Source organism: Desulfogranum marinum, assembly GCF_016918565.1.
Classification (GTDB): Bacteria; Desulfobacterota; Desulfobulbia; order Desulfobulbales; family Desulfobulbaceae; genus Desulfogranum; species Desulfogranum marinum.
In genome coordinates this window covers 1-94,799 of the sequence record NZ_JAFFQD010000020.1, presented here as the reverse complement: position 1 = coordinate 94,799, position 94,799 = coordinate 1, and the positions used below count along the sequence as shown (strand labels likewise).

94 protein-coding genes and 1 pseudogene are annotated in these 94,799 nt (G+C 46.9%); 66 read left to right on the top strand and 29 right to left on the bottom strand.

Going from position 1 to position 94,799, the window contains the following annotated elements:
• On the top strand, nt 1–241 hold a 241-nt coding region (locus tag JWH17_RS12440), incomplete at its 5' end, for a hypothetical protein (RefSeq protein WP_205222950.1).
• Here the strand turns inward: JWH17_RS12440 and JWH17_RS12435 are convergent.
• Both JWH17_RS12435 and nrfD read right to left on the bottom strand, forming a co-directional pair.
• Nucleotides 231–674 (bottom strand): MerR family transcriptional regulator, encoded by a 444-nt coding sequence (locus JWH17_RS12435; protein WP_205222949.1) that lies wholly within the window; start codon nt 672–674, stop codon nt 231–233. The genes JWH17_RS12440 and JWH17_RS12435 overlap by 11 nt on opposite strands.
• Before the next feature lie 72 nt (nt 675–746).
• Nucleotides 747–1,940 carry an NrfD/PsrC family molybdoenzyme membrane anchor subunit gene (nrfD, locus tag JWH17_RS12430; protein WP_205222948.1) on the bottom strand — a complete coding sequence of 398 codons (1,194 nt, stop codon included), beginning with the start codon at nt 1,938–1,940 and terminating at the stop codon, nt 747–749.
• Nucleotides 1,941–3,004: 1,064 nt separating this feature from the next.
• Here nrfD and ftsH point away from each other — a divergent pair.
• A complete protein-coding gene (gene ftsH, locus JWH17_RS12425) occupies nt 3,005–4,798 on the top strand; it encodes an ATP-dependent zinc metalloprotease FtsH (protein WP_205222947.1) in 1,794 nt (597 codons plus the stop codon).
• Nucleotides 4,791–6,221 (top strand): multiheme c-type cytochrome, encoded by a 1,431-nt coding sequence (locus tag JWH17_RS12420; protein WP_205222946.1) that lies wholly within the window; start codon nt 4,791–4,793, stop codon nt 6,219–6,221. The genes ftsH and JWH17_RS12420 overlap by 8 nt, the downstream gene beginning before the upstream one ends.
• Here the strand turns inward: JWH17_RS12420 and JWH17_RS12415 are convergent.
• Nucleotides 6,174–6,677 carry a thermonuclease family protein gene (locus JWH17_RS12415; protein ID WP_205222945.1) on the bottom strand — a complete coding sequence of 168 codons (504 nt, stop codon included), beginning with the start codon at nt 6,675–6,677 and terminating at the stop codon, nt 6,174–6,176. The genes JWH17_RS12420 and JWH17_RS12415 overlap by 48 nt on opposite strands.
• A 339-nt stretch (nt 6,678–7,016) precedes the next feature.
• Between JWH17_RS12415 and JWH17_RS12410 the strand changes: the two genes are divergently transcribed.
• Nucleotides 7,017–7,499, top strand: a complete 483-nt coding sequence (locus JWH17_RS12410; RefSeq protein WP_205222944.1) for a cyclic nucleotide-binding domain-containing protein — start codon at nt 7,017–7,019, stop codon at nt 7,497–7,499.
• Nucleotides 7,500–7,504: 5 nt separating this feature from the next.
• Entirely contained in the window at nt 7,505–8,578 is a 1,074-nt protein-coding gene (locus tag JWH17_RS12405; protein ID WP_205222943.1) for a sigma-54 interaction domain-containing protein, read from the top strand.
• Between the two features lie 6 nt (nt 8,579–8,584).
• Here JWH17_RS12405 and JWH17_RS12400 read toward each other — a convergent pair whose 3' ends face one another.
• The 5 genes from JWH17_RS12400 to JWH17_RS24365 all read right to left on the bottom strand — a co-directional run bounded on the left by JWH17_RS12400 (nt 8,585) and on the right by JWH17_RS24365 (nt 14,430).
• Entirely contained in the window at nt 8,585–10,408 is a 1,824-nt protein-coding gene (locus JWH17_RS12400; RefSeq protein WP_205222942.1) for a hypothetical protein, read from the bottom strand.
• A gap of 226 nt (nt 10,409–10,634) precedes the next feature.
• Nucleotides 10,635–11,099: a chemotaxis protein CheX gene (locus JWH17_RS12395; protein ID WP_205222941.1), complete on the bottom strand. Its 465-nt coding sequence runs from the start codon at nt 11,097–11,099 to the stop codon at nt 10,635–10,637.
• A 186-nt stretch (nt 11,100–11,285) separates the two neighbouring features.
• Nucleotides 11,286–11,753, bottom strand: a complete 468-nt coding sequence (locus JWH17_RS12390; protein WP_332468412.1) for a chemotaxis protein CheX — start codon at nt 11,751–11,753, stop codon at nt 11,286–11,288.
• A 233-nt stretch (nt 11,754–11,986) separates the two neighbouring features.
• Nucleotides 11,987–12,358, bottom strand: coding sequence for a response regulator (locus tag JWH17_RS12385; RefSeq protein WP_205222939.1), 372 nt, complete (start codon nt 12,356–12,358; stop codon nt 11,987–11,989).
• Between the two features lie 275 nt (nt 12,359–12,633).
• Nucleotides 12,634–14,430, bottom strand: coding sequence for an ATP-binding protein (locus JWH17_RS24365; protein WP_205222938.1), 1,797 nt, complete (start codon nt 14,428–14,430; stop codon nt 12,634–12,636).
• Nucleotides 14,431–14,764: 334 nt separating this feature from the next.
• Between JWH17_RS24365 and JWH17_RS12375 the strand changes: the two genes are divergently transcribed.
• The 22 genes from JWH17_RS12375 (at nt 14,765) to fliR (ending at nt 34,295) form a co-directional block, all read left to right on the top strand.
• Nucleotides 14,765–17,200, top strand: coding sequence for a tetratricopeptide repeat protein (locus JWH17_RS12375; protein WP_205222937.1), 2,436 nt, complete (start codon nt 14,765–14,767; stop codon nt 17,198–17,200).
• A gap of 17 nt (nt 17,201–17,217) precedes the next feature.
• Nucleotides 17,218–17,631: a flagellar basal body rod protein FlgB gene (flgB, locus tag JWH17_RS12370; protein WP_205222936.1), complete on the top strand. Its 414-nt coding sequence runs from the start codon at nt 17,218–17,220 to the stop codon at nt 17,629–17,631.
• A gap of 41 nt (nt 17,632–17,672) precedes the next feature.
• Entirely contained in the window at nt 17,673–18,104 is a 432-nt protein-coding gene (gene flgC, locus JWH17_RS12365; RefSeq protein WP_205222935.1) for a flagellar basal body rod protein FlgC, read from the top strand.
• A gap of 4 nt (nt 18,105–18,108) precedes the next feature.
• The gene (fliE, locus tag JWH17_RS12360) at nt 18,109–18,405 is read left to right on the top strand and encodes a flagellar hook-basal body complex protein FliE (RefSeq protein WP_205222934.1); all 297 of its coding nucleotides are present in this window, start codon (nt 18,109–18,111) and stop codon (nt 18,403–18,405) included.
• A 78-nt stretch (nt 18,406–18,483) separates the two neighbouring features.
• Nucleotides 18,484–20,082: a flagellar basal-body MS-ring/collar protein FliF gene (fliF, locus tag JWH17_RS12355; RefSeq protein ID WP_205222933.1), complete on the top strand. Its 1,599-nt coding sequence runs from the start codon at nt 18,484–18,486 to the stop codon at nt 20,080–20,082.
• 103 nt (nt 20,083–20,185) lie between these two features.
• A complete protein-coding gene (gene fliG / locus JWH17_RS12350) occupies nt 20,186–21,199 on the top strand; it encodes a flagellar motor switch protein FliG (RefSeq protein ID WP_205222932.1) in 1,014 nt (337 codons plus the stop codon).
• The gene (locus tag JWH17_RS12345) at nt 21,186–21,977 is read left to right on the top strand and encodes a FliH/SctL family protein (protein ID WP_205222931.1); all 792 of its coding nucleotides are present in this window, start codon (nt 21,186–21,188) and stop codon (nt 21,975–21,977) included. The genes fliG and JWH17_RS12345 overlap by 14 nt, the downstream gene beginning before the upstream one ends.
• An 83-nt stretch (nt 21,978–22,060) precedes the next feature.
• Nucleotides 22,061–23,434 (top strand): FliI/YscN family ATPase, encoded by a 1,374-nt coding sequence (locus JWH17_RS12340; protein ID WP_205222930.1) that lies wholly within the window; start codon nt 22,061–22,063, stop codon nt 23,432–23,434.
• A gap of 59 nt (nt 23,435–23,493) precedes the next feature.
• Complete coding sequence (gene fliJ, locus JWH17_RS12335; protein WP_205222929.1) at nt 23,494–23,925, top strand: flagellar export protein FliJ; 432 nt, start codon at nt 23,494–23,496, stop codon at nt 23,923–23,925.
• Between the two features lie 25 nt (nt 23,926–23,950).
• Nucleotides 23,951–24,475: a MotE family protein gene (locus JWH17_RS12330; protein WP_205222928.1), complete on the top strand. Its 525-nt coding sequence runs from the start codon at nt 23,951–23,953 to the stop codon at nt 24,473–24,475.
• Nucleotides 24,476–24,480: 5 nt separating this feature from the next.
• A complete protein-coding gene (locus JWH17_RS12325) occupies nt 24,481–26,088 on the top strand; it encodes a flagellar hook-length control protein FliK (protein WP_205222927.1) in 1,608 nt (535 codons plus the stop codon).
• A 16-nt stretch (nt 26,089–26,104) separates the two neighbouring features.
• Entirely contained in the window at nt 26,105–26,815 is a 711-nt protein-coding gene (locus tag JWH17_RS12320) for a flagellar hook assembly protein FlgD (RefSeq protein ID WP_205222926.1), read from the top strand.
• A gap of 169 nt (nt 26,816–26,984) precedes the next feature.
• Nucleotides 26,985–28,274, top strand: a complete 1,290-nt coding sequence (locus JWH17_RS12315; RefSeq protein WP_205222925.1) for a flagellar hook protein FlgE — start codon at nt 26,985–26,987, stop codon at nt 28,272–28,274.
• Nucleotides 28,275–28,499: 225 nt separating this feature from the next.
• Complete coding sequence (locus JWH17_RS12310) at nt 28,500–29,264, top strand: motility protein A (protein ID WP_205222924.1); 765 nt, start codon at nt 28,500–28,502, stop codon at nt 29,262–29,264.
• A 15-nt stretch (nt 29,265–29,279) separates the two neighbouring features.
• Nucleotides 29,280–30,023: an OmpA/MotB family protein gene (locus tag JWH17_RS12305; RefSeq protein ID WP_205222923.1), complete on the top strand. Its 744-nt coding sequence runs from the start codon at nt 29,280–29,282 to the stop codon at nt 30,021–30,023.
• A 25-nt stretch (nt 30,024–30,048) separates the two neighbouring features.
• Nucleotides 30,049–30,552: a flagellar basal body-associated FliL family protein gene (locus tag JWH17_RS12300; RefSeq protein WP_205222922.1), complete on the top strand. Its 504-nt coding sequence runs from the start codon at nt 30,049–30,051 to the stop codon at nt 30,550–30,552.
• Nucleotides 30,553–30,556: 4 nt separating this feature from the next.
• Complete coding sequence (locus JWH17_RS12295) at nt 30,557–31,588, top strand: flagellar motor switch protein FliM (RefSeq protein WP_205222921.1); 1,032 nt, start codon at nt 30,557–30,559, stop codon at nt 31,586–31,588.
• On the top strand, nt 31,575–31,955 hold the full coding sequence (gene fliN, locus JWH17_RS12290) for a flagellar motor switch protein FliN (RefSeq protein WP_205222920.1): 381 nt from the start codon (nt 31,575–31,577) through the stop codon (nt 31,953–31,955). Before JWH17_RS12295 ends, fliN begins: the two co-directional genes overlap by 14 nt.
• A gap of 4 nt (nt 31,956–31,959) precedes the next feature.
• Nucleotides 31,960–32,340, top strand: coding sequence for a FliO/MopB family protein (locus tag JWH17_RS12285; RefSeq protein WP_205222919.1), 381 nt, complete (start codon nt 31,960–31,962; stop codon nt 32,338–32,340).
• Nucleotides 32,325–33,065 (top strand): flagellar type III secretion system pore protein FliP, encoded by a 741-nt coding sequence (gene fliP / locus JWH17_RS12280; protein ID WP_205222918.1) that lies wholly within the window; start codon nt 32,325–32,327, stop codon nt 33,063–33,065. Before JWH17_RS12285 ends, fliP begins: the two co-directional genes overlap by 16 nt.
• Before the next feature lie 78 nt (nt 33,066–33,143).
• Nucleotides 33,144–33,413 (top strand): flagellar biosynthesis protein FliQ, encoded by a 270-nt coding sequence (fliQ, locus tag JWH17_RS12275; RefSeq protein ID WP_205222954.1) that lies wholly within the window; start codon nt 33,144–33,146, stop codon nt 33,411–33,413.
• 96 nt (nt 33,414–33,509) lie between these two features.
• Nucleotides 33,510–34,295: a flagellar biosynthetic protein FliR gene (gene fliR, locus JWH17_RS12270; RefSeq protein WP_205222917.1), complete on the top strand. Its 786-nt coding sequence runs from the start codon at nt 33,510–33,512 to the stop codon at nt 34,293–34,295.
• 378 nt (nt 34,296–34,673) lie between these two features.
• On the opposite strand, the gene JWH17_RS24100 is transcribed toward fliR, so the two are convergent.
• A complete protein-coding gene (locus JWH17_RS24100; protein WP_269755848.1) occupies nt 34,674–34,802 on the bottom strand; it encodes a hypothetical protein in 129 nt (42 codons plus the stop codon).
• Between the two features lie 51 nt (nt 34,803–34,853).
• Here JWH17_RS24100 and flhB point away from each other — a divergent pair, with 51 nt between their 5' ends.
• From flhB to JWH17_RS12105, 34 genes and pseudogenes are all read left to right on the top strand, one after another.
• Nucleotides 34,854–35,924: a flagellar biosynthesis protein FlhB gene (flhB, locus tag JWH17_RS12265; RefSeq protein ID WP_205222916.1), complete on the top strand. Its 1,071-nt coding sequence runs from the start codon at nt 34,854–34,856 to the stop codon at nt 35,922–35,924.
• On the top strand, nt 35,924–38,026 hold the full coding sequence (flhA, locus tag JWH17_RS12260; RefSeq protein ID WP_205222915.1) for a flagellar biosynthesis protein FlhA: 2,103 nt from the start codon (nt 35,924–35,926) through the stop codon (nt 38,024–38,026). The genes flhB and flhA overlap by 1 nt, the downstream gene beginning before the upstream one ends.
• The gene (gene flhF / locus JWH17_RS12255; RefSeq protein ID WP_205222914.1) at nt 38,016–39,284 is read left to right on the top strand and encodes a flagellar biosynthesis GTPase FlhF; all 1,269 of its coding nucleotides are present in this window, start codon (nt 38,016–38,018) and stop codon (nt 39,282–39,284) included. Before flhA ends, flhF begins: the two co-directional genes overlap by 11 nt.
• Entirely contained in the window at nt 39,277–40,176 is a 900-nt protein-coding gene (locus JWH17_RS12250) for a MinD/ParA family protein (RefSeq protein WP_205222913.1), read from the top strand. Before flhF ends, JWH17_RS12250 begins: the two co-directional genes overlap by 8 nt.
• Before the next feature lie 25 nt (nt 40,177–40,201).
• Nucleotides 40,202–40,933: a FliA/WhiG family RNA polymerase sigma factor gene (locus tag JWH17_RS12245; RefSeq protein WP_205222953.1), complete on the top strand. Its 732-nt coding sequence runs from the start codon at nt 40,202–40,204 to the stop codon at nt 40,931–40,933.
• Between the two features lie 69 nt (nt 40,934–41,002).
• Nucleotides 41,003–41,425 (top strand): hypothetical protein, encoded by a 423-nt coding sequence (locus tag JWH17_RS12240; protein WP_205222912.1) that lies wholly within the window; start codon nt 41,003–41,005, stop codon nt 41,423–41,425.
• 116 nt (nt 41,426–41,541) lie between these two features.
• The gene (gene flgF / locus JWH17_RS12235; protein ID WP_205222911.1) at nt 41,542–42,279 is read left to right on the top strand and encodes a flagellar basal-body rod protein FlgF; all 738 of its coding nucleotides are present in this window, start codon (nt 41,542–41,544) and stop codon (nt 42,277–42,279) included.
• Nucleotides 42,280–42,330: 51 nt separating this feature from the next.
• Nucleotides 42,331–43,110 (top strand): flagellar basal-body rod protein FlgG, encoded by a 780-nt coding sequence (gene flgG, locus JWH17_RS12230; protein WP_205222910.1) that lies wholly within the window; start codon nt 42,331–42,333, stop codon nt 43,108–43,110.
• Between the two features lie 7 nt (nt 43,111–43,117).
• Nucleotides 43,118–44,074 (top strand): flagellar basal body P-ring formation chaperone FlgA, encoded by a 957-nt coding sequence (gene flgA / locus JWH17_RS12225; RefSeq protein ID WP_205222909.1) that lies wholly within the window; start codon nt 43,118–43,120, stop codon nt 44,072–44,074.
• Between the two features lies 1 nt (nt 44,075).
• Nucleotides 44,076–44,798 (top strand): flagellar basal body L-ring protein FlgH, encoded by a 723-nt coding sequence (locus JWH17_RS12220; RefSeq protein ID WP_205222908.1) that lies wholly within the window; start codon nt 44,076–44,078, stop codon nt 44,796–44,798.
• Nucleotides 44,799–44,809: 11 nt separating this feature from the next.
• On the top strand, nt 44,810–45,925 hold the full coding sequence (locus JWH17_RS12215; RefSeq protein ID WP_205222907.1) for a flagellar basal body P-ring protein FlgI: 1,116 nt from the start codon (nt 44,810–44,812) through the stop codon (nt 45,923–45,925).
• 15 nt (nt 45,926–45,940) lie between these two features.
• On the top strand, nt 45,941–46,264 hold the full coding sequence (locus tag JWH17_RS12210; protein ID WP_205222906.1) for a rod-binding protein: 324 nt from the start codon (nt 45,941–45,943) through the stop codon (nt 46,262–46,264).
• A 253-nt stretch (nt 46,265–46,517) separates the two neighbouring features.
• Nucleotides 46,518–47,090, top strand: coding sequence for a hypothetical protein (locus tag JWH17_RS12205; RefSeq protein WP_205222905.1), 573 nt, complete (start codon nt 46,518–46,520; stop codon nt 47,088–47,090).
• Between the two features lie 45 nt (nt 47,091–47,135).
• A complete protein-coding gene (gene flgM, locus JWH17_RS12200) occupies nt 47,136–47,396 on the top strand; it encodes a flagellar biosynthesis anti-sigma factor FlgM (RefSeq protein WP_205222904.1) in 261 nt (86 codons plus the stop codon).
• The gene (locus JWH17_RS12195; RefSeq protein WP_205222903.1) at nt 47,396–47,749 is read left to right on the top strand and encodes a flagellar protein FlgN; all 354 of its coding nucleotides are present in this window, start codon (nt 47,396–47,398) and stop codon (nt 47,747–47,749) included. The genes flgM and JWH17_RS12195 overlap by 1 nt, the downstream gene beginning before the upstream one ends.
• A 326-nt stretch (nt 47,750–48,075) precedes the next feature.
• Nucleotides 48,076–49,488, top strand: coding sequence for a flagellar hook-associated protein FlgK (flgK, locus tag JWH17_RS12190; RefSeq protein ID WP_205222902.1), 1,413 nt, complete (start codon nt 48,076–48,078; stop codon nt 49,486–49,488).
• A gap of 3 nt (nt 49,489–49,491) precedes the next feature.
• A complete protein-coding gene (flgL, locus tag JWH17_RS12185) occupies nt 49,492–50,490 on the top strand; it encodes a flagellar hook-associated protein FlgL (protein ID WP_205222901.1) in 999 nt (332 codons plus the stop codon).
• 120 nt (nt 50,491–50,610) lie between these two features.
• A complete protein-coding gene (gene csrA / locus JWH17_RS12180; RefSeq protein ID WP_232371062.1) occupies nt 50,611–50,919 on the top strand; it encodes a carbon storage regulator CsrA in 309 nt (102 codons plus the stop codon).
• Nucleotides 50,916–51,344 carry a flagellar assembly protein FliW gene (locus JWH17_RS12175; protein ID WP_205222900.1) on the top strand — a complete coding sequence of 143 codons (429 nt, stop codon included), beginning with the start codon at nt 50,916–50,918 and terminating at the stop codon, nt 51,342–51,344. Before csrA ends, JWH17_RS12175 begins: the two co-directional genes overlap by 4 nt.
• 215 nt (nt 51,345–51,559) lie before the next feature.
• Nucleotides 51,560–52,999, top strand: a complete 1,440-nt coding sequence (locus tag JWH17_RS24095) for a flagellin (protein WP_205222899.1) — start codon at nt 51,560–51,562, stop codon at nt 52,997–52,999.
• Nucleotides 53,000–53,074: 75 nt separating this feature from the next.
• A complete protein-coding gene (locus JWH17_RS12165; RefSeq protein ID WP_205222898.1) occupies nt 53,075–53,239 on the top strand; it encodes a hypothetical protein in 165 nt (54 codons plus the stop codon).
• A gap of 220 nt (nt 53,240–53,459) precedes the next feature.
• A pseudogene (locus JWH17_RS23790) lies at nt 53,460–54,458 on the top strand (flagellin N-terminal helical domain-containing protein); the annotation flags it as partial.
• Nucleotides 54,459–54,542: 84 nt separating this feature from the next.
• Nucleotides 54,543–55,025, top strand: a complete 483-nt coding sequence (locus JWH17_RS24090) for a flagellin (RefSeq protein ID WP_269755849.1) — start codon at nt 54,543–54,545, stop codon at nt 55,023–55,025.
• Nucleotides 55,026–55,117: 92 nt separating this feature from the next.
• Nucleotides 55,118–55,462, top strand: a complete 345-nt coding sequence (locus JWH17_RS12155) for a flagellar protein FlaG (RefSeq protein WP_205222896.1) — start codon at nt 55,118–55,120, stop codon at nt 55,460–55,462.
• A gap of 20 nt (nt 55,463–55,482) precedes the next feature.
• A complete protein-coding gene (gene fliD, locus JWH17_RS12150; RefSeq protein ID WP_205222895.1) occupies nt 55,483–56,880 on the top strand; it encodes a flagellar filament capping protein FliD in 1,398 nt (465 codons plus the stop codon).
• Nucleotides 56,880–57,338: a flagellar export chaperone FliS gene (fliS, locus tag JWH17_RS12145; RefSeq protein WP_205222894.1), complete on the top strand. Its 459-nt coding sequence runs from the start codon at nt 56,880–56,882 to the stop codon at nt 57,336–57,338. Before fliD ends, fliS begins: the two co-directional genes overlap by 1 nt.
• 8 nt (nt 57,339–57,346) lie before the next feature.
• Entirely contained in the window at nt 57,347–57,736 is a 390-nt protein-coding gene (locus JWH17_RS12140; RefSeq protein WP_205222893.1) for a hypothetical protein, read from the top strand.
• A gap of 154 nt (nt 57,737–57,890) precedes the next feature.
• Nucleotides 57,891–58,580 (top strand): flagellar brake protein, encoded by a 690-nt coding sequence (locus tag JWH17_RS12135; RefSeq protein ID WP_205222892.1) that lies wholly within the window; start codon nt 57,891–57,893, stop codon nt 58,578–58,580.
• Nucleotides 58,581–58,728: 148 nt separating this feature from the next.
• A complete protein-coding gene (locus tag JWH17_RS24360; protein ID WP_205222891.1) occupies nt 58,729–59,403 on the top strand; it encodes a PilZ domain-containing protein in 675 nt (224 codons plus the stop codon).
• Nucleotides 59,404–59,528: 125 nt separating this feature from the next.
• The gene (locus JWH17_RS12125; protein WP_205222890.1) at nt 59,529–60,998 is read left to right on the top strand and encodes a TP0910 N-terminal domain-containing protein; all 1,470 of its coding nucleotides are present in this window, start codon (nt 59,529–59,531) and stop codon (nt 60,996–60,998) included.
• A 141-nt stretch (nt 60,999–61,139) separates the two neighbouring features.
• Nucleotides 61,140–61,454 carry an EscU/YscU/HrcU family type III secretion system export apparatus switch protein gene (locus tag JWH17_RS12120; protein WP_205222889.1) on the top strand — a complete coding sequence of 105 codons (315 nt, stop codon included), beginning with the start codon at nt 61,140–61,142 and terminating at the stop codon, nt 61,452–61,454.
• A gap of 249 nt (nt 61,455–61,703) precedes the next feature.
• Nucleotides 61,704–62,096 carry a roadblock/LC7 domain-containing protein gene (locus JWH17_RS12115; protein ID WP_205222888.1) on the top strand — a complete coding sequence of 131 codons (393 nt, stop codon included), beginning with the start codon at nt 61,704–61,706 and terminating at the stop codon, nt 62,094–62,096.
• An 87-nt stretch (nt 62,097–62,183) separates the two neighbouring features.
• Nucleotides 62,184–62,789, top strand: a complete 606-nt coding sequence (locus JWH17_RS12110; RefSeq protein WP_205222887.1) for a GTP-binding protein — start codon at nt 62,184–62,186, stop codon at nt 62,787–62,789.
• Nucleotides 62,790–62,984: 195 nt separating this feature from the next.
• On the top strand, nt 62,985–65,546 hold the full coding sequence (locus JWH17_RS12105; RefSeq protein ID WP_205222886.1) for a hypothetical protein: 2,562 nt from the start codon (nt 62,985–62,987) through the stop codon (nt 65,544–65,546).
• Between the two features lie 102 nt (nt 65,547–65,648).
• Here JWH17_RS12105 and JWH17_RS12100 read toward each other — a convergent pair whose 3' ends face one another.
• The 13 genes from JWH17_RS12100 to argJ form a co-directional block, all read right to left on the bottom strand.
• The gene (locus tag JWH17_RS12100) at nt 65,649–66,686 is read right to left on the bottom strand and encodes an ABC transporter permease (protein ID WP_205222885.1); all 1,038 of its coding nucleotides are present in this window, start codon (nt 66,684–66,686) and stop codon (nt 65,649–65,651) included.
• Between the two features lies 1 nt (nt 66,687).
• On the bottom strand, nt 66,688–67,734 hold the full coding sequence (locus tag JWH17_RS12095) for a microcin C ABC transporter permease YejB (protein ID WP_205222884.1): 1,047 nt from the start codon (nt 67,732–67,734) through the stop codon (nt 66,688–66,690).
• Entirely contained in the window at nt 67,731–69,266 is a 1,536-nt protein-coding gene (locus JWH17_RS12090; RefSeq protein WP_205222883.1) for a gamma-glutamyltransferase, read from the bottom strand. Before JWH17_RS12090 ends, JWH17_RS12095 begins: the two co-directional genes overlap by 4 nt.
• The gene (locus tag JWH17_RS12085) at nt 69,263–70,378 is read right to left on the bottom strand and encodes a carboxylate-amine ligase (RefSeq protein ID WP_205222882.1); all 1,116 of its coding nucleotides are present in this window, start codon (nt 70,376–70,378) and stop codon (nt 69,263–69,265) included. Before JWH17_RS12085 ends, JWH17_RS12090 begins: the two co-directional genes overlap by 4 nt.
• Before the next feature lie 47 nt (nt 70,379–70,425).
• Entirely contained in the window at nt 70,426–71,607 is a 1,182-nt protein-coding gene (locus tag JWH17_RS12080) for a M20 metallopeptidase family protein (protein WP_205222881.1), read from the bottom strand.
• Between the two features lie 37 nt (nt 71,608–71,644).
• On the bottom strand, nt 71,645–72,031 hold the full coding sequence (locus JWH17_RS12075) for a DUF4177 domain-containing protein (protein ID WP_205222880.1): 387 nt from the start codon (nt 72,029–72,031) through the stop codon (nt 71,645–71,647).
• 435 nt (nt 72,032–72,466) lie between these two features.
• Nucleotides 72,467–74,134 carry an MORN repeat-containing protein gene (locus JWH17_RS12070; RefSeq protein ID WP_205222879.1) on the bottom strand — a complete coding sequence of 556 codons (1,668 nt, stop codon included), beginning with the start codon at nt 74,132–74,134 and terminating at the stop codon, nt 72,467–72,469.
• Between the two features lie 25 nt (nt 74,135–74,159).
• Nucleotides 74,160–75,416 (bottom strand): valine--pyruvate transaminase, encoded by a 1,257-nt coding sequence (locus JWH17_RS12065; protein WP_205222878.1) that lies wholly within the window; start codon nt 75,414–75,416, stop codon nt 74,160–74,162.
• Nucleotides 75,417–75,795: 379 nt separating this feature from the next.
• A complete protein-coding gene (locus JWH17_RS12060; RefSeq protein ID WP_205222877.1) occupies nt 75,796–77,889 on the bottom strand; it encodes a chloride channel protein in 2,094 nt (697 codons plus the stop codon).
• 13 nt (nt 77,890–77,902) lie between these two features.
• On the bottom strand, nt 77,903–78,403 hold the full coding sequence (locus tag JWH17_RS12055) for a SixA phosphatase family protein (RefSeq protein WP_205222876.1): 501 nt from the start codon (nt 78,401–78,403) through the stop codon (nt 77,903–77,905).
• Nucleotides 78,404–78,406: 3 nt separating this feature from the next.
• Entirely contained in the window at nt 78,407–79,147 is a 741-nt protein-coding gene (locus JWH17_RS12050; RefSeq protein WP_205222875.1) for a ParA family protein, read from the bottom strand.
• Nucleotides 79,144–80,697 (bottom strand): CHAD domain-containing protein, encoded by a 1,554-nt coding sequence (locus tag JWH17_RS12045; RefSeq protein ID WP_205222874.1) that lies wholly within the window; start codon nt 80,695–80,697, stop codon nt 79,144–79,146. Before JWH17_RS12045 ends, JWH17_RS12050 begins: the two co-directional genes overlap by 4 nt.
• Nucleotides 80,698–80,709: 12 nt before the next feature.
• Nucleotides 80,710–81,894 carry a bifunctional glutamate N-acetyltransferase/amino-acid acetyltransferase ArgJ gene (argJ, locus tag JWH17_RS12040; protein WP_205222873.1) on the bottom strand — a complete coding sequence of 395 codons (1,185 nt, stop codon included), beginning with the start codon at nt 81,892–81,894 and terminating at the stop codon, nt 80,710–80,712.
• Nucleotides 81,895–82,061: 167 nt separating this feature from the next.
• On the opposite strand from argJ, the gene cls reads away from it, so the two are divergent.
• Together cls and JWH17_RS12030 are read left to right on the top strand one after the other, a co-directional pair.
• Nucleotides 82,062–83,522: a cardiolipin synthase gene (cls, locus tag JWH17_RS12035; protein ID WP_232371061.1), complete on the top strand. Its 1,461-nt coding sequence runs from the start codon at nt 82,062–82,064 to the stop codon at nt 83,520–83,522.
• A 366-nt stretch (nt 83,523–83,888) separates the two neighbouring features.
• Complete coding sequence (locus JWH17_RS12030; protein WP_205222872.1) at nt 83,889–84,605, top strand: metallophosphoesterase family protein; 717 nt, start codon at nt 83,889–83,891, stop codon at nt 84,603–84,605.
• Between the two features lie 23 nt (nt 84,606–84,628).
• Here the strand turns inward: JWH17_RS12030 and JWH17_RS12025 are convergent, their stop codons facing one another.
• Nucleotides 84,629–85,042 carry a hypothetical protein gene (locus tag JWH17_RS12025; RefSeq protein ID WP_205222871.1) on the bottom strand — a complete coding sequence of 138 codons (414 nt, stop codon included), beginning with the start codon at nt 85,040–85,042 and terminating at the stop codon, nt 84,629–84,631.
• Nucleotides 85,043–85,295: 253 nt separating this feature from the next.
• Here JWH17_RS12025 and ppk2 point away from each other — a divergent pair, with 253 nt between their 5' ends.
• A complete protein-coding gene (gene ppk2, locus JWH17_RS12020) occupies nt 85,296–86,201 on the top strand; it encodes a polyphosphate kinase 2 (RefSeq protein ID WP_205222870.1) in 906 nt (301 codons plus the stop codon).
• Nucleotides 86,202–86,399: 198 nt separating this feature from the next.
• Here the strand turns inward: ppk2 and secA are convergent, their stop codons facing one another.
• From secA to JWH17_RS11990, 6 genes are all read right to left on the bottom strand, one after another.
• Complete coding sequence (secA, locus tag JWH17_RS12015) at nt 86,400–88,949, bottom strand: preprotein translocase subunit SecA (RefSeq protein WP_205222869.1); 2,550 nt, start codon at nt 88,947–88,949, stop codon at nt 86,400–86,402.
• A gap of 643 nt (nt 88,950–89,592) precedes the next feature.
• Complete coding sequence (locus JWH17_RS12010; RefSeq protein ID WP_205222868.1) at nt 89,593–89,871, bottom strand: hypothetical protein; 279 nt, start codon at nt 89,869–89,871, stop codon at nt 89,593–89,595.
• 12 nt (nt 89,872–89,883) lie between these two features.
• Nucleotides 89,884–91,539, bottom strand: a complete 1,656-nt coding sequence (gene argS / locus JWH17_RS12005) for an arginine--tRNA ligase (protein ID WP_205222867.1) — start codon at nt 91,537–91,539, stop codon at nt 89,884–89,886.
• Nucleotides 91,540–91,790: 251 nt separating this feature from the next.
• Entirely contained in the window at nt 91,791–92,915 is a 1,125-nt protein-coding gene (gene alr / locus JWH17_RS12000; RefSeq protein WP_205222866.1) for an alanine racemase, read from the bottom strand.
• Complete coding sequence (locus tag JWH17_RS11995; protein ID WP_232371060.1) at nt 92,915–93,331, bottom strand: hypothetical protein; 417 nt, start codon at nt 93,329–93,331, stop codon at nt 92,915–92,917. Before JWH17_RS11995 ends, alr begins: the two co-directional genes overlap by 1 nt.
• Nucleotides 93,332–93,595: 264 nt before the next feature.
• Nucleotides 93,596–93,781 carry an ATP-binding protein gene (locus JWH17_RS11990; protein ID WP_205222864.1) on the bottom strand — a complete coding sequence of 62 codons (186 nt, stop codon included), beginning with the start codon at nt 93,779–93,781 and terminating at the stop codon, nt 93,596–93,598.
• Nucleotides 93,782–94,084: 303 nt separating this feature from the next.
• Between JWH17_RS11990 and JWH17_RS11985 the strand changes: the two genes are divergently transcribed.
• Both JWH17_RS11985 and JWH17_RS24355 read left to right on the top strand, forming a co-directional pair.
• Nucleotides 94,085–94,426 carry a hypothetical protein gene (locus JWH17_RS11985; RefSeq protein ID WP_205222863.1) on the top strand — a complete coding sequence of 114 codons (342 nt, stop codon included), beginning with the start codon at nt 94,085–94,087 and terminating at the stop codon, nt 94,424–94,426.
• Between the two features lie 219 nt (nt 94,427–94,645).
• On the top strand, nt 94,646–94,799 hold a 154-nt coding region (locus JWH17_RS24355), incomplete at its 3' end, for an aldehyde ferredoxin oxidoreductase N-terminal domain-containing protein (protein WP_205224530.1).

Genomic DNA, 94,799 nt, shown 5'->3' with positions numbered 1-94,799 from the left:
CCGAAAACGATGGCCGGAATCGAATGGAATCCCTGGCCGGAATCAATTGGAATGGGTGGCCGGAATGAAATGGAATCACCGGCCGGAATCCCCTGGAATCAGTGGCCGGATTGCTCTGGAATACTCAGATAGCATCACCAACCGCCTTTTGCCTGAGCGGAGTAAGCCGACAAGGCACTATCCATTTGATATTCTCCAGAATAATCGCCTCTCTGCCGGCCCCACAGGTTTTAGCCAATAGACTGGTGCTTTTTTTTTTGGGCTGCTGTCTTTCTTTTTTCGACATCTTTTGCCTTGGCGACCTTGCGAGCTGCGACGTCACCCACTCTATGCGGGCTTCTTGGAACAGAACGGTCCACCTTAGCGCCGCAACACTCATGAACATCTGCCGGGCAATCTGCAATTTCCCAGCAAGGCACAAATTCAAGTAATTTTTTAAGCCCTGGAATACTGATTCCCTCTTCATGAATAAACCGGCGAATACAGTTGATCCACTGAATGTCATCAGCCGAGAACATACGCCTATTTCCAAGATGGGTAGGCTTGATCAGCCCTTCCTTTTCATAAATACGCAAGGTCCTGGGATGTACATTCAGCAATTTGGCAGCAACCCCGATCGGATAGACGGCAACATCCGGGCGCACAGCCTGTATTTCAGTTTTTTTTCTTGCCATTATTTCCCTTACCTCCTCTTACTGGCTGTTAAAAGAAAGGTACGCACAGGCACCTTTCTTTTCGGCGGTACATCAGTGATCTTCCGAGAGATGGCCTCGAAACATTCGCTCACCCAGCATAAACAGCACGGCACAGAAGGTGAAACCAGACAGAGTAATAACCCACTCATGCAGTGTTGGAGTGTACGGCAACAGGTGTGGCATATCCACGATATTCATCTCATGAAATCCCGGAACCACTTGGCCCACAATAACCAAATCGTACCGCATGAAAAAGATACCGATAATACTGGATGCCGATCCGATAGCTAACGCTGTGACATTGCGAGCCTTGACCGCTAAGATGATAACAAACGGAATAACCAGCCCCATGGCCACCTCACCGATCCAAAAATTCTTGGCGTACGGTCCGCTGATGAGTGACATAATGGCTTCATACTTTCCTGGCGGATGCCCGGAAATACCAGTTATAAATTTCCAGGTGGTAAAGAACATAATAACCACATAGAGCAAGGCTCCTAGCTTAGCAACTGCAAAAAGAGAATTCTCAAGCTCGCTGCTCATCTTCCAGCCGTTTATTTTATAACCAAGCCAATGGAAAAAAATGACCGTTGCACAACCAGACATCATAGCTGAAGTAATGAAGTAAATCGGCATATAAGGTCCATGCCAGAATTCACGCCCGTTCAAGAGACCAAAAACCGCCCCAAGGTTAGAGTGAGCTGCAACACCGGCAATAACGCCTAACAAGCCTAACGTACCAGCTATTTTATGCTTATTGGCCTGCAGTAAGGCAAATTCAGCCAGCATAAAAAAAAGATATGCACCATAAAGGGTACCCATCCACCAGATACTTGAAGTTAAGTTCGGTGAAATAATATTGTAGACAGCCATCCGCCAAGGGTTTTCAATTTCAAAGGCGATGACCAAAAAACCAGAAATAATGGTGGCGATAGCGAGAAAAACAGATCGTTTTGCTATCGGCTGAAAAGCCTTAAAACCAAAGACATGGCCTATGGACGAGACAAGACAAAGACCTGTAGAAGTAACAACAAAAAATACATAGGCGGCCAATAACAACCCCCACGGCACCTCTCTGGTGACGCCATAGGCGTGTTCATGCCCGATAAACATTGCATGCACACCAAAAGCGACCCCTACCAGCGTAAAGAGACCAAATATGGCAATTACACCGTTGTAAACACTTGATTCGTTTCCAGCAAGACCGCCTTCCTGAGGCAGTACTGCGGCAATAATTTTTTCCATGCTTATAAACCCTCCAAACTTGTTTGCACGATTAGATTCATTCAAAGCTGGTAGCGATACCTCTACCGCAACAAGCTTACCAGCGGTTACGGCATATCGCTTTCTTCTCTGAGAGACTGCAGGACAGGCTTAACCTTGACATCAAACAGAGTATGGAGAGCTGAACCACCTAACCAGACAACGAGAAAAATAATTGCTTCCATTAACTCCTCCCTAAATAATACACGTAATAGAGCTGGACTTTATTGGCGGATAAAATCCCAACCCAAATCTACTTTTCCCCCTCCTTGAGTTTACGGTCATCGTGGAAAAAATAACTTTCCAGGCAACCTGTTTCTCTGAAAAAATTCTCTCTGACAATTACTGTTACTCATATAGTCACAAAAGAAAAGTGTCAAGCGAAAATCATCACTATTGATAAGTTTTATGTAAATAGAAGGAGCATAATGCGTCTAAAATTTACACCTCTCAAAAACAGGAAATTACAAATTCGCTTTTTGCACCAGCAAAACATTGCTTATTTACAACATTTTAGGCACAACAGGCAACATTTTAGCAGAGCAAACAAAAATTAACGAAATAGATCAAAACAATCCTTCTCTGAAAATAAAAGACTCATTATGATTCTTTACTTTTTCTCCCTTCACTTCAAGCAACCACATAAAGCCTTTTTTAAAATAATAATATATAATATTATCAATTAATTATATTAAAAATAAGATATATCCCTAAAAACCTTTATTCTGGAACACATTGTGCTTGTTTAATGTACAGCTACTCGAATTTAACCAGATACGAGAAAGCATGTTCCCTCCTGAGTGGCGGCTCAGGAGGGATTTTTTTTCCCACCCTCCCCTCCTCCTTTACCTTTTTTCCGTTTTGTGTTAGCTCATTTTGCAGCGGGTTTTTCCGCACCCAGGCACTGACAGCTACAGTAGACTACCAGCTTGTCACAGTATACCAATGTACTTCGGTAATATTATGACCCACATCCGCTTCAGTATGCGCCTGGCAGCTTTTAGCCTCCATCTAATGTTCATAATTTTTGCTATTCGGAGATCTCAGTGCGACATTTTTACAAAAATCTGTCTATATGGCTTGTCATTGCCCTGGCCGCGCTTTTTTTGTTCAACTACTTCAGCAAGCAACCCGACATCTACCACACTGTCCCATACAATGTTTTTCTGCAAAAAGCTGAAAAGGGGTTACTCCCTGAAGTCACCGTTACAGAAGACATAATTACCTGGGAGACCCCTGATGGTAATAAATTTAAAAGCATCGCTCCCCCTGCTAACGATGCAACCAGCAAACTTATTGCAGGCAAGGTAACCATCCACGTTAAGAAAGAAGCAAAACCACACTGGTTTTTCCAAACTTTTCTCAATTGGGTGCCGTTCCTGCTCATCATCCTCATTTGGTTTTTTTATATGCGTAAAGGAGGAGGACAACCAGGCGGAAAAGCCATGGCATTTGGTAAAAGTCGCGCAAAACTTGTTGACCCTGAACACTCCAAAGTCACCTTGGATGATGTTGCCGGTATCGAAGAAGCAAAAGAAGAGGTGAAGGAAGTTGTCGATTTCCTCAAGAATCCGACAATTTTCACTGATGCTGGAGCACATATCCCAACAGGAGTACTTCTCTACGGCGAACCAGGTACAGGTAAAACTCTCTTAGCAAAAGCCATTGCAGGCGAAGCCGGAGTCCCATTCTTTTCCATAAGCGGGTCAAATTTTGTTGAAATGTATGTCGGCATCGGCGCTTCAAGAGTTCGTGATCTTTTCACAGAAGGAAAGAAAAAAGCCCCCTGCATTATTTTCATCGACGAGATAGACGCTGTTGGTCGCCATCGCAGTGCCAGTGGAGGCGGAGGCAATGACGAAAGAGAACAAACCCTGAATCAGCTGCTAGTGGAAATGGACGGCTTCGAAGCCAATGATCACGTCATCGTCATTGCTGCCACCAACCGCCAGGACATTCTTGACCCTGCCTTGTTACGGCCGGGCCGATTTGATCGTCAGGTAATGGTTCCGCTTCCCGACGTTGGAGGTCGCGAAAAAATACTGAAAGTACACGCCCAGCGAACCACTGTGGCAGAAGATGTGGACTGGAAGGTTGTGGCCAAGGCAACTCCCGGATTTTCAGGGGCGCAGCTAGCCAATATGATCAACGAGGCGGCACTGCTCATGACTCGGCAGCAAGGGCACCAGATCACCATGGATATTCTAGAATCAGCCAAGGATAAAGTGCTGATGGGAGCCGAGCGACGCAGCCTTATAATTACGGACCGCGAAAAAAAAATCACTGCCCACCACGAAGCCGGCCACGCCCTGGTCGCCTGGATGCTTCCAGGCACAGACCCTGTACACAAGGTGACCATTATTCCCCGCGGACGGGCACTTGGCGTGACCATGCAACTCCCCGACGAAGAGCGCAATTCCCAGGACCGTACCTACCTTTTCAATACACTATGTATTCTTTTGGGAGGCCGCGTGGCAGAAGAAATCGTTTTTGATGAAATTACCACTGGTGCCGGAAACGATATTGAACGGGTCTCTGACATTGCTCGTAAAATGGTGTGTGATTGGGGCATGAGTTCAGCTGTCGGCCCTTTAACCTTTAAACCAACCGACCCACTCAATGGCCAACCCGGACAAATTATGAGTGAAAAGACCGCTAATCTTATTGACAGTGAAGTGAACGCCCTTGTTCAAAATGCATATGCAACCAGCAAGAAAATCCTCCTTGAAAACAGATCTCTTCTTGAGGATATTACAAACGCCCTCCTCGAACGTGAAACAATCTCTCACCAGGAAATACAAACACTGGTTGCTCAAAATTCAGGAAATAAAGATGAATAAAGTACTGCCCATCTCTTTACTAGCCGCCACCCTTTATATTCACAACATAGCTGCCGTCAACGCCGCACCTCAGGAGCATGCACTCCTCAACGGCCCGTTTTCAAAGGTAAGTGACGTTGCCGCCCAATGTTTGACGTGCCACCCCCAACAAGGTGAAGACATCCTTCGCTCAAGCCATTGGACATGGAAGCGGCAACGAATGATGAATGGCAGCAAAACCCTTTTCAGCAAAAAAAACGGGTTAACCACCTTTACAATTGCTGCCGGAGCCAACCCATCACAATGTCTTACCTGTCACATAAGCACCAACCTACTGGACGAACGCTTTGATCCTACAGCAGCCGTCAATATTGACTGCTTGGTTTGTCATGACAAAACAGGCGCCTACGAACGTGCTGAAGGAGCACCCAAAAAGGACTTAAACCTTGTTTATATAGCCAGGAGTGTAGGTAAACCTTCGTCGGAAAACTGTTTTTCCTGCCACGGAACGGGCACAGAATTAGCTGGGCGGAAAATCCATAACGGAATCGATAAGGACATTCACCTGCAAAATGATGGCGCAGGGCTCACTTGCCAGAATTGCCATCCTTCAGGTGACCGACACGCCTTTACCCGAGAAATCACTTCCGCGCCCGGACTTCGCCAGACCAAAGCCTGCGCAGTCTGCCACACCGACTCTCCACACCATCAGCAACAACTCAACGACCACGCCGAGCTCATTAGCTGCAAGACGTGCCACATTCCGCAATATGCGACAGAAAATCCGGCAATTATAAGCTGGAACTGGCTTGCTCCTCAAACTCCATCCATTCATCAAAATATAGAAACGGACGCTCCTGCTCTGGTCAAAAAATTCGGCATTATTCAGGCGCAGTATATCCAACCGGTCTATTTTTGGGATAACGGCAACGATTCAATCTATACCCGCGGCGCAAAAACAGAAAAGTACGAAACAACCCCTCTGCAAAAACCTTCGGTCCGTACGGCACAGTCTAAAATTGTCCCGTTTTCAGTTTCGCTGGGCACACAAATGATTGATGGTAAATACCGTTACCTTATAGCCCCCACCCTTGCAGATGACGGCACTCTTGGAATGCGCAATAACAGCCTTGATGATGCGGCACAGGAGGGTATGCAGAAGCTCCGCCTGCCATTTAGCGGAGATGCGGATTTTACCTCCACGGTCACCTACCGCCGGCTAAACCATGGAGTAGTGCCGGCTGAGCAGGCACTTGACTGTATGGATTGCCATGGGAAAAAGGGCAGAATACAGTGGCCTGCTCTCGGGTATGCCATGGACCCATGGCTCGACCGTGAAGCTCCAGCCAAAATAAAGGTGCCCCAGGTACAACCAGAAGAGACTGCCCCCATCACCTTACCGCCAATACGGGAAACGATACTCCCTGTGGAACCGCAGGGGTGAGCCTTCTCTCTTAGACTGTCGCCATTTCCAGGGAGGCAAAGGATCTTTATCCTTCCACAGGCCTCGCTTTGCTTTCCTGGCTTTTTTTTCGTCTTTTTCCATCGGGTTGCAGATTTTTTGATCGCGACAATATTGAGGGTAAACCCAGGCCAGTCCGTTTTTGACAAGCTCACGATTAATCAAGCGGCCTTCACTTTTTACTAAGGCAACTATCCGCCCATAGCTATCGGTATCTTTTTGCTCTATGGAGACTGTTTTTTTATAGGCCCGAGCTTTGGTAAATCTTTTTGCCTGATCCCCATAGCGCTGTCCATATTCAGGCGAATCAATCCCATAAAGGCGTACTTCGTAAACTTTCCCTCCTTTTTTCACCCGAAGAGAATCGCCGTCAAGCACCTTAAAAACATAACCGTGCCAGCACCACCCACACCGAGGCGAAATTATCGTGATTGTCATTACAATCGCCAACAGAAAAAAATTCCTTTTCGTTGCCATGTTTAAATAACCCCTCTCTCCATGAGCACAAACGATATCATGTCATAACGGTTGAAAAGTTTAATTCCATTATTACAACGCACTTGAGCAGCGCAGCTCTTACCTGCGCGGAGTACCTCAGCATGTCTCTGCTTACCTCTTGCCGCTCTCCTTTGTCAATAAAATGACACTTTTTATTGTTGCAGCTTGTCATTCTACTCATTCCTATGGTATTCTTGAAAATGTATAGAATTCCTCTTAACACTAGTAAATGGCTCGACTACAACTTTACATCAAATACAGAGCAGGACCACCGACTATATGGCCGAGCATAACCTAACGAATAATGAGGAAAAAACCCGAGATCTCATTCTCAGCCTCCCGCTGTTTGATGCTTTTAAAATGGATGAGCTCGATATAATTTCGAGGCACATGAACTACACGGAAATACTCCGCGGTGACTACCTCTTTTCCGAAGGAGACAAAGGTGACTATATGTGTTTTGTTGTCAGAGGGTTGCTGGATGTGCTGAAAAAAACATCAAACGGTGATTATCGGGTTATCGCCAGGCTTGGTAAAGGCAATACCATTGGCGAGATGGCTATTATCGACAAATCACCTCGTTCTGCCAGTGTTATAGCCAGACAACCAACAGTTGTCATTATCTTGACAAAAAAAGGTTTTGATATTCTCACCCAAAAGTACCCCGTACTTGGAGTCACCCTGTTGAAAAAAATCATGCGACTGCTGAGCCTTAATATGCGCCGTACAACCAGTAAACTTGCAGACAAAATGCCCCTCTAACAGCCATGGCTAAAAATCATTTTTATGGTATCATCGGGAGAAGCAGCTGCATGCAGGAGCTCTTCAAACTGATAGCCATGTTAGCCGAGGACGACCTGAGTACTGTTCTCATCCAAGGGGAATCAGGAACAGGCAAAGAATTGGTTGCCAAAGCTATCCACAAGCACAGCCCGAGAAAAGATAACAATTTTGTCCCTGTCAATTGCGCTGCCATTCCCGAAGATTTACTCGAAAGTGAGTTATTCGGATACACCAAAGGCGCATTCACGGGTGCGACCGGTACCAAAGTAGGGAGAATAGAATATGCCAATGGAGGGTCGCTCTTTCTCGACGAAATAGGCGATATGAAACCTGTTTTACAGGCAAAGCTTCTTCGAGTTCTCCAAGAAAGGGAGTTTGAACCGGTTGGTGGTTTAAAACCAATTCCTGTTGACGTTCGCGTAATAGCCGCCACCCACCGAAACCTAGAAGAACTGGTCAATGAAGGCAAGTTTCGGGAAGACCTCTATTACCGTCTCAGCGTCATTCCAGTTGCAATCCCGCCACTCAGAGAAAGAAGGGAAGACATACCGGTACTGATTGAACATTTCATCAAAAACTACGCAAAAACCAGAAAAAAAAGCGTACTAGGCTTTGATCTGGCGGCCATGCAGACGTTATCCAACCTGGCCTGGCGGGGAAATGTACGGGAACTGGAAAACTTGGTCCAGCATATGACCATCCTTCACAGCGGCAGCAATGTCAGCCACAGTGATCTTCCCGAAAAATACAGAAACGGTAGTAATGATGTAACGCAACAGACGGTGCAGGCACAAAATGGCAATGCAGCGTATTCAGAGACACCAGGACCTGAACAGTTGCCGCTTTTTTCCACTTCCCCACAGATGATGCCCGAAGAGAACTGGCCGGAGGAAGGGATAGACTTTAACGCGCTGGTCAATGACTTTGAGACCCAGCTTATAGTGCAGGCGTTAAAGATGACCGAAGGGAACAAAAAGGAAGCGGCTCGTATCCTCAACCTTAAAAGAACAACCCTGCTTGAAAAAATTAAAAAGAAAGAACTGAAGACAGAGCCCTGAAAGAACTCAGGCGGCGATTTTACTCAGATTCATTTCTACTTTTTCCCTGATATCTTCCAGGGCAGAAGGAGTAATTAAAATATCATCTGCTCCATACTTTACGGCTTTGATCACCAAAGTCCTTGTCCAAGCCGGTCCAGCGGCAATGAGCGGGAGCGGACGACCTGCACTGCTGATCTTAATGGCAACTCCAAACCCCTGTTCACTGATTTCTTTCATAATAAGAAACACCAGCCGCACAGAGCCTGTTAGATTGTCATTCACCGAACTTTTAAAATGAAGCGTTTTGTATGTATAGCCCAACTGCTGCAGGGCTTCGCCTACGTTGGTACTCTCGGCATCGTTATCACTGAAAATTAATATATCAACGGCATCAGCCGTACTGCCACCTTCGGGATGAACACCTGCCTGTTCTAAATTTTGCGGCCCTGCTTTTCCTTGAGTCCGTTCGTGCTCAGCTACCTCGGCAGCAGCACCATCTTGGCCGGCCGGAGAAACATTATCCGTACCATCAGGTGAGGATTCTTTTGCAGCTAACGCCTCCAACTCCAGCACGGACGCAGGAAAGGCAACATGTAGGAGTCCCAGGTCCTGACCTTCAAACTCCATCCCCCCCGAGGCGAGGTAATACATCTGGTTGGGCAGCGTTTCATCACTTTCCGAATCGACCTTAATCGGGATTACGATTTCTGCAGCGGTCTTGACAAAACCGATTTTCTTTTTGTGCTGCTCTTCAAAAACAGCGGTGAAGACCCCGGCAATGATGTTGGTAATTTCTTCGTATGCATCCTGGGCATCTTCTCCCAGCTCTTCGTTTGCGGCAGTCTCCTTGAGTTCGCTTTCCGGAAGCATGATAAGGCTGCCGCCAAGGTATGCGGCAGCAGAAACTTTAGCAAACATAAAGGCTTCCCCCGAGCCTTCACCTCTGACATCCATACGGGCCATCATCTGCTTTCCACCAAGTTGATCCAGTAGATCTTCTTTAGTGAAAAGGTTCTCCTCAGGCTTACCAACAGTAAGCTTATTACCGATAAGTGCGCCTACTTCTTCCCCGATTTTATCGAAACACTCCTTCAGTAATCTACTGATATTTTTCTGTCGTTTAACAGCTTCTTTTCTTGCTTTGACAGGATCTGCAGCGATATGCTCTCCTGACGCAGCAGATATTTGCTCCTGAGGGCTGTCGGGGGCACGCCTTTGTTGGGGAGTAGTTTCAGGTGCCTCAGCTCTACTCTCTTTTACAGCAGCAGAAGCATTTTCCTCTATTAACCCAAGTGAAACAGCAGGAAAAACGAGATACAGCTGTCCCATTTTCGTATTATCCATCTCCATGGGAATGGAGCATGAATAATAGTGACCGTCTGGAAAAGGCTGATCTGATGCAATGTCCACCTTAACGGGCTGAATAACCTCCTGTTCTGTTCGGACTACCCTTAGATTCTTAGGATACTGCTCATCAAGAGTTGAAGTAATGGAACCACATATAATATTGGCGATTTCACCGTAAGAATCCTCTAACTCCTCGGTGTAATTTTCATCGGCAATAACACTTTGCAACTCGGCATCGGGCAACATGATAAGTGAACCACCGATTCGGATTGCATCCTTCAGCGAGACAAGGATGGCACCGGTTCCCTCCACGTCACCTTGGAGTTGCATATGGGCAAGTACAGTCTTGCCGGAAGGCTCCTCAAAAAACTCTTCTTTTGTTTTCACATCTGCCTGCACATCGCCAAGCCGGAGATTTTTCCCCAATAATGCTGAGACTTCTTCCTGCATTTTCTCACGGCAGGATATCATTATTTTATCTATGCGTTCTCTGGCTTTCATGAATACGACAGTACCGGTTTTACAACCTTGAGTAAAAAATTACCTGCAACAAACAGGCTGGAGGAAAATTATAAAAATAGTGCAACTGAAAAACAAAAGTGTGCGCACGTCATCATTTACTGGACGACAGGTACAACACGCCGACTTTTATTTATTTCGACGGATCATTGCTGATAATTTACAAAAAACGAGCAATCATTGGTAAATAAATACGATTGACGAGTCGTCACGACAGCATATAGCGCATTTCAACATAAAAAGTGCCCCCATCCACAGTAAAAGGGATCACCAAGCTCGAACCGCGAGCCGGTCCACCGATACGAAGGGATTTGCCACAGACGGTTGAGGGTACTGCCAACTGGATATCCTTGTTATTGCCGGTAAGGCCGGTTTTGACCCCTCCAGCTATCATATTGGCAATCTCACCAATGGCATCCTTGACATCATCGGTTATTTCATCAAACTCCATACCAAGCATGGCTCCGGTTATACCGGTTGCCACATCAAGGGGACAGTGCACTCCAATTAACCCCCTGATATCTCCACCAAATCCGATACAACTGGCGATATCAGCATCCATGTCAATGTCACTGCCCATGTGTCTTTTTCCAGGCTGCAACTCCATAAAGACCATGGTTTCAAAAATTTCCGTGGTCGACTCGATTATATATTTCTCTAAATCAGGCTCCAATCTCTCCCCTATGGCAAAAGTTAAACGCAATCGTAACTACATACATAGAGTTTGTAACGCTATGATTTCACTTACTTGTGAAGTGTACCTGCTCTCTGGTGCGCTATATTTGAACAGGCACGGTTTGCCCAAAGAGTATAACCATACTAGACACCGTGCTCGCCCGAAGAGGTAAGCAACCATTGATTATTTTTCCAGTTCTGCTTCAACATAAAATACTCCTGCAGGAACTTTAAAAGCAAGGAGTAGCTGTTCTCCCACATCTCTGGAATTAAAAACATATTCTTCACCACCAATGGTAGAAGGAAGTGAAAGTTGAATATCTTTTCCTTTATCAGAAAGTATCGCCTTTAAGTCGCCTCCCAGCATATTGGCAATCTCACCGACTGCATCATGTACATCTTCGTTAACCTCTTCAACTTCAAGCCCGAGGAAGCTGCCTGTAACCGCCATAGCTATATCGTTGGTAAAATGTACAGCCAAAACCCCCTTAAAGGAGCCAGCCAGGCCTATCAGGCCTGTTATTGAATTTTTAAACTGCCCTATAGGTTCAGCAGGAGGGTCGATGGCTTCAATCTCCATCATTACCATTCCTGTAAAAATTTCGTTTGTCGATTCAACAATTTTATCTGCTACTTCACCGGAAAACAACACCAATAATCCTCCTGTTTATTCAACCAAAGCCAGAGCAGGCTCATTTTCTCCTCTGCAAAAAGCAAAAGCTTGTTGTAACTATTCAGCAGCACTCCAACTCTCCACGATCTGTCCGCCAGCATACCGATGTATAGCTAATCGGTATGCTGATGAATATTGGGCGCACTGTTGAACAGTTACAGTTCGGTGTAGATTGTCAGTTTTTAGATCTTCACTGAATAGTTACAGCTTGTTTAAACTAGAGGTCCGAGAACTTCGCTTACCTTGTCAGGTGTAAAAGGTTTTTTCAAGGCTCCGGCGGCTCCTAAGCTCTTAGCCTCTCCGATAATATCTTCACCTGTTTCAGTGGAAATCATAAACACGGGGATATCTTTTATGGCGTCACGATTGGCTTTTTCTCTTAAAAACTCAATCCCGTTCATGTTAGGCATGTTGATGTCGCTAAGTACAATATCAACACTTTCTTTTTCCAGCATCTCCAGAGCTTCCAACCCGTCGCCGGCCTCGAATATCTCACCGAAGTCAAGTCCGGCTTGACGCAAAGAACGAGAGATAATTTTTCGCATGGTGCTTGAGTCATCTACAAGTAATATATTTTTGGCCATCTTTTTTTCTCCACAAAAAGTACATAATAATAAATCCAGCCGAGCTTCCTGCAGCTGGGTAAATAAAATCAATTTAAATATCCTCTTATCATATCAAGTCGAAATCAAGGAAATCAAGTTTTCTTCACAACCTCACTGGAAATATTGTTTTTTCCTTCTTTAACCTGCACTTGGCAAAACGTATTTATTTATATATTGTGCCGAAAATCGGCTTATGACGGAACAACATTTCATAATCACATAAAAAAAGTGCCATAAGGTCTGCAGGCCTGCTTTTAATGCTGATGTGGTATGTGCAGGGTAACCCGGGTTCCTTTACCCGGTAAAGAGAGTATATCTACTTTTCCCTGCAATCTTTCCAGTGCTTGCTGGACAATCTCCAGCCCCAACTCTCCCTCGGAACTTCCGACGGTCTGCTTTTTCGTGCTGAGCTTCTCTTGTATCACAAGTTTTGCTATATCACGATTGCTTACAAGATGTTTCTTTTCAGCCGACAGCAAACTTCTCCGGGCGGCAATTTCAGTAAGCTGACCAATGTCAAACCCACAACCATCATCCTCTACACTCACCCACAATTCATCGGCTTTTTGCAAAAAAAGCAACCTCAGGTTGCCCTTTGCCTTCTTGGCCTGCTCCTCTCTCTCGCTTGCAAATTCCAGCCCGTGCTCAATGCTGTTTGTCAGCAATTCGACCAATGGTTCGTAAAGAGCAGTAATGACATCACCATCCACCTCACCACCTGCACCTTTCACAGAAAAAAATACTTTCTTGTTGGTCTTGATGGCAAGATCATGCACCACTCTTTTGAGTCTGGGCACTATTATATTTGCAGAAACACGTTGTATCGTACGGCACAACTTCTCCAATTCAACCAGTGGCTCAGATTTTATCTCTCCACTACGATACTCTATCGCCAATGTGCGCACCAATTCACATATTTTGTTTATGGTGCTCCTTTCAACAGTGAGCTCTGCAGGCAACAAATCTGCCCATTCTCCCCTTACTCTTTTTCTTTGTTCGCCGGCTAGCTGCTCATTGAGCTTAGCCGTTTTTTCACGTTGCTGGTGCTGTACGTCTAGAATGTGATGAATGTCAATTTCGGAAATTTCACCCATTTCGACCAGCACCTCACCCAAGCGAGGAGGAGCTTGAGATTCCGTGACTTTCTGTTTTTCCAGTGCTTCATCGATTGTATGAGAAGCAACCAATCCAGCCTGAACCAACAATTCACCTATGGGGCGGCGAATCAACCCCTGCAGAGCGAGCAGATGTTTGTCGGCATTCGGGACAACGGCCTCTCCTGAAACAAGAAAACGATCCGTTGTCTCACGTAGCGTGTCTATGATACGAATAAATACTTGTTCCGGATAAGGTCCCTGGAAAAAATCTCCGTCAACAAAGCGAAGCAAAGTTGCCTCCATGGCCCGGCAAATGCTTTCCAAGTCTTCGAGGTCAAACATTGTGTAATTATTTTTCAGAAGACCTATAATTTTGCAGAGGTCAGTTACTCGCTCGGTATCAATGGCTACATAATCCCAGAGAACAAACTCTTGCTCAGCGGTTTCCAGTAGGCCACGCGTTTCTTCCACAAAAGTTTCCAGCAATCCCTGCTGTGGTGATGGAGTGGAACCTGACGGGGTGAACTTTATCGAATTATGTCCCACACCGGTAGCTTGCATCACAGCAGCGGAAAGTTTTTTTGTTTCGCCGGACAACCGCGCATCGCTCTTATCCTTCCACATTATACCTACACTCTGTTTCAGAAAATTAACCCCCTCGACAAGGAGTTTAGTCAATGATGGTTGAAGGATGAGCCTCTCTGAGCGCACCAGATCGAGCATATACTCATACGTTTGGGCCAGAGAAACGATGTTATTTAAATGAAGAAAACTGCCGGTCCCTTTTATTGAGTGATACAGACGATAGCTGCCATGAATAACCTTTTCTTCAATCTCTCGTCGTTCGGAATCTTCTCCAAATGCCAGCAAAAATGGTTCTACCTCGCTGGCCATTGCATATATTTCCTGTAAAAACTGCTTAAACACACCGTAATCTTCTTCCTGAATTTTCACGCTTTTAACACCTGTTATTCATTTGATTATCCGGCCTCTGGGCTCACGCTTAAACACTCTCAGACCAAAACCCTCATTTCCGGGCGGACTATCTAAAAAACTGTTTCCTCTTGACGTTACCTTAAAAAAAACAAAAGTCAAAAAAATGCCACTCTTTGACTCGCTTCTCTTTTGTTACCCTTAAAAGAATACATCGATACAGCATGGCGGTAAAAAAAGCCACAGGAGTAAAAGTTAGTGAAGCTAGTCGGTAAAATAAAAAGACTCTTTTTCCTACTAAAAATAATGGAATGTTTATTGCTTGAAACCTTCTAAAATCAACTGACTTATTTTTATGCGATATTTATTCATTCTCTTTTCCATCCTTGTCACATGTCTACCTGCAACCTTCCCGTTGAATGCAGAGGCTTCATCACGGCTGAAAGCAATAAACAGAACTGACGAAACCTCGAGCCTGCAACTCTATCTCCGCTTTACGGAGTTGCCTCAATACGAGGTGAATCAGCGTCAAAAACGGGTTGACCTGCTTCTTAAAAATACAACCCTTGATGTTGACATAGAACTACCTGGTAGCGACGACAGGATCATCAGAATACTCAACCAACAACAAAAGGAAGACACACTCGTTTCTGTCTTTTTCCGGTATCCTCCGCAAAAAATTACTGAGAAAAAACGAGATGATCCGGCCTCGCTCATGCTCGACATCCTGCTTGGCAACCAATTCACGTCTCTGTACCCTGATCTGTCCACCCAATTTAAAGGGCTTACCCTGCTCACTAGAGAAACCATAGATTACACCAACCCCATATACCTTTCTCCCTATGCCGACAAATGGCGTTCTTTTTTCAATGATTACGAAACTCCGTTGACTATTGACCTCCCTACGACCTATACGCTGCCTCCTTTCCCACTCACCAGCATACTCTCCAAAAGGTCATCCCAAACTCAATGGCTGACAACACCGATTCTGGAAAATGCATCAGCAGGTGAATGGCGCCTGGTTAACCAACAGGTCCAAGAGCTGCTTGAAAATGAGACAGACGAAAATCGTCGAGACCTGCTGTTGTTAACCTATGCAGAATCTCTGGTGCGTTCCGATCAATACAAAGAAGCCTACCCGCTGCTGCAAAAAATCATTTCTCGCTATCCCGACACGCAGACCGCTGCTGTTGCTGATTTTCTTTTTGCTTACCTTCGCAACAAACATGAAGCAGACTTCCTTGGATATCAAGAGGTAAGCGAAGCCATTAGAGGCATTGGGTCGTCGACTCCCTTTAATGATTTTTTCAGCATTCTGTCGGCAGAAATAGCACTGAAAAACGGTAACATTAATCAAGCCAGGCAAAACTTGACCCGCGATGATATAGGTTTTAGTGAAACTGCAAATGCAATCCGTCTTATGCGCCTGGCAGACACCTATTATCTGGAAGATAAAAAAATAAAAGCCTTGGTCGCCTACCTCCAGTTACAAGATTTTCAACCTGTGATTGATCGATACCCTGAATCTTTAGCAATGTTTAGCGACGTTCTCTATACCTTTAAACGATACAAACAGGCAGAAGCATCCTACGAAACCCTTGCTGAAATATTAAACGATCAGCGCCAATACGATCTTGTTTTGTTTCGCATTGCCATGAGCAACATGCATGATGGGGCTCCGCGACGACAGACGGAACAAAAGCTTTCTCAAGTAATGGAAGCGTTTACCCGGACTGAAGGCACTTTCAGGGCCGAGATGAAACAGGCCGACATTGATTATCTCGCCGGCGACCTCACCCCTGAGAAGGCATTGGACATCTATTCCCAGCTGGCGATCGCAGCAAACACTATTGCCCTGCGCGAAGAAGCCACGTTCAAGCAGACCCTTGTCCATTTACTCAGCGGCGACCCGGAATCAGCACTGCAAAAAGCAAGACTGTTGTTGCGCGAATTTCAATCAGGAGCACTGCGGGATGAAGCCAGGGCACTTATTATCCAGCAACTACCAGATATGACAGCAAGGCTTGTTCAAGAAAAACGATATGTTGAAGCACTGGTGCTTGCCCAGCAAAACAGAAGACTTTTTACTCGCGGCTGGATCCCCAACACCATGCTCTACAATCTCGCAACCGCCTATAGTAACCTCGGTTTTTTTGATCGGTCAGCCCGTACCTATCAGTATTTGTTTGAAACTACCACCGGTGATGAACAGGAAAAAATATACCTGCCGCTCATTCAATCACTTTTTCAGGATGGGCAATACACTATCATCGAAGATTATGCAGACCGGTTCAGCTTCAGATATCCTGAAAGCTCTCTTGCCCCGGAAATTTTTTATCTCCGCCTTAAAGCTTTACTCATGAATGGTGATATGGATAAAGCTGCATCCCTTCTTAGAAATCCAGACAGGCCGCTCTCAAATGAGATTGATCAACTAGCCCTGAGTATCTACTACGATCTGGAACAATGGGAGAATATTATACAACACTTCGAGACCGTTAGTATTACCCAAGGCAATGGTGATACTACGCAGAAAATCATGATGCTTGCGGAATCTTATTTCCAAACTGATCAGTCGATAAAGGCGGAACCGCTGTTTGAACAGATAATAGAAAAAGAGACCGGCAATGACCAGGCCTGGTTCCGACTTGCCCAGATTGCCCAGGGGAACAACAACATCCAACAAGCACTTAACAGGTTCAAGCAAGTAGCCGAAAAAGGAGTAGACCCTTTGTGGAAAAAGCTTGCCGGTGAAGAAATTGCAATCCTCCAACTGCAACAAACCAAATAAGCCCAGGGAGACAATGAATGCCCCTTTTACAACAGCTCGACTCCACCTCGCAAATGCTGCAAAAAGTACTGGATTTACGTGCAAAAAATCAGCAGGTTATCGGCTCTAATATAGCCAATGCAGAAACACCTGGTTACAAGGCAAAATCGCTGGAATTTGAAGACCAACTCAAGAGTGCCATGTCAGGCGCACAGAACGGACCTGTAACTACTCACCCGAATCACATTCCTCTTCAATCCACAAATTTGGCACAAATAGAGGGAACGATGACGACTAAAACGGATAATACCGGGATCGGTGATGAAAACAGTGTGAGTGTGGACCAGGAGATGGTGAAACTCTCTGAAAATCAAATCCTTTACGAAACAGCAGTAACTATGCTCAAGAAAAAGCTGTCTCTACTCAAATACACCATTAACGGTGGTGCGTAACTTGCATAACTTTTAACAAACATTACTCCGAGGAAAGACGTATGGATATATTCACCACTTTTGACATCGCAGCTTCCGGGCTTAAAGCACAGCGAACCCGTCTTAATACAATCAGTTCCAATATGGCCAATGCGGAAACTACATCTACGCCTGAGGGAGGTCCTTACAAAAAAAAATCGGTTGTTTTTCAATCAGAACCGGTTTCTTTTAAAAACCAACTCCGCCAATCGCTTAACAACCAGGCTGAGGGCGTAAAAGTGGCCAAAATTATAGAAGATAATGAACCACCACAACAAATATACAACCCCTCGCACCCGGATGCCGATGAAGACGGTTATGTCGGCATGCCCAATGTCAGTATACTCAAGGAAATGGTTGATATGATGTCGGCCACACGCTCCTATGAGGCTAATACCACTGTCATTAAATCTGCTAAACGAATGGCTATGAAAGCCCTTGAGATAGGAGGATAAGCATATGCTGCCCATTCAAAACCTGCCTCCGCTAAGCTTGAATCCGCCCCAGACCAAGGCCTCTGAAATGAGTGAGGCAACCACGTCTTTTCAAGATATGCTCAGCGGCATGGTTTCCAATGTCCACAATCAGGAACAACAGGCGGACAGAGCCATCCAGCAATTGCATGCAGGAGGAGAAAAAAACCTTCATGAAGCCATGATTTCCATGGAACAGGCTGACATTGCCCTGCGATATATGGTGCAGGTAAGAAACAAGGCTCTTGAAGCGTACCAGGAAATATCGAGACTCCAGGTATAAACAACACATATATTAGATAACGGATCAGTACCTTTCACCAACACTATGTCCAACCTGAGAAAACGTTAAGGAAGTTTTATGGCAGAAGAAAGCACTAGTCCGGCAACCCCTCAAAGTGGATGGCGAGCTCTCGTTTCCACCCTTAAGGGTTGGCCATTATCACGAAAAATTGCTCTGGTAGCTGCAGGGGCAGTGACCTTGGCCCTGTTTGCGATGATAATCATCCAGGCAAGAACAGCGGACTATCAACTGCTTTACGGCAACCTGGACCAACAGGACGCTGCTTCCATGGTGGAATGGCTGAATGCGCAGAACATTCCCTACCAACTCGGTAACAACGGTCGCAATATCCTCATCCCCAGTACCAATGTGCATGAAACCAGGTTGAGCCTTGCCTCAGCCGGCCTCCCTCAAGGTGGAGGCGTTGGATTTGAAATTTTCGACAAACAGTCTTTTGCCCTGACGGATTTCGTCCAAAAGGTTAATTACTCAAGGGCGCTACAAGGGGAACTTGCTCGTACAATTGCCACTCTCGGTCCAGTGGAAACAGCCCGTGTCCATTTGGTGCTCCCGGAAAAACGCCTTTTTAAAAACCAGCAACAACCAGCCACGGCTTCTGTAATTTTGACCCTGGCATCAGGGAGAAGATTAAAGGAATCTCAAGTCGAAGGCGTTACCCACCTTGTTTCCAGTGCTATCGAAGGCCTTGGTCAGGACAACGTAACCGTCATCGACCAAAACGGCAATGTGTTGACCAAAACCAGCGATCGTAATATGGTCGGGAATCTTTCACCGGATATGCTCCAATTTCAACTTCAGGTGGAGCAGCACCTGGAAGAAAGAGCTCAAGCCCTGCTCGACAAGGCCCTTGGAGCCAAAAACGGTATGGTTAGAGTCACAGCAGCACTGGATTTCGCCCATACAGAAAAGACAGAAGAACTCTTTGACCCGGAAGAGCCTGTTATTCGAAGCGAACAGCTTAACGAAGAAAAATCAGGCTCTGAAATTGTTGGCGGCATTCCCGGAGTACAGTCAAACCTGCAAGGCAACACCAACCAGGCTGCAGGGGCAACGCCTCCATCGTCACGTTCTCAAAAAACCACCAACTATGAGATCAGCAAAGTTGTGTCTAAAACCATCAATCCGGTGGGAACGGTAAAAAGGATATCTGTGGCGGTGCTTGTCGCGGACAGGGTTATTCCAGCTACACAAGATCAACCCGAACAATCGGAGCCGCGAACGGAAAAAGAGCTGCTGACCCTGGAAAAAATGATTGCTTCAGCCCTAGGCTTGGATAAGGCAAGAGGTGACAAAATTGAAGTAACATCCATGCCCTTTACCGAGCCACCTAAAATTGATGAAGCTGAAGCGATTGCTGCTGCTGATATTTACCAATACATGCCTTTAGTCCGCTATGGGTTGCTGCTCATTGGCGGCCTGCTGGTTTACTTTCTGCTGGTGCGGCCGATAATTAAAACCTTGAAAGGTGAAGTCACCCAGTACAATAAAACCGTAGAAGAGATGGAAGCTGAAACAGTAATAGGTCGGAAAGAAGCTGAACAAAAAGAAAAAGAAGCATTAATAATGCAAGATCCGGTAATGCGTATCCGTAAAAGTATTGATGCCAACCCTGTTTTTAGTGCGCATATTCTTAAAAACTGGATGGAAGGGTCCTGATCCGTTGTTGCAACCTGTTCAAAAGCATTCACCAGACCCTCTTTATCCCTTTTCTGAAGGTATATTTTTTTGATGTATAATATAACCCCCTCCCTGAGATTGTATGGCAGCAGCTGATAAACAACTTGACGGTGTAGGCAAATCAGCAATTTTACTCATGTGCCTTGGTGAAGAAACTGCCGCCAAACTCATGCGTGAGCTCACCGATGAGGAAATATTTAAAATTTCCAGATACATGGCCACGGTTGAACATATACCGCAAAAGGTAAAACAGCGGGTTTTGGAAGATTTTGAATTAGCCTTGGAAAGCCAGGCCGGTGTCGTTGTTCGCGGTCAGGAATTTGCAAAAAAAACCATTGCCGGTGCCGGTGACCAGGACAGGGTTTCCAATCTTATGCGCCAGTTTATCTCCGGCACCGAGGGGCGACCGCTTGAAACCATTTCCAAAATGCAACCACCAATGGTCGCGGGACTACTGGAAAGAGAACACCCACAGACCGTTGCGTTGGTGCTGTCAACGCAGACCCCTGAACATTCCAGCGCCATCATTGCCAACCTGCCCGAGGATAAACGGGCGGATGTGATCTACCGGATTGCCACCCTCGACAGCGTTTCACCAAGTGTTATCAACCAGATAGAGGAGGCCCTCAACAAGGAGATCGGAGTTGTGGTCAGCCAACAGGACCAGCGCCAGGTTGGAGGCATCCCCAAAGTTGTGGAAATACTCGACAACCTGACCGACAACATGGATGCCGATATTTTAGACAATCTGGAAGAAGTTGACCCGGAAATGGTGGAAGATATCAGGAAACTGATGTTTACTTTTGAAGACCTCAGTGTACTCGATGGCCGCTCCATGCAAATGATTCTCAGGGAAGTCAACAATGACTCACTGACCCTGGCTCTGAAGACTGCTTCCGATGAAATCAAGGAGAAAATCTTTTCCAACATGTCAGCACGCGCGGCAGATATGATTAAAGACGACCTCGAAGCGCTTGGCCCTGTCCGCCTCTCAGAAGTTGAAGCCATGCAGCAGACTATCGTCAAGATAGCGTTGAAGCTCGAGGAGGAAGGCAAGCTTGTCCTCGGTAGAGGAGGCGGAGATGAGCTCGTCTAAGATTTTCAAGGAGGATCCATCCTTTGTGCCGAAGACCCTTATTCAGGAAGTCATTACCGAGACGGCACCTCGCCCAGAGGATACAAAGCAACCTTTTGAAAACCAAAACAAAACAGACCGGCCAAACATAGAGGAGGAACAGGCAAAGGTGCCGCAACCAGAGGTTGCGCCGAAACCTGAACCGTCCTCACCACCCCCTCCTCAACCTAAGCCTGAGATCGATATCCAGGCGCTCAAGCAGGAAGCCTATGACCAGGGAGTAGCGGATTGTACTGCCGGCCTGCAGCAGGAAGTGGAATTGGCGGTCAGTGCTTTTCACCAGGCTTGTCAAAAAATTGGCATCATGCATCACTCCCTGCTCGAACGATACCGTAGTGATATTATCAATACCGTTATCGGTCTCTCCCAAAAAATAATTGGGCAAGAACTAATAACCAACAGAGATGTTATTGCCAAGACGCTGGAAAACGCATTGCAACAGGCCATTGCCGGCGATGAGTTCATAGTCACCATTCATCCCGATGACCTGAATGCAGTTGAACATACCAAAAATGAACTCAAGACCAAAATCCGTGGCCTGAAAAATATTATCATTCAAACCGATCAAGAGGTGTCCCGGGGCGGATGTCTTATCGAATCGAAAACCTGCTCTGTAGATGCCACGATTGCAACCCAACTTGAAAGTGCACGGGAATTTCTTGAAGAAAACACCTTATCTCTTGATGAAAATGGTGATACGCCTGACCCGCCGCCGGTTGCGCAAACAGAAGTTCTCTGACCCTGCCCTTCTATTTTCAACACTTGTAGCCCTGTATATGAAGGGTAACGCCACCTACCCCTGAAAAGGAGACATTCCAGGCAATGCTTTTTCCAGACAACACCTTGTTTGACAGCTTTTCACCAATCAGAGTGTACGGTAAAGTACAACGCATCGTCGGCCTGGTCGTAGAAGGCTCCTGTCCCCATTCCTCCATCGGCTCTCTTTGCGAAATTTTACCCATGCAGGGAGGGGCACCGGTAGCTGCAGAAATTGTCGGTTACAATAGTGACCAGGCTCAACTGATGGCGCTGGGAGAACTCAGAGGGCTACGTCCTGGATGCCTGATCAGGGTCAAAAAAGAGCAGGCCACGGTCAGGGTCGGGAACGATCTGCTTGGCCGGGTTATTGACGGTATGGAGAATCCGGTTGATGATGGCCCGCCCATGCACCTGTCACACGAACAACCACTGTACGCTCTTCCCCCCGGCCCCATGATGCGCGATACTATTAATCAACCGTTGGATCTTGGTATTCGAGCCATCAATGGTATGCTCACCTGTGGAGTTGGGCAACGAATGGGCATCATGGCTGGTTCAGGTGTGGGAAAAAGTGTCCTCCTCGGCATGATGGCAAAGTATGCCAAGGCCGATGTCAACATCATTGCCCTTATTGGCGAGAGGGGCCGAGAAGTACGTGAATTCATTGAACGCGATCTCGGCAAAGAGGGACTGAGCAGATCTGTGATTATTGCCGTGACCTCTGACCACTCTCCTCTCCTGCGAATGCGAGGAGCCTATCTTGCTACTGCCATTGCCGAATTTTTCTGTAAGCAAGGAAAAGATGTCCTCCTGATGATGGACTCGGTGACCCGTTTTGCCATGGCAATGAGAGAAATCGGCTTATCAATTGGAGAACCCCCCACAACAAAAGGGTATACCCCTTCAGTTTTTGCCACCCTCCCCAAACTGCTTGAGCGAGCAGGAAAATTTAAAGATCAAGGCTCAATAACCGGGCTTTACACTGTACTTGTAGATGGTGACGATCTCACTGAACCGGTAGCAGACGCTGTTCGCTCTATCCTCGACGGCCACATCGTCCTTTCACGCAGCATTGCTGCTAAAAATCATTACCCGGCGATTGACATAATGATGTCCACCAGCCGTGTGATGCGTGACATAGTAAGTCCCAGACACATGGAATTGGCAGGAAAAACAAGAAACGTGATGGCAACGTACCGAGAGTCTGAGGACCTGATAAACATTGGTGCCTATGCAGCAGGCAGTAACCCAAAAATTGACTATGCCATTTCCCGCATTGATGGCATTAATCAATTTCTTACCCAGGGTATTAACGAATCATCTCCTCTGGAAGCATCCATTGCAAGCATGGGATCCCTGGTTAGTGACCGTGAGGGAAAAGAACGACGGCGTCCCGGACGGAGAGGCAAAGAGAGAAGAAAAAAAGTTACGGAGTAATACCCGGCGCTTCAAAAATACATCAAAGATGTTATCAACCCTGTTAATAGTTACAAAAGATGCAGCCTTTTAAACTTGATGCCGTTATCAAATTTCGTAAACAGCTTGAGGATACTGCCAGGCAAAATCTTTTTACAGCACTTGAAAAAGAGACCGAAGCGCAGGCTGTTCGCACCCGCCACCAACAAGACCGTGATCACCTGTATCTAAGGCTGCAGCAGGAAAAAGAACAGGGGACCACCGCCCCTCGACTCATCATGCTGGAAAATCGAATAGCTCTTGTCAAGGAACAGGTCTCTGCCGCCGACCAAGGAGTACAAAAAGCCGAAAGAGAAGTAGAGAGTAAAAGAAAAGCCCTTCTCAAGGCAAGTCAAGACAGGAAAGTAATCGAAAAAATGAAAGAAAAACAAAACAATGCCTACCAAGAGCATCTCAATAAAAAAGAACTCGCCATGCTCGATGAACTGGCAGTCCTTTTTCACAAAAAATGAAACCGGGTAAGGAGAACTCAAAGATATGAAGCAGATACAACTCATTATTTTTTATGCGTTCTTTTCTCTCTTCTTTGCCGGCATTGCCACAACCGGCATCGGAGCGGACCAGGATGAACCGTCATCTGTGGATAACGGAAACAACTATAGATCAGTTGAGGAAAGACGACTGCTTGTCGCTTTGGAGGAGGAGCGGATTAACCTCAAGAATGAAAGAGAAGAACTCGCAAAGAAAAAAAATACACTAAAGAGATTGCAGCAAGAGGTCGATAAGAAACTAGAAGAATTGAAGCAACAACGCATCGAACTGGAAAAACTGCTTGCTGAGAAGGATGCTCAGGAGCTGCAAAGAATCCAGGAATTAAGCAAGATGTATGGAAAAATGGGTGCTGAAAAAGCAGCCCGTGTTTTCGGCAGCCTGGAGCAAGATCTTGCTGTTGCGATACTAGCTAAAATGAAGACGAAATCTGCAGCAAAAATCCTCAATAACATGGATCGTGATAAGGCTGCTGCTCTGACGACTGCTTTTTCAACTCTGGAGACACCATAAGAATCATGCAGCCTCTCCTTTCAACCCCAGGCGAATTTCTCGCACCGACGCCATTGGGAAACCAGCCAACGGGTTCGCTCTCTGTCGGAGAGGAAAGCTTCTCACAGCACCTGGCCAATGAAACGGCACGAGAGTCAACTGACTCGTCTGAGACTGAGGCGCAATTGCTAATGGCCGGGAATAACGTGAATCCAACCAACCAGGTATTGGAAGCTCAGCAATCAACTTTACTCAATACTCAGGCTCAATCACTACTACTCGATACTCAGGTTGAGCTACAACCACTCGATGCTCAAATTTTATCTGGAGAAAACAACAAAGCGGCATCGCCTCTTATGGTTTTGCTGGATAAACTTTCGACCCAAAAAAGTGTAACTGGTCCACTTGCAGGTGATGCCCAATCCACTTCACCCATCAGTGCACCCCAAAAAAATGCCAGCCAGCCGGAAGGTGGCAATGCTCAGCCCCAGAAAGCATCGGCTCTCCAGCAACAACTGGCAGCACTTTCCGAAATATTGACACCGGCGCAACCTGCTGCAACCAGTGCTAATAACGACACCCCTCAATCCATGTCGCAGGCAGTGATCTATACCGCTTCGGAATTAACACAACCTCGCTCTACACTGTCGCCAATCGCCACCCCTTCTTTCCCGGGTAACGAATCTTCTTCATCAGTGGTGGTGGAACAATGGAGTGCAACCTATAAGCCCATCCAAACGCAACCGACCAACCCTGAGAACACAACCGCAGTATCAGCGACGCCGGTTGGTGAAAATGTTATAAAAACTAAAAACGGACAGACCATCACTATCTATCAATCCAGTGACAACGAAGAGATGGCCGTAACAAATCCATTGGCCGGCCGCCCATCGACTGTCGACCAAAGTGGTCAACGTCAGGACGCCAACAGCAATTACATTCATTCCAACCTGCCCAGCAATACGGGGAAGACGGCTCTGGAGGCAGGAGTTGAGCAACAGGCTAAAAGCGGTGGTGAACAACAACCTGATCCCAAGAATATGTCCACCTCCAGCGAACTTACGGCAGAAACTCGTCTCAGCAAAGATACCGCTCCTGTACCATTTACGCTTGACAGCGTGGTTGCCGCAGCGTCAGCACCGACCTCACCCACAACTTCTCCCGGAACAGGTCTTATGAAACTGCCTTCAGGTGCAACCTTTCAGCAGAGTGCGGTGGTTGACCAGGTCATTAATCACTTTTCCGGTGCCCAAAAGCTTGAGTCAGGCTCTATCCGTCTCCAACTGCATCCACAGGAACTGGGGGAGCTACGAATGGAGATAGAGGTAAAGCAAGATAATGTCAAAGCTCATATAACCGCACAAAACCCTCAGGCTCAAGAAGCGCTGGAACGCCACTTGCCGCGACTCCGCGAAACGCTGGCACAACAAGGGCTGCACCTCAATAACGTCGAAATTTCCGTAGCAGCCGGCGAACAATACGATGGAAACCATTTCCAACAGAACAATGCCCGACACCAATTGGGCAAAAGTTACCGGCTCGGCAATGTTTCAACCACAGGCATGGCCGCCAGTACAGACGAAGAGCCCAGCCTTGTCAATGAGAGCCAACATAGCTTAAGCGTTACAGTCTAGACAGAGGAGAACCACCATGGCCGATATCGGATCCATTACCCAGCAAAATATATCCTCAGCAACCAGCGGGACGAGTACAACGGAAAAAAACTCTCTTGGACAGGAAGAATTCCTGACACTGCTGGTTGCCCAGTTAGAAAACCAGGATCCGCTAAACCCGACGGATGCGACTGAATTTACGGCCCAATTGGCACAATACAGTCAACTAGAGCAGCTCTTTAACCTGAACACGGCCATGGACGAAATGACCTTGGCCCAAAACAACTCTCAACGCATTTCAGCGCTCTCTCTTATAGGCAAAGAGGTGCTGGTTTCTGGAGATACCTTCAGCTTTGATCAGCAGCCGGTTGAAATAGGGTACAGGATTGATGACACTGTTACCGAGGGAACGCTCCGTATAGAGGATTCCACCGGCGCAACTGTTGCTACCATTGAACTTACCGATCTTGACCAAGGGAATCACACCATCACTTGGGATGGAAAAAATGAAGAAGGCGACTTTTTTTCTTCAGGCACCTACACTATCGATATCCAGGCTACGGGTGCTAACGATTTATCAGTCGCGGCAGTTACGGCGCTCATTCGCTCTGAAGTGACCGGCGTAAAAATGGATGGAGGTACCCCTAAACTGGAAACCAGTTCCGGTTACTACGCCATTGATGAAATACATGGAGCCTACGACCAAAGCACACAGCAACCTGAAAATGCCGAACCAACGGATGGCTAGGTAAGCAGTTCAGATGTTCCACCAAGTCAAGAACAACAAACAATCTCTGCAGCAACGGATGGCTCGGGGATAATTGAGGATGTGTCGGCAGCAGTATAAGCATGAAAAGCACATTCAACTGGTAAAAATACAACAATTATCCAACCTATAAGCCACGCAGGAGGATGCAATGGGCATTCAAAGTGCAATGTTCAGCGGAGTAAGTGGTCTCAATACCAACTCCCAAGCCATGACCGTTATCGGTAACAACCTGGCCAACACCAACACTCTCGGATTTAAGGGCTCGCGGACCGTTTTTTCCGATCTTTTATCCAGCAGTGTGTTCGGATCCGGCGGAAGTTCGCAGGTCGGGCGTGGTGTAGGCCTTTCTACCGTCGACAACATATACAGCCAAGGAACTTTTGAAACCACCTCTTCCGATACGGACGTGGCAATCGAAGGAGAAGGTTTTTTTGTGGTCAGCGAGCTTGGCGTCGAAACCCAACTTTATACCAGAGCCGGCGCATTTCGATTTGATGATGAAGGATACCTGGTTAACCCTGAAGGGTATGTTGTTCAAGGCAAGCAATTCCTTGCCGACGGCACTCTCGATGGCGGTGATCCAAGCGATATACAGGTCGCAAGTACCGGTCTAATTGAAGCCAGGGCTACCACCGAACTGACCTTTGAGACCAACCTGGATGCCAACGCCGATGAAATAGGAGTAGGTGTTGCCATAAACCCTGAGGACAATGCCACCTACAACTACTCCGCATCCAGCACTGTCTATGACTCCCTCGGAGAACAGCACCTTGTCACAGCCTATTGGCAGCTGGAAGAAACGGCTACCAACACGTGGAACATGGCCTATACCGTTGACGGAGCTGACATCACAGCCATTGGTGATCAATTAACCTTTGACGGCAATGGATTATATGATGCCGACTTGGACGGCAACCCTGATGGTGTGGCAGACGACCCGCTGACCGTTGCTATTCCCGTTCCCGCTGATGGCGACTGGGATAACGGTGCAGAAGCAGGCCAGGAAATTGACCTGGTTTTTGATTGCACCCAGTTTGACAGCGACTCTGTGGTAATCGGTCAGAACCAGGACGGCTACGGAGCAGGGGAACTGACCAAGGTGGGAATTGGAAATGATGGAATAGTTATTGCGTCCTACTCTAACGGTGAGCAGGTAAATGTTGCCCAACTGGTCCTGGCTAAATTTCAAAATACAGGAGGACTTGAACTGGCCGGATCAAATCTCCTTTCGGCCACAGACGACGTAGGGACCATTCGTATTGGGTTGGCCGGTGCTGAGCTTGGAAACATCTTTACCAACTCTCTTGAGCAATCCACTGTGGATATGGGTCAGGAATTTGTTAAAATGATTACCACCCAGCGTGGCTTTCAGGCTAATTCAAAAATCATCTCCACTGTTGATGAAATGCTCAGCGAATTGATCAATCTTAAACGATAAAATTCCCTGTCAAATTTCTGGCTCACAACTGCACTGTCACCTCTTGACAGTGCAGTTCCCCTTGCCTTTGTAAGCGTTCACAAAGCAACCTCCTTTTGTTCCACCATTTTTATCAACCTTTCCTGTTGGCTTCCTTTTTGCAGCTTGTATTTGACCATAGTTTTAGGTACACTTTTCTATACCCATTACAATCCATAGTAACTCTCACGTACCAGGAATCAACACGTGGATATTGCAACCATAATAGGAATCGTAGCTGCATTTGGTTTAATGCTGATGGCCATCCTCCAGGGTGGCGGCGTTGGTATGTTCATCGATGTGGCCTCCATACTTATCGTTTTTGGAGGGACTGCAGGGGTTGCCCTGATTAACTTTCCCTTGGGAGATGTTATCAGCGCCCTCGGGGTTGCCAAAAAAACTATTTTAATCAAAGAGGCAAACACCAACGAACTGATTGCCCAGCTCATGGAATTTGCCAACAAAGCCCGTAAGGAAGGCATCCTTTCTCTACAGGGATCCATCGATACAGTTGAAGATCAATTCTTGGTCAAGGCCCTGCAGATGGCTGTTGACGGACAGGAACCAGATGATCTGAAAGCGATGCTCAACACCGAAATTGATTATATCCAGGAGCGGCATAGTGGAGGTGCGGAAATATTCACTTCGCTTGGCACTATTTCCCCTGCCATGGGTATGGTAGGAACATTAATTGGTCTGGTGCAGATGCTGCAAAACATGAGTGATCCATCTTCTATCGGCCCGGCCATGGCAGTAGCTCTTTTGACAACTTTTTACGGCGCAGTTCTGGCAAACATTCTTTTCAATCCCATGGCTGGTAAACTTAAAACCAGATCGAAAACAGAATTACTGCAGAAGACTGTTATTGTCGAAGGGATGGAATCCATCCTTTCCGGGGAGAATCCAAGGGTAATGGAACAAAAACTACACGCTTACATTGCCCCCAAAATGCGTGAATCTGTCTTCCAGTAAAATACGGGACGAATCATGGCAAAAAAACAGGAATGTCCACAAGGTGTTCCAGAGTGGATGGTGACCTTCAGTGACCTCGTTACCCTGCTCCTTACCTTTTTTGTACTTCTGCTCTCCATGGCCAGCATGGATCCGATTAAATTTGTCCAGGCCAAATCATCGATAAAAGATTCCTTTGGCTGGAGAACCACAGCAGCGCCTAAAAAGTTCTCTATCCCTGTCATTCAGTCACCACCTGAATCAAAGTTCACCCCCATTCCCAGAGAAACCAAAATAACCTATTTCAAAAAGATCAAAAATGACCTGGAATTGACAAAACTCATGGACGAGGTAGAAGCAGTACAAAGGGATGACGATTCCATCGTTCTCCGTATCAATGACTCTGTCCTCTTTGACAAGGGAAAAACCAGCCTGAATCCGTCTTCGTATCCGCTGCTGCGAAAAATAGCCGATATCGTTCGTCCCCTCCCCATGACCATGCGCATCGAAGGGCATACCGACAACACGCCAACGTCCCTGGCTGCAACCACCAACTGGGATATATCTGTGGCCAGAGCCGTATCTGTAATGCGTTTTTACAACCGGGGACAAATTTTTTCCATCGACCGAATGGCTGCTGTCGGTTATGGCGCCACAAACCCACTGGTTCCCAATACCACCGATGAAAACAAAAGTAAAAATCGAAGAGTGGAGTTTATTTTAAATAGTAATCGTAAGGTTGATCAGTATAATCGCCCTACCAGTAAAATTCCCTTTTAATCACTGAGGTAAAGGAACGTATCTTATGGCAGAACAGGAAGCCAAAACCACTGAAGAAGAAGGTGGCGGCAAAAAAAAGCTTATCATTATCATTGCAGCAGCCCTTGTTGTTCTCTTGGGGGCGGGAGCAGCGGCCTATTTTCTGTTCCTGAAAAAAGACCCACTGCCCGAAGAGGACGCCAACGAGCAGGTGGAAATGATCCAACCTGAAGTCGATGACGCTGAAATTGGGCCAATGATTAACATTGAGGAATTTATTGTTAACATCATCAGTGAAGACACGGCACATTATGTTAAAGCATCTCTTACCCTTGAGCTGACAAATGAAAAGGTCCTTGAAGAGGCAACCAAAAGAATGCCGCAGATTCGAGATGCCGTTTTGTTGCTCATAGGCAACAAAACCTTTGAAGAGTTACAAGACCTGCAGGGAAAAAAACAAGTAAAAGCTGAGCTGAAAAACAGGATTAACACCTTCCTCAAAACGGGAAAGGTAAAGTCCATTTACATGACGGACTTCGTCGTCCAGTAGCATCATGGAACCGATTTTAAGCAAAGAAGAAATTGCTGACCTGCTCGTTGCGATTAAGTCCGGCGATATTACCACCGACTCGGTTGACAGCGCCCCCCATCAGGCTCCGCGTTTTTTGCATGCTAAAGAGGTGGATCTCTGTCAAGTCTATCAACACCGCGCTACATCTGACGGGGAGTCCCGTATTCCCAATTTTGACATCATCATAGACATGTTTGCCAGAAACTTTGGGACCAGCCTGACCAACACCCTACAACGATCCTTTATTGTAGAACGTACTGAAATAACCACCAATACCTTTCAACAAAGCCTGCTTGATCTGAACAATCAAGGCGCAGTCGGTATTTTCAGCACTGATCCCCTAAAATACGGTTGCCTCTTTCATTTTGATATCTCCATGGCCTTTGCCCTGCTTGAGATTATGCTTGGTTCGTCGGTGGACAGCGACTCGATCACTCCCAATAGAACCCTTACTCCCATTGAAATAAGCATTCTCAAGAGCACGATGATGGGAATAACCAAAGATTTAAAAAAGGCCTTCAACCCGATAACAGAGCTCAACCCCAGTCTCACAAAAATTGAAAACAACTTCCGCCTGGTAAACATAGTTGAGGCAGATACCGAAGTTCTGGTTGCCTCATTCAATGTCAGTGTAAGCGGTGAGAGTGCTGGACAAATGCGTTTTATCATCCCCTATCTCACCGTCGAGCCATTCAGAGAAGCCTTTAAACAAATGGTTACAGTCACGCAGGCGGCCTATGGCTGGACCAATTCCTTTGCCCGTGAAGCTGCAGAGATGAAATGTTCGGTAATCGCCCGGTCAGGCTTACTGGAAATGACCATCCGCAACATTCTACAGTTAAAACCAGGTGATATTCTGGACCTTGGATATGATCCGGACCGTCCGCTCCATATAGTGGTAGAGGACCAGCCAAAATTTTTCGCCATCCCCGGTGAAAGAAACGGTAGGAAGGCCTTTCACATAACGAAAAGATACAATAGCAGCAGACTTGGAGATATGCATGGAAACGACTGAAAACCCCAACCCTCCCGCACCGGACAACACACTTAAACCGGAAGAAACGGCAGAACTGCTGGAGGATCCACAGACCGCGCCACCCGCAGCTAAAAAGAAAAACAGTACCCGCGACCTGGAGTTTCTTTTTGATGTGCCGCTTCAGGTCTCAGTCGAAGTCGGCAGGACCAAAATCCTTCTAAAAGACCTGCTCCAGATGGGAGAAGGCTATGTGGTTGAGTTGGATAAACTGGCCGGTGATCCTTTGGATCTTTATGTCAACTCTCGTCTTATCGCCCGTGGAGAAGCCGTTAAGGTTGGCGATAAGTTCGGTATTAAACTAACCGAGGTTGTCAGCCAAAGTGATCGACTGGAGCAGCTTGGTTAAAAATATGCCGCGCAAGTACGTACTTTTACCTTTCGGCCTGCTCCAGGCTCCCGTTATTGCCCATGCTGCTGAAATACATTCCATGGGCTCAATGCTTGGCAAAACACTCTGGGCGCTCTTTATCGTCATCGGATTAATATTAATTTTGTATGCACTGGTTCGGAAAAAAATCGGTTATGGCACCACAGGCTCAAACAACATAAAAGTTATTGAAATCAAGCCGATAGTACCTAAAAACACGCTTGCCTTGATTGAAGTACAGGGGAAAGAACTGCTCATCGGTATCAGCAGTAACGGTATGCATTTACTCGCCGACCTCTCCTCATCTGCAAAGGATCGACAATTTCAAGAAGTACTCAAGGAAAAGCAATGCGGTATAAAGTAATTTTCCTTCTTCCTTGGTTGCTGTTGTTTGCACAAATAGCTGCCGCGGTAAATCTGCCTACATTAAGCATCGGAGTAAACAATGCTGCAACCCCGGAGGAAGTCTCCACCGGGCTGCAGATACTCTTTCTGCTCACTATCCTTTCGGTTGCGCCGGGCATTCTGCTGATGACCACATCGTTTACCCGGATCGTCATTGTGCTTGGTTTTGTTCGCCAGGCAATGGGCACCCAAAATACACCGCCAAACCAGATTATTACCGGCATGGCCATGTTTCTTACGTTTTTCGTGATGGCTCCAGCGATAAACGCCATTAATAACAAAGCACTCCAGCCATACATGGACAAACAGATCACTCAACAGCAAGCAATGACTGAAGCAGTTGACGTTATGCGAGACTTCATGTTTTCCCAGGTTCAGGAGAGTGAGCTGCAGCTATTTATAGAAATTACGCAAGAGGAGCAACCTGAAGAGAAAAAAGATATTTCAACCATGGTGCTCATTCCCGCTTTCATGCTCTCTGAACTAAAAACTGCTTTTCAGATGGGATTTATGATTTACGTTCCTTTCCTGGTGATTGACATGCTGGTCGCCTCGGTGCTGATGTCCATGGGTATGATGATGCTGCCCCCTATTGTCATCTCCCTGCCTTTTAAATTATTACTTTTTGTCCTGGTTGACGGCTGGCAGCTTGTTGTGGGATCGTTAATGCAAAGCTTTGGTTAAATATTTGTACCTTTTCAGCGAAGAGCTGAAAACCGACAATCTACACCGAACTTTAACTCTTACAAGGAAAAGAGAATGCTGACTCCTGAGACCGTGGTCCATATAGGACGAAAGGCGGTGGAAACAGTTTTACTGACCTCAGCCCCCATGCTGCTGGTTGCCATGGTGGTGGGCCTGGTAATAAGTATTTTTCAGGCAGCGACCCAAATCAACGAGCAGACAATGACCTTTATTCCTAAAATTGTCGCTGTTTTTATAACTCTACTGATATTTGGCCCTTGGATAATGAACCTGCTTATCACTTTTACCACTGGTATTATAGCAGACATTGCCACCGTTGGCAGGTAAGCAGCAGAGCCTACATGTCGGGGCGAACCGACAAAATTTTCCAACAACCATGTCGCACTCAATTTATGAGAAATCCAGGCTAGATGGCAGACTACTATGGATATTCAGCTTATACCGATCGATCAATTTCAAAATTTTCTCATCTGCCTCGCAAGAGTTATCGCCCTGATTGCTGCCATTCCTGTCTTTGCAGGTTCACAGATCGCCATTCGAATGAAAATCGGCCTTGCTGTTACCACCGCTCTGCTCCTTTTTCCATCAATGGCTTCCCACACACCCCAAAATATCAGTTCGATAACCGAACTCGGCATTCTATTTATTAATGAAGTCATTCTTGGCGCTCTCATTGGTTTGACCGCACAACTTATTTTTACCGGGGTCAGCTTTGGCGGCACTATCATCGGCTATCAAATGGGGTTTGCCGCGGCCAACATTTTTGATCCACAGACAACCCAGCAACTCTCGTTAATGAGCCAGTTCATCAACATTTTCGCCATCCTTGTATTTCTCGCTCTCAATGGACATCACTTTTTTTTTCAGGCCATCATAGAATCATACATTACCCTGCCTCCAGGTTATCTCGATTTCTCTGGAGAAGTCGTACCGAAGCTGACTCACCTCGGGAGCCAGATGTTTATCCTCGGTGTTAAATTCAGTGCCCCGGTATTGGCCCTGTTGCTCATCTCCAATCTGGTCCTTGGTATCCTTTCCCGTGTCTTTCCCCAGCTCAACGTGTTCATGCTCTCCTTTCCAATGAACATAGGCATCGCCTTCTTTGTCATTGGTTTGACACTTAACACAGCGCTCTTGATACTGCGTCGTGAATTTGACACTCTCAGCTACAATATTATGGAATTTTTCACCCTTTTCAACACTCCCTAGGAGGCATTTTTCATCAGTTCAGTCAACGTCAGATCCAAATTTTTTAGCTATAAATGAGTCTGTTGATTGACTAGAATTTTCGTTCAAGGTCAGGTAAGCGAAGACTCCGAGGCATGCTTAAAAAATAACCGCAGGCATATAGTTGATATTCTGAGGATTCTTTTTAATATAACGAGGTAAACGCTAGACTCCGAGAGATTGGGCGAAAAGGCAGTAAATCAGCGGGCTCATAAATAGATCAGCGAAGACGTCGATAGTGCCGTATACCTCTTAGCTAATGAACATCGTTATATATTTTCGCACCCAAGTGACCTTGCTTAACATGTGGCAATTATATTCAATTTAACAATCAAACACAATATGGACTCGAAATTCGGCCTAGTCCAGTTCCTTCCCTCGCTGCTCATTATTTTCCAATAACTGTTCTGCCTCCCGCTTATCAATAAAATCAAAGCTTCCCTGCCTTATCAAGTCTTTGATCGCTTCATTCAGGTGCATGATTTGCAAGCATTTTACCTCGTAAACACTCAACTATGACTCAATCCATCATTTATAATAATGGCAGAAGATACTCCCAGCGGAGAACGCACAGAAGAACCGTCGGCAAAACGAAGGGAAGATTTCAGGAAAAAAGGCCAAGTCGCACAAAGTAAGGAAGTACAAACCGCCGCTCTTTTTACCATCTTACTGCTTTTCTGGCTTTTCTATGCTCCTCTTTTCTTTAGAGGCATTGAAGACCTGATAATGATGATTTTAAATAAAAGCGGAGAGTATGCCATTACGCCGCCTTCTATTATGCAGTTATCCTATTTTCTCGGCAAACATCTCGGAATGTTACTTGCTCCCCTCTTTGCTGTTGCCCTGCTGGTCGGTTTTTTTTCAACCTATCTCCAGATCGGTTGGTTGCTGACAGCAAAGCCGCTTACACCGGACCTAAGCAAACTCGATCCCATCAAGGGTATGGGGCGTTTTATCTCTAAAAAGTCCCTGGTTGAACTGATCAAATCGTTGAGTAAAGTCTTACTCATTGCCTGGGTGGCCTACAAAACCGTTGAAGGCAAATTTGAAGAAGCACTCCTTCTCGGCGGGATGGACGTCAGCGCAACTCTGGATTATCTTGGTGAAACGTCGTTATTGGTTATTGCTAAAGTAGTTGCCATCATGATTTTTCTTGCTGCTCTTGACTATGGTTTTGTCCGTTGGGAGATGGAAGAAAAGATGAAGATGACCAAGCAGGAACTCAAGGAAGAAATGAAGGAAAGTGATGGTGACCCGCATATCAAGTCAAAAATACGTGCCATCCAGCAACAACTCGCCAGAAGCCGAATGATGGAGGCTGTTCCAGAGGCAGATGTAGTCATTACCAACCCGACTCGGATAGCTGTCGCGATAAAATACAACGCCGAAACAATGGACGCGCCCGAGGTAATAGCCAAAGGTCAGCAACTTGTAGCTGCCAGGATCCGCGAACTAGCCAGAGAACACGATATCCCCCTGGTAGAAAACCCTCCTGTGGCAAGATTATTGCATTCAAAAGTAGACATAGGGCAAGTCATACCGGAAGACCTGTTCAAGACAGTTGCAGAGATCCTTGCTTATGTCTACTCATTAAAAGCGAATAAGAGATAATGGAAACAGTCAATACCCAGTCAATTATCACCCGTTTCAAAATTGAAGATCTACTGAAACGCAGCGACATTCTTGCCTCGCTGGGGTTGGTGGGCATTTTGACCCTGATGATCATTCCTGTTCCACCGATCATGCTGGATCTTTGTCTATCCTTTAACATTACCATTGCAATTCTTATTCTGATAATCAGCCTTTATACCCAAAAAGCTGTAGAATTTTCTATATTTCCATCTGTCCTGCTGGCCACCACTCTCTTTCGCCTGTCTTTAAACGTTGCCTCTACCCGTCTCATTCTGCTCCGCGGACACGAAGGCATGGATGCTGCCGGATCGGTCATTCAATCCTTTGGTCAATTCGTAGTCGGCGGCTCATATGTTGTCGGCCTGGTGATATTCATTATTTTGGTCATCATTAACTTTGTGGTCATCACCAAGGGTGCCGGCCGTATTGCCGAAGTAGCAGCGCGCTTTACTCTTGATGCAATGCCGGGAAAGCAGATGGCCATCGATGCCGATCTCAACGCAGGCCTCATTGATGAACAAACCGCCCGTGATCGACGCGAAGAAATATCCAATGAAGCCAACTTCCATGGCGCCATGGACGGTGCCTCCAAGTTTGTGCGTGGAGATGCCATTGCCGGGATTATCATTACTTTGATAAATATTGGAGCCGGTTTTATTATCGGTATTCTCCAGAAAGGCATGCCCATGGCTGAAGCTGCCCAAAATTACACCATCCTGACCATTGGTGACGGTCTTGTCGGTCAGGTCCCGGCCCTTATTATATCTACGGCAGCAGGCATGCTGGTCACGCGCTCCGCAGGAAAGGACGACTTTGGGGCGGAGATGAAAGCCCAGTTTACCAGATACTCCAAAGCCCTGTGGGTTGTCTCTGCCATATTGCTTGCCTTTGCCCTGATACCTGGAATGCCTTTTTTCCCTTTTCTCGTCATTGCTTCGGGGCTTGCTTATACTGCCTACAAAATAGACAAGGCGGAAAAAGAAGAAATCGCTGCCAAACCACTCATAGAAGAACCTGAACCGGCTGTTCAGCCAGACGAAGACTACGAGCAAATGCTCAACGTAGACCTGATAGAGCTGGAAGTCGGCTACGGCTTGATCCCTTTTGTCGATGCGGCACAGGATGGGGAATTATTGCAACGAATCCAATCCATTCGTAAACAATTTGCCATCACCAGCGGATTTATTGTTCCTCCTGTGCATATTAAAGATAATTTGCAACTCAATCCCAACCAGTACACGATTAGCTTAAAAGGGGTGCAAATAGCCACCGCGGAGATGATGCCGGGCTATTGTATGGCCATGGATCCAGGCATGGTAACCGAAACCATTAAAGGTATCCCCACCCAGGAACCCGCTTTCCAGCTGCCGGCCATCTGGATAACCGACGATAAACGTGAGCAGGCGCAAATAGCAGGTTATACCGTGGTTGACTGCACCACGGTTATGACCACCCATATCAGTGAAATTATAAAACAACACGCCCATGAACTACTCGGTCGTCAGGAAACCCAGAACCTGATAGACAATCTCGCTCGGACTTATCCTAAATTGATTGAAGAATTAGTGCCCAACATCCTTAATCTGGGCAGCATCATGCGCGTCCTGCAAAACCTTCTTCGAGAGAATGTATCCATCCGAGACCTACGCTCGATTCTTGAAACCATGGCTGACTACACACCCATGACCCAGGATACGGATACCTTGACGGAATATGTTCGCCATGCCCTGTCACGTTCGATCTCCGTTGCCTATACACGGGATGACGGCACGATGTCGATCCTTACCATGGATAGAAATGTAGAAGATACTATCCAAACAGCCGTTCAGCACCGCGAGCACGGTTCATACCTTGCCCTGGACCCAGCCATTGCACAGAAAATACTCGACAGCCTCGGTTCACTTATTGCCAATTACCCTGGGGGCCAGCAACCAGCGCTACTGGTAACCCCGCAAATAAGACCACATGTTCGCCGCCTGACGGAACGTTACTTCCCCAGCTTGGCAGTCCTCTCGCATAATGAAATTACAACAAATATTAACATTCAATCCGTTGGAACGGTAAACATCGATGCAAGTTAAGGTCTTTGAAGCGACAGACATGACAAGTGGGTTGAAGCAGGTCAAGGATGCCTTTGGCCCGGACGCGCTCATTCTCTCCACTCGTACCATCAGGCGTGGTGGTAAACTGGGAATAATGGCTAAGCCGTTGCTGGAAATTACAGCTGCCATTGATAATGACTGGCCGGAAAAAGATGCTCAACCGAATAGTTCCTATCCAAAGCACGACAAAATACGACAACACAAAGAACCTTCTCCTCCTGAGGATGATCTCACCTACGAAAACCTGTGGGATACTCCTCGACAAGATCCTGCTCCAGCCGCTGTAGAAGCAGCCCCTGCATCCAGCGAGCTGAAAGATGAAATCGAAAACTTAAAAAATACCATTGCCGGGCTGACCCAGCAGGTAACAACCATCCAGGCGGCAACGGTTCATCAAAAGCCTTATATTGAACCGGAATTTACAAACAACACTCAACCTGACAATGACTTTCTTTATAAAAGATTAACCTGTTGCGGCATCAATCATACAACTGCCATAACGGTTGCTGAACAGGCAAAAGAGATACTGCGTACCAGTGTGACCGGAGAGCCTATTGACCCGGAATCGGCTCTCAAGGCAGCCATGACAAAAATGTTTAACACCGAAAAACTGTTGCAGCAGAAACTGAACAGGCAACTGCGGATCAGTTTGGTTGGTCCCACAGGGGTAGGCAAGACCACAACCATTGCCAAAATGGCTGCCAATTACCTGAACAAGTTCGGCGGCAAGATTGCACTCATCACCATCGATACTTACCGGATTGCGGCTGTGGAGCAACTCAAAGTGTATGGAGAGATCATGCGACTTCCGGTGGAAGTCATCATTAAACCGCAAGAAGTCGGCCAGGCGTTAAGAAAATACCAGGACTATGATCTCATTTTAATCGACACCGCAGGAAGAAGTCCTAAAAATACCCATGACCTTGCCGAAATGGCAAGTTTTCTTGATCCACGGCATGCCATTGAAAACCATCTCCTGCTCTCTGCAGGAACCAGAGACCGTGAACTGGCAGAGACCATAGAAAAGTTCAGCATTCTCCCTCTCAAAACTTTTATCTTCAGCAAAATTGATGAATGTGACCAGCTGGGTGTCATTGCCAACATCCATAGTCAAAACAGTACCCCACTTTCGTTTTTAACCAATGGTCAACGGGTACCGGAAGATATAATCACTCCTAATCCGGCAACAATAGCAAACTTTATCGTGAACGATCACAGGACCCTGCATAATGGCTGATCACCCGATACGCCCATTAGACCAGGCTGATACCCTGCGGGCTATGAATACACAGGAAAATTCCGACACACCTCCCCCCCATCAAACCACAAGAGTATTTGCCGTCACCAGTGGCAAAGGCGGTGTCGGCAAGACGGCAGTGGTTGCCAACACCGCAGTATTGCTGGCGAAAATGGGAAAACGCGTTCTTATACTTGATGCGGATCTAGGGCTGGCCAATATAGATGTTGTCTTTGGCCTTGCACCGGGGCATAACCTCAACCACTTCTTCTCCGGCGAACAGGAGCTCGATGAAATCCTGGTTGAAGGACCCAAGGGGATTAAAATTCTACCTGCCGGTTCAGGAGTGCAACGTTTCACCAGGCTGGATGCTCACGAAAAAATGCGGCTTTTAGAAGCACTGGATGCAATGCACAATGACTTTGATTTTGTGCTCATCGACACCGAAGCCGGCATATCGGAAAATGTCACCTACTTCAATACAGCTGCCCATGAAATCCTGGTGGTCACCACCCCTGAACCAACAGCAATTACCGATGCCTATGCTCTGATGAAACTGCTCTCCACTCAGTATCACGAAAAGCACTTTAACCTGATTGTTAATTTTATAAAAAACGAAGAGGAAGCACTGGATGTGTATCGAAAGCTGACCATGGTCGCCAATCGATATCTTGACATATCCATTGATTATATCGGCTCAATCCCCCGTGACAAAATGATGATTGACGCTATACGTAAACAACAGGTTTTGGTTGAATTGTACCCCGAATCAAAAACCAGCATGGCATTTGAAGCCTTAGCACGTACGATCATGCAGGAACCACAAAGCCTGGAACCCAAAGGTTCAATCCAGTTTTTCTGGAAGCGACTGCTGGACTTTGGCGCCAAATAAAACAACAAATATTTATTTGATATATATGTATCCACCGGTCCCCCCACTTGATAACCGATCCGAAATGATTCGGGACAACCTGCCTCTGATTGAACTGGTTGTACAGCGAATGGTATCGCAGGTTCCGTCGTTTATGACCAAGGACGACATGACCAGTGCAGCCATGATCGGCCTGACAGATGCAGCCAAAAGATTTGACAGTTCCAAGGGCGTTAAGTTTAAGACCTTTGCCGAATACCGTATGCGTGGGGCCATTTTAGATGAAATGCGAAAGCTTGACTGGTTTTCGCGCACCATGCGGGAGAAACAAAACCAACTTACCCAGACAATGCTCGGTCTTGAACGCCGACTTGGGCGATCCCCCAATGAGGAAGAAATGGCCCAGGCGATGAACATAACGCTGGACGAATACCAATCCATATTGAGCCAGGTCAGCCATTTGGGATGTGTCAGCCTCCACGAAACCCTGGATCACAGTGAGGAAGGCAGAAACTTTCTGGATGCCCTGGAAGATATCGGCGGCCCGACCCCTACCGATATTATTGAACAAGAAGAATTAACCTATCTTTTAGCAGAAATACTAGAGGAACTCTCAGAAAAGGAACGTCTGGTCATAGCACTTTATTATTATGAAGAACTGACCCAAAAGGAAATTGCCGAAGTCATCAGTGTTTCCGAAGGCAGGGTCTCTCAGCTCCATAGCCAGGCACTGCTGAAACTGAGGGTTAAACTGCTTAATTCCGACGTAATGGATTAAGTACTATGGGCGTTTTGAAAAATTTATTTTTTCAGGTCACTCAAGCACTCTACTTCCGGAGGAGCCGGCATGAATAATAGTATAGCTTTAGTTATCTGCAGCACCCTTCTTGGTTTCTGCCTCAGTCTTATCGTTATTGCTCTTTTACAAAAGAAAAAAAATACAGCATCTCCATCCCGTGATAAAAAGCAGATCAAACGCCTCGAAAGAAAGCTCAACCAGGCACTGGCGACCGACAACCGAGTTGCGTCGACTCCCACGTTTAGACAATCGCTGGACAAGGCCTCATTGACCACAGAGTTTCAGGTCCCAAGATTACTCAATCAGGCAAGAATCCACCAACCACCGCCGGAAAAATACACTATCTTTAAAAAACTGATATCCCAGGGACTAAGCAAAGAGGAGATTGCATCTGTTCTTAGCATCTCAACAGTTGAAGCAAGCCAACTGATGAACCTGCATTCTATGACAAAGCCCAACTCTTCCACCTGATCGTTCGTGGTGCTGTTTTTCTTTGCCGGGAAAAGAATTGCTGCCATGTGCGCTTAAGGAAACAGCCCTACATGCCGATATAATTACATGACTATCAATATTCACTAGGTAAAATCATGGTCTCCGGAAAATACAGCGCGCTCAGTGGTGCCCTTGCAAGAGAACAGGCTATGGGCAATATCGCTGCAAACCTTGCTAACGTGAGCACCACTGGCTTTAAAAAAAATCGCATTAGCTTTGAATCTGTACTCAACGATGCCAAACAAGTTACTGACGCCGGAGGCATAAATTACTCGCGCATTCGAAAAATAGGCACTGATTTTGATCAGGGAGGGGTGCGGGAGACGGGCAGAGAACTTGACCTTGCCATTGCCGGTGAGGGATTTTTCAAAATCAGAAAAGGAGACGATACTTTCTACACCAGGGCTGGTCACTTTATGCTGGACGAAAACGGTATGGTGAAAACCGAAGACGGGTTCAACCTCCTTGCCGGAGGCAACCAGCCTTTGCAGCTTCAGGATGCTGCCGGCAAAATCATCTCCATCGACGACAACGGCAATATAGCGGTTAATGGTGTTGCCACGGACAACCAGGTTCAACTGTATTCCGTCAACGATGAAAACCTGTTGAAACAGGTCGGCAACTCTTTGTTCCAGCTTGAACAGGGGGGAACGGATCAGGGGCTTGAAAATTTTCGCGTGGTGCAGGGTAGCCTTGAAACCTCCAATGTCAACATGATGGAAGAAATGGCACTGATGATAAATACCCAGCGGAAATTTGAAGCAGACCTCAAAATAATGGAAAGTTACTCAACCCTTGGCGACAAGCAGGACGAACTTGGTTCTATAAGCTAACAGGCAAAAACATACTACTTATGCAGATATTACTGCACAAAGAGGCATACTATGCGATCACTCTGGACAGCAACCACCGGCATGTCGGCTCAGAACCTGAACCTGGACGTTATTGCCAACAATCTGGCAAATGTTTCGACAACAGGATTTAAAAAAAGCCGTGCGGATTTCCAGGATCTGCTCTACCAAATCATGAAAGTACCGGGGAGCCCCACTTCAGACGATACAAAATCACCAACAGGTATACAGGTCGGCCTGGGGGTGAAAACAGGTGCAGTAACAAAAGTTTTCACCACAGGCGACCTGATTCAGACCGACAACCAACTCGACGTGGCCATTGAAGGCACAGGCTTTTTCCAGGTCGATCTCCCCAACGGCAACACCGCTTATACCAGGGCAGGTAACTTTAAGCTTGACGGTGACGGCCGGATGACCACCTCTGACGGTTATCCAATCCAACCGGAGATCGTTATCCCGGAAGATGCCAATGAGGTAACCATCTCAGAGACAGGCGTGGTCAGTGCCATTTTGGGGGATGATACCGAATCTACAGAGCTTGGCAATATTGACTTGGCAAATTTTGTCAATGACGCCGGCCTGGTTGCCATTGGCCGTAATCTCTTTCGAGAAACAGACAGTTCCGGCGTTGCAGCCATCGGCACCCCTGGTAGTGATGGTTATGGTCTGCTGCTCCAGGGTTTTGTCGAAAACTCCAACGTCAACCTGGTCGAAGAATTAGCCCATATGATTACAACCCAGAGGGCGTTTGAGATCAACTCTAATGTTGTCTCTACCTCCGATGAAATGATGCAAACCGTTAACAACATGTAAGGCGCATATGAAGTATATTCTCGGGTTATCGCATAGCATTTTTCTTTTGTTGCTCCTTGTTGCACCGGCGTCGGCAACACTGACAGTTACCTTTACCGAACAGGCAACCGTAACCGGTGACAAGATACTGCTTGGCGATATTGCACACATTTCCTCAACCGACCAAGCAGGACAGGCCTTAGGCCGGCTGGTAATTGCCAACTCCCCGGCCCTTGGACAAAAAAAAACACTGCAGACCCCTTTGGTCATCACCTCGCTCCGCAATAATCCTCAGGCCGCAGACGTTCACTGGACTGGCACACGAGAAGTTGTAGTGCAGCGCCGGACAATAAAAATTACCGCCGATCAACTCTACCAAATCATTGCCCAATTCCTGGCTGACAACAAACAAAGATTGCCCAACGGTGATATACGCTTCACCTCCATGCGTGCTCCTGCTGAACTCTTCCTGCCATACGGAGAGCTCTCGTGGCGTGTCACACCGTCACGTCCCACTATCGTTGACAGTTCAAGCTTTTCCATTTTCTTTAAAGTCGACGGCAAACCAGCCAATAACTGTACGGTACGTGGTCGAATTGAGATCCTTACTGATATTGCCGTGGCCGCAGATACCATACGGAAGGGAACGGTCATCAAAGCCGAGCAAATAATCATGAAACGTAAAAATATTGTTGCCGCAGACCATCCTGTTTACAGACCTGAAGATGTTATCGGCATGCAGGCAGTTAGAACCATCGGCTCCGGTAAAGTGGTCGAACAAGATCATATTACCGCCCCACCTGTGATCGCGAGCGGAGACATGGTAAAAGTTATTGCCGGCAAAGGGCATCTCAGAATCTCCACCAAGGGCGTTGCCAGGTCAGCCGGGATAATCGGTGACACCATTCGGGTAAAAAACATGCGCTCAAACAAGCTTATTTATGCACGGGTCGAAGGCCCGGGAATGGTTTCCGTGGAGTTTTAAGATGAAATATATACACAAGACGAACTATTCATTCCCATTATCCAACCTGTTCCTGCTGTGTGCGGTGTTGGCCCTTTTTCTTTCAGGCTGCAGTAATCCTAATCCTGAAGTAGTTTCCATTCCCGAACCACTGGAAGCACCTGTAGTAAAGGCTCCGCAACCACAATCGCCAGGCACCTTATGGACAGGAGATGAAGGGAACTGGCTTGCTGATATCAGGGCCAGAACCGTAGGTGATATTGTTACAGTGATCATTCAGGAAGAGGCCAGTGCATCCAAAGAAGCAACCACAGAGACTGACCGGGAATCAAGTATGACTGCCGGGATTCCCACTCTGTTTGGCTATGAAAAGGTGTTTGAAGAGAACAACCCTAATTTGAATATGTCTTCTCTTGTGGAAGCCAACCTGAGCAATGAATTTAAGGGGGGTGGAAAAACGACCAGAAGCGAGGATCTGGTTGCAACCCTTACCACCCAGGTGATTGAGGTCTACCCTAACGGAAACATGAAAATCCGCGGCGGCAAATCGGTTACGGTGAACAATGAAAACCAGATTATTTATCTTACAGGTATTGTCAGGTCATTTGATATAACTGCCGCCAACACCATAGATTCCGGCAATATTCTTAATGCGCAAATTGCCTATACCGGTAAAGGTGCTATTTCAGACAAACAGAAACCAGGCTGGCTGATGCGTATTCTGGATAACACCTGGCCTTTCTAGAGAGGCTCTCCATGCAAAGAAAATATATACTATACACACTTCTTTTTATTCTGCTGCCTGTATGGGTGCAAACCGTTTCAGCAGCACGCATAAAAGATCTCGCAAACATAGAGGGAGTCCGTGAAAATCAACTCATGGGTTACGGGCTGGTCATAGGGCTCAACGGAACCGGAGACGACATCAAAAAATCGGTTTTCACCCGCCAGGCCATGATTAATATGATCAAAAGAATGGGCATGGCCATCACACCGGATGTCTTTAGCCAAATGAAAACCAAAAATGTGGCAGCGGTCATGGTCACCGCAAAACTACCCCCTTTTGCACGAGCAGGTTCAACTATTGACATCCACGTGGCCTCCATTGGCGATTCCTCGAGCCTTGCAGGCGGCAACCTGCTCATGACACCGCTCAAAGGGCCTGACGGCAAAACCTACGCCGTTGCTCAGGGTCCCCTTGCCGTTGGTGGCATTTCTTTTGGCGGCAAAGCAGCTCAGGTGCAAAAAAACTTTCCAACCGCGGGTCGTATTGCCGGTGGTGCTATTATTGAGCGAACTGTTAATTTTGCCCTGCCCACAGACGGTAATCTTCTGTTTCAGCTTAAGGAAACAGATTTCACCACTGCTACCAGAATGACCGAGGCCATCAACGATCAATTCGGTGACGCCACAGCCCAGTCTCTAGACGGAACATCCATCCAGGTTATACAACCTGACGATTACCCTGGTGGATTGGTTTCTTTTATCTCAGAAATCGAGAACATCAGTATCTCTCCGGATACACCCGCCAGGATTGTGGTCAATGAACGAACCGGCACTATTGTTATGGGGCAGGATGTACGCATATCTACCGTAGCAGTGTCCCATGGTAACCTGAACCTGGTCATTTCCGAATCCATTGAAGTATCCCAACCAAACCCACTGGCTGCCGGTGAAACGGTGGCCGCACCGCAGACGACCATTGAAGTCGTCGAAGAGGACGGCAACCTGGTGGTCCTAGAGATGGGTGTCAATATCGGTGATATAGCAAAAGCTCTCAATGCTATTGGTGCCACTCCTCGCGATTTAATTGCTATTTTTCAAGCTATCAAAGCGGCAGGCGCCCTTCAAGGTGAACTGGTTGTCCTTTAATCGGAAATACACATCATGAATCCCATTGACCCGAAACTCACATTTGCAGCAGCGCAGCATGTACAACAACAGGAAACTGTCAGTTCTACAAATAAAGATGACAAAGCCATTAAAAAAGCAGCTGCCGAGTTCGAGGCCATCATGGTGCAATCCATGTTCAAAGCCATGCGGAAAAGCGTACCTGAAGGAAAGCTGTTTCCAAAATCCAATGCCGAAAAAATCTATGAAGAAATGCTCGACCTGGAAATTGCAACCCAAGTCTCACAAAAACAGAGCCTCGGTCTTGCCAAACAAATTTACGAACAGATGCAAAGTAAACTAAACCAGGAAAATAAATAGCTGCATTCACTCTTTTTTATCTTTTCAACACCATCAAGGATATTCTCCTTACCACCAGCAAATTGCATAGCATACGTATTTATCTGGAATTACAATCCATTATCCTTACTTTATTTTTTTCATCTTTTTCCCCAAAAAATCAGTAAAAAAACTAAAGTTCTCACAATTTCCCACCGAAAAGAAGAGTACAGAAAAGAAAAAATCTGTACTGCGGCCAAGGACGAGTCGCAACAAACTGCAGGGAGGCAGGGAAATGATAGACAGTGTAAGCCACAATCAATTGCACAGTGCGATTCACACTCACCGGAATTACCGCATGGAAGCTAGCTCTACCAAGCAAAGCGACGAAAGCGGCAAGCAGTCCGGCTCGATGGACGCTGTATCCATTGAGAGTGAATCCTCGTCGGCAATCACCTACTCTACCGACATGAGAGTCGATAACAGACTAGGAGACAAGTTTGGTTTGCTGCAAAACCTGGTAGCCAACCTGCTGAAAGAACAAGGCATTAACACCAAGGTATTGGCCGGCGATATTGAGATTGACATCGCCACCATCACCCCTGAAGCAGCCGAAGAATTGGTTGCGGATGACGGGTATTTTGGTGTAGAAAAAACCTCAGATCGAATTTTCCAGTTCGCAGTTGGAGTTGCCGGCGGAGATCCATCCCGAATCGATGCCATAAAGGAAGGCATTAATAACGGATTTGACCAAGCGCTTGAAGCGTTTGGTGGGTGGCTCCCAGACATCTCCTATGCAACTTACGATGCGGTTATGGAAAAGCTCGACAGCTGGGTAGCTGAGTCCAAAACTGTGGTTGAACAATAACATCAGGTGAACGTGATGACAGTGGAATTTTTTGGAGTCAGAGGTATGGCACAAATAGGCGGTGTCAACAAAATCAATCGCACCGGTGAAACGCAAAAATCCGGCAAAGCTGACAACGCACAAGGCGCATCGTTTTCTTCTGCTCTCAAGGGAGCGAGTGAAGCAACCAGCACCAGTGATGTTTCCAAAAGCGAACGGGCCGCCCGTGTTGAAGAACTCAAAGCTCAGGTAGCAAATGGTACTTACGAGCCTGAACTGGACAAAGTCGCTTCCAGCCTGCTTAAATTCTTAGTTGAGGGACGATAATGACCCGCGAATCGGTTCGAGAGTTGCTCATGCAGTTGCGAGAAACTATCCACAACGAACGAGAACATGCAAAACAGCTTGATATGCAGGCCATGGCCCATGACATGGCACAAAAACAAGCAATCCTGCAAACCTTGCAGGTTGTCGAAAAACTGCATCCGGACGATCAAGCTCTTGCCCGTGAGATCAGCGATGAAAACAGACGCAATGCCTTCCTATTCCGCGCAACACTGAATTGGATCCAAGAGACCATGGAATTTTTTGGTCGAAAAACAGTCCCTACAACCTACGGCCAGACCGGTGCAACCAACAACACCGCCATGAACGGTCGCCTGCTTTCCGGTAGGATTTAAGCCGCTTTCCCCCTTCTTCCTGTCACTCCTGGGCTAATCGCCCTTCCCTGTTGTAGCTCTTTCTAACTCACCCAGGCTTTTACCGCTGCTCCGCCCTCTTCTTTGCACTCGGTTTGCTCAGAAACTGGGTGTTACAGCGCAAGCAAACTCTTTATGGTATGCCCCCTCACTCACCCGCGATCCGTCCACCTGTCACCCAGCTGAAAAAGAAAGACCATACGCTCTCAGCTAAACTCTTTCTCGGTTTGTGCCGATACTATAAATAGAGGATCATTTTACCACGTCAACGGACTGACTCACACTACTCAATATCCAGGAATACGAACATGGCAGGACTCCTTGACGCTCTGAATGCCGGTAAAACAAGCCTGAGCACCAACCAGAAATCCATCGAGATTGTCGGCAACAACGTTGCCAACGTCAACACCGAAGGCTATTCGCGTCAACGAGCCGAATTGATGCAGATCCCGGCGGTCAATTTCGGTGATTTCTTCATAGGTCAGGGGGTAACCGTATCCGACGTCAGTCGGGACTACAGTTCCTTTATCAGCCGCCAGCTCCAGGAAAGTAATATTGCCTTTGGTGAAGAAACCGGCAGGTCCAACACCCTATCGGAGCTCGAACGTATTTTCAATGTATCGGACGACAATCTTGCCTCTGAAATTGACGATTTTTTTGACGCCTGGCAAGAGCTGACGACCAATCCAAGCGGAGCGGTGGAACGAGACGTGGTGCTCCAGCGTGGACAACTCCTGGGTGATGCCTTTCGTCAGGTCAGTGATGAGCTCAACACCATTACCCAAAACCTCAACACCGAAATTATCGGCGAGGTAGAACAGCTCAATGAAAAGATCTCTGAAATTGCAAAGCTCAACGACAGAATCAGGCAGATAGAAATTGGCGGCCAGCAGGCCAATGCGGCCAGGGACCAGCGGGATCTGCTGGTTCAGGACCTCTCGCAAACCCTTGGCGTGAAGACATACAGTGATAACCTTGGCATGCTCGCAGTGGTTCTACCAGGGGGCACACCTCTGGTCCAGGGCAATACGGCCATGACCATTCAAACGGTTACCACCGGCACCAATGTCGAACTCCAGGTCGAAATAGCCGGAACCATCAAAGATATCAGCCGCGAGGAACTGGGTGGGGAGTTTCGCGGCATATACGAAATGCGGGATGTTTTTGTGGAAGGGTTGCACGATGATCTTGATACACTTGCCATTGACATCACCTCTTCGGTTAACGATATCCATGATGATGGGTACTTCATCGATCCTACGACGGATATCGCCACCACCGGTCAATTCTTTTTCACCGATATCACAGCGCTGCCGTCAGACGTTCGCGCCAGCAGGTCCATCACCACTGCCTTTACAGACAGTCGCTATATTGCTGCTGCCGGCCAGGACACGGCTGCCCCTGGTGATAACGAGAACGCACTCAAAATCGCAGCATTGGAAACAAGCCATAACGTAACAGGCACCGATGGCAACTATGATGCCTTCTTCAGCCAAATGGTCTCCACAGTCGGCATTGAAGCAAGCAGAAACGACCTCGCGCTCAAAGGCGCAGAGGATACCACAGTCCAATTGCAAAATCTGCGTGACGGGTATTCCGGCGTTTCTCTGGAAGAAGAAATGATTGACCTTATTCAATATCAACGTGGTTTTCAATCGTCGGCCAAGTTTCTTTCCACTGTTGATGAAATGATGAATTCGCTGCTGCAGCTCAAGGGGTAAAAGATGAAAGCAACCCAAGGCACCACTTACCGCATGCTCGGTACACGGCTCAATGACGTAGCTCTTGATCTTGAAAAATTACGCACCACAGGGGCAACCGGTAAAAAATTATCCAATCCTTCTGATGACCCGGCTGCCATCCGCCCTGTACTCAATACCAGGAAGCAGCTCAGCAACATCGACCGTTATCTGGAGACAATGGGCAAAACCGGCGACATCATGGCAGCCACCGATGGGCACTTGGAGCATGTCGAAAACATCATGCAGCGGGCCAAGGAAATCATGGTCAATGCAGTGAATGGAAGCCTAAGTGACGAGGACCGTACAGTGCTGGCTGATGAGCTGGTACAGCTCAAGCAGGAAATGCTTGATGCTGCAAACGGGAATGTTGACGGGAAGTACATCTTTAGCGGCTACCAGGAAGACAGCAAACCGTTTACCATCAACACATCTTATACGGCAGCTGGGTATGATGCCAACGATCATACAACATGGCCCGTGTTGTATGCTGGTGACGAAAATGCCACCTTTGTTGAAATCAGCTCTGGTGAACAACTGCAGGCCAACCTCACGGGCAATGAGCTTTTTTTAGGTTCTACAAACTGGAATCCTCCACCCTACAACCCACCAGACCCTACAGGCAACGCGGTGAATGGTATTGATGCCGGGAGGTTTGACCTGTTTGCAGAAATCACCCAGGCCGAAGAAGCTATTCGCGCCAATGACCAGGCGGCAATGCAGACCAGCCTCCAAGACCTTGATGGCGCAGCCGAGCAAAACCGTAGGCTTCGTTCACAACTTGGCAACAGAGCAAAGCGAGTAGAAACCGCCATGATCCACCAAGAAGAGGCACAGATCGACCTCAAACAGGTGTTATCCCGCTATGAGGACGCAGACGCCATCGAGGTATTCAATGATATCGTGCAACAAGAAACCGCCTTCCAGGCGGCTCTGAGTATAACCTCCAAGGTTTCCCAACTTTCCATTCTCGATTTTATCTAACCCTTATAGAACCGACTAAAAACACTTGCTTTTTCGAGCAGTTTACACAATATTGAACATATGGACGTTGAAATAATCAGTTACAGGTGATCTATCTTTCATCTGTACTGATTGCTTCCTATGAAAGGACAGTCCTCAATTCTTCCCCTCTGGATAGATTTTTCCGGAAAAATCATAGGTGCAGACATGCTGGTGCTGACCAGAAAAGCCGGTGAAGGTATTGTTATTGGTGACAATATTACCGTCAAAATCATTGAAATGAAAAGTGGGGGGGTCCGTATCGGGATTGACGCTCCCCGGGAAACCAAAATTTATCGGCAGGAAGTCTACGACCGCATTCGTGAGGAAAATATTGAAGCGGCAAGGTGGGATATGGCAGACCTTGATATCCTTAGTGATGAGCTTGCAAGCAGGAAAGTGAAAAAATGAAAACTATACAGACTCGCTTCGGAGAAATAGAATTTGACCCTGCAAATGTTATTCATTTTCCGGAAGGACTAATCGGACTGAAGGATTTAAAAAACTTCCTTGTCATTCCCAATAAAAAAGAGGGTCCGCTCTTCTGGATCCAAAGTGTTGATGATCCTGCCTTTGCCTGTCCGGTAACTGATCCAACCAACTTCTTTCTCGACTACGCCATCGCTCCTGACAAAGGGGAAAGAGAAAAATTAAAAATTAAAGAAAATGATAAATATTTTGTGTTAAGTATCGTCAGCGTAGACCAGGATAAAAAAATAACTCTTAACCTGGCCGGTCCTATTATTTACTCGCCAGACACCAGTCTTGCCCTGCAGGTGGTGCTGGAAGACGGCAACTACGATACCCAAACGCCGCTTCCGGAGATAAAGAAATAGCACCTTATATTTATTAGTTACACGTTAGCCGCCTTCTCCTTTGAGATGGCGGCTTTTTTTATTTTTTCTCAAAAAACACTTAACTGTTCCCGCCTATAAACCGAAAAGAAGACTGAGAGAGACAAAGATGCATTGAGAGAGTTGTTACGTTTGTATCGTTAGCCGAAGGATAAGTCAGTGGACGACCGAGGCTAAGAATTTCATGGAGGATTACCATGGCTTTAACGATCAATACGAACATCGGCTCTTTGAATGCCCAACGCAATCTCGCCAATTCCCAGCTCGACCTGAACACCTCTATGCAGAGGCTGTCTTCGGGTCTCCGTATTAACTCCGCCAAAGACGACGCGGCGGGGCTTGCCATCTCCGACAGGATGACTTCCCAGATCCGCGGACTCAACCAGGCAGCCCGTAACGCAAACGACGGCATTTCCCTTGCCCAGACCGCAGAAGGAGCCATGCAGGAATCTACCAACCTGCTGCAGCGTATCCGCGAATTGTCTGTCCAAGCTGCGAACGCGACTAACTCGGCATCCGACCGCCGCTCCTTGCAGGAAGAGGTGGACCAGCTCATCTCCGAACTCGACCGCATTGCCAAGACAACCACCTTTAATGGCCTCAAAATCCTCGACGGCTCCTATGTGGGGCAGGCGTTCCAGGTCGGTCCCAACCCAGGTGATGCAATAAGCTTTGATATCGACGGCATAGAAGCTGACGAGATCGGTCATATCACAACCGCCATTGGCGATACTGCCGTAGATGCCAATGTGGCCAACGATATAACCATCACTGTGGGCACCGATGGAACAGCCAAAGCCATTGCATCCAGTGCGGATTATGCAATTACAGGTGATACATACAGGGCCGAGGACTCAGCCTATGCAAAGGCAGAGGCTATCAGGGACTCGAGTATCTTCGGGCTAACCGTTGATGCGAAAACAACTTCTACCACAACCTTAAATGCAACGCCTCCAACTGTCCCGGCGACTACGGGAAATTACACCCTGACTGTTAATGGCAAAACTGTCTACAGCCAGCCCAACACAACCGGCGCTGCCGTAGCTGTTAATTATGCGGATATGGTCTCTGGAATTAATGGTAATGCCGGAGAAACAGGAGTAACAGCAACATACGATGTAACAACAAGAGAACTCGTATTGACAGCAGAAGACGGAAGAAACATTGTAATAGCCGACGCAGGTTCCTCCGCAGATGTTATTGCAGACACTACCCAAAGAGGAACAATTACCTTGTCCGCGACCGAGTCCATTGATTTAGGCGGTACAACTGCCAGCATAGGATTTGGTACTACCACTTCCCATACAGTTGACTCCACCAAGGGCATCGATGTAATCGACATCACCACCCTTACCGGTGCCAATGAGGCCATGCTTCGTATCGATGCCGCACTCAGTTCGGTGGACTCCAGCCGTGGTAAGCTGGGAGCTGTGCAGAACCGGTTTGAATCCACCATCTCCAACCTTCAAAATGTAGCTGAAAACCTTACCGCAGCACGCTCCCGTATCCGTGATGCAGATATTGCCCAGGAAACTTCGGAAATGACCAGGTCCAATATCCTGCAGCAGGCTGGCGTTTCCATCCTTACCCAGGCCAACCAGACACCGCAGTTGGCTCTCCAGTTGCTTCAGGGATAAAGAGCTCATCAAGTAATCATCCATCCGGGAATGGCCTCTCGTCATTCCCGGATATAATATACACGAGGTTTGCAGATGAAAATTGTTACCTTTCGTTATCAAAGGTTTGCATCGGTACTCCAAAAAACAAAAAAAGAAAAAGATATGCAAGTCACCCCTGATTCAGAAAGAGCCTATTATATCAAGAAGATAGCTCTAATCGGCAATCGTCCTGAGGTAATATTGGGGTCATGGCAATAATTTTTTTTTAAAAAAACCTAAAGATTCTTTCAAGGCAGTTCGATAGATACAATAAGGGAAAATGACGTCCCAAAATTTTGCATAAAAAAAAACCAGGTATATACGATTCAAACGCAATGGAGGCGCTAGTCAGCGAAAAAATCTAACAGCAATAAAATATACATGGCAAGGATGCCAGACTAAGTAACATAAGCCTATTTAATATTCACGGAGGAATATCATGGCAATATCAATCAACACAAACGTAGCATCTCTCAACGCACAACGTAACCTGGGCGCAAGTCAAGGTAACCTTAACAAGTCCATGCAGCGTCTCTCATCTGGTCTTCGGATCAACTCTGCAAAGGACGATGCAGCTGGTCTTGCGATTTCCGATCGCATGACCGCCCAAATTCGCGGCCTTAATCAGGCTACACGTAACGCCAACGACGGTATTTCTTTAGCGCAGACCGCTGAAGGTGCAATGCAGGAAAGTACGAATATCTTGCAACGTATGCGCGAGTTATCTGTACAGTCTGCTAATGATACAAATAGCGCATCCGACAGAAAATCCCTCCAAGCTGAGGTTGATCAATTGATCAGCGAAATGGATAGGATTGCCACTACAACCCAGTTCAATGGAAAAACACTCCTTGATGGTAATTTTACTGGGGCAAATTTCCACGTCGGAGCAAATGCAAACCAGAACATTTCTTTTACCATTGCAGGTGCGCGCGCAAGCCAAGTTGGATCAGTGGTAAATGAAGCAGGTACAGCAACCCAAAGCGCGGGTACAGGTGGTGCTGCTGGCGCTACTGCTTCCTACGCAAACTACGCAGGTGTTAGCGATGCCGCTTTAGCAGCAAATACCTTGACTATCAATGGCTCAGCCGTACAGGCTACAACAGCTGTTAACGCTGCTGCGGGGTTAACTGATTCAAGTGCTTATGCAAAAGCTCAGTCGATTAATGCAAGTGATATTGACGGGGTCACGGCCACTGCAGACAACACTCAATCATTTGCCAATGAAGGCGCAGGACTGTTTGCATCTGCTGCAAGTGGAATTGTAGATCCTCTTGATACTTTAACCTATTCACTTAGTATAAATGGAGAATCAATCACATCCAACGCAATGACGAATGGTGAAACAATATCATTGAGCGATATGGTTACCTTTATTAACGATAAAACTAGCGATACAGGTGTTACTGCTACTATTAAAAGTGATGGTAATCTTCAACTGCAAGCTGAAGATGGACGAGACATAATTATCGACGAGGATTTTGCCGCAAACCAGGACGCAACCACCGGCACCAATCTCGCGATGAGTACTGTATTTTCTTCCTTCACCACTGCAGGTACTGCTACAGGTACAAATGACCAAGCTTTCAGAGGTCAAGTAACTCTTCAGTCAAGCGAAACAATCACACTCAACGCAAACGGGCAGGCAGCTCTTGGGCAAGCCACGGCAGTTCTCAATGTCGATACCTCTGATTCAATAGCCACTTTGGACATCACGGATGTAGAAGGGGCCAACGATGCAATCCTTGCTATCGACGCAGCACTGTCCTCCATCGACAGTTCACGTGGTGACCTTGGTGCGATTCAAAACCGTTTTGAGTCCACTATCGCCAACCTGCAGAATGTAAGTGAAAACCTCTCTGCAGCACGTTCCCGAATCCTGGATGCGGATATCGCCCAGGAAACCTCCAACATGACCAAGCAGAACATCCTGCAGCAGGCTGGTGTATCCATCCTTGCCCAGGCCAACCAGGCGCCGCAATTGGCTCTGAGTCTGCTCGGTTAATGATGCCTTTTCAGAAGGAACCCTTATCGGGTTCCTTCTGAATCTGGTAGTATACATAACATTCATAGTATACATACACGGAGGTACATATCATGATGATCGAAACAATCGGTGCTGCAACAGCTTCCCCACCCCGAGTCAACGAGCCTGTCCAAAAAGTCGAAAAGCAACGCCAGGAAATCGAACAACAGCCCCAGGTCGACAACAAAGAACCCCAAGTCCAACCCGAAGAACTTCTCAACCAGATAAATGCCCTTACTGAAGATGGTATATATAGTGTTCGCTTTGAACGGGATGATACAGCCAACGAACTAGTGGTAAAGATTATGGACAATGAGACCGATGAGATTATTAGACAGATCCCAGCGGAAGAGCTGTTAAATCTTACCAAACACTTGCAGGAAATTAGAGGCAATCTCGTTAACACTGTCAGCTAGTTTTTGCACGGAGCAGCACCATGGCTATACAATTCAGCGGCCTCGCCTCAGGAATGGACACAGGTTCGATCATCGACCAGTTGATGAATCTCGAACGAATCCCCATCACCAGGCTGGAAGGTGATAAAACCTGGATGAACAACAGGCTCTCTGCCTTTACCGAACTTGACACCAAGCTTAAATCTTTTCTCGACTCGATTGACACTCTCGGGGATGAAGATACCCTCCAGCAAAGAAGTGTTAAACTGAGCGAAGAAGAACACTTGTCTGCATCTGTTTCCAGCGAAGCGCTGGCTGGAACTAGCTATGCAGTGGAAGTCGTCAGTCTTGCCCAGGCCCAAAAATCCGTTACTGCAGGCGGATTTGCGGCCAAAGACAGCAACACCTTCGGTACCGGCACCCTCAATGTAACCGTTGACGGTACCAGCCATGCTATAGAAATCACCTCGGAAAACAATTCCCTTGAAGGCATCATGCAAGCCATCAATGATGCGGATATAGGGATCTCCACCGGCATAATTAATGTTGGTGGAGAGTCCACCACTCCTTATCGCCTGCTTTTAAGCGGTGACAGTGTTGGCAAATCCTTTTCGGTTGATGCTACAGGACTGACCGGCGGCACCGATGACCTGGGAGCCGTAGAAGATGAAACCGGTACCGTTAATCCGCCAGTGACAAAGGCAGCACAAGCCCATATACGAGTAGACACCATTGACATTTACTCTGATTCCAACACGGTTAAGGAGGCTATCCCCGGCGTGACGCTTGACCTGCTCAAGGCGGAAACAGATACCACCACTCAGCTTTCCGTAGATCTGGATAAAAGCGCCATAAAGGAAAACATTGAATCCTTTGCCAAGGGGTATAACCAAGTTATCAGTTTTATCACCGGCCAGTCAGTGATTAACGGTGAAGGTGGAGGACTGCTCAGTGGAGATTCCGGGGTTAACTCCATTAAGCGACACCTGCAGTCCATGCTCACTTCCCTTTTTGAGAATTCCGGCACCCTGACTACCCTGTCACAACTGGGGTTCGAAACCCAGCAAGACGGTACATTGGTCGTCAATGACGAGACCCTATCACAAGCGGTGGAAGAAAATCTGGGCAGTGTTGTTTCCCTGCTTTCTGGTGAGGGAGAGAAAAAAGGTCTGGCAGAGCAGTTTTCCGACTACCTGGAATCCATGACCAGCTCCACCACCGGTATGCTCTCTGGCAGGAAACAAAGCATTAACAGCAATGTCAAGCGGATCGACAGCCGAATAGAAATAATGGAAATGCGTCTTGAACAACGCCAAAAAACCCTGGAGGCGCAATTTTCTGCCATGGAAACGCTGGTCAGCGGCATGAACGCTCAATCGTCTTTCCTTACCCAACAGATGGCAAATATATCTAGCATAACAAACAGGAGCAATAATTGATGAACGGCTATACCAACCAATACCTAGCCAATACGGTCAACTCGGCCTCGCCGGAACAGCTGATGCTGATGCTCTATGACGGTGCCATCCGCTTTTTGGGAATGGGAATCCAGGCTATTGAAAAAGAGATGATCGATAAACGTGCCTATTACATCAATAAGGCTTCGGCCATCATCTCCGAATTTGCAGCTACCCTTGATCACTCCCAAGATGCAAATCTGGCAGAAAACCTTGATGCTCTTTATAACTACATGTTGGGCAGGCTGCAAGATGCCAACGTCAACAACGATACAGAGCCACTTGAAGAAGTAAAAACCATGCTCAGCGACCTGCGAGGCACCTGGGCCCAGGCAATAGAGCTCAACAAGCAGGATAGTAAAGCAATCAAAAAAGGGTATGCTGCTGTTGGCTCCGACGTGCCACCAGCCCCCCGAAAATCTTTTGTAGCTGCAATGTAGGAAGAAAGATGATCATTGAAAAAGCGTTGGACACATACCGTACCATTCTTGCTCTCATGACAGAAATCGAACAGCTTCTCCCTGGGCAGGACATAGAAAGGATGCTGGAAAAATACCAACAGATGATGCACAGCCAGGACGAAGCAAAAGAGCTGGACCAAAAAATACTCAATCTCCTCAACACGGTAAGCGATCCAACAGGCAGCACCAAAATCCTTGATTTGCTTGATTTAATGCAAAAGATTCAAGATACGAACCATCGCCTTACCCCGCAAATGCAAGCAATAATGGCTGTGCAGAAAAACGAATTAAACAAGCTCAATCAAGGCAGCAACATGATGCGCCGTTACCACTCCCATACCAGGCAGACCGGACAACTGGTCTCCAATGCAGGATAACCCTGAATTTTTCATTTCGCCAACCTTGGCTGATCGTCTTTTTACCCCAACGGCTTTAGGTTACACAAAAAATTGCTTTGCTTCTCCTGCATCCTGTGGCAATCTAAGCTTATATTGAGCGTTGAAAGATAATAATCGATAGTTGAGGTTACCCTTGCAGCAATTAGAGGATTTTTTTTCTCAGGTAAAAGATCAGAAGGCCGTCCGGGTCACACTCCCCCTGTCGAACAGTGTTCCGAAAGAGAGAATTCACTGTATTTTTGGTGCCGCAACACCACCTGCTTTTTTTCTGTTTTTCCAGGAAGGCGTGCTCCCCTCCACCCTGGACGCCGGCAAAAGCTGTCTGGTTACCGTTGATCTTGGTGGCCAGGCAAAATCTGTTACAGCAAATATTACGGCAGTCCCAGACGAGCAAACCCTTCAGCTCGAAGCAGTACAGGTTATCAGCCACGAACAGGCTAGAAACTACTTTCGAGTTGATGCGCATACGCCAATCATAGCCACGCCGGTGAATCCGCTCAAAAACGTTGCCGAACAGGATAGTTGGCACCTCGAAGGCGAGACGATCGACTTGAGCGGCAGCGGCGTGCTCTGCGTCTTTTCCCAGCCACTGGAGCAAGGGAAAAAAGTACGCATAAACCTGACCCTTCCCACAGGCCTTATGCATACGATAGAGAGCATAGGCCATGTAGTCCGCTGTGAAAAAATTGAAGAGGCAATGTACCATGTTGGGTTTCATTTCGATATACTTGCCAGTGAGGACAGGGATAAAATAATGGCGAGCTGTTTTGAATTACAGCGAAAACACCTGCGTATGAAGGTACAGGTTAAAAATTCCTTGTAGGTCATGGATTAACAGGGATATCCTTCTGCAGACTCCTCATTTTCTATTTTCTCCATTGAAATGGACACAAAACCTGCTATAACTTCCACAATATTATCAGGGAAAAAGCAATCCATAACTCATTTAAACTATAGCTAAAGAAGACGGTGTGGCAAAAATCGAAGAAATCATAGAGCAGCTGAAAGATGGATCAGAAGCCGTTGTGGACCTGCCTACGAAGGAAAATGAAGACAATCGCTTTAATGCCATTTTTTCAAAAGCCGAATCACCCTACTTCGAGCTTTTTTTCCCTCCTAAAACATGGAACAGCAAAGACCTGCTCCTTGGGGTTAATTGCCAGTTAACAGTCAAACATAAAGGTGCAAGTGTCAACATCATTGCAGAACTTGACACCGTCATCAATGATCGACGTCTGGGCTTTATTGCCCGCGAACCCATCAAACCAGAGGCATTAAGAGAATTTTTTCGAGTTTCCATCAACACCCCCATCGAAATAGGATACCTTCCCGGCCCCAAAGAAGTGAAATTGAAAAAGTGGAGCATGGTCGGGACAACGGTGGACCTTAGCGGTTGCGGAGTGCTTGGCTTGTTTGCCGAAAAACCGGAAACAACCAACAGAATTCACATAACCATGACCGACCCGGCCAGCCAAAAAACCATTTCCTGCTTCGGCCATGTGGTCCGCACTTACCGAATGAGGAAAAGACGGTATCAGGTCGCCCTCCATTTCGATAATATAAGCAGCGATGTCCGCGACCAGCTTATTGCCTGCTGCTTACAGGAACAGCGCCGCCAGCTCAGAGAAAATATCGAAGTAGAGTAGCGTTATCGTTCACCGCCGGTCCATATGTTTCCGTCCGATGAGCCCGGATGAACGTACAGGAACAATGCAATATTTTTTCCATCAATTGCCAGGTGCCGACATGCACTGGCTAGATGAGGCACACCATGGATTTTCCGGTTTCTCCCGCCTCAACACTCAATATCCAACAACTGTACCGCCGGCAGGACAGCAGGCAGGGAAACACTCCCCTTCCATTTTCCCAGGGGCAAATGCTGCAAGGGACCATTACCGGTAAAAGTGGCAACAATATCTATCAGTTAGATATAGGGGGAAAACAAGTGCAAGCGCAGTCCAGTGCGCTGCTGCAGGTAGGGCAGAAACTGAACCTGCAGGTTACGGCAGTTTCACCGGGCGTCGAACTTCAGGTTGTGGGCGACACGCTGACCAGACAAATCGGCGCCTCTTTCCACGCGTTGAATGGTCAAAAAACGCTGCTGCAGAACCTTGTACAACTCAACCAGACCGGCAACACGACAAATCTCAGCGAAGCAGCCAAACAAACCCTTTCTTTTTTTTCGCAATCGGCTGTGCAACTGAATCCATCTGCCCAGCAAGCTTCAACTCCGATCAGCAACGCCCTCCTGACTACAGTGATCCAGTCGCTACAGACCAACCCGACAACCACACCACAGGCAACACGTACCCTGGAAGGGCTGCTGCAAAATGTATTACCAGCTTTACCACAAGAAACAACTGCGGCAAACCAGACCCTCCAGTTACTCGACAAGCTTTCCGGAGCAACGTCGCTCGCTCTGGCTGTATCAGGTAAAGAACAGTCGATTCCCCTGGCTCTGCTTGAACAAACCGTAAGCTCTGCCCTGCAGGCACCTCAACAAACCCAGCAGCTAGCCCGGCAGCTTGTTGCTCTTTTCAATACCATCCAACCCCTCCTGCCAAGCAAAGAACTACAAGCCATTGTTTCGCTGGCCCTTTCCCTACCGTCAACCACGCAAACCACAATAACACCACCCGACGGTGGGCAACTGCAACAAGTGATAGAGCGTATGGGCCTCAATATGGAGCAACTTTTCGCGCAAAATAGAGGCCAGGAAGCCGCTCAAACCTTGAAATTTGCCTTGCTTGAACTTGGGCAGCAACTGACAGGAACAAATACCCCTGCAGGCGAGCAGACAGGCCAGCTATTACAAACAATTGAGCTTTACCAGATGCTGCAGCTCCGCATGGCCGGTGAATTTCTTTTCTTTCTCCCCCTGCCGTTGCCTTTTCTGAATCAAGGGTATCTCCTTGTTGATGATCAACCGCAAAATGATGATGAAACCAGCGACGCGACCAACGAAAACGCCTTACGATACACACTGCATCTGCAACTCGAAGGGCTGGGGAACGTGCGAATTGAAATGCAACAAACCGAGCACCGGCTCGACCTGCGTTTTTTTGCTGAAGATCGTGACAAAATGGTATTTATGCACGAACATAAGGAGGAGCTCGACAAATGGGTGACAGCAGTCGAGGTAGGCTCAGCCCAATTTTTTTCTGGAGCAGATGATCCGGCAAAAACCCTGCTCCAAAAAAGTACTGCTGACGGTGCTGGGGTTATTAACACCAAGGCTTGACCGTTTTTTCGACCGCGGGCTGCTCAGTACGTCGGACGTAGGGTGGCTAAGCGCAGCGCATCCACGCTGATTCTGAACGGTAACATCGGTGGATAAGCGCTACGCTCATCCATCCTACTTAATATTTTCGCAAAAAAATTCATGACAACTTCAGACAAACGTGAAAAAGCCGTAGCCTTGCGCTACGATGAACAGAAAGGTTCAGCTCCTGAGGTGGTGGCGTCAGGGAAAGGTGTTGTTGCGCGCAATATCATAGAATCTGCAGAAAAAGCAGGCATATATATAAAAAAAGATCCAGACCTGGTTGAACTCCTGGCCAAGGTACCCGTTGGCGAAGAGCTCCCGCCTGAATTATATCAAACAGTGGCGGAAGTGCTTGCCTTTGTCTACTCGGTGAATACAAAATTCAAGCAAAAGCTCGAGCCACTTGCCCCTGAAAATAAGGTAAAAAAATAAGGGTGTTACCTCCTCTAAAAAGTGTTTTTCCGGTGCCCATCTCAAAAAAAAAAACAGCTTCTCGCCCTGCCCCTTTTTACAGCCTTAAAAAGTCCTACCATAAAAATTGGTTCCCACGGGTGAGAAAAAAGAAGAATCAGCAAAAACCGCTTCATATATCTTTTTTTCTAGCGTATACTCGTTGTAATTGTAACACTACTATTTTTCACACTTTATTATAAATAGCTTTGACGTGCACGAGGTAGCAATATGAATTATGGAGTTGTTAGCCAGGAACAGCTTGAAAAAATAGACGCAATCCTGACCGAAAAACTCATCAAGATCGGTGTCGATTGTGTCATTATTATAGATATGGCAGGCAACATCATCACTGCCAAGGATAATGGCACTTCAAAGTATGATGTGTACTCCTTTGCAGCCCTTGCTGCAGGTAACTTTGCAACAGTTGATGCCATGGCGAAGCTGGTAGGTGAGCAGGAATTCTCACTCCTTTTTCATAAGGGCACGGACTGCAATATTCATTTCTCAAAAATTGACGACGAACTCCTTTTAATTACCATGTTCGGTAAAAATATATCCCTTGGTTTTCTGCGCCTCAACGTTGTAGAGACTATTGAACGTATCCAGAAACTCTGGGGTTAATCAAAGGCATTCCTTTTGTCCTGAAACCATCCATATCATGCATTGCCTCTTACTTATGTTCGTACCAACTGGCTGCAGGAGATAATTTTGAGCTTCATAAACCTCAGAGAAAAAATCGTCCAGGTCAAAATTGTGTACTATGGCCCCGGCCGTGGGGGCAAGACAACCAACCTGGAATACATTAATCGAAAATTTTCCAAGCAAATCCAGTCTGAGATGGTCAGCCTGAAGACCCATGGAGATCGTACCCTTTTTTTTGATTTCCTCCCTTTTAATATGGGACAGATTAAAGGGTATGAATTGAAAATTCAGCTTTATACCGTACCAGGGCAGGTAAAATATAATGCCACCCGAAAACTGGTTTTAAAGGGCGTGGATGGGATTGTTTTTGTCGCAGATGCCCAGGAACAGATGCGGGAAAAAAATATTCGTTCCCTTAACCAACTCCACGAAAACCTGCGGGACTATAAAGAATCTATCTTCCGGATACCGCTTGTTCTACAATATAATAAGGTAGACCTGCGAAATCAGGGAATTCCTATTCTACCTATTTCTATATTAGAAAAGGATCTTAACTCAAAACTCAAGGTTCCCTCATTTGAAGGCAGCGCGCTGACTGGCTACAATGTAGCGGAAACACTAAAAAAAATAATATCTTCAACCGTCGTATCAATCCAGAAAAAGTTGCAGTGAGGCAACAGGTAAAAGCAAGTTATTGAAATTGCGCCTCTTTTTTATTCGCCATCAAGGCGGGTTAAGGCGTGCATAACGAGCTATGTAAGCCTTGACACAACGAAGAAAACGGATAAAAAGTCAAGCTGGATGCGTAAGGTATTTTTGCTTGGAGCCTAAACAGGGGATACGTGATACTCAAACATCGGTCAGGTTATGAAAAATTCCCAGGAAAAACACAATAACAGCTTTGATGAATATGAGGATCTGACGCTTTTTGCTGATGAATCCTTTGATACCGGAGATGTGGACCTTTTCGAGTTTTCCAGTGAAGACGACTCGATACTGACCCGCCTGAAATCCATTATCCTTTCCCTTGACTGGGAAATCAACGATGAAATTCTTCAGGAACTCACCGATGAGGTACAGCTGCTCCAGGAACAGTGGCAAGATGATAAAGTTGCCGAAGTTTACTTGCAAGGATTAGACAAGATAGGCCGTTATATTGGTAGCAAAGGCGCTTACGCCCACCCAAATGCTATTAAGCTGCTCCTTACCTTTTATTATAACTTCGAAAAAATCACCTCTTCTGAAAATATTACCCAAGAGGAAATTGCATTACTCTTAAAGGGTGATGTCCGTAAGTTCCGTATTCTGCAGTATCAGGTGAATCAGGGAGACGAAAGCGCACCTGTTGTAACTGCTATGGAAAAACCGGTCCTCCTCCAAGATGATGCTGAAGAAAAACAGGTCATCAATCATACGGAAAAGGACCACCTGAAACTGCTCAAGGCAAGTATTTTAAGCTTGGACTGGGAAGTAACGGAAGAAAGTCTGCAGCAATTTTCCATGCAATTGGATCACTTTCACCAAGTACTGGCAGACGACAAACCGGCAATGGTACTTGTTCAGGGGTTACGTGCACTGGGTGAATATATCAGTGAATCCGGGGCTGCTGCCCACCCTGAATCGTTTACGCTTCTCCATGCCTTTGCCGAAGGACTTGAGCAGGTCCTTTATGTTGATGCAGACAAACGAGATAAACATCAGTTACAAGCCTTGCTGGTTGACCGCATAGGCCGCCTCAATGCTCTAAAAGCTCTTATTGTCGAACAGCCGTCGCCCCCATCTGAACAAATTGTTGATGGCCTTGTCGAGGAAATGGCCCCTACCGAACCAGCACCTGAACCTTCGCCAGATGTGTCCCCGGTTCAATCTCTGCAGGAATTTACCGCAGAACAAACAACAGAGGCCGCTGAAGACTATCCAGGGAATATAGAAGCTGAACTTGATGAGCTTTTTCCTGTGGAACATTCTCCGGCAATGGAAACTTCCGACACAAAGTATCCCGACGAAATTTTATCCCCTGATGCAATTCATCCAATCAGCAATAATGTTGCTGACGAATATATTGAAACTGAACTACGATCTAAACGGGACCTTGCCCCCGCGTTATCTGAATCAGATGAAATATTTGGTTTTAACGAAGACACAGAGCCGCTCGATGTTCCAGCGCAAAGCGACCTCAATGATCAACTCGACAAACTCTTTGATAATGACATCTTCGGCGATGATGCTGAACAAGAAACAGTAACAGCCTCTGATAACGAGCCGGAACCGGCTCTTGCTGATGAAGAACCCCTTGATGTTGCGCTTGCAAATTTTGATTTTTCAACTGATGCCGAAGGGGCTGCTGAAGCTGGAGAGAAAGAGGAAGAGCTTGACCTTGACATTGAAAGTGAATTGGACAGTTTTTTCTCCGAAAAAGACAGCGGTACGGATGCTGAGACGGAACCACCACTTCATATTGATGAACAAGAGAGTGGTATAATCCCGGCCCTTGCTGACAGCTCTGATGAACAGGGCTTTTCCATAGATGAATCTATGGAATCATTATCGCAGTCGCCTCTAGGCGATATTGAGGAAAAACTGGATTTCTTTTTTGATGAAGACGACGATGAAGCCTCCTTACCAGACACCACCGTCGGCGATGCAGAGGAAAACTTCGAAGATACACTGGATTTCTTTGAGCAAGAAGATAAAGAAAGAGAGCTGCTTGATTCAGCACTGAGTGCAGCCACGGCCCCAACAAACCTCGCTGCCCAGCAAAACGCTGATCAAGAGAATGAACTCGAAGAACAGCTCGATTTCTTTTTTGATGCAAGTGAAGATGATGAAGAGGAACCTGGCTTGGAACTCACCTCTCCTCTACCTGCCTTCTCTGAAACTCAGCCCGCCGAACAAGAAGAGACACCCCCTGCTCCGGTTAAAGAAGAAAAAGAAGTATACCTGGCAGCATTGGGGGCAGTTCTTCCAAGTACGGTGAGAGCACCAACAGATGAAGGGATTGCAGAGGCAGCAAAGCTTATAACAGAACTCAAAGATGTTGAACAAGGAACTGAAGAAAAAGTCCTTGTACGACTCATGGGCGGGATTATTGACCAACTGGTACACAGCAGGTTTATCGATCTTGCAGCGACAGAGAAAGTGGTCAATGTTCTTTTTGAACAGCTGAGTCGCCCATCTCTCTCCAGCGAAGATATGACCAACGCCATGGAACAGTATCTGGGGTGGCAGACCGAAGCCGTGGCAACGATTGCCCAATCTACACAACCAGGGCTTGTTCTCCCCACGGCTACACCTACGCCACAGCCTGTAAGCGAAAAAGTGACACCCTCTCTTTCCCCTCAATCCGAGCTACGGCTGATTAAAGACATGATCCAGGACGAGTTTAATCAATTGCGGGATGAGCTGAAAAAAGTTCCACCTGCGGGCTGATTTTCCATAAAAATCAATTCGACCTTTAATACAAAAGGAGATGGCATGTTAGCCGTCTCCTTTTTTTTTGTAGTACTTCCGCCTTATTTTCCTCCGCCCTTGTTATTGTTTTCTCGGATCAAAGGCCTCTCGAAGGGCTTCGCCGATAAAAATCAGCAGAATAAGCGTGCCTACCAGCACCACAAAAGTGGAAAGCGACAACCACCATGCATCAATGTTTGCCTTGCCTTGGGCCAAAAGTTCGCCGAGACTTGGCGTGGAAGGCGGCACTCCAAGTCCTAAAAAGTCCAAACTGGTAAGGGCTAAAATAGCGCCGGACATTCGAAAAGGGAGAAAGGTAATGACCGGTGTCATGCCGTTTGGTAACAGGTGGCGATACATAATGGTTATATTGCCGACCCCCAAAGCTTTGGCAGCCTTTACATATTCCATATTTCGTCCTTTGAGAAACTCCGCCCGTACATAATCAGAAAGCCCCATCCAGCCAAAAAGGGAGAGCAATATGAGAAGCAGAGCAACGCTGGGCTTAAAGATAGAGGCAAAGATAATTAACAGATAGAGTTCAGGCATAGAACCCCATATTTCAATAAAACGCTGAAAAAACAGATCCAGCCTGCCGCCAAAATACCCTTGCATCGCTCCTGCAAAAATACCGAGTAAAGTCCCGATAGTTGTCAATGCCAGCCCAAAGAGCACACTGAGCCTGAAGCCGTAAATCAGCCGTGCCAATACATCCCGCCCCCTGTCGTCGGTGCCCAAAAGGTTTTGCTTTGTCGGTGGCGAAGGAACGGGACGGTTAAGCGTAAGATTGATGGAATTATAACTGTGGGGATTAGGTGGAAAAAAAACCTGGTTACCTTTCGCTGTCAATTTTTCAAGTATATAAGGGTCTTTGTAGTCGGTTTCCGTTTCAAAATCACCTCCGAAAACGGTTTCAGGATAATATTGCCACAAAGGAAAATACCACTGCTCCTCATAATGAACCAGAAGAGGCTTATCATTGCTCAACACCTCGGCAAAGAGACTGGCGACAAAAAGCAGCAGAAACAGAATCAAAGAATAATATCCCCGTTTGTTTTTGCGAAATAATCGCCACCGCCGACTTGCCAGGCTATTTCTTTTCCGTTTGAACGAGTCCATGCTACGACATCCCATCAAAGCTGATACGAGGATCCACCAGCACATAACTCAAATCTGAAAGCAACCTGGAGAGCAGACCAATAATTGTGAAAAAATAAAGGGTCCCCAGTACTACGGGGTAATCCCTGTTTAACACAGATTCGTAGGCCAGCAGTCCCATGCCGTCCAGGGAAAAAATAGTTTCGATCAAGAGGCTCCCGGTAAAAAAAGCAGTAATAAAGGATCCGGGAAAGCCGGTAATTATAGGAATGATGGCATTACGAAAAACATGCTTATACAGTACCTGATTCTCTGAAAGTCCCTTGGCCCAGGCTGTCATCACATATTGTTTCCTGATTTCTTCCAGAAAAGAATTTTTTGTCAACAGCGTCATCACGGCAAGGCTGCCTACAGTCGAGGCGATAATCGGCAGCACCATGTGCCAGAGATAATCAAGAATTTTCGCCATCACAGACAACTCCTGCCAATTATCTGAAACAAGACCACGCAACGGAAAGATACTCCAGAAACTGCCGCCGCCAAATAACACAATCAAGACAATACCCAGCACAAAGCCGGGAATTGCGTAGCCGACGAGAATAACGGAGCTGGTGATTACATCAAAGGATGAACCGTCGCGGACAGCCTTACTGATTCCTAAGGGGATACAGATGGAGTAAACCAGGAAAAAAGACCACAAGCCTAACGACATGGACACAGGTAATTTGGATACAACCAGCTGGACCACACTTTGGTGATGATAATAGGATTGGCCGAAATCAAACACCAGATAATTTTTCATCATTTCCCAAAAACGCTCGACCGGCGGTTTATCAAAACCATACAACTGTTTTAGCTGTTCTACCCTGTCTTGGTCCAGGCCTCGATCTCCCTGGTATAAACCGACACCGGTTTTTACTTCGCCTCCATTGCCCTGCCCTTCAAGTTCGGCCATCATCCGTTCCACCGGACCACCGGGTACAAACTGCGTCACAGTAAAGGTGATCAGCATGACCCCAAACAAGGTGGGAATCATAAGCAGCACTCGTTTAAAAATATACCAGCTCATTTTTCCACCACTATGGCTGCACCGCCTCGACGAGGATCACCAACACCTGTTTTTCCAGGCACCACCGTATGTACACCTCCAAAATAAACGCTCTGTTCTTTCCAGCAATTAACCTTTACCTGTTTGCCGACTGCGTCAATAACATCAGCTGCAAAACCCGGCTCCACCTGGAGTAACTCGCCATCCCAGTATAAACGCGGAGCTTCTACCGCCTGTTGAACTTCGCGCTCATGATCAACGATCTGGGTCAGAACCTGGGTGATGGCTGTCCGGATCCGTTTTGAACCTCCACTGCCCATAACCAACTTGACCGCTCCTTCCGCATCCAACAAAAGCGATGGCGACATCATCGAGCCTACCCTTTCACCGGGGGGAGCGGCATGAAACCCATCCGGATGGAGGTCGTCCTCCCCCATCATATTATTGAGCATAATCCCTGTTCCAGGGGCAAAATAGCCAGAGCCCTCTCCGTTGGAGCAGGTCATCGAGGCTACATTACCATCTCTGTCGGCAATACTGACATGGGTTGTTCCACGGGAAAAAAGCCGCACACTGCGGGCAGCCTGTTCGAGCTGCGCTGAGTCCATTAATTGTTCGAGTTTATGCGCCGTTATCCACCCCTGTTCTCTGAGCCGTTCCACTTCCTGCATGATGGCTGTTGTCTGCAAAAGATAGTGACTCGACCCAAAAGGGTATTTCTCCTCTACTTGTTGATGCAGAGCAAGGGAAAGGGCAATCAGTGTGCCCCCAAATGAAGGAGGAGGGCTTGTAAGCAGAGTGTGCTCGCCATATCCGACCTGCAGTGGTTTTCGCTCGATCACCTTATAGGCTGCAAGATCTTTCAGGGTCAGCAGTCCTTCCCCTTCCCGCATGTCGCGGACAATTGCTTGGGCAATGTCACCTTCGTAAAAGCTGCGTCCCTGATCTTCTCCGACCTGTTCAAGGAATCCAGCCAGTTCAGCATTTAGCAGGGTGTCACCTTCTGTGAGATACGTGCCCTCGGGTTCGTACAACCTTTTTCCGGTTTCACTCAGGGTCAGGATCGGATACAGGAGCTGCATGAAAACACTTTGAAAATCATTGAGTACGTGCCCTTTTGCCAAATGCAGTGCAGGCTGCAGGACATCTCGTAAGTCCATATAGCCGAGTCGGTCATGTACATGCAGCAGCCCTTTCAGTATTCCGGGCACAGCCACGGAGCCAAGGCCGATGTTAAAATCCTGATCAGACCCCCCAAAGGCAACGGTTACCGGAAAAAAATGGGGCTCGGGAATTTCGCACAACCCTCTGCCTGGGGTATCAACAAAAAAATCAAAGAAAATTTCCTGTAGCGGCCGGTGCTTCCCGCTGGTTCGAGCTAAAAGAAAACCACCGCCGCCAAGACTGGTCAGGCACGGCTCCACTACGGCCCCAGCAAAACCAGCCGCAACTGCTGCATCAAAGGCATTACCACCACCCTCAAGGACGGTGGCAGCTGCCTTACTCACCAGATGGTGCCCGGTAGCGACAATTGAACGTGAATAGAGACTCATGACCAGTATTCATTATGAAGTTGTTGGAGCATTTCAGGAAAATTCCTGCCTTCTGCAATCAGCTGACGCTGTTTATCGGCACCGTTCATTGTTTGACAAAGTTCTCCTATGGCAGCCACGTATGCCTGGCTGCCGAAACTGACCAGCATTGGCTGGACAACCGTAATGAGTCTGGAAAGAGCATCCACCATGGGCATACTCCCATGCCCTAGCAGGCCAAGCGGATCAACAAAAATACCACCCAGCCCATGCCGTGCTGCCTGCCATTTATTGCGACTGAGCACCTGATGACTGATCGGTTGATGTTCAGCCATATTTCGTGTCAAACCTGCTACCAGTCCCTGTGCCAGCGCAACCAGACCAAGCACGTGGGCAAAACGCAGCGGTAAATCAAAGATACGAATTTCAACAGTGCCTAAAAAAGGGCTTGGACGAACATCCCACCAGAGATCACGAAAATCAGCAATAACATGGTTATCGCGCAACATCTGTACTTCCCGTTCAAACCCTTTCCACGTTTGATGAAAACCGGTCAGTCCCGCCAGGGGCAAGGCTTCAAAAAGTTTTGTTCGGTACGAGCTAAACCCTGTATCCTCGCCTCTAAAAAAAGGAGAGGAACAACTCGGTGCCAGCAGCAGCGGTAAATACGCCTGGATGGTATCACATACCTTGATGGCAGTTTCACCATCAGGCATACCAACATGCACATGCAACCCCTGACATATAAATTGCCGGCCGACATACTGCAGCTCTTTCATGATCCGTGCATACCGTTCACCAAAACTGAGCACCTGATCTTCAGGACAGGCAAAGGGATGCAGACTACTGGAAGAAAGAAGACAGTTATGCGCCTCAGCGACCTTTTGCACAGCGAGAATCGTCGCCTGCAAATCCTCTTTTGCGTCATCCACAGTATCACAGACCCCAGTACGAATCTCAACAATCGACTGCAGAAATTCCTGCACGACTCTGGACTGAAGTGCATCTGGTACGTGATCAATAATGGTAGGTGCCACAGGAACAAGGTTAAATGATTCCCGGTCAATAAGCTGGAACTCCAGTTCCACCCCAAGGGTAAAAAAGCGACTTCCAGCAAATTCGATTGGTGTCATTATTTTTTCCCTCGCACGTTTTTCTCAGCTGGTCCTGGAAAACCTATCTATAGGCAATTACCAGACAAATGATCAAGCGCTCTCCGAGCTACCAAAGCAAGCCACTGGGTACCATAGGTTAATACCTTTTCATCAAAATCATAGCGTCCGGAATGTGCAGGGCCCCGAGTATCACCAGCAACCTGCGCACCAAAACGTACCAAACAACCTGGGACCTGCTGCTGGTAAAAAGCAAAATCTTCCCCGCCAAGACTGGGAGCCTCTTGATTTCCTACCTGTTCTCTGCCCACCAGCTCCACTGCTGCTTTCCTTGCCAGACCTGCTGCCTGTGTATCATTTATTACCGCAGGCATGCCATCAAGAAATTCCAACTCGATTTCTGCATTACTCATATCCTGCACCCCCTGGATAAGTCGCTGCAGTGCAGCTATCAGACAATTACGGGTCTCAGGATGAGCGCTACGGATAGTGCCCTCAAGCACCGCCTCTTCAGCAATGGCATTGAGCACGGTTCCGGCGCGAAGTTTGCCGACAGTAACCACGGCAGCATGCGAGGGATTTATCTGGCGGGAGACAAGCGTTTGCATATTCATAACCAGATTAGCCGCAAGGACTACAGAATCTATCGCTTCATGGGGCCTGGCTGCGTGACCTCCACGCCCATGAATACGGATGATAAACGGATCAGCATAGGAACATATAAGCCCTGCATCCACCGTAAAATGACCGGGAGCAAAATGGGTATCTATATGACCTCCGAAAATCATATCCACCTGATCAAGCCCCCCTTCTGTTACAACTTGTGCCGCCCCATTACCAGCCTCCTCAGCCGGTTGAAAAAGAAGGATAACCCGACCGGAAAAATCACCTCGATGCAAAAGATGAGCAGCACCAAGCAACATGGCCACATGACCGTCATGTCCACAGGCATGCATGACACCGGGATTTTCCGAGGCAAAAAGCAACCCGGTTTTTTCCTCAATGGGCAGCGCATCCATATCGGCCCGCAAGGCTATGGTTGCGTTTTTTTTACTGCTGCCCTCCTGCTGCCCTTTGATTTCAGCCCGTATGCCGGTGGTAGCCAATTTCCGGTATGGAATATTGAGCGTCTCAAGTTCCCGGCGAATAAGTGCTGATGTGCTTTCCTCTTTATAACTGAGTTCAGGAAACCTGTGTATAGTTCTACGCAATTCAATTACGCGGGCTAAGAGCGTTTGAGTGAGTGGCATGCTTACGTTTCCCTGGTGGTATAGCAGTACAAAAACGTCACGATATCTTTATATCACCGACATGGTTATACCCTTGCTCTTCAGATTGCTTGTCCTGACGCTCCCCCAGAGATTGAAGATGTTCCAGCTCCTGTTCTCGTACTTGCTCTGTGGTAATAGCCTGTTGCTGGACGGCTGAAATGGTACCGACCTCATGCGGCTCTTGTACAGCAGTGGTGTGGGACTTTTGGGCGGCCACTTTAGTGCCGGCTCGTTTCAAGACTGCAAGTACACCATCTTGCACCATCACCGCACTCACCAGTTCCCACCCCATACTTCCCTGTTCGTTTAGGGTATGTTCCATTTCTTCATCATCAATATAACGCTCTCCCAAGAGACCGTCTTTGGCAAATTCAAAAACAATGGTACGGTATTGCCACATCATAATAATGTAATCTCCGTTTTCCCGGCCAACAAAAGCCTACAGTCGGCGTTTGCAAAGTTAGCCCGAATTTCTCATGAACTTTTTGATTTCAAACTCAATTAATTGATATTATTGTTTAAGAAGTAATTGTACAATTAACAGTCTGTTTTTCGTTTTCAATCAAAAAGTTCCCCCTTCAGGTCAATAGATTTTTCCGCAGGATCTGCGTTACAAGCCACTTGCGGTAGTTTACTACAGCTGCGCGGCTTGTGCCTTGCCCTGCGAAAAACTTTATTGATGAGAAATCCGGGTTAGTGTTCAGGTATGACATTTGCTCCCGGCAGGCAACGTAACATTACCAGCCTACTTTGTAATAATTATGGCGCCTACGGGTTAATCGCATGTTTTTTTTACGGACAACAACCTCCCCTGGAATTAGGTTATAGGCAAGCCAGGCTAAGGAACAAGCTGATCGTCTTTAAAGACACCCTCAGCAACCCGGCCATCTTTAAAAATCAATTTCCCTTTCCCGTTACGCCGTCCGTTTCTAAACCCCCCTTCATACACACTACCATCCGGGGAATGCAGCGTACCATATCCATCGGGGAGATCGTTTTTAAAGGTACCCACATATTCTTTTCCATCCTTATAGTCCAGTTTACCCAACCCCCAAAAAGCGCCCTGCTTAAATTCTCCCTTGTATCTGCTGCCATCGGGAAAGGTATATATTCCCTCGCCATCAAACACGTCGTCTGCAAACATTCCCTCATACAGAGAATTGTCCGGATAGGAGAGCCTGCCCTTTCCCTGTTTTTTACCTTTGCTGAATTCTCCCGTATATTTTCGACCATCTGCATAGGTGAGAGTGCCCTGCCCTTCCATCAGTCCTGCAGCAAAGGTTCCTTGGTATTGACTATTATCTGCAAAGGTCAGTTTGGTGGTGCCACTAAACTTGTTCCGTTGCTGCGTATCCGTATACACATATCCGTTGATCAAATAGATTCCCTCGGCTACCTCGCTGTTTTCCGGAACACGAGCTACAATGGTCAAAGAACCGTACTGTTCTACGGCCTCTTCCCCGCGGTCTGCTTTGGTTGTCGCAACAGCCTCTTGCTCATTTTGGGCAACAGAAGATGGTAGTGGCTCTACCGGCGAGCCATTTCGAAACTCCCCTTTAAAAGAGGTGCCGTCAGCTTTTTTCAAAGTGCCTTGCCCATGAAGTGTATTGGCAGCAAAGCTGCCCTTATAACGACTACCGTCAGCGTAAACCAAAACGCCTTCGCCTTCCCGCAGGCCATTTTTAAACATTCCTTCGTACCGGCTGCCATCACTGTACTCCATCATCCCCTGCCCGTCGGGAATGCCTTTAACAAACAAACCGGTATACTCGCGCCCATCAGGCCAGGTCATTGTACCATTCCCTGTCATCTGCCCTTGCAGAAAGGTCCCTGTATAAACAATACCGTCAGGGGTTTTAAGTTGGCCCTGACCATTGTAAAGATCTTTTTGAAATTGCCCTTCATAAACAGTACCATCAGGAAGTGTTAATCGACCGTTACCCTCGCGATAAATATCCTTGTACTCTCCCTCGTAACGAGCTCCGTCAAGGTATCGACGCAGGCCTTTCCCGTCAGGTTTGCCATCTTTAAACCATCCTTCATAGGTGGAGCCATCTTCATAGGTCAATTTGCCCTGACCATGGATAGTATTGTTACGAAAATCACCTGTATACTCTTGCCCGTCAGGATAAAACAAACTGCCCCGACCATGATAACGGCCAAGGCTAAACTCACCCATATATTGCAGACCGTCAGCATAGGTAAGGCTGCCGTTGCCATCAACAACCCCTTCTTTAAACGTTCCGCTAAAGCGTCTCCCGTCAGCGCTGATCAATGTTCCTTTACCGTTAAAACGTCCTTTAGAAAAACCGCCTTCATACACCGAACCATCGGGGAGGACCAATTTTCCCTGTCCCCAGAGAAAACCGTGCTTGAATTCACCCACATATTCACGGCCGTCAGCGCTGATGTAATGTCCTTTGCCATCCTTGCAATCCCCTTCCAAACAAACAGCAAACCCGGAAGTGCCAATGCAGAGCAACAACCATGCGGGCAAAACCAGCAAAAACAATCTCCCCCTCAACAGCATATCAGTTCCCTTCCCTGTAAATTAAGCGTATTTCCTCAGCGATTAAACGAATCCCTTTGTGCACTTCTCCTTCATCCTGCGAATAATTGACCCGTATGCATTCATTAGTATGCTGCCAGCCTGGTTCTAGACCTGGAAAAAAGTAATCTCCGGAAACCACTAAAACCTTACGCTGCTTCAGGCGCTGGTACAATTCACGGCTGGTTATCGGCAGATCAGGGAACCAAAACCAGAGAAACATGGAACCTTCCGGAATATGCACCTTGTACTTGCAACCGGCAAACGCATCCTTGACAACCTCCATCACTTTTTCCATTTTTTGTTTATAAAAAGGTCTGATCACATCTTTGCTGAGCCGTAAGATCTCTCCCGATTCTATCAAGGGTGTGGTCAACATCGCGCCAAAGCTTCCCGGAGCGAGATTAACAACGGAATTAATACTCGACAGTGCATCTACATATTTTTTCCCGGCAATGATAATGCCTGTACGGGCAGCAGGGAGACCGAACTTGGAAAGACTCATGGAAACGATAAGATTTTCAGTCCAAATCGGTTGCACCTCAGTATATATCATACAGGGAAACGGTACCCCATAAGCGGAATCAACTATCAGCGGGATGTCATGTTTTTCGGCCAATTGTGCGAGCCCATTGATCTCATCATCGGTGAGAACGTTACCTGTCGGGTTGGTTGGCCGGGAAACACAGATAGCACCAATTTCTTCGGTAATTGAAATATTATCAAAATCAACCCGATACTTAAAAAGATTTTCACCGACACATTCGATACGTGGACGAACAGAAACAAAAAAATCGTCACTCAGGCCAAGGTCGGCATACCCAATATACTCGGGGGCCATGGGCAGCAGGATTTTTCTTTTTGTCCCGTCTTCACACTCCCCGGCAAACATATTGAACATGAGAAAAAAAGCCGCCTGGCTGCCGTTGGTAAGACAGATATTTGCAGAAGATACATCCCAACCAAACTCTTTGCGTAAAAGAGATGCCAGCGCCTTAAGAAATTCTTTTTTCCCCTGTGGCGGATCATATATCCCAATAAGCTTACGCAGGGCCTGATCGTCATCAATCAGTCTTTGCAGTTGCTTACGCATAACACGTTCAATTTCAGGAATGGAGCCGGGATTTCCTCCTCCCATCATAATCATACCACCTTCGGCCATCGCATTGCCCAAATCATCCATTAATGAAAGGATGCCGGCATCTCCTGAAAATTTTTCTCCAAATTTTGATAATTTCATGTGGTCCTTGTTCTTGTGCAGCTTCGTGGCTGCAACTTAATCCTTTGTAACCCTATACTATTGTTTTTACCTGAACCTAACCTGTACCCATTTAGTAATGCTCCAAATGTGGACAAACAGGCTCGATAACTTGCGTAATAGTCTGTTTTGCCGCCTGATCGTGCGCAGAGGAAAGGGCAGACTCCGTGGTGTGCTGCTGAACAGTCACTACCTTTTTTGAAAAAGACGACAATGAACTCCCGAATTAGCAAAAACAACCGCTGCAGGCAGTTCACGACTCTTAAATCCATATGCCCGACATCCTCGTGGGTGACGGGGTTCATAAGTCACATAAAAATGTTTACATTTCAAGCAATTTGGTCGTTGTGACCGTGGTTTATCATTCTCCATTCTCTTTCTTGTCCGGCCCATTATCAAATTGTTGCTTTGCAAGCTCAACTGCTTCTTTTTTTGCAAACAGGGTGACAATATCACCTGCTGCAAAACGGCTGTCTCCCTTGGGGATATGTAAGACCCCACCTCTTTCTATGGAAACCACATTCACAGCCTCGGTCAAACCTAGGTCTTTCAGACGAACACCGACCGCCTGCTGACCGGCATCCAATCGAACTTCGACAAACACATTTTGTTCCTCTTTTCGTAACAGCATGTTGTCTTCTAAAAGCTGTCCCCGCTGTTTACGTACAATACCAACATCATAAGCTCGAAGAATATCGCTCCTGCTGATCAAACCGATAAGGGTTGTCTCACTACTTCTGCTGACAACCGGCAAACGGGCTAAATCACGCGGGGCCATTTTCTGAATCGCTGTCCAGATAGGCTCATCAGGAAAAACCGTAACCGGGTCCACAATGGCGACATCAACCACTTTCAGATCGCGAAGAGGCTCATTGTCGGCACCCAGTACCTTTTCCAAATCCTGGAGGGTAACGATACCCCACAGCAGCCCTTTTTCGTCAACCACCGGAAAACCCAGATAATTGGTTTCCTGAAACATCTGATAAAGCTTTGCAAGAGGGGCGTTTTTTTCAACAACCACCGGTTCCGTATTCATTACCTCACGCACCATTACCCCCTGCATGATATCCAGATCCCGACCTTGATCAAACCGTATACCGCGACGGGTAAGCTTGGTTGTGTACATGGAATCATGAAACAGATACTGTGCCACATTGGAAGCCGTCACAGCCGCAATCATCAAAGGCAGAATAAGGCCATAATCACTGCTCATTTCAAATACTATCAGAATAGCTGTTAACGGCGCATGGGCACAGGCGGCAAACACTGCAGCCATCCCAACCAGAGCATAGGCACCGATCGGCCCTGACAGTTCTGGCAACAGGGTGGAAAACAAAGCGCCCAAGCTCCCTCCCAACATCGCTCCAGTAAAAAGAGACGGCGCAAAAACACCGCCCGAATTACCGGACCCGAGGGTGCATGAGGTAGCTATCGGTTTAAGAAAAACAAGCAGCAAAAAGGGAAGGAAAGCGGCATCTCCGCGTAAGGTTCGTTCAATAAACGCAAAACCCGATCCGTAAACATGCGGTTTATGTTCGGCAAGCTGTTCCGCTGAAAAACCAACAAGCGTTGCAGGTGACGCTCCGGTAAAGGCAATATAACTCATCCCAACCACGCCCAGCAGGACTGCTCCAACGGCAGGTTTCAATGCCAGGGGAAATCTCCAGCCATCAAAAATCTGTTCTGAGTAATCCAGGCAACGAATAAAAAAAATACCAACCAAGGCCGCAACCAGCCCCAGGAAAAGATAGAGTAAAATTTCAAAAGGTGAAGACATGGAATATGCCGGGACCAGAAAGGCGGGCTGATCACCAAGAAAAACCTGGCTGACGATAGAAGCTGAAACCGCCGCAATAACCACATTGCCGAATATACGAACCTGCAGTTCGCTCATGAGCACTTCAATGGCAAACGCTACCCCTGCTATGGGAGCGTTAAAGGTTGCTGCAATCCCGGCAGCGGCACCACAGGCAACCAAATTTTTGATACGCTCATCCGAGAGATGAAGCAGTTGCCCGGTAACAGAGCCGAACGCCGACCCCACTTGAACAATCGGCCCCTCACGACCTGCAGACCCTCCGGAACCAATACACAGAGCAGAAGCAATGATTTTGGCAATAGCGACCCGAGCTCTTATCCTACCACCACGGAGGATTAAAGCCTGCATCACCTCAGGCACGCCATGCCCTTTGGCTTCACGGGCAAACCAGGCAATCAAAGGACCGGCAAGTAATGCGCCACTCACAGGAACAAGCAGGTAGCTCCATATTCCGACATACGGCATTACAGTATGGAAAAGAGCATAAAGCATCTTCTGGATAGCGGCAATCAGGTTGATGAACAACACGGCGGCCAGCCCGGTGACACTGCCGACAAGAATGGCCAGCAATATCAGCAGAAGACCTTGCGGGGGAGAAATACGATCAAGAAAAAGACCCAGCGGATTTCTTTTCACGCTCTACCTCGTATTAAGGGGCTGGGTCCTTTTTGGGATAGTCATAAAAGACAAGCTTTCCTTCACCTTTTTTCACGTGCTGCCAGTGTGTAATATGGAAATCAAGCGCAACAACACCACAGGTCGGCACATTGTCTATATGCAATCCACCCAGAAAATTTGCCAGCATGGTGCATTCCGGATTGTGCCCAACCACCATAACGGTTGCAAGAGAGTCGTCCACAGTGCGCAATAACTCAATAATTGAGCTTGGCGAAGCACCGTACAATGAGTCAACAACCTGAATGTGCGTAGTCGAAAAGTGCACTGCTTTCGCCAAATGTCCGGCGGTTTTTGCAGCACGCCGGGCAGGTGAAGTGATAACCGCATCAGGGGATATCCCCCTCCGGTGCAACCGTTTGCCCATCATAGGAGCGTCGCGTTTACCCCGTTTATTGAGCGGTCGGTCTCTATCGGTCAAAGAGAGGTCCTTCCAACTGGACTTGGCATGACGACAGATCAACAGTCTTTTCATAACTTAGCCTAAATTTCGGCAGACTTCCGCCCACAGGGCCTTGTACGCTTGTGAGGCCCTTGAATTGGGTAAGGCTGCAGTTACAGGTTGACGATATATTCCCATGCGCTCGATATCGGCTAAAAAAGGAATAGGCTCCTGAAGGACACCCTTTCTTTTTCGCATGGCACCCATGAGTTCCATATGCATCTTTTTCCGTTTTTCCACCATGGAAAACATCACCAGCGCCTTGGTCCTTTTCTGCCCTATTTTCTCCATAAATTTAAACAGTTGTTTCAGGGACATCAGCGACAGGGTAGAGGGAATGATCGGTACCAGTATTGTATCTGCAGCATAAAAAATATTCTCTGCAAGCAGAGTCAGGTTAGGCGGACAGTCAAGGATAATCCGATCATACTCGGCAAGCAATGGACGAAGAACGTTATTTAATCTGACAGTCGATTTCTTTAACTCGTCGAGGGCAATATCGATATTTCGATACGAAAAATCAGCTGGTAGCAGATCAAGTCCGAGGTAATCGGTGCCACGGATATTTTTTTCAATATGCTCGCCGCCCTTGAGCAGTTTTTTGGTATTAAATTTTTTGGGGGACCGTATACGAAAATAATAGGATGCTGATCCCTGCGGGTCCAGATCACAGAGCAATGTTTTTTCCCCTTGAGAGGCAGAGAGATAAGCAAGGTTGACGGATGTTGCTGTTTTTCCGACGCCACCTTTGATATTATAAACCGCTAAAATGCTCATATTGCCTCCTTTTTACAGGTGAAAAGCTTTTCAAAAAGCGCAATGTTGCGAGCACTGCTAAACTTGCCGAAAATAGCAGCAAAATCTCCGCGTGCTTTCACCTGCTCCCGGTGCAGATTGCTCATCAAGGCCCCTAAAGCCGCTCCAAGCTCGAGATTCTTCCGCGATCCAGGTCGAATCCCCTGTAAATGGTTGCGCAACACATCCTGCTGCACGGAAAGATCATTAAAATCACCAAGATAATTTTGTAATTTCTTGAGACGCTTTATGGCTGTAGCAATATCTTGTGCCGGAAAAAGAGAGGCAAAAAATTCGATTGCATAGCGCAATTTCTTTCCCTGGATTCGAAGACGGTGGATTTCTCGGTCGGGTGTTTTGTCGGTTATGGCCAACCCGTCCTTAAGAACTCTTTTATAGCGACGATAAATAATTTTTGTGGCAATATCAATCACCGGCGAGTCGGCAAACTTAGCAGACTGGGTATCTTCACTGTCAAGGTATGCCTGCCATGAGCAAAGGATTTCCTCGACCCGGGGACCCTTCAGCTCCCTGACCAGTGCTCGCTGTTCCTGAGCCCTTAATGCCGCAAGATTCTCAAAAAAGCTGTGCAACCCGTCTTGCAGTGTTTCCGGCAGGCGGGATTTATATTCATCCTCATACAGCAAATAGACATCCAGGTCGCGGGTGGGACCGGTAACCTGCCCGAGATACGCGAAATCCTCTTTATATTTCTCTACTACCGCAGGCGGAAGAACGCCCTTAATCAAGGAAAGCCCTGACCGGGTCCTTCTTACTGCTACTCGAAAATCGTGGAGAAACTCGGAATCCAGGTCTGCCAGAACCCCTGGAATATTGACATGCATTGCCTCAAGCAGCTGCTTATAGATAATGCCTACAGCTGAACGAGCAGTCTGATCAGGATCAAGATGGAGCACCATTTTTGAAGAATAATCACCAGGTGTTCTTCCCAAACAGGTGCACCCCTGTTCCATAGCGATGTAGGCAGGCGGCCTGTTTACAGGCTCAAATTGTTTCAATATGCTGCGTACTGCTTCAAGTTCGTCTATATATCCCCGGACCGGTTCCAGCCTCACCGCCCGCAGTCTATCGTCAGCACCTGTCATCTGGTGCTGCTCCAGAAAAAGACGCACCACCGTTTTCTCATCCTTGTTAACAAGCCGGCACTCCTGTACCGTAACTTCGCCGGAGGCTATTGGTGAGACGCAACGCATTTCCAAAATATCTGTTAACTGCTGTTGTAGCCTTCCGGCTTGAAACGCCTTGGCAAAGCACGCCTTATTTACCTTGGGTCCGCTCTCCTCCATAATGATTTCACCGGTATGGAGATCGTGCAGCCTCCACGCCGTTCCGACACAGGACAACAGGTAATCGTTTGCAAAAAGCCGCCAGTCAAAGGAATCGCAGTAGGTAATTTTGTGGTGCACTTCCGGTTCGTGAACCAGGCCGAACTTACGCTTCAACCGTTTGAACAGGGCTGTCGGTTCCATAGTCTCGGGAAGGTACCAGTTATCAACTACTTGATGTTCCATGACGCTGTACTCCTAGCTTCGATAATCGGCATTAATTTTCACATAATCATATGAAAAATCGCAGGTATACACCTCTGTTGACTCCAGGCCTTCATGGAGGTCGACAGTGACCGTAAATTCTTTGTTTTTCAACACTTCACTCGCTGATTTTTCTGCCTCCGCGCCCAGGGCAAGTCCATTTTCAACCAGCAGCACCTCATCAAAGGCTATGGACACCTTGTTTTGATCAAAAACGCTGTCTGAACGACCCAGTGCTGCGATAATTCTGCCCCAATTAGCATCTTCTCCAAAAAAAGCGGTTTTCACCAGAGCAGAGTTGGCAATGGTCTGGGCAGCACTCATAGCCTCCTCCTGCTCTCTTGCGCCCTCAATTCGAATGGTGACGACCTTAGTTGCACCTTCGCCATCTTTGACAATCTGCAAGGCCAGATCATGGAGCACTCCATGCAGTGCAGTTTCAAACAGCTGTGCAGTCGCTGGACTTTCTTCATCAATCCACGAATTGCCGGCCGCACCGTTGGCCATTACCAGCACCATATCGTTGGTCGAGGTATCACCGTCAACCGTAATCCGATTGAAACTTTTATCCACCCCCTCCCTAACCATGCTATTTAACACCGGAAAGACTATCTGAGCATCGGTAACCACAAAACAGAGCATAGTTGCCATATCAGGCATGATCATGCCCGATCCCTTGGCAACGCCGAGGATGGAAACAGTTTTCCCATCAAGGTCAACAGTGGTAAAGGCTGTCTTGGGATAAGTGTCGGTGGTCATCATGGCCTGTGCCAGATCATCAAAACCGTCAGGTGAGAGTGTATCAACCAACTCTTGTATATTCTTTTCAAAAGGTGCAAAAGGTATAGGCTCGCCAATGACACCTGTACTGGCAAGTTGAATAAGCTCTTCTTTTATGGCAAGTTGCTCGGCTACCAAGGAACTGATCGCCAGTGCGGTTTCCATGCCGGCTTCCCCGGTACAGGCATTAGCATTACCGCTGTTTACCAGTACTGCCTGTACGCTTCCTTGCCGTAAACGATCCATATCGATCAGCACGGGGGCCGCCTTCACCGAATTGGTGGTAAAAACACCGGCAGTAACAGCCGGAGTGTGAGAATAAATAAGCCCCAAATCAAAACGATCCTGATATCGAATGCCTGCCTTTACGGCGGCAGCACTAAATCCTTTAACCTGCATACAAGCCCTGTATAATATTTAGTTTAATAGAAAGAGAATTAGTTGTAATCTAACAGATAACCTACAAAAAAAAAGGATGAACATAATTTATATTGGCCATTTTTGTTCATCTCTCCCTATCCCCCCTCAACATGTGCCGTTATTTAGAGCGGCCTTCGTAAATAATTATGGATAAAATTTACTGGATACTCACCACATCCATTTTCATTACCGATCTTGCCATTCGCATAGGCCTGTCTTTGCGAGTCATTATGCGCAAAAGAGCTGCCAGTGTATCACTTGCATGGTTGATCATTATCTTGCTGCTGCCCTTTTTCGGAGCCATCATGTATCTTTTGTTCGGTGAGGTAAGACTTGGTGAGAGAAGGGCCTCAAAAATACTTTCTGAACAACCTGTTATAAGTCAATGGACCGAGGCACTTTACAAGCGTGTTTCAGTTGACTGGAAACAAATTAATCCTGAATGCATCCCCATCAACCGGCAAATAGATGCAATGGTCCGTATCCCCACAATGCCGGATAACTGTTTGGAGCTCATCAGCGAACCCACCACTTTTTTACGCAAACTCATCACAGATATCCGCAGGGCAAAATCCAGCTGCTTTCTTCAATTTTACATATGGAACGAAGGTGGTTTGGCTGATAATGTTACCGATGCCTTGATTGAGGCAAAAAAACGAGGTGTAACCTGTCGCGTCCTGGTTGATTCCATCGGCAGCAAACCCTTTTTAAGCAGTGCGCCGGCTGAAAAAATGCGCTCCGTCGGCATAGAGATAGCGGAAGCATTACCTGCAGGACTCATCCGAGCACTTTTTGTTCGCATAGATCTGAGAAATCACCGCAAGGTAGCCATCATTGACGGCACCATAGCCTATACCGGCAGCCAGAACCTGGTTGACCCAAGCTTTTTCAAACAGGACCAAGGGGTGGGTAAATGGATAGATGCCATGGTCCGCATCCGCGGGCCGGTGGTCGAAGTCATGACAGCAGCTTTTACCTATGACTGGATGATGGAAAACCACATTCCTTTAGAGGATTTGTACCCTAGTTCAGACATTCACCCGGTCGATTCATCGGGAAACGCATTGGTACAGCTTGTCCCTTCAGGTCCGAACCTGGAAGAAGGAGCCATCCACAACCTGTTACTCACAACCATTTATGCCGCGCGGAAAAAACTCATCCTTACCACCCCTTATTTTGTCCCGGACAACGCCATCCTGGCAGCCCTCAAATCTGCAGCACAACGGGGGGTGGATGTAACCATTATTGTCCCTGAAAAAAATGATTCTCGACTGGTTCATTATGCCAGCAGGGCTCGATATGAGGTTCTGACCAAAGCCGGGGTAGAAATAATGGGCTTCTCCGGTGGCCTGCTCCACACCAAAACCATTACCATTGACGACGACTTCTGCCTGTTTGGTTCTGTAAATCTTGATATGCGAAGCTTCTGGCTCAACTTTGAGATGACCCTTTTTATTTACAACAAGGAATTCACCGCCAGGGTGAGGGAGCTGCAACAGAGCTATGTGCAAAGTGCGAGAAAAATAGACTGTGAGCTCTTCACCCGACGTCCTTTCCGGGAAAGATTCATGGAAAATGTAGCGCTTCTGGTCGGTCCTCTTCTTTAACCAGAATTTCTCATGAACTTTTTGATTATAAACTTAATTAATTGATACCTAAATCCTGCAATTGCAAAGTTTGCCGAAGGTGCGAGGCTGCGTACACGCAGACGTACTGTAGTAATTCAAGTGTGCGCAAACAAAGCAGATTCGGTAAAATCGACAATCCCGAAGGGTGGCAAGATTTAGGTTTCAATCAAAAAGTTGCCCCTCCGGGTCAAGAGATTTTTCTGCAGGATCTACGTTACAAACCACTTGCGGTAGTTTACTACCGGAGTCTACGCTTCCCTGCAGCGCGGCTTGTGCCTTACCCTGTGAAAAACTGTATTGATGAGAAATCCGGGCTACTCAACATCACGGAACGGGAAAATACCCATGAAAATTCTTTTACTCAGCGATATCCACGGGAATTTCCCTGCTCTTGAGGCCATCGCGCAACACCATCCCTTGGACCAATTCGATCTCATCTGCAACAGTGGAGATTCAACGGTCTATTGCCCCTATCCGGATGAAGTACTCAGCTGGCTTCGCAAGTATCACGTTCAATCCATTCGGGGCAATACAGATGACAAGGTTATAAAACTCCTCAAGGGGAAAACTTTTAAAAAACCGCGCAAGCCGGAAAAACGTATCATGTACACCAGCGCGGTTGAGGCTCTCAGCCCGAGCAATCGGCAGTATCTTTGCACCCTGAAAAAAAAATACACATGCAAGCATGGTGTACACAAATTGTGTCTTTTTCATGGTAGCCCTGAAGACCACGAAGAATTCCTTTTTCAAACCACCCCGGACAAACGATTTAGAGAACTTGCTGCCGTCACATCCTGTACCATCGTTGTTACAGGGCACTCTCATTCCCCCTATCACAAACATATCGAGGGCGTACATTTTATCAATCCGGGGTCTGCCGGGAGGATGTTTGATGGTAACCCGCAAGCTTGTTATGCAGTCTTGCAGTTACAGCACCGCTCGGTACAGGTTACTCATTTTCGTTGTACCTATGATATAGAAGCGGTTGCCGAACGTATCACCAGCCTCCATCTCCCCTCCATCTACAAGGAAATGTTTCGGACCGGGAAGAAACTCAACTGACAGAATGCCCCACTCTGACCTGTTTATTGATTGACAGCAGAGGCATACGCCTCTTCAATCCGAGCCTCCACATAAGCATATTCCAGCTGGTTATACTCTTCGAGGTCAAAACAGATCGCATCTTCCCCCAGAAGCCCACCTGGTACAAACGCTCCTTTTTCCTCCGGATCCGTAATCATGGCACCGTAAAAACAGACTGATAACCACCGTGGTTCATCCTCAATTACGTCAACCATAACATAGAGAACCGGAGCTTCTTTTCCGGCTGTCATACCGCGAAGGGAATAAGTCACCCCTGGTCGTGGATGGAACTCAACACTGCCCTTTTCTTTGTCCTGCAACTGTTTGTAAAACCGCTCAAACCCCTGCTTATTGTGCTCATTGGTTTCGACCCAATCTTGAAGAAAGGCTGCAACCTCCTGCTGATACTGCTGCATATCTGCTACCCCGCTGTTTGATAGTTTTTATTTGAGAAAAATTACTAACTCCAGTAGACTCCTCTTGTTTCATCGGTATTCATTCAATACAATATGTTTAATACCAAACAGTTAAATTGCATTATCTTTTCTTATTTTCTTGCAAATTTTCTTCGGAATCTATCGAACAGTAGCCCTGTTCCAACCAATAGCTCAATGTATATTTACCAAGGGTAATACCCTTCATAGCCGGAGTCGGCACAAGGAGAATGACATGGGAGAGAAAAAAAAGGAAAACAATCCATCCTGTCCGATCGATACCAAACTCCTGGAGGGGACTGCCCTGAAAAACAAGCAAGCCAAACAGGATGATAAACGATGTTCGGTATGGATCAAAAAGGCCCATCTGGAATACGAAGCCGAACTCAAGAAGCTGCAAATTGAACTGATGAAGCTGCAGCTGCATATAAAAAAAACAAACATGCGGGTACTAGCCATCTTTGAAGGCCGCGACGCTGCAGGCAAGGGTGGAACCATCAAACGAATAACGGCCTTCCTTAACCCCCGCAACGCAAGGGTGGTCGCCTTAGCTGCTCCCAGTGACAAAGAGGTCAGTCAGTGGTATTTTCAACGATATGTATCAAAGCTGCCGGCTGGCGGAGAGTTGGTTCTGTTTGATCGTTCCTGGTACAACAGGGCTATGGTTGAGCCGGTTATGGGCTTTTGTACCGACGAGCAGCACAAACGCTTTTTAAAGGATGTATCTTTATTTGAAGAACTGCTGGTCAAAGATGGAATATACCTGTTTAAATTCTACTTTTCCGTTTCAAAAAACGAACAGAAAAAAAGATTTGAGGCAAGAAAAACTGATATTCTCAAACAATACAAGCTGTCTCCGGTGGACAACCTTGCCCAAAAGCTCTGGGATAAATACAGCATAAAAAAATTTCAAATGCTCAACGAATCAAACCGGACCCTTGCTCCGTGGACCATCATTAAGTCCGACGTGAAAAAGAAAGCACGTATCAACTGCATGAAACACCTGCTCTCTAATATTGAGTATGAAAAGAGAATAGACTTAAAAGAACTTGAGCCGGATCCAAATATTGTCATATCCGGGATTGATGAGATCAAGCATATGGAACAAAATCTTTTCAACCCCAGCGATCTCAGGGGCTGACTCACACTCCATCAAGTGCTCCGCTTCAGCTCGCCGCGTGAATATTCGTTGCCAAGCTGAAGGTACTTTGAAAAATATCCTGAAAAACAAACAGGGCACAGAGATCCCCCACTGTGCCCTGAAACATATCAACCCGGATTTCTCATGAAAGATGTGTGTTTCGGCGATAACTTTTTTTAGTAAGGAATACTTCTCTTCTCAGTTGGCCGCACCACAGCATTTTTTATATTTTTTGCCTGAACCGCATGGACAGGGCGCGTTACGACCTATTTTCTCTTCCTTGCGTTGTTGTGGCTGTCGATCATCTGCCTGGGGCCTGGTTGCTTTTTTCGCCTCTTCCAGCTCCTTCGCCCGCTGTATCCGCCTTTCCTCTTCCAGCCGTTCAAGTTCATCATCTTGCACAATCTGCACTCGCATCAACGTTGATACGGTCTGGAGCTTCACAGCCTCGATCATGCTCATGAACAGATTAAAGCCCTCGCGCTTATACTCGTTAAGCGGATTTTTCTGACCGTAGCCACGCAAACCAATCCCTTCTTTCAAATGATCCATTTGCAGGAGATGCTCTTTCCATAGAGTATCCACCATCTGCAGCAGCACCATCCGCTCAAGCTGGCGCATCTGCTCAACACCATTTTTTTCTTCCTGCCCGCTGTACCACTCTTTGACAGCATCGTTTAACTTTTCAACAAGCAGTTGCAAATCCAAGTCAACAAGCTCTTCAGGCGCCCACTCTACCTTGTTATTGAAAAGCTGAGCTACCCGTTCGTTAAACTCGTCCCAATTCCAGTCTTCCGAAGGTGTTCGTTCGACTGCAATATGTCCGCATATCTCATCGACCAACTCTGCTATCATATCCTCGACAATGGGCTGGACATTTTCACTTTCCAGCACTTCTCGACGCTGCTTGTATATGATCTCACGCTGCTTGTTCATCACATCATCATACTCAAGCAGGTGTTTACGAATATCAAAGTTGTGCCCTTCCACTTTACGCTGGGCATTTTCGATGGCCTTCGACACCATAGAGTGTTCTATGGGCTCGTCGTCCTCCATGCCGAGTTTGTCCATGATACCGCCAAGACGTCCGGAGCCGAAAATACGCAGCAAATCATCTTCAAGGGAGAGAAAAAAACGTGATGAGCCGGGGTCACCCTGCCTACCGGAGCGACCACGCAGTTGGTTGTCGATACGGCGGCTCTCGTGTCGGCTGGTACCAAGAATATGCAGCCCGCCAAGTTCGCGAACCCCTTCGCCAAGCTTGATATCGGTACCACGACCAGCCATATTGGTGGCAATGGTTACCCGGCCTGCATGCCCGGCTTCTGCAATAATTTCCGCTTCCCGGTCATGCTGTTTGGCATTCAACACATCGTGCGGTATTCCTTCCTTGGTCAACATCTTCGATATTTTCTCTGAAATATCAATGGAGATAGTTCCTACCAGAATGGGTTGACCTTTTTGATTAAGCTCTTTTATCTCATTAACAATATTGCGGTATTTAGCCTGCTGGTTCTTATAAATAAGATCGGGATAATCTTTGCGAATCATGTTCTTGTGGGTTGGAATAACAACCACATCCAAGCCATAGATCTTTTTAAACTCAGGAGCTTCCGTATCAGCGGTCCCTGTCATTCCTGCCAGTTTATCATACATACGGAAGTAATTCTGAAAAGTAACAGAGGCCAGGGTCTGGTTTTCCTTTTCGATCGTCACCTTTTCCTTTGCTTCAAGGGCCTGGTGAAGGCCATCCGAATAGCGGCGGCCTTCCATCGTCCGGCCGGTAAACTCGTCAACAATAACCACCTGACCGTTCTTGACTATGTAATCGACATCGCACTGGAAGACAAAATGGGCTTTCAGAGCCTGATTAATATGGTGTAACTGATTGATATTAGATGGATCGTAAAGATTATCAATGCCAAGCAATTCTTCTGCCAGGGCGACCCCGTCATCGGTAAGCATGATCTGACGAGATTTTTCCTCTTTGGTATAATGCTCTTCTTCTTTAAAATGAGGCATCAACTTGTCGACTTTCACATACATATCAGTGGTCTGCTCAGCCGGCCCGGAAATAATAAGCGGCGTACGAGCCTCATCAATAAGGATAGAATCCACTTCGTCGACAATGGCAAAATGAAAACCACGCTGGCAATAGTCGGCAATATCAAACTTCATATTATCGCGCAGATAATCAAAGCCAAACTCATTGTTGGTACCGTACGTTACGTCGGCATTATACGCTTCCCGGCGCTCGGCATCATCCATTTCATGGATAATACATGCTGTGGTCAGGCCAAGGAAACTGTAAACCTTGTCCATCCACTCCACGTCACGTTTTGCAAGATAATCGTTGACCGTAACCACATGGACCCCCTTCCCGGTGAGGGCATTGAGATACACAGGTGCAGTCGAGGTGAGTGTTTTTCCCTCACCGGTTTTCATCTCGGCAATTCTGCCGCTATGCAGCACTATGCCACCGATAAGCTGTACATCGTAGTGTCGCTCTCCAAGTACCCGCCTGGCAGCTTCTCGCACCACAGCAAAGGCTTCCGGGAGCAACTGGTCAAGGGTTTCTCCTTGTTCGAGGCGTTGACGAAACTCCACGGTCTTGGCTGCGATTTCTTCATCACTAAGAGGTTCAATAGAAGCTTCCAACTCATTGATAGTGTTGATAGTTTTACGAAGCTGTTTAATGATACGATCATTTTTACTGCCAAAAACCTTGGTAAGTGCTTTTCCGAGCATAAAATTCTCCAATTTCGAAGCCCAAGCTCCGAGAGATCAAAAAAATGGTAGAAATTACATTTAATAGAGGTGGGGTGAGCTTATGTGAATCAGTGCATCCTCATCGCAATCCGGAAACGTGGTACAATGGATACAGTCACTCCAAATCTTGTTGGGAAATTCCTGTTTATTCTTGTCTATAAAGCCAGAGCCTTTAAAAAAATCAGCCTGATAGTTGAGTACGAAAACCTGTGATATTTCCAGACTCTTTGCCTCGTCAAGACAACACTGAACCAATTCTCTCCCAATACCGCACCCCCTGCTTTTTATCCATCACAGCCAAGGAACGTATCTTCGCCGGATCATCCCAACAAATGTGAAGAGAGCAGATTCCTTATATTTCGCTGGTTTCCTCATACACTATAAAATCTCGAAGGTAGTCATACAGCGCACTGATTGACTGCCGGTGCAGTAAACCCTTCATTGCTTGTAACTATCAGGGACGAGCTACAAACTGTCAACCGACCCCATACTATAGCCATTCAGCAGTGCTCCAAATATTCATAAGCTGACCAATCAGCTACCCATTAGTATGCCGACCGGGCAGATCGTGGAGAGAGGTAAGCGCAGACTCCGTGGCGTGCTGCTGAATGGCAACTATGCTTTACTGATTACCCAGTTGCCTTTTCTTGCTCAATGGATGAATTTCCGGCAAAGCCGGCGACATGTGAGTAGACTGGTGGCCCTTTTTTAAGGCAACAACCGGCTTCGTGCCAACATGTGGTAAAAGAATAGTTTGCCCAGCCCACACGCCCAGCATAAACATCCAAAGAAAGAGGCAAAAGGCAACAATAATTACCCCGAAGAGTCCTGACCAACTCAGTTGAAACTGAAATCTGCGAACAGGTTTTTTCCTTGATCGTGGTTGTTTCTTTGCAGCCATAAATGTAAAAAACTACATACGCTCCGGGGCGCTGAGACCGGCCAGCGTAAGCCCGTTATGCAACACGGTTTTCAGGCACCGGCACAGATACAGCCTAGCCTGACTGCGGTCCACATTATCGGTTAACACTTTATGTTTATTATAAAAGCTATGGAACTGTCCAGCCAATTCCATCAAATAAAAAATAAGTCTGTGCGGTGCAAGGTCCATGGCCGCTCCGGCAACAAGCTGCGGGTAATCAGCCATTGTTTTCAGCAAGCCGTACTCTTCGGCCTCTTGCAGCATACTCAAATCAACGGCCTCACCGGCAGGACATTCTACCCCCAGCTCCCGTGCCTGCCTCTCTATGCTGCATAGACGGGCGTGGGCATACTGTACATAATAAACCGGATTTTCCTGACTCTGCTTTGTAGCCAGGTCTAAATCAAATTCAAGCTGACTGTCTGCCTTCCGCATCAAAAAGAAAAAACGCAGCGCATCCGTTCCGACTTCATCCACCAGCTCATCAATGGTGACAAAAGTAGCCTTACGGGTCGACATCTTAACTTGTTTGCCACCACGCAGCAAAGTGACAAATTGATAGAGGATCACGGTAATCAGCTCATCGTCGTAACCAAGGGCACGAACACCGGCAAGCACATCAGGAACCGTCGCTATATGATCTGCACCGAACACATTAATCATCCAGTCAAAGCCACGTCTGAACTTTTCCCGGTGGTAGGCGATATCCGGTAGCCTGTAGGTGGGTTCACCACTACTCTTGATAATCACCCTGTCTTGCTCTTGCCCAAATTCACTGGTCTTAAACCATAATGCCTGGTCTTTCTCGTAAACCAGGTCTTTTTCTTTAAAGGTGTTGACAACATCGTCAATCATCCCTTCTTCATAGAGGGTATGTTCATTGTAATAGCTGTCAAAACGGATACCAATTCGTTTAAGTGTAGCATCAATCTCTTTAAAAATGGCATTTTTGGCATGTTCTTTAAACACCTCAACCTCAGCATCTTTAAATGTGTCGCCACCCTTATCAATCATCGCCTGGGCAATATCATAAATGTAGCTCCCCTGGTATCCGTCTTCCGGAAAATTGTTTTCCATGCCCAGACGTTCAAAATATCTTGCCTGGGTTGACTCGCCAAGAACTCGCATCTGTCGTCCGGCATCATTAAAATAATATTCGCGCTGGACGTTAAATCCGGTTGCTTCGAGAAGGCGTGCTACAGAATCACCGATAATGGCATTGCGGCCATGACCTACGGAAAGCGGACCGGTTGGGTTGGCGCTGACAAATTCAACCAGAACTTTTTTTCCTTTTCCATCTTCACATAAGCCAAACCGTTCCCCTTGCTCTTCAATAACAGGTAGAACAGATGTCCAAACATCTTGTTTGAGAAAAATATTAATAAAGCCGGGCCCTGCGATTTCCCAACGATCGACAATACTCGCTTCTTCTGCGGCCAACTCTGCAAACTGGGCTGCAATCTGCCGGGGATTCTGCTTGTCAATCCCAGCGGCAACCATGGCAAAATTAGTAGCAAAATCACCCTGCCCTTCATGCTTTGGCACCTCGACGGTGTATCGATCACGCAGCTTTTCACTCCACAGAGAGAGGCTGAGTCCCTTTTCAAAACAACGGTCAACAACGGCTTTAACTTGTGACTTTATCATCTTAATATATTGAAGAAATAGCTGGTTTTTTTTTGATGTACTGTAACTTGCAAAAGCGCAGACAGGGAATATGCAGGTACAAATGTTAGTGAAAAAAGCTAACCATGCAGCCAACCCGAATTTATCATCACCTCAGGCGGTGGCAGGTTCAAAATTGTTTATAATAAATAGGTACGTTTTCAAAAAATGGTAAAATGCTCCTGAAAAATTCGCACCGATATGCTGCTGAAAGTATCTTTACAGTCGGCTAATCAGTCGATAAATACCCGATCGTTCATGTGTCCGAAAAGGCAAAGTACTTCGTAATTTATAGTATCCATCCATCCGGCGATCTCATCGGCTGTTATCTCTTCGCTTCCCTGCGGTCCGAGTAAAACGACTTGGTCGCCAACGTTGACAGGCCCCACGTCTGTAGCATCAATCAAGGTTAAATTCATTGATATTCTACCGATGACGGGTGCCCGGTGTCCATTGATAAGTACCTGAGCAGTATTGGATAATTTTCTTAAATACCCGTCTTCATACCCTACTGGTATAACTGCTACAGTAGTAGGCCTGCCGGTAAAGAAACTGTGCCCATAGCCCACCCCAACACCCTTGTCTACATTTCGCACCTGAATGACGCTGGTAGTGAAACACATGGCAGGCTTAAGCAGGTTTTTCGTAGCTGCCTGTCTGCCGGTTTCTCCATCAGGATAACAACCGTAAAGGGAAATCCCGGGTCGCACCATATCAAACTGTGCTCCGCGCACATAAAACAGGCCTCCCGAATTGGCTATATGATACATACAATGATGCGGAATTTCTTTCTCAATTAGCCTGGCAGTACTGGAAAACGTTTCCAGGACATCATCAGAATTAGACGATTGGCGGTCATCAGCCATGGGAAAGTGGGCAAGAACACCCTTGGTATTCAAGCATGGATACGCATCAATCTCTTTGACTAGAGCAACGATCCCTTCAGGCAAGGTCCCCTGCCTTCCCATTCCCGCGTCCAATTTGACATGGATATCGATTTCTTTACCTGCCCTTCGGGCGTACTTATTGAGCTCTCCAAGCGCCGAGTTATCGACGACAACAGGGGTTAGATTATTTTCAACTGCCGCTTGCGATGTTTGGTTAATAATACCGGCGAGAATAAAAACAGGCACAGTAAAACCTGCTTTACGTAGTTTTATCCCTTCAACGACTTCAGCAACGCCAAGAGCAACTGCGCCCTCTTCTACAAATATACCGGCACATTCAATCATACCGTGTCCATAGGCATCGGCCTTAACCATGGCAAGAATACCGGCATCACCTGCATGATGACGACAGACGGCAAAATTGTGCCTGAGAGCCTCGGCACTAATGGTTATTTTATTCAGCGATTCCATTACAGCATACCTATTCGAAACCATGCAAACCAGCCCTGACGGCTGGAGAACAAAAGAGCCCATCCGATGGCACAATATCCGGCGCCCAATATGGTTCCAGGGGTAAAAAATGTTCGCAACAACACCCCGCAAGACATCATCAACCCTACAAGCAGCCACGTCTTCCATGAAAACACGGCACCGAGGCAGGTATTATCCTGAAAAGTGTCAATCCGACTAATGGTCTTTGCAGCAACCTTATCGAGAATCAAAAACGATTTAAGCGAACCGACAAAAAAAGCCAGCAACAGGAAAAAAATACGATTGTTCGGGTCTATCCACCCATAGCCACGATAAATAAGCATCCCCCCAATAGTTGTCCACAAAAAAGGGGCGGCAAAGAGATGAACCGATCGATGAACGCCAGGCTTAAACAAAGGTCTCTCTAGGATATTGTCCGAGAATAGCAATTTTTTCTCAGATCGAGGCATTTTATAAAAATAAGCGCAGCCATATAAACAATATTGAGAGCATTATTTCTAGAAAATAACGCTGACATGGGGAAAAAGGACATTTTCGGGCAGTCTCCTAGACGCAGTAAAGGGACTTGCAGATAACTCACTGTAAGTCCCTCTAAAAACAGGATAAGCCCATCCCGTCAGGGATGGGCTTATCATAAAGCAAACTATCGAAAAAGTAACTTACACTTCGGTTACAGTGATAGCATCTTCAGGGCAAACTTCAACACAGGTTTCGCAACCCAGGCATTCATCAGCTTCTACAGGCTCAGCTTTACCGTCTACCATCTCAAACACCTGAGCCGGACAAGCTGCTACACACTCTTCATCACCAGAACATTTATCTTTGTCGACTACTATTTCCCACATGATAAAAACCTCCAAAAAAAATTAAGATACTACGTCACATCACATTGATACTTTCAACCTTGCTGGAGCAAGATTTAAAACTTAAAAAAAGTGCTTCCCCTCTACCTGACCGGCAATACTTTGTCAAGATTAAACATATCAGGTATTATACTCTTTTTAATTATCATAAAAAGCAAGCTCGCATCGATAAGTCCACGATGGCGGCTATTCTTATGTTCAACTCTTCTTTTTCTTATTGCTCAACCAGCTATTAGTGAATAGAATAACTCACAATTACCCATCCAAACAGGAACACCAATTACAATGGCCAAAAGAATTAACAAACAAAACGACCTGTTGCAGGCTAACAAAGGCGAACAGGCAATGATTGAAGCAATACTTGAAGGTAGCCCGGAAGGAATAGGTGTTGCAGTCATCCGCCTTGATTGCGGTTGCATAAAAATGGCTGCAGTCAATCCTGCCGGCGATCCAGCCAGCAAAGTAATTATGTATAGAGATAATGCCGAATCAATTTGCGAACAGTGCAAAGCAGATAACGGTGACTTCATGCGAGTAAAAAAACAATTCATCAGTTGGCAGAATCCGGAACCGGATACCCATACGAAACAGATGATCATCAACAAAGTGCTCGGCAGTGAGTCTTAATTTTATTACCGCCTTTCCTTCACAGACCGCCGGCAAACGACAAGACCCCATTCAAAAACACAGTTCAGGATGTACAACAACTATTTCCTTTAAACAATAAAATCGCCGGGGCAAGCTCTACGACTCCACACCGTGTAATTGCATCATGTTCCGTGGTGCGTGGAATATGATTTCCAAACAATATGCAGCAAAACCAATCAAATCATCAGGAGAATTACAATGGCAGACAAAATTTTTCGCGTTAACATGACCGACTTGAGCACTTCTATTGAAGATGTGCCTGCAGACTGGGCAGGACATGGCGGCAGGGGCCTGACCTCCACCATCGTTGCAGCCGAAGTCGAGCCTACCTGTCATCCACTGGGAAAAAACA

Coding starts and splice junctions, on each gene's coding strand:
- argS (WP_205222867.1), bottom strand. CDS start 91,539: ATGATAAAGTCACAAGTTAAAGCCGTTGTTGACCGTTGTTTTGAAAAG.
- fliF (WP_205222933.1), top strand. CDS start 18,484: ATGGCAGAAGAAAGCACTAGTCCGGCAACCCCTCAAAGTGGATGGCGA.
- JWH17_RS12405 (WP_205222943.1), top strand. CDS start 7,505: ATGGCTAAAAATCATTTTTATGGTATCATCGGGAGAAGCAGCTGCATG.
- JWH17_RS12055 (WP_205222876.1), bottom strand. CDS start 78,403: ATGAAAAGACTGTTGATCTGTCGTCATGCCAAGTCCAGTTGGAAGGAC.
- flgL (WP_205222901.1), top strand. CDS start 49,492: ATGAAAGCAACCCAAGGCACCACTTACCGCATGCTCGGTACACGGCTC.
- fliN (WP_205222920.1), top strand. CDS start 31,575: ATGGAAACGACTGAAAACCCCAACCCTCCCGCACCGGACAACACACTT.
- fliG (WP_205222932.1), top strand. CDS start 20,186: ATGGCAGCAGCTGATAAACAACTTGACGGTGTAGGCAAATCAGCAATT.
- JWH17_RS12215 (WP_205222907.1), top strand. CDS start 44,810: ATGCAAAGAAAATATATACTATACACACTTCTTTTTATTCTGCTGCCT.
- JWH17_RS12205 (WP_205222905.1), top strand. CDS start 46,518: ATGATAGACAGTGTAAGCCACAATCAATTGCACAGTGCGATTCACACT.
- ppk2 (WP_205222870.1), top strand. CDS start 85,296: ATGGGAGAGAAAAAAAAGGAAAACAATCCATCCTGTCCGATCGATACC.
- argJ (WP_205222873.1), bottom strand. CDS start 81,894: ATGCAGGTTAAAGGATTTAGTGCTGCCGCCGTAAAGGCAGGCATTCGA.
- JWH17_RS12025 (WP_205222871.1), bottom strand. CDS start 85,042: ATGCAGCAGTATCAGCAGGAGGTTGCAGCCTTTCTTCAAGATTGGGTC.
- JWH17_RS12165 (WP_205222898.1), top strand. CDS start 53,075: ATGAAAATTGTTACCTTTCGTTATCAAAGGTTTGCATCGGTACTCCAA.
- JWH17_RS12375 (WP_205222937.1), top strand. CDS start 14,765: ATGCGATATTTATTCATTCTCTTTTCCATCCTTGTCACATGTCTACCT.
- JWH17_RS12320 (WP_205222926.1), top strand. CDS start 26,105: ATGGCCGATATCGGATCCATTACCCAGCAAAATATATCCTCAGCAACC.
- fliE (WP_205222934.1), top strand. CDS start 18,109: ATGCTGCCCATTCAAAACCTGCCTCCGCTAAGCTTGAATCCGCCCCAG.
- JWH17_RS12325 (WP_205222927.1), top strand. CDS start 24,481: ATGCAGCCTCTCCTTTCAACCCCAGGCGAATTTCTCGCACCGACGCCA.
- JWH17_RS24095 (WP_205222899.1), top strand. CDS start 51,560: ATGGCTTTAACGATCAATACGAACATCGGCTCTTTGAATGCCCAACGC.
- flhF (WP_205222914.1), top strand. CDS start 38,016: ATGCAAGTTAAGGTCTTTGAAGCGACAGACATGACAAGTGGGTTGAAG.
- JWH17_RS12030 (WP_205222872.1), top strand. CDS start 83,889: ATGAAAATTCTTTTACTCAGCGATATCCACGGGAATTTCCCTGCTCTT.
- alr (WP_205222866.1), bottom strand. CDS start 92,915: ATGGAATCGCTGAATAAAATAACCATTAGTGCCGAGGCTCTCAGGCAC.
- JWH17_RS12115 (WP_205222888.1), top strand. CDS start 61,704: ATGAATTATGGAGTTGTTAGCCAGGAACAGCTTGAAAAAATAGACGCA.
- JWH17_RS12315 (WP_205222925.1), top strand. CDS start 26,985: ATGGGCATTCAAAGTGCAATGTTCAGCGGAGTAAGTGGTCTCAATACC.
- JWH17_RS12050 (WP_205222875.1), bottom strand. CDS start 79,147: ATGAGCATTTTAGCGGTTTATAATATCAAAGGTGGCGTCGGAAAAACA.
- JWH17_RS12435 (WP_205222949.1), bottom strand. CDS start 674: ATGGCAAGAAAAAAAACTGAAATACAGGCTGTGCGCCCGGATGTTGCC.
- JWH17_RS12385 (WP_205222939.1), bottom strand. CDS start 12,358: ATGGCCAAAAATATATTACTTGTAGATGACTCAAGCACCATGCGAAAA.
- JWH17_RS12195 (WP_205222903.1), top strand. CDS start 47,396: ATGACCCGCGAATCGGTTCGAGAGTTGCTCATGCAGTTGCGAGAAACT.
- JWH17_RS12065 (WP_205222878.1), bottom strand. CDS start 75,416: ATGAAATTATCAAAATTTGGAGAAAAATTTTCAGGAGATGCCGGCATC.
- JWH17_RS12120 (WP_205222889.1), top strand. CDS start 61,140: ATGACAACTTCAGACAAACGTGAAAAAGCCGTAGCCTTGCGCTACGAT.
- csrA (WP_232371062.1), top strand. CDS start 50,611: ATGAAAGGACAGTCCTCAATTCTTCCCCTCTGGATAGATTTTTCCGGA.
- JWH17_RS12300 (WP_205222922.1), top strand. CDS start 30,049: ATGGCAGAACAGGAAGCCAAAACCACTGAAGAAGAAGGTGGCGGCAAA.
- nrfD (WP_205222948.1), bottom strand. CDS start 1,940: ATGGAAAAAATTATTGCCGCAGTACTGCCTCAGGAAGGCGGTCTTGCT.
- JWH17_RS12245 (WP_205222953.1), top strand. CDS start 40,202: ATGTATCCACCGGTCCCCCCACTTGATAACCGATCCGAAATGATTCGG.
- JWH17_RS12345 (WP_205222931.1), top strand. CDS start 21,186: ATGAGCTCGTCTAAGATTTTCAAGGAGGATCCATCCTTTGTGCCGAAG.
- JWH17_RS12155 (WP_205222896.1), top strand. CDS start 55,118: ATGATGATCGAAACAATCGGTGCTGCAACAGCTTCCCCACCCCGAGTC.
- fliD (WP_205222895.1), top strand. CDS start 55,483: ATGGCTATACAATTCAGCGGCCTCGCCTCAGGAATGGACACAGGTTCG.
- fliS (WP_205222894.1), top strand. CDS start 56,880: ATGAACGGCTATACCAACCAATACCTAGCCAATACGGTCAACTCGGCC.
- JWH17_RS12285 (WP_205222919.1), top strand. CDS start 31,960: ATGCCGCGCAAGTACGTACTTTTACCTTTCGGCCTGCTCCAGGCTCCC.
- JWH17_RS12105 (WP_205222886.1), top strand. CDS start 62,985: ATGAAAAATTCCCAGGAAAAACACAATAACAGCTTTGATGAATATGAG.
- JWH17_RS12295 (WP_205222921.1), top strand. CDS start 30,557: ATGGAACCGATTTTAAGCAAAGAAGAAATTGCTGACCTGCTCGTTGCG.
- flgC (WP_205222935.1), top strand. CDS start 17,673: ATGGATATATTCACCACTTTTGACATCGCAGCTTCCGGGCTTAAAGCA.
- JWH17_RS11985 (WP_205222863.1), top strand. CDS start 94,085: ATGGCCAAAAGAATTAACAAACAAAACGACCTGTTGCAGGCTAACAAA.
- JWH17_RS12420 (WP_205222946.1), top strand. CDS start 4,791: ATGAATAAAGTACTGCCCATCTCTTTACTAGCCGCCACCCTTTATATT.
- flgG (WP_205222910.1), top strand. CDS start 42,331: ATGCGATCACTCTGGACAGCAACCACCGGCATGTCGGCTCAGAACCTG.
- JWH17_RS12410 (WP_205222944.1), top strand. CDS start 7,017: ATGGCCGAGCATAACCTAACGAATAATGAGGAAAAAACCCGAGATCTC.
- JWH17_RS12210 (WP_205222906.1), top strand. CDS start 45,941: ATGAATCCCATTGACCCGAAACTCACATTTGCAGCAGCGCAGCATGTA.
- flgK (WP_205222902.1), top strand. CDS start 48,076: ATGGCAGGACTCCTTGACGCTCTGAATGCCGGTAAAACAAGCCTGAGC.
- JWH17_RS12415 (WP_205222945.1), bottom strand. CDS start 6,677: ATGACAATCACGATAATTTCGCCTCGGTGTGGGTGGTGCTGGCACGGT.
- JWH17_RS12095 (WP_205222884.1), bottom strand. CDS start 67,734: ATGAGCTGGTATATTTTTAAACGAGTGCTGCTTATGATTCCCACCTTG.
- cls (WP_232371061.1), top strand. CDS start 82,062: ATGGATAAAATTTACTGGATACTCACCACATCCATTTTCATTACCGAT.
- JWH17_RS12085 (WP_205222882.1), bottom strand. CDS start 70,378: ATGACACCAATCGAATTTGCTGGAAGTCGCTTTTTTACCCTTGGGGTG.
- fliP (WP_205222918.1), top strand. CDS start 32,325: ATGCGGTATAAAGTAATTTTCCTTCTTCCTTGGTTGCTGTTGTTTGCA.
- flgF (WP_205222911.1), top strand. CDS start 41,542: ATGGTCTCCGGAAAATACAGCGCGCTCAGTGGTGCCCTTGCAAGAGAA.
- JWH17_RS12250 (WP_205222913.1), top strand. CDS start 39,277: ATGGCTGATCACCCGATACGCCCATTAGACCAGGCTGATACCCTGCGG.
- JWH17_RS12340 (WP_205222930.1), top strand. CDS start 22,061: ATGCTTTTTCCAGACAACACCTTGTTTGACAGCTTTTCACCAATCAGA.
- fliJ (WP_205222929.1), top strand. CDS start 23,494: ATGCAGCCTTTTAAACTTGATGCCGTTATCAAATTTCGTAAACAGCTT.
- JWH17_RS12330 (WP_205222928.1), top strand. CDS start 23,951: ATGAAGCAGATACAACTCATTATTTTTTATGCGTTCTTTTCTCTCTTC.
- JWH17_RS12075 (WP_205222880.1), bottom strand. CDS start 72,031: ATGATGTGGCAATACCGTACCATTGTTTTTGAATTTGCCAAAGACGGT.
- JWH17_RS12220 (WP_205222908.1), top strand. CDS start 44,076: ATGAAATATATACACAAGACGAACTATTCATTCCCATTATCCAACCTG.
- fliR (WP_205222917.1), top strand. CDS start 33,510: ATGGATATTCAGCTTATACCGATCGATCAATTTCAAAATTTTCTCATC.
- JWH17_RS24090 (WP_269755849.1), top strand. CDS start 54,543: ATGAGTACTGTATTTTCTTCCTTCACCACTGCAGGTACTGCTACAGGT.
- JWH17_RS12010 (WP_205222868.1), bottom strand. CDS start 89,871: ATGGCTGCAAAGAAACAACCACGATCAAGGAAAAAACCTGTTCGCAGA.
- JWH17_RS12045 (WP_205222874.1), bottom strand. CDS start 80,697: ATGGAACATCAAGTAGTTGATAACTGGTACCTTCCCGAGACTATGGAA.
- flgA (WP_205222909.1), top strand. CDS start 43,118: ATGAAGTATATTCTCGGGTTATCGCATAGCATTTTTCTTTTGTTGCTC.
- JWH17_RS12400 (WP_205222942.1), bottom strand. CDS start 10,408: ATGAAAGCCAGAGAACGCATAGATAAAATAATGATATCCTGCCGTGAG.
- flgB (WP_205222936.1), top strand. CDS start 17,218: ATGCCCCTTTTACAACAGCTCGACTCCACCTCGCAAATGCTGCAAAAA.
- flhB (WP_205222916.1), top strand. CDS start 34,854: ATGGCAGAAGATACTCCCAGCGGAGAACGCACAGAAGAACCGTCGGCA.
- JWH17_RS12305 (WP_205222923.1), top strand. CDS start 29,280: ATGGCAAAAAAACAGGAATGTCCACAAGGTGTTCCAGAGTGGATGGTG.
- JWH17_RS12090 (WP_205222883.1), bottom strand. CDS start 69,266: ATGAGTCTCTATTCACGTTCAATTGTCGCTACCGGGCACCATCTGGTG.
- JWH17_RS11990 (WP_205222864.1), bottom strand. CDS start 93,781: ATGTGGGAAATAGTAGTCGACAAAGATAAATGTTCTGGTGATGAAGAG.
- JWH17_RS12080 (WP_205222881.1), bottom strand. CDS start 71,607: ATGCCACTCACTCAAACGCTCTTAGCCCGCGTAATTGAATTGCGTAGA.
- flhA (WP_205222915.1), top strand. CDS start 35,924: ATGGAAACAGTCAATACCCAGTCAATTATCACCCGTTTCAAAATTGAA.
- JWH17_RS12125 (WP_205222890.1), top strand. CDS start 59,529: ATGGATTTTCCGGTTTCTCCCGCCTCAACACTCAATATCCAACAACTG.
- JWH17_RS12140 (WP_205222893.1), top strand. CDS start 57,347: ATGATCATTGAAAAAGCGTTGGACACATACCGTACCATTCTTGCTCTC.
- flgM (WP_205222904.1), top strand. CDS start 47,136: ATGGCACAAATAGGCGGTGTCAACAAAATCAATCGCACCGGTGAAACG.
- JWH17_RS12100 (WP_205222885.1), bottom strand. CDS start 66,686: ATGGACTCGTTCAAACGGAAAAGAAATAGCCTGGCAAGTCGGCGGTGG.
- secA (WP_205222869.1), bottom strand. CDS start 88,949: ATGCTCGGAAAAGCACTTACCAAGGTTTTTGGCAGTAAAAATGATCGT.
- JWH17_RS12175 (WP_205222900.1), top strand. CDS start 50,916: ATGAAAACTATACAGACTCGCTTCGGAGAAATAGAATTTGACCCTGCA.
- JWH17_RS12240 (WP_205222912.1), top strand. CDS start 41,003: ATGAATAATAGTATAGCTTTAGTTATCTGCAGCACCCTTCTTGGTTTC.